The organism is Mesorhizobium sp. WSM3859, assembly GCF_002295065.1.
In the GTDB taxonomy this organism is placed as follows: Bacteria; Pseudomonadota; Alphaproteobacteria; order Rhizobiales; family Rhizobiaceae; genus Mesorhizobium.
Map to the genome: position 1 here is coordinate 55,448 of NZ_NSGG01000010.1, position 112,453 is coordinate 167,900.

The window sequence follows — 112,453 nt, forward strand, 5'->3', positions numbered from 1 at the left end:
ATTATCATACCACTTTGCCCCTGAATTGAAAGGCTTTGTCAATCGGTCAGGATCAACCCGTCGTGCTGTCCGGTATATCGATGCCGAGCAGCGCCTGCAGGCCGAACAGGACGAGCAGCGAGGCGATGAACATGCCGACAAAGACGGCGGTGCCCACGGCGGCGCCCTTGCCGATCGACGCGTTGGTCATGCGCCAGGTCAGCAGCGCCGACAGCGCGAACAGGAACAGTGAGACAAGGCTGCTGATTTCGCTGGTTGAGGGCAGGAAGAGCCTGAGCAGCGCGGAGGGCAGCATCAGCCAGGCGATGATCGCCGATGCCCAGTTGGAGGCAACGACATAGTGGACGAAGCGGCCGCCGATGCCGACGCGCGGCGCGACCAGCGCCAGCGCCACCAGCGGCAGCACCCAGGAGCCGATATCCACCGTCGCCAGCCTGATCAGCATGCCGAGGCGCCCGGCGAAGGCCTCCGGATCGCCGATCTCGTTGGCGATCCCGACCCAGCCGACAATCAGCGCCGGCGCCGCTACGACGATGGCGAAGAAGGAATTCCAGAAACCGTCCGCCGAAAGGTCGAGCAGGCGCAGCCCGTCGGCCTTGCCGAACATCAGCCGCCAGGCGCCGGCCAGCGAAGCATAGGTTTCGTCCGCCGATAGCATGGTCACGAAAGGCCTTTTGCGAACCAGTCTTCGATGAAGCGTTCGTAGATCTGCGTCAGCGTCTCGAGGTCGGCAAGCGCGACGCGCTCGTCCACCATATGCATGGTCTTGCCGACCAGGCCGAACTCGACCACCGGGCAATAATCCTTGATGAAGCGCGCGTCCGACGTGCCGCCGGAGGTGGAGAGCGCCGGCGTCTTGCCGACCACCGCCTTGACCGAGCTGCTCAGCGTATCGATCAGCCTGTCGTCGCGGGTGAGGAAGACATGGCTCGGCCGGTCGCGCCAGGCAAGCTCGTAGTCGACCGGCGTCTTCTTGCCGGGCCGGTATTTCTTGCGCCCCGCCGCCTGGTCGAGTCTGTTGTGGATCTCGGCCTGCACCGATTCGGCGTCCCAAGTGTCGTTGAAGCGGATGTTGAACGTTGCCGTCGCCTTGGCCGGGACCACGTTGGTCGCCGGGTTGCCGACATCGATCGACGTCACTTCGAGGTTGGTCGGCTGGAAATCCTTGGTTCCCTTGTCGAAAACGGGGTGGAGCAGCGCGTCGACCAGGCTCATCAGGCCGCGAACCGGGTTGTCGGCAAGCTGCGGATAGGCGGCATGGCCCTGGCGTCCGTTCACGGTCACGCTGCCAGACAGCGAGCCGCGCCGGCCGATCTTGATCATGTCGCCCAGCGCATCCGGATTGGTCGGCTCGCCGACGATCGAGGCGTCCCACTTCTCGCCCTTGGCCGCCGCCCAGCCGAGCAGCTTGGTGGTGCCGTTGATCGCCGGTCCTTCCTCGTCGCCGGTGATGAGCAGCGAGACCGAGCCTTTCGGGCCGCCGTTTTTCTCGACGCGGCGCGCCACCGCGGCGATGAAGCAGGCGATGCCGCCCTTCATGTCGACGGCGCCGCGGCCATACATCTCGCCTTTGGCGATTTCGGCGGCGAAGGGGGGATGCGTCCATGCCATCTCGTCCCCCACCGGCACGACATCGGTATGGCCGGCAAACATCAGGTGCGGGCCATTGCCCGAGCGCCGCGCATAGAGGTTTTCGATGTCCGGCGTGCCGTCTTCCGAGAAGACTGGACGCTCGACCGAGAAACCGAGCGGCTTCAGCATGTCCTCCAGCGCGGCGAGCGCCCCACCTTCGGCGGGTGTTACGGACGGACAGCGGATCAGGGCGGCAAGATTCGCGGCGGGATCGGTCGGCAATGTCATGGGCAAAGCGATAGTCGAAAGCGTTTGTCGTGTCACGGTGGCAGATGATCGCCGGTCATGGCGCCGACAATATGGTTTTCATCACGTATAAATGCATGTCGCCCGGACGTGCAGCGGTTCTGGGAGGACGACATGCATCATGGCAAGTCGGCAGCCAGGCGAGGACGCCAAACGGGGACAAATGCATGGCCAGCGAAGCAAGCACCATCGCGATAGCCGGCGCCGGCAGCATCGGCTGCTATGTCGGCGGCTGCCTGGCGCTCGCGGGACGCAAGGTTGTTTTCCTCGGCCGCGGCCGCGTCGTCGATGTCATGCGCAAAGACGGGCTCCGCGTCAGCGATCTCGATGGCCGCGACCGGCACCTCGCAGCGCAAGCGATTACGGTCACCGACGATCCGGCGATGGCGCTGCGCGAGGCGGACGTCATCCTGGTGACGGTGAAGAGCGGCGCGACCGCGGAAATGGCCGGGGTGATCGCCGTCCACGGGCGCCCGAATGCGGTCGTGATCAGCCTGCAGAACGGCGTCGACAATGCCGACCGGCTGCGCGCCGCGCTCCCTGAACGGCGGGTGCTGACCGGCATGGTGATGTTCAACGTCGTCCGGTCGCCGGATGGCGAGCTGCCGTTCCGCGTCCATCGCGCCAGCCAGGGCGAGGTGATGATCGACGCCGGCATCCATGGGCTTGCCGAGCGGCTCGATGTCGACGGGCTTGCCGTCGAGGCGCGCGCCGACATGAAGGCGGTGCAGTGGAGCAAACTGCTGATGAACCTCAACAATGCCCTGGTGGCGCTCTCCGACCTGCCGCTGGCCAGGCAACTGGCCGACCGGAGCTGGCGCGTGATCCTGGCCGCCCAGATCGACGAGGCGCTCGCCGCGATGAGGGCGGCGGGGATCGCGCCGGCGCGCATCAGCGGCCTGCCGCCGGCGCTGCTGCCGAAAGTGCTGCGGCTGCCCGACTGGCTGTTCGGCCTCCTGGCGCGCCGCATGCTGGCGATCGATCCAGAAGCCCGCTCGTCGATGTGGGACGATCTCAAGCGCGGCCGCCAGACCGAGATCGATGAATTGCAGGGCGCGGTCATTCGCCTGGCCAGGCAGGCCGGCATCCCGACGCCGATGAATGAACGGGTCGCGGCTCTGGTGCGTCAGGCGGAAACGGAAAAGCGCGGTCCCCCCGGCCTCGGGCCGGGTGCGGTCAGCGCAATTCCAGGAAAAGTGTGACGGTTTTCCGTCCGGAATTGCGCAAAAACAAAAGGATAGAGCGGTTCGCCGTTTCCTTGAAACGGTGAACCGCTCTATCGGCGGCCCTCGATCAGCGTGATCTTCTGCCAGATCTTGCGCGACAGGTTGGAGCTCAGGTTCTCGATGTCGTTGACCCCGTCGATGACGACATCGTCATTGACCGACTGCGCGAACAGCGCCGCGATCTTGCCGGTGATCGACAGCATCTCCGAGCAATAGTCGAGATAGCGCGCAAGGTCCGCGGCGTTGGTGATGCGGGCGGGCGAGTGCGCGGTCGGCTTGAACTCGGCCGACAGCGCCGCGGGATCCTTGGTCAGCTGGTGCATGTCGATGACATGGATCAGCGAGCGCAGCCCATGCAGCTGGCGGAAGACCTTCTTGCGCTTGATGCGCTCCTCGGTGCGGACCAGCGCCAGCAGCCCGAGCACGGCCAGGATCACCGTGTTGATCGTCGCTTCGATGCCTTGCACCGACTGCACTGCGTCGTCGGCGCCGGAGATGCGGTCGAGCGGCAGGATCGTGCCGACGAACAGGAACACCGCCACGCCGGCGATGAAGGCCGCGATGATGACGCCGCGCAGCCACCAGATCGGCGCCTCCAGTTCCCTCGCCGCCTTGGCGAGGTCCCGCGACAGCGACACCAGTTCGGCGGCGACGCCGCGCAGGCCGGCATCCGGAAAACGCTCGCCGATCCGTCCCTCCAGCCTTTCGGCCGTCTCGATGATCAGTTGCGGATCGAGCGCGCGGTAGCGCATGACGGCCTCACGAATCGGCCGGCGCGTTGGTGCGCCTGCCGTAGCGGTTCGGTCCGGGATCGCTGCGGAAACAGGAGAGGATGATGAGCAGGATGGGACCGATGATGAGCGAGATCAGCGCAAAATAGGTCGGCTTGCCGAAATCATGGAAGCGCTTTGCCGTCACCGCGAAGGTGGCCCAGGCCGAGATCAGCAGCACGCCCCAGCATATCATGGCCCAGTTCTGGCTGGCGGTGGTGTTCAACTCCACCCGCGCGAATTGGTAGAACGGGAAAAACTGGACGAGCACCAGCAAAACCCCGGCCAGCGCATAGGCGACCGGGCTCAGCCGCCCCGAAAGGCTGAAGAACAGCCAGAAGAATTGCGATCTTTCAGACAATCGCTTCCGCTCCGTCAAAGCATGTCTCCCGAAAGTGGGAACCGGTTTCGGGACAAAGACATGCGCAAGATCAAAACCTAAAGCGCAGGGAGCGATTCTGAAAGATCGCGACGCGCTTTAGGCAGGATCAATCGCGCAGCAATTCGTTGATCGAGGTCTTTGAACGCGTCTTGGCGTCGACGCGCTTGACGATGACGGCGCAGTAGAGGCTCGGACCGGGCTCATTGTTCGGGAAATTCTTGCCCGGCATCGAGCCGGCGACGACCACCGAGTTTGCCGGCACCTCGCCGTAGAACACCTCGCCGGTGGCGCGGTCGACGATCTTGGTCGACTGGCCGATGAACACGCCCATGCCGAGTACCGATCCTTCGCGCACGATGCAGCCCTCGACCACTTCCGAGCGCGCGCCGATGAAGCAATTGTCCTCGATGATGGTCGGGCCGGCCTGCATCGGCTCCAGCACGCCGCCGATGCCGACGCCGCCGGAAAGATGCACGTTCTTGCCGATCTGGGCGCAGGAGCCGACCGAGGCCCACGTGTCGACCATGGTGCCCGAATCGACATAGGCGCCGACATTGACGAAGGACGGCATCAGCACGGCGCCCGGCGCGACATAGGCCGAACGGCGCACGATCGAGGACGGCACGGCGCGGAAGCCGGCCTTCTCGAAATCGACGGCGCTCCAGCCGTCGAACTTCGATGGCACCTTGTCCCACCACACGGCCTGGCCGGGGCCGCCCTTGATGATCTCCATCGGGTTCAGCCGGAAGGAGAGCAGCACCGCCTTCTTCAGCCACTGGTTGACATGCCAGCTGCCGTCGTCCTGTCGCTGCGCGACGCGGGCGACGCCGCGGTCGAGCAGGTCGAGCGCCGCCTGGATGGCCTCGCGCGTCTCGCCGCGCGTCGCCGTCGAAATCGCCTCGCTCTCCTCGAAAGCCTTTTCGATGGTCGTTTCGAGGCTCGCCAGATCCGGCTTCGACATGATTTCGCTCCATTACCAAGCTGTTAAGGGGCTCAGCCTTAACCTGTTTAAAAGTCGCGCGGACCCTATGTTAAGGCTGAATGAGGGTCAATCGCGCCAGCGTCACGGGACGGCGCAGTTAAGGGAATTGGACGGGTGGATTCGATGACTCCCATGGAAAAGGCGGGGTGGACGCCGCTACCGCATTCGGACGAGGACCTGGAACGCGCGAAAAGCGTGCCGGACACCCCGCAGACACGTGCCGAAACCTATCGGCTCGCCTGGAACGATCCGGACTTCATGACGCGGCGCGAATTGCGCGCCGTGCGGCTGCAGCTCGAGCTCCTGAAGCCGGAAATGATCCTGGCCGAACGCGGCATCCGCTCGACCGTGATCCTGTTCGGCGGCGCCCGCTTGCCCGAGCCGGGCGGCGAAGCCTGGGCGGCCAAGAACGAGACGCAGAAGAAGAACCTCGAGGCGAACAGCAAATACTACGAGGAAGCGCGCAAATTCGCCCGTCTGTGCTCGCAGCAATCGGCCACCTCCTATTATCGTGAATATGTCGTCGTCACCGGCGGCGGGCCTGGTGTCATGGAGGCGGGCAACCGCGGCGCCGACGATGTCGGCGCCCCGTCGATCGGCTTGAACATCGTGCTGCCGCACGAGCAGGCGCCCAACGCCTATGTCACGCCGGAGCTCTGCTTCAACTTCCACTACTTCGCCATCCGCAAGATGCATTTCGTCATGCGCGCCAAGGCGGTCGCCGTGTTTCCGGGCGGCTTCGGCACGATGGACGAGTTCTTCGAGACGCTGACCCTGATCCAGACCGGGCGCATGGAGCGGGTGCCGGTGATCCTGTTCGGCAAGGCCTTCTGGCGAAGGGTGATCGACCTCGATTTCCTCGCCGAGCAGGGGACGATCTCGCCCGGCGATCAGGACATAATCGATTTCGTCGACACCGCCGAGGAAGCCTGGGACATCATCCGACGCTTCTACAAGCTCTAGATCGGCCACAGCCGCCGCCTGCTACGCGGGCAACTCGGCCAGCCAGCCATTCGAGTGCGCGAAGCGCACAATGGCCGCCCGCGAGCGGAGCTCGAGCTTCTCGGACGCCCTGGTGCGATAGGTTTCGATCGTCTTGATGCTGAGGTTGAGGCGGGACGAGATTTCCTTGTTGCTGTAGCCGAGCGCCACCAGCTGGATCACCGACCGCTCCCGTTGGCTGAGATTGCCCGGATCGCCCTGCGGGGCGCTGCGCGGGCTCAGGATGCGCGCCGCGAGTGCGGGATCGACATAATTGTCACCGGCCAGCACGCATCGGATCGCCTGCAAGAGGTCCGTCGCGGTCGCGCGCTTGACCACGAAGCCGCGGCCACCGGCTGCAAGCACCTGACGCAGGCAGCCGGGGTCCTCATGCGCCGTCAACGCTATGCAGCTGACCTCGGGAAAGCGCTCACCGAGCTTTTCGATCAGCGTGACCCCACTGTCGCCGGGAAGCGATATATCGACCACGGCGACATCGGGCAGCGTCTTGCCGATCCCTTCAAGGGCATCCTCGACGTTCCCGGCCAGGCCGACGACCGTCAGGTCGTCCTGGCTGTTGATCATCGCCCCGACCCCCGACAGCATGATCGGGTGGTCGTCGACCAAAAATATCCGCCTGCAGCGCACCTTTAACCTCCATCAGTCGTGAAGAGCCCTTCCTCCGGAAGAGGCCTCTTGTCCTTGATGGTCTAGGCAACTGCCCCGCATGTCGCGGGACGCCCGTCTTCCTCAGGCCTTAAACGACCGCAACGGGTAAGCCATCCCCCGCCTAACCCTATGAGCGCGAATTGTAAGTCGTGACTAATGTCCGGGATGTGCAGCGCTTCACGTAGACGAGTTTAGGAGGGGAGCGTCACGGTTTTGCCATCCGAACTGATGCAAAACGAGACACTTGGCAAAACGCGACGAACCAGGCCCGAAGCCGAAGCGACCGTGTCAGGCTGTCCTTGGAAGGCGCAACCCTCCCCCACCTTTCAATGTGCCAACGGCACATCCGCATAAACGGTAGTTCCTTTCATCGTGGCCGTTTCGACGGTCAATTCACCGCCGACCAGCGCCAGCCGCTCCCGCATTCCGGCAAGTCCCAGGTGGCCCGGACCGAGTTCGACGCGGCCGTCAAAGCCGCGGCCGTCATCCTCGATTGTCAGGCGCATTCGATCGTCCTGGATATGGGCCGTTACGCTTACCCGGCTTGGCTGGGCATGCTTGCCGACATTGGTAAGCGCCTCCTGTGCGATACGATAAAGCGTGAGCGCGGTCTCGGCGGGCAACGGGTTCGAAAGGGCTTCGAGATCCATCTCGCATGGAATGCCGAGCTGGCTGCAAAGCATTGTCGCCAGATCCTCGACCGAAGCGCGCAGGCCGAGACGATCGAGGTCGGCGGGCCGCAGGCTCCAGGCCACCTCATGCACCCTGGCGCTCAGCTGGTCGACAAGCATCGCGGCGCGCGCGAGGCGGTTGTCCATCAGGCGCGAGCCGGCGCGGACCATGTGCAACTCGAGCGCGACGCTGGCCAGCATCTGGCCCAGATCGTCATGCAACTCGCGCGACAGGCGCAGGCGCTGCTCTTCCTGCACGGCAACCAGATGCCGCGCCAGGCCCGGACGCCGGAGTTTCGCTCTATTGTCTTTGCCGGTGTCGATGCCACCCTCCATCGACTTTCTTCTCCCATCAACACCCAAGTGCCGGCCTCGCGAGAAAAGGCACAAGGGGCTGATACCTCGCGCAATATACACCCGGCATATGCTTTTATGCCTGTCAGTTTTTTCCTGATTGCTTCAACTTTTCCTGACACCGGGATCAGCAGAAAAACCGACAGCGCCTGCTGATCAGCCCGAATGTATCGCCACTATTTCTGCGTGCATCCTTCAAGCGTCCTCCCGGTCATCTTGAATTGCCTGGGAAGCTCAACGCAAACGAAGGAGAACGTCATGAGAAAGATCATCCTGGCCGCGGCTGTCCTGGCGGCTCTGACTGGCACGGCATCCGCAGTGTCCATCGGTAGCGGTAACGGCAATGGCAACGGCAATGTCGGCGTCGGCAACGGCAACGGCAACGGCAATGCCAATACCGGCGCCTTCAACGGCAACTTCAACGGCAATGGCAATTTCGGCTTCGGCAACGGCAACGGGAACGGCAACGGCAACTGGGGCGCCTTCAACGGCAACTATAACGGCAACTTGAATGCCGGCATCGCCAACGGCAATGGCAATGGCAACGGCAATTTCGGCCTCGGCAACGGCAACTTGAACGGCAACGCCAATGCCGGCCTCGGCAACGGCAATGCCAACGGCAACGGAAACTGGGGTGCCGGCAACGGCAACGGGAACGGCAACGCGAACCAGTAACGCCGTCCAACCGCCAGCGTCACCAAGCTTCACCTTGGAAAGACGCTGATGGCTCTGGGACCGCCGAGCCACGCGCCCGTCCCCCGCGCAAGGCTATCGCGACATGTCGCCGGCGGTCCCAGTCCTTTCGGACTGGTTCCAATTTCAAAAGCAAAGCCATGGAAGGAGCTCGCAGATGAAACGCTACGTCATACCGGCGCTATGCCTGGGGTTGTTGAGCGCAACCGCGGCGAAGGCCGACACCGCGACGGGCAGCCAGGCCTTCGGCAGGTCGGCCGTCCAGGCGGCGGTCGGCAAATACGGCCAGGCTATCGGCTCGAACGTCAGGGGCATGGATCCCCTCGGCAATTTCGGCGGCAATCTCGGCTATAAGAACAGCGGCAGCGGCAATGTCGGCGCCTTCAACAGCGGTACCGGCAATGTCGGCGCGTTCAACGGCAACAACAACACCTCGGCGACGAGCGGCAACGGCAACATCGGCTCCTTCAACGGCAACGGCAACACCGGCGAATACAACGGCAACAGCAACGTCGGCGCCGGCAATGGCAACTTCAACGGCGGGTCGTTCAACGGCAACGGCAATGTCGGTTCCTTCAACGGCAACTTCAACGGCCGGGGGAACCGCTGATGACCGGGCTGAAATCATCCCGACCCGCCCGGCCCGGCGAGCGTCGGGTAGCGGCGAGGCTGCTTGATGGCAACGGCCTCGCGCTCGGCACCCTGCTTGCCGCATTGCTGGCCGCCGATGCCTCGACCCTGGTCAGGATTGCCGATCTTCCAATCGGCGCCGGTGTCGCCAACGGCCTTGGCAATACCGGAAATTTCAACGGCAATGGGAATACCGGCAACTTCAACGGCAACGGCAACAGCGGCAATTTCAACGGCAACGGCAATGCCGGAAGCTTCAGCGGCAATTTCAATGGCGGCAGCTTCAACGGCAACGCCAATTGCGGCAACGGCCACGGCAACGGCTACGCGTCCGACGGCAATGGCAACGGTACGGGAGCAGCCGGCAATCCGGATCTGTGCCGGTTCTTGAAGGAGCTGAACGGCCGACTGGGATTGCCGCCCGGCACGATTCCGGATTTCGACTAGGTGCCCTCCGCCCGTGGATGACGATCGCGATGCGCATTTCGGCCAATCGCCAAGGCACGCCTATGCAACAGAGTTCAGGCCGCCACGTCGACGATCGAGGTCAGGAAACCGGAGAGGTCGTCGGTGACGAAATCGACGTCGTCATCATTCGCCGGGTCGCGTTCCCAGATTTCCGAGAAGGTCGGTTCGAAATTGCGCGGCACCACCAGCACGGTCGTCATGCCGAGCGATTTCGGCACGGCCAGATTGCGCGCCAGATCCTCGAACATCACCGCATTGTGCCCGGTCACCGAGTGCAACTCGGCGAAGCGTTCATAGGTCTGGCGCTCCGGCTTGGGATTGAGCCCGGCCGCGACGATGTCGAAGATGGCGTCGAAATGCTCCAAAATGCCCAGCTGGCGCGCGGTGCGCTCGGCATGCCTGCGGTCGCCATTGGTGAAGATGAATTTGCGCCCCGGAAGCTGGCGGATCGCCGCGCCCAGCACCGGATCCGGCACCAGCCGCGAATAGTCGATGTCGTGCACCTTCTCGAGGAAATCGTCGGGATCGATGCCGTGCCGCTTCATCAGCCCGTTCAGCGTCGTGCCGTATTCCAGGTAAAGTTCCTTCTGGAGCTTGCGCGCGTCGTCGCGTGAAAGCGTCAGCAGCTCGCCGACATAGGCGGTCATCTTCACATCGATCTGCGCGAACAGGTTCGAGTGATGCGGATAAAGCGTGTTGTCGAGGTCGAACACCCAGTCCGTGACATGGGCAAAGCGGGCGGGGTCGGGTGTCATCGTCATGGTTTCTTATGGCATGCCGACGCCGAGTTTATCCACAACTTATGCGCGTCACGAATTGTCAAAATGGCTTCTCGCTTCAAATTTTAAAAGTTCCGGAAAGGTCGCCTTTAGCGCTAGCTGGCACAGAGGCTATCCCTTGGGAGCAAGTGATGAGTCGCATATTTCTAAAGGCCGCTACCGTAGCCTTCGCTTCGGTCGCTGTCTCGCTGTTGTTGACGCTGATTGTGGTTCCGGCAATGGGCTTTCCGATGAGCCGCACCATCTGGCTGGCATCGACGGTATGCCCGCTCATGCTCGCCTGGGCCGCCAGCGCCGGCACCTTCTGGCACAGCGACCGGCTGCAGAACGCCCATCGCGAGCTTGCCCGTGCCCACGCGCAGCTCGCCGCCGCGCACAGGCGCCTCTCCGAAAAGGCAAGCCGCGACGACATGACCGGCATGCTCAATCGCGAAACCTTCTTTGCCGTGCTCGACGCGTCGCGGCGCAAGAGCGATCGCGGCGCGCTGCTCATCATCGACGCCGATCACTTCAAGCGGATCAATGACAGCTACGGTCATTTGACGGGAGACGAAGCGCTGCTTCTGATCGCCGGCGCGATCGAGCGCGGCGTGCGCAGCGGCGACGTGCTCGGCCGCATTGGCGGCGAGGAATTCGCGGCTTTCCTCGTCGGCGCCAGCGAGCATGAGGCCAAGCACGTCGCCGAACGCATCCGCCGCGAGGTCGAGCTGATCCGGTTTCGCCCTGGCGACGAGCGCACCGTGCCGCTCACCGTCTCGATCGGAGGCATAAGCTGCGGCGAGGGCGCAACCGTTTCCGATTTGATGCGCGCGGCAGACCGCAGGCTCTATGAGGCGAAGAACCGCGGCCGCAATCTTTCGATTGTCGACCGCGAACTTCCCGAAGCGGCTTGAAGCTTTGCCGCGGGCGTCATGCATGTCGCCCAAAAGTGCGAAGCGGTTTTGGGGCAACGACATGCATCAAAACAAAACTCAAAAGCGCGGTGCCTGAACCGCTTCAGTGCGACGCGCTTTAGGAAAGCCCTAACCATGTCCATATTCAACCGCGCTAAACTTACGGGTGTAACGCCGTCTTCACCCGGGTTTGGCACGGAATTGGCCTCCTCGGCGGTATGTGTGCCGTTCAGGAGCGGCATGCGTGGATCGAGGCCCCTAACGAGAGACGCGTCATGAGCAGCTTCATAAGAAAAATGTCGCGTCGCGCGATCGTGCGGGCGTTGATCGCGTTGCCCGCCCTGTCGCTGTTCCGCAACCAGCCGGCCCCTGCCAACCCTGACGAGATCGACCGCGATGAAATCGTCGAGATCAACGGATGGATCCTGCGGCGGAGCGACCTCGCATGATCTTCGACAGCTATGAAGCCTACAAGCAGGCCGGCTTCAAACCCAGGGCCTGCATCCTAGGCTCCGGTCCCGCCGGCACGACGATCGCCAGGAAGCTGGGCGCCGCCGGCATTCCGGTCGTCGTCCTGGAGGCGGGCTCGCGCGAGTTCAGCGACCAATCGCAGGATTTCTACCGCGGCAAGACGGTCGGCGATTTCTATTTCGACCTCGACATCACCAGGCTGCGCTTCATGGGCGGCTCGTCCAACCACTGGGCAGGCTGGTGCCGCGTGCTCGACAAGCAGGATTTCGAACCCAAGGCCTGGGCGCCGGACACCGGCTGGCCGATCAGCCGCGCCGACATCGAGCCCTATCTTGGCGAAGTCCATGACATCCTCGAGCTTCCGGCGTTCCGTCCGGACGTCCAGGTTTCGGACGACATTCGCTGGGTGCAGTTGATCAAGAGCCCGGCGGTTCGTTTCGCCGAGAAATTCGCCGACGAGCTCGACCAGAGCAAAAACATCGCCGTCGTGCTCAACACCTACGCGACCGAGCTCATCGGCGACGGCAAGCGCGTCATCGGCGCGAAGCTGTGGTCGAACGGGCAGGACGCCGGCACCTTCAGCGCGGACTATTTCGTCACCTGCACCGGCGGGCTGGAGAACTCGCGGCTGCTGTTGTGGTCGAACGAGCGCTCGAATGGCGGCGTGGTGCCGAACGCGGCGGCGCTCGGCCGCTACTGGATGGAGCATCCGACCTTCGAGGGCGGCAACGCCATCCTCGCCAACTATTCGGAGTTCGAGGTCGACGCCTCGAACGAAGCCTTCTTCTCGCCGACGCTTGCCGCGATGGAGCGGTTGCAGATCATGAATTTCGGCATCCGATTGATCGAGAGCCCCTATCCCAATGTCAAGAAGCTGATCGCCGACCTCGCCTGCACCGCGCCGAACATGGCGGAGTGGATGTCGTCCCAGCTCGACCAGAGGCTGCGCTGCGCCGCCCAACTCTACGTTGCCTGGGAGCAGGCGCCGCTCGCCTCGAACCAGATCGAGCTGTCGAAGACCGATGTCGACCCTGCCGGCGTGCCGCGCATCGAGCTGCACTGGAAGAAGTCGCCGCTCGAGCGTCGCACGCTGCTTGAGGGGCTGAGGCTTTTCGGCACGACGATGGCGCAGAAGAACCTCGGCCGCGTCCGCATCGACGACTGGATCAGCAATGGCGCCGATTACCCGACCAATGAGGAGACGGCCGGCCACCACCATATGGGCGGCACGCGCATGGGAACCGATGTCTCGAAGAGCGTCGTCGACGCCAATTGCAAGGTGCACGGCATGGACAATCTCTATGTCGGCGGCTCCTCGGTGTTCTGCACCTCGGGCCAGTGCAACCCGACGACGACCATCACCGCGCTCGCCTGCCGGCTGGGCGAGCATCTCGGCAAGGTGATCGCCGTCTGATCTCCGAGACGCCGGCGGCGCCGGCGTCTGGAGTGTCAACCGGCGACGCCCTGGCGCTTTTGGGGGAAATTGTGACTTCGCTCAAAGGCCGTAGACGGCGATGCGCACCAGCACGGCCGCGGCCGCAAGCGCCACCAGCAGGATGCCGAGGCCGATGGGCGAGCCCCAGCCATACCATTCCATCGCCAGCTTGGCGTATTTGTATTCCTCCTCGTTCGAGAGAGGGGTGCGCTGTTGGATCAAGCTCATTATTCACTCCTTGTCGGCGACTTTGCCCTTGCCTTGCAAAAGCATCACCGCATATTGATATGATAGTCTAAATGTTAGACAGATTGATAGTTAGATGGTCGAAATAAATTCGTCAAGCACCAAACGCGATGAAATGACCAAGGCTCTCAGCCTTGCCGTTATGCGCTGGCAGGACGCCACCCAGGCCTATGACGAAGCGGTGGGGGCGCGGCTAGGCCTGATCGCGGCCGAGCGGCATTGCCTGGGGCTGCTCTATGCCGGGCCGCAATCGGCGGGCGCCGTGGCCGCTGCGACCGGACTGACGCCGGCCGCCGTTACCGCATTGATCGACCGGCTGGAGGCGCGCGGCTACGTCACCCGAACCCGCAGCCTGGAGGACAGGCGCAAGGTGGTGATCGAGGCGACCGCGCTGACCAGGGAATTGTCAGAGCGCTATTACGGCGCGATCGCGCGGGAGGGCGAGAAGGTGGTGGCGAGCTTCAGCGATGCCGAGCTCGAGACCGTGCTGCGCTTCATCAATGCCGCGCTGGACCTGCAGAGCGAGCAGTTGGCCAGGATCAAGGCCGAGCCGGCTTAGATATCCTCAAGACAAAGCGGCCCAGCCGCCTGCCGGCAGCTGAACCGCCCTGAATGTCGGTTGGGCGAAAACCGACCTCAGACCGTCGCGGGGTCGAGCGCCGGCTGGCCTTTGAACCGCGCCACGATGCCGGCAAGGTCGCCCTTGGCGAAGGCATCGCGCAGCGCATCGAAGGACGGCAGCACGAAATAGGCGCGCTGGAACTTGTCGATCTCATAGCCGGTGCGCATCACCGTCTCGAGGTCGTACGGCACATGGTGGGCGTCCTTGCTCTCGACCGCGAATTGCAGCTCGGTGAAGGACGACATCAGCCCGGCGCCGAAGGCCTTCACGGGCTGGCCGGCTTCCTGGATGAGGCCGTATTCGGCGCTGTACCAGTAGAGCCTGGTGATCATCTCGTCGCCGCCCAGCGCGATCACGTCCTCGGCCTTCTCGCCATACATCTGCATGAAATCGGCGAAGACCGGCTGGGTCAGGATCGGCACGTGGCCGAAGAAATCGTGAAACATGTCGGGCTCGACGATGTAGTCGAGCTCCTTCTTTGTCCGCAGCCAGTTGGTGACCGGGAAGCGGCGATTGGCGAGATGATCGAAGAACGGGCCGGCCGGAATGAGGCCGGGCACCGCGACGATCTCCCAGCCGGTCAGCTTGGTGAGTTTCTCGCTGATCTCGTCGAAATCCGGAATCCTGTCGAGCAGGCCGAGCGCCGCGACGCCGTCGAGGTAGGAACGATGCGCGAGCTTCTGGGTCAGCCTCGTCTGGCGGTCGCAGAGCGTGCGCCACACCGCCTGCTCCTCGGCGGAATAATCGTAGCCTTGCGCAACCGTGAAATCGCTGCGGCAGACCGAATAGTCGCCGCGAAGGCCCTGTGCCGCGCATTCGGCGGCGTAATCGGCAACACTGATCGTCATCATATCCTCCTCAAAATCGTGATCCGCGGATCGTGGAAGGGAGTGTAGGAGCGATCGCTGAGGCAAATCAGCCCTTGTTTGTAGCTTGTCCGAAGATCTTGAGGTAAAATAACTCAGATCAATGTGAGATCGAGAAAACATGCCTCAGTTCGACGGTTTCGAAATCAAGATGCTTGATATCCTGCAGCGCGACGGCCGCAAGCCCGTGTCGGAGCTGGCGCAGGAGATCGGCCTTTCGACCACGCCTTGCGCGCGCCGATTCGAAGCCTTGCAGGAAACCGGCATCATCAAGGGCTTTGCTGCCGTGCTCAGTCGCCGCGCCGTTGGCCTGACGGTCGAGGTCTTCATCCAGGTGCGGCTGGTCAGCCATAGCGACGGCTCGCCGGAAAGCTTTATCGCCGCCGTGCAGCGCATGGACGAGGTTTCGTCCTGCTGGACGATGACCGGCGATCACGATTTCCTGCTGCATGTCATGGTGCCGTCGGTGGACGATCTTAACGCCTTCGTCATGCACCGGCTGATGCGGCTCCCCGGCGTGCGCGACGTCCACACGCAACTGGTGCTGCAGAACATCAAGGGCCCGGGTCACGTGCCGCTCAGCCATCTGCGGAAATGATCCGCTCAAATCTGGCGAAAAGCTGCTTGGAAACTGCTGAACCGCGCCAAGGCGGCTTCGACATCGGCCATTAGCACAAGCGGACCAACCTGGAGGTCCGCCTTGAACATCGTGCTGATCAATCCGCCGCACACGGCCATCGGCAGCCGCGTGCCCGACGACCATTTGCCGCCGCTCGGCCTGCTGGCGATCGGCGGTCCGCTGATCGATTCCGGCCATCAGGTGCGGCTGGTCGATGCCGAATTCGGGCCGATGCCGCTTGGCACGCTTGTCGACGAGGCTCTGCGCGGCGATCCGGATTTCATCCTGATCGGCCATTCCGGCTCGACCTCGGCGCATCCGACGGCCTTGAAAATCGCCGAAATGATCAAGGCCCGCGCGCCGGGCGTCATCGTCATCTATGGCGGCGTCTTTCCGACCTATCACTGGCGCGACATCCTGGTCGCGACCGACGTCTTCGACTTCATCGTGCGCGGCGAGGGCGAAGCGACCGCGACGGCGCTGGTCGAGGCGATCGAGATGCGCCAGCCGGTGGGAAGTGTCGCCGGCATCGCCTATCGCGACGATCTCGGCCGCGCCTTTGCCACGCAAGCTGCCATGACCATTGCCGATCTCGATGCCTGGCGTGTCGGCTGGGAGCTGATCGATCATCGCCGCTACTCCTATTGGGGCGGCAAGCGCGCGGTGGTCATGCAGTTCTCGCGCGGCTGCCCGCATCTGTGCAACTATTGCGGCCAGCGCGGCTTCTGGACCCGCTGGCGGCATCGCGATCCGATAAAGTTCGCCAGGGAGATAGCCTGGCTGCATCGCGAACACGGCGTCGAGCTGATCAACCTGGCGGACGAAAACCCGACCTCCTCGAAGAAAGCCTGGCGCGCCTTTTTGGACGCCATGATCGCCGAGAACGTGCCGGTGCTGATCGTCGGCTCGACCCGCGCCGACGACATCGTGCGCGATGCCGACATCCTGCACCTTTATCGCAAGGCCGGTGTGATCCGCTGGCTGCTCGGGATGGAGAATACCGACGAGGAGACGCTGTCGCTGATCCGCAAGGGCGGCAGCACGAAGTCGGACCGCGAAGCGATCCGGCTGCTTCGCCGGCACGGCATCCTATCGATGGCGACCTGGGTCGCCGGCTTCGAGGACGAGACCTTGCGCGACCTCTGGCGCGGCTTCCGTCAGCTCATCGCCTATGATCCCGACCAGATCCAGGCACTCTATGTTACCCCGCACCGCTGGACGCCGTTCTTCCGCATCGCCAGCGACCGCAAGGTGATCCAGAAGGACGTCCGCCTCTGGGACTACAAGCATCAGGTGCTGGCGATGACCCGGCTGAGGCCGTGTATGCTGTTCTTCGCCGTCAAGCTGATCGAGGTCGCGGTGCAGTCGCGGCCTAAGGCGCTGGTGCGCATCCTCTTCCACCCCGATCCCGAACAGCGGCACTCGATGCGCTGGTACACCAAGATGGGCCGCCGCGTCTGGTTCCGCGAAGTCTGGGGTTTCTTGGCTCACGACGGCCGCGTCAAGGACGGCCCGACGCTCGCCGAATTCTGGGGCGCGCCGCAGGACGCCGAGGAGGAATCGATGATCGTCCGGCGGCCGGCCGGTAAGCCGGTCGTGCCTGTCATCGAAGAACAGAGAAGATTAGCCGGCTGATTATGGCAGTTCACCGTGAAACGGTGAACTTGCCTGCTCTCGTTACGGAACGATCAGCGTGCCGGCGCCATGCTCGGTGAAGAGCTCCAGCAGCACGGAATGCGGCGTCTTGCCGTTGAGGATGACGACGCCCTCGACGCCGCGCTCGATTGCCTCGATGCAAGTCTCGACCTTCGGGATCATGCCTCCCGACACCGTGCCGTCCTTGATCAGCGCCTTGGCCTCGGCGACGGTCAGCTCGTCGATCAGCTTCTTGTTCTTGTCGAGCACGCCCGGCACGTCGGTGAGGAACAAGAGGCGCGAGGCGCGGCACGCGCCTGCGATGGCACCCGCGAACGTGTCGGCGTTGATGTTGTAGGTGTGGCCGTCGCGGCCGGGAGCCACAGGCGCCAGCACCGGGATCATCTCCGAGCGAGCAAGCAAGTCGAGCAGCGTGCGGTCGACTTCGACCGGCTCGCCGACGAAGCCGAGATCCAGCACCCGCTCGATATTGGAATCCGGGTCGATCATGGTCTTGCGCGCTTTTTCGGCGAACACCATGTTGCCGTCCTTGCCGCAGAGCCCGATCGCCCACTCGCCCTCGGCGTTGATCAGCGCCACGATCTCCTTGTTGATCGAGCCCGCCAGCACCATCTCGACGATCTCGACCGTCTTCTGGTCGGTGACGCGCAACCCCCCCTCGAACTTGGATTCGATGCCCATCTTGGTCAGCATCGCGCCGATCTGCGGCCCGCCGCCATGCACCACGATCGGGTTGACGCCCGACTGTTTCAAAAGAGCGATGTCGCGGGCGAAGGCCTTGCCGAGCTCGGTATCGCCCATGGCATGGCCGCCATATTTCACCACCACCGTCTTGTTCTCATAGCGTTGCATGTAAGGCAGCGCGCGCGAGAGGAGCGCGGCCTGCATTTCGGCGTTGGCGGCGATGTCCGTCATCGGTATCGATCCCAGCTAGCTTGAATGGCGGCCTCTTAGCGGGAATTGCCGCAGGCCGCAAACGGCTTTGCGGTCACAATGATGAAATCTGCTGGTTCCCCAGCACAGGGATTTGACCGGCCGGCTGTGTCTGCCTTGGCGGGTGGCATGTCTGGGAGACTCACGGAAATGCCCGCCACGTCATTCACGGGCGAAGCAAGGAGCGAAGCGACGCGCGCTGGATCCAAGGTCCATTCCATGACGCATGAGCGCTGCTGTGGTGCAGAATTCTGCTCCACTGCGCTCTTCGATCAAAGTGACGGCATGAATCCCAGGGTCTCGGCGCCGCCTCTTCGCGGTTGCTCCGCTCCTGCGGCGCGAGCTGCGCCCGCTTGCTTGGCCCGACATAGGTGCGGAATACTTCGGATTGGGTCGCCCCAGCTGGTGGACAACGCTTGCGGCACCCGTTGCAAATAAATCGCAATCTTCTAATTTGCCGCCATGGCGCCGCAGGACATCAGCAAGCTGATCGTCCGGACTTCGATGAAGGACCGGGCCGCGTTCGATCTGCTTTACAGGCAGACCAGCGCGAAACTTTTCGGTGTCTGCCTCCGTGTCTTGAAGGACAGGGGAGATGCGGAAGAAGCGCTGCAGGAGGTCTTCGTCAAGATATGGACGAAGGCGGACCGTTTCGCGGTTTCCGATCTGAGCCCGATTTCCTGGCTGGTGGCCGTTGCGCGCAATCATGCGATCGATCGCATCCGGGCGCGGCGCAGTCCTTCCGCCAACATCGATGTGGCCCTCGACGTCGCCGATCCGACGCCGGGACCCGAGGCGATGGCTGTGGCGGGCGGCGAGGCCGATCGCATCCACCATTGCCTCGACGAACTTGAACAAGACCGGGCGGCGGCCGTCCGGGGCGCCTATTTGAGCGGCGAAAGCTATGCCGAGCTGGCGGAGCGCTTCAAGGTTCCGCTGAACACGATGCGGACCTGGCTGCGGCGAAGCCTGCTCAAACTGAGGGAATGCCTGGAAAGATGACGCTGGCGGAAGACAACGGACCGGAACGTGGAGGCGACGACCTGCTCGCCGCCGAATACGTTCTCGGCGTTCTGCCAGCCGACGAACGCCAGATCGCGTCCCGCCGCATCGACACCGAGACGGCGTTTGCCCGCCTGGTCGATGCCTGGGAGGTCCATTTCGCGCCGATGGCCGCCGCCTATGCCGCGGTCGAGCCGCCGGCTTCGGTCAAGGTGGCGATCGACCGCCGCCTCTTCGCGTCGACTTCTTCCACATCTCCGGCACCCGGTGGCGGCCTGTGGGCGAGCCTTGCCTTCTGGCGCGGCCTTGCCGCCGCGGCCATTGCCGCTTTGGCCGTCTATGTCGCCCTGCCTTACGTCAATCCGCCGGTCCAGCCGCCCGGGTCCAGGCTCGTCGCGTCGCTCGCCGCCGACAACAGCAACGTCAAGTACCTCGCCGTCTACGATGCTGCCCGCCATGAGGTCGGCCTGTCGCTCGTCTCCGGCGATCACGGCGCCGGCAAGGACTTCGAGCTGTGGATGATCGAAGGCAAGAACGCGCCGGTCTCGATGGGCGTCATCCCGGCTGGCCAGACCGCGCGCATGGCCGTGGCCCCCGCCGTCCAGCAGAAGCTCGCGCAAGGCGCGGTGCTCGCCGTCAGCCTCGAGCCTTCGGGCGGTTCGCCGACCGGCCAGCCGACCGGTCCGGTCGTCGCCGCAGGTGACCTGAAGGGCATCTGACCGCCGGTTCGGCACAATCACGCCCATAAAGACTAATCGAAGTCTATTTTCTGTCAGCAGATGACAGGAGAATTATGCCGTCGTCGTAGCTAGGGCATATGAAATAAATCGCGCCAACAAAAAATTTGTAACAGTCGTGAAACTAGCTTTTCGACCGCGCCGTATCTCCTTGCGTTCCCAAGGACGGGAAAAACAACCCGAGGAGACTGACACAATGCGTAAACTCGCCACCCTTTTGCTTGCATCTACGCTTGGCCTTTCCGCGATCGGCGCCGTTGCCTATGCCAATCCGATGGTCGGCGGCGCGCCGATGTATGCCAAGAAGAACATCATCGAGAACGCCGTCAATTCGAAGGACCACACCACGCTGGTCGCCGCCGTCAAGGCCGCCGGCCTCGTCGACACGCTGCAGGGCGCCGGCCCCTTCACCGTCTTCGCGCCGACCAATGAAGCCTTTGCAGCACTGCCGCCGGGTACTGTCGACACGCTGCTCAAGCCCGAGAACAAGGACAAGCTGACCAAGGTGCTCACCTGCCATGTCGTCGCCGCCAAGGCGCTGGCTGCCGACGTCGCCAAGATGGCCAAGGCCGATGGCGGCGCCCACCAAGTCAAGACGGTCGGCGGTTGCGAGCTGACGCTGAAGGCCAAGGGCGGCAAGGTCACCGTCACCGACGAGAACGGCAATGTCGCCCACGTCACCATCGCCGATGTCCGCCAGTCGAACGGCGTCATCCACGTCATCGACAAGGTTCTCTTGCCGAAGATGTAACAAAGCGGACCTGGCCGGCGAAGACATGGCTGAGCGCCGGCCGCGACATCCAAGATCCGCGCCGCCGGCAAGGGTGTGCTCCGCGCTCCCATAAAGGCGGCGCGGAGCAGCAATTCCAGGAAAGCGCAAAGCGGTTTTCGGTCTGGGGTTGCTCAAGACAACCGATAGCGCGTCACCGGCTTTTGATTTCCGGGCGGCGCTCTATCTTGGCAAAATGCGTCAGGAGGAACGGCCATGAACCGTCGCGATTTTCTCTGGAGCGGGACTGCCGCCACCGCTCTCATCGTCGGAACCGGGGCGATGCTGCGCACCGGTGGACCGAAGCCGGCTTTGGCCGCCGAGACCTTCGAGGTCACCAAGACCGATGCCGAATGGCATGCCATTCTGTCGGACGAAGCCTTCGACGTGCTGCGCAAGCAAGGTACCGAATATCCCGGCACCAGCCCGCTGCTCAACGAGCATCGCAAGGGCATCTTCGCCTGCGCCGGCTGCGACCTGCCGGTTTACCCGTCGGAGACCAAATTCGATTCCGGCACCGGCTGGCCGAGCTTCTATCAGGAGATCCCCAAGGCTATCGGCGAGACGGTCGACCGCTCGCTAGGCATGACGCGCACCGAGGTTCACTGCCGCCGCTGCGGCGGTCATCTCGGCCATGTCTTCGACGACGGCCCGCCGCCCACAGGCCTGCGCCATTGCATCAACGGCGTGGCGCTGAGCTTCAAGCCGGCCGCGGCTTGAGCGGCGCCTTCTCGGGCCGACTTCAGTTGAGGCCGGACATGGTGATGCTGGGCTTGGCCAGCATCAGCCAGAAGATCGCGACAACGCAGAAGAAAGCGGGGAAGCCGAAGGCGAACCAGACGCGGTAGAGCCGGTCGAACCCGGGCGGCAGCGCGGACGCTTCCGCCGCCGCTTGCCTCGCCATGTCGCGCAGCCGGATCTGGATCCAGACCACCGGCAGCCAGAACAGGCCGACGACGACATAGAGGGCCAGCGCCAGCAGGATCCATCCCTCGTTGAGCGGCCAGCCGATGCTGCGCGCCAGGCCGTAGCCAGTCAGCGGCTGCAGCACCACGGCGGTGGCCGTGAAGACCGTGTCGGCAATCACCACGATGCCGGCGACATCGGCGACCACGCGGGGATCGCGCGTCCTGACGGCCATCACCATGAAGAAGGCGATGCCGATCCCGGTGCCGAACAAAACCGTCGCGCCGAGCACATGGACAAGCCGAAGAATGTCCTCGAGCGGCATCAGCGTTCGTCCAGTATGGCCAAGGCCGTGAGCGTCAGCAGCATCGACGGCACCACCTTGACCAGGGGGCCGAGCGGGTCGAGCCAGAGCGCTGGTTCCGCCAACGTCGCGGCGAGCAGGTATGTCAGAGTCAGCAGGAGCATGCCGAGCAGAGCGCGCCGTGCCCAGGGCCGGAACAGCACCGCAAGCCCCAGCGCGATATCGGCAAGGCACGTCGCCGCCAGCATGACGCTCGCCGGCAGGTCGGGCAGGAAGGTGGCGAAATGACCGCGCGCCGCCTCGAATCCCAGGAACGGCGCGATACCCGAGACCACCCAGAACAGCGCGAGCGTGACGATGATGGGCGCCTTCAGAAGGTAGAGGCGGGCAAACCACAGATCCTGCACGCCCGATGGGGCGGCGGCGAGTGTCTCTGCCGCCGACAAAAGGCGCCGGTCGGCCCGTGACCGCTGCCGAAAGCGGACACCGCCCGACATCACCGCCAGTGCCGCGGAGCGGAGCGGCGAGCGCCATCCAAGCCGCCCGGCGAGATCGGCCAGCCACGTCACCGGTCTTGCCGCCAGCCTCGGCACGGCAAGCACCGGGGCAGGGGGCAGGCCGAGCCAGCTGCGATGCAGCAGGACAAGGCCCTTCAGCGTCAACCGATCGTCGCTGCCGAGGGCGATATCGGAGCCGGACGGCAGCGTACCCTGAACGGCGGCGCTGACGGCGGCCGCGACATCTTCAAGCGCAACCGTCATGACCGGGCTGTCCGCATAGGCCAGGGGAACCACGAGCGGAAAGGCGGCGAGCGCTCGCAGCAAGGCGGAGCCGCCATGCGCATTGCGGCCGAGCACCAGCGCCGGGCGCAGGATGACATGGCGCACGCCGCTTGCCGAGAGCGCCGCATCGGCGCGCCTCTTGGTGTCGAGAAAGGGCAGGTCGGAGCCGGCCCCCTCCGTTTCCGCCGATATCTGAACGATCAGCAAATCCCGTCCGCGTGCCGCCTCATAGAGGGCGAGCATGGCCCGTTCCTGGGTGGCGCCGACATCATCCGAGTAGCCGTCCTGCAGCGCGCCGGCGCAATTGACGACCACTTGCTGCCCGTCCAGCGCATCCTGCCAGTCCTCGCGCCGCGTCATCCCGGCCAGGTTGGCCTTCAGCCAGCGAGCTTGCGGCATCTTCAGCGCCGCGCGCGCCGGCTCGCGCCCAAGCCCTGTGACCTGGTGGCCTTCCTCGATCAGTTTCCGTGCAACGGCCGAACCGATGAAGCCGGTCGCGCCGAGAATCAGGATGTTCATGCCGGAACTCTAGAGCGCTTCAGTGTTTCACGGAATCGCCGAACCGCTCTCAGCATTTGGTGTTGCCAATTCCGGACGGAGGGCTGCGGCGAAGTCGCCCAGCCTAACCGTTACACACACTTTTCCTGGAATTGCTCTCTGGCCGATGCGTGACGTGAATGCCGCGGCTTTCGCCGGGCCGCGGCGCGGCTCTCTCTGCCAGGCGGGCGGATTTTAAAAGAATGACCCCGGAAATCGTCGCCGATTTCCGGGGTCACGTGTTGAGGATGCCAGGCGGGGGTTCCGGCTCCTCAATGGCCTCCGCCGCCGCCGCGCTGTTGCGCCGGCTTGTTGATAAACAGCACGAAGAATCCCAGCGAGGCAAACAGCACCGTCAGCATCATGAACACGTCCATGAAGGACAACAGCGCCGCCTGCTGATGCACCATGCCCGACAGTTTCGAGATCGCCGCGCTGCCCGCGTCGAGGCCGGCGGTCTGCTCGAAGTTCAGGGTCATGTTCTGCAGCTTGGTCTGCGCGGCCTGGCTGCCCCACTGCACATGTTCGGATAGCCGCGCATAGTGGAAGGCGTTGCGGTCGATCAGCACCGTGTTGATCAGCGCGAGGCCGACGGCGCCGCCGAGGTTGCGGGTCAGGTTGAACAGGCCCGACGCATTCTTCAGCCGTTCCGGCGGCAGGGTGCCGAGCGCAATGTTGTTGATCGGCACCATGCACAGCATCATCGAGCAGCCGCGCAGGATCTGCGGGATCAACAGCTCATAGAAATCCCAGTCGGCGGTGAGGTGCGTCATCCACCAGGTGCCCATGGCGAAGCCGACGAAGCCGATCATCATCATCAGCCTGAGATCGATCCTGTTCGACAGGATGCCGGCAACGGGCGCGGTGAAGAACATCGCCAGGCCGCTGACGAACAGCGCCTCGCCGATCATCATCGAATCGTAGCCGCGGATACGGCCGAGGAACACCGGATACAGATAGGTGAGCCCGTAAAGGCCGATGCCGACGACGAAGGAGAACAGCGAGCCGAAGGCGAAGTTGATGTTGCCGAAGGCCCTCAGGTCGACGATCGGCTCCTCGGCGGTGAAGACGCGCCAGAAGAAGATGATGCCGCCGATGGTCATGATGATGGCGCAGGCAAAGACGGCCGGCTCCTGCAGCCAGTCGTGGTTCGGGCCTTCCTCCAGCACATATTCCATGCAGCCGAGGAAGGCGGCCATGCCGACGAGGCCCCACCAGTCGAACTTGGAGAACAGTTTGAGGTTGGGCTTGTCGAAGTCGATCAGCGCCCACGCCGCCGTCGCCACCAGGATGCCGGGCACGACATTGATCAGGAACAGCCAGTGCCAGGACATGGCATGGCTGATATAGCCGCCCACCGTCGGGCCGATCGTCGGCGCCAGCGTCGCCACCAGGCCGATCATCGGCGAGACGACGGCGCGCTTGGAAGGCGGGAAGATGGTGAAGGCGGCCGCGAAGACGCTCGGGATCATGCCGCCGCCGATGAAACCCTGGATGGCGCGGTAGACGATCATCTGGTCGATGTTGGTGGCCGTCGCTGCCAGCGCGCTGGCCGCGGTAAAGCCGGCGGCCGCGGCGGTAAACAGCACGCGCGTCGACAGCATGCGGCTGAGGAAGCCCGACAGCGGGATCATCACCACCTCGGCGATCAGATAGGCGGTCTGCACCCACGGGATCTCGTCGGAGCTGGCGCTGAGCCCCGCCTGGATTTCCGACAGCGAGGCCGAGACGATCTGGATGTCGAGGATCGCCATGAACATGCCGAACACCATCGCCAGGAAGGCGACGACGCGGCGCACAGGCATATGGTCCGCGGGCAGCGCCGGCGCAGCGGCTGCCGGACGTGCGGGCATTGATCCTGCGGTAATGGTTGCGGTTGCCATCTCATGGCCTCCCTAAGCAATTCCAGAACAACCGCGTGGCGGCTTCCGTCCGGAAATGCGTCGAAACATATGGTCGGAGCGGGTCTGCCGCTCGCAAACAGGCTGGGCGGCTCGGCGCTCGAATGGCCGCCGAACCGCCCCCCGATCAGTTGGTCGTCGAAGCCGGCGCGGTGCGGCTGTCGACCGCGACGACGACGCTAAGGCCGGCGCGCAGCTTGCCGGTCTTCAAGACGTCGGCCGGCACGTCGATGCGCACGGGCACGCGCTGCACCACCTTGGTGAAGTTGCCGGTGGCGTTTTCCGGCGGCAGCAGCGAGAACACCGCGCCCGAGGCCGGCGCCAGCGAGGAGACCGTGCCTTCGAAGCTCTTGCCGTCGATCGCGTCCACCGTGATGCGGACCTTTTCGCCGGGCACCATGCGGCCGAGCTGTGTCTCCTTGAAGTTGCCGACGATGTAGAGCTTGTCCATCGGCACGACGACGGCGAGCTTCTGGCCGGGGCTGACGAGGTCGCCCTGCTCGACCGAGCGGTTGCCGACGACGCCGTCATAGGGCGCTTTCAGCACGGTGAAGGAGAGGTCGCGCAGGGCCTTGTCGCGGGTGAGCTGCAACGAGGCGAGCGTCGAGGCCTGCTCCGCGCGCTGCGCTTCCAGCACGCCGATATTGGCCTGCGCCGCGGCGATCTGCGCATCGGCGCCGACAAGTGCCGCCTTGGCCTGGTCGAGCGCGGTCTGCGCGTCGTCGAGCTGCGCCTGCGTGCCGACATGGGTCTTGAGCAGCTGCGCCGCGCGGTCCTGGGCGCGCGCCGCATTGTCGGCGGCGGCCTGGTCGGCGATCTTCTGCGCCTGGGCCTGCGACAGCGAGGCCTGGGCCGCCTTGGTCTGGGCGTCGATGCGGTCGAGCGTCTTCGCCAGCGTGGCGATCTGCGCCTCGGCCTGGGCGACGGCTATTCTGTAGTCGCCATTGTCGATGACGAACAGCGGATCTCCGGCCTTGACCTGCTGGTTCTCGCTGACCAGCACCTTGTCGATATAACCGGATATTTTCGGCGACACGAACGACATATCGGCCTGGACATAGGCGTCGTCGGTGGAGATCATGAACCGGCCGTCGGTCCAGTAGTTATAGCCATAGTAGGAACCGGCGCCGAGCAGGGCCAGGCCGATGATCGGCAAAAGGAAAGAGCGCACCGAACGCTTCTTCTTGGCGGGTGCTTCAGCCGCGGGCGCAGCAACCGGAGCGGCGGGCTGGACAGGGACTTCCGGAGCCTCGGTCGACGGCTGGACCTTGGCGTTGGGAAACGTACGGACTTCGGCGGTGGCGGGCGCGTTGGAGGACATGGGTAACTCTCTGGATGTCAGTCAGACTGAACCGTTCGGTTCGAATTGGTGATTGACATAGCGCGGGAAGAGGATCATATCAAGAGGAAATCGAACCGAGCGGTTCGAAATATTTTCTAAGGAACGACTTCCATGGTCGACACGACAGCGGATAGCGATCTGCTCGACTTACGCAAGGGCCGTCCGGCGGCCGGGCAGGACCCGGTCAAGCGCGCCCAGATCATCGAAGGCGCGCGGCGCGTCTTCATAGACAAGGGCTTCGAGGCCGCCTCGATGAACGACATCACGCGCGAGGCCGGCGTCTCCAAGGGCACGATCTACGTCTATTTCGAAAACAAGGAAGAGCTGTTCGAGGCTCTCATCGAGGAAGAGCGCGGCACCATCTTCAAGAACATGTATGAGGTGCTCGATCATTTCGAGGACCTGCGCAAGACGCTGGTGAAGTTCGGAACGGGGCTGTCGATCAAGATCACCTCGGCCAAGGTCATCCAGGCGCAGCGCACCGTGGTCGGCGCCGCCGACCGGATCCCCGAGCTCGGCGCGCGTTTCTACGAGCGCGGCCCGAAGCGTGGGCATGACCGGGTGATGGTTTTCCTTGACGAGGCCGTCGCGCGCGGCCTGCTCAAGATCGACGATGTCGACCTTGCCGCCTATCAGTTCACCGAGCTCTGCCTCGCCGGCCTGTTCCGCCAGTGCATCTTTTCCTATCGCACCAAGGCGCCGACCCAGGCAGAGATCGAGAAGATCGTGACGTCCGGGGTCGATGTGTTTCTCAAGGCCTACGGCACGGAAAAATTCTTCGCCGAGGAACGGGCTTCCGCGTCGGCCTGATTGTCCCAGCTCGCGAAGTCCGTTGCGGGTAGCGCAAGCCTTGAGAATTCGCGCCCGCGACCTGAAAACTTCACCTCTATCGCGGCGGACCTCGCTGCCGTGAAGATCTGTCTGCCGATCTTTTTCGAACGCCGATCGGCATCCTATGCGGGCGCTTTCGGAAGGACCTGTTAACCATCGCTTTCTATGTCTCGGGAGACGTTCAATCGGCGAGTCTCGAGTATGACATCCATGCGCTTTCCCCGTGCCAATCTCTCCGGCGATTCCGCCTATCAAGGCGAAGGCGACGATCACCGCGCGGAGGATATTGGGCGCCGGGGCGGGGCGCCGCAGGCGCAAGCGGGGCAGGTGGTCGCGTTGCGCGTCGCGCCGGCAAGCGAATCGGAAGCGGCTCGCGCCGCGTCCGAATCGGCCGACGGCGAGTTCAGCCGCCCGGCCTGGCAGGACTATTTTTTCCTTGCGCCCAATGTGCGGTTCACCCGCACGCCGGACACCGATCTCGCCCGGCGAGCCGCCCCGCAGGAAGATGCCGCACCGGCCAGGACACCGGCCCGCGAGCCCGTCCGGCCTGCACCGCCAGCTCCGCCGCCAGCCACTTCGGCTCGCACGATTCCTGCGGCTCCCGCGGCTCGAGCCGCAGCACCCGCGCAAGCCAAACCGGTCATCGCGCCTGCCGCCGCCAAGCCCGTCGCTCCCGCTGAGCCGCCCCAGCCCATTGCCGCTCCGGCACAAAAACCACGCCCGAGCGGACTGCGCTGGTCCTATCTTTCCGATCACGCCTTCTTCGAATTCGGCATGCCTTTCCTCGCCGAGCGCCTGGCACGGGCGAAGGCGAACGAAACGGGGCAGGCGCCCGCGGTGCCAGTGTCGCCGACTGTCAGGCCGATGCCGGCGCCGGCGGCGCAACCGATACCGCCCCGCGCCGCCTTCATGGGCGAGGCGACATCGTTCTACCGCGTCATCGAATGGCGCTCCAATACGGACGCAAACCCCGCACCGACGCCAACACAGCCTCCGGCGGCCGCCCAACCAACGCCTGCCGAGACCATGCCGGTTTCCGCCCCGGTGAGCGCAAGGAAAGCCAGGCACGCACCCTCCTTGCCCATCGCCGGCGAGGTCGTGCCGTTGCCGGCTTCCGTCGGCTACGAGCTTCCCTCCGAGGAACTCCTGCAGATGCCGCCGGAAGGCCAGGGCTTCTACATGTCGCAGGAGCGGATGGAGCAGAACGCCGACTTGCTCGAAAGCGTGCTGGAGGATTTCGGCGTCAAGGGCGAGATCATCCATGTCCGGCCGGGTCCGGTCGTCACGCTTTACGAGTTCGAGCCGGCGCCCGGCGTGAAATCCAGCCGCGTCATCGGCCTGGCCGACGACATCGCCCGCTCGATGTCGGCGATCTCGGCGCGCGTCGCCGTGGTGCCGGGCCGCAATGTCATCGGCATCGAGCTGCCCAACGAGACGCGCGAGACGGTCTATTTCCGCGAGCTGATCGGATCGGCCGGTTTCCGCAACACCTCCTGCAAGCTGGCGCTCGGCCTCGGCAAGACGATCGGCGGCGAACCGGTCATCGCCGAGCTCGCCAAGATGCCGCATCTGCTGGTGGCGGGTACCACCGGTTCCGGCAAGTCGGTCGCCATCAACACCATGATCCTGTCGCTGCTTTACCGGATGAAGCCGGAGGAATGCCGCCTTATCATGGTCGATCCCAAGATGCTGGAGCTCTCCGTCTATGACGGCATCCCGCATCTTCTGACGCCGGTCGTCACCGATCCCAAGAAGGCGGTCACCGCGCTCAAATGGGCGGTGCGCGAGATGGAGGACCGATACCGCAAGATGGCGCGCCTCGGCGTGCGCAACATCGACGGCTACAACCAGCGCGCGGCAAGCGCCCGCGACAAGGGCGAGGTCGTGACCATGCAGGTGCAGACGGGCTTCGAGAAGGGCACCGGCGAGCCGCTGTTCGAGGAACGCGTGATCGACCTCGCGCCCATGCCCTATATCGTCATCATCGTCGACGAGATGGCCGACCTGATGATGGTGGCCGGCAAGGAGATCGAAGGCGCCATCCAGCGCCTGGCGCAGATGGCGCGCGCCGCCGGCATCCATCTGATCATGGCGACGCAGCGCCCCTCCGTCGACGTCATCACCGGCACGATCAAGGCCAATTTCCCCACCCGCATATCCTTCCAGGTGACGTCGAAGATCGACAGCCGCACGATCCTCGGCGAGCAGGGCGCGGAGCAGCTGCTCGGCCAGGGCGACATGCTGCACATGGCCGGCGGCGGCCGCATCTCGCGCGTGCACGGCCCCTTCGTTTCCGACCTGGAAGTCGAACATGTAGTGGCGCATCTGAAAGCGCAGGGACGTCCCGAATATCTCGACACAGTCACCGCCGACGAGGAAGAGGCTGAGGAGGCGGCCGATACCGGCCCGGTCTTCGACAAGGGCTCGATTGCCGAGGAGGATGGCGACGCGCTCTTTGAGGAGGCGGTCAAGGTGGTCAAGCGCGACAAGAAATGCTCGACCTCCTACATCCAGCGCCGCCTCGGCGTCGGCTACAACCGCGCCGCCTCGCTGGTCGAGCGCATGGAGAAGGAAGGTCTGGTCGGCGCCCCCAACCATGTCGGCAAGCGCGAAATCCTCACCGGCCGGCGCGATCGCGAGCCGGAACGCGAAGAGACGGAGTGATCCTGGCTGATCGGCCTCAGGCGGACGGCCTCAGCCGCCGTTCGCCACCAGCACGATCGCGGCGCGCAACTCGTCGAGGCCCGAGGCTTTTTCCGATGATGTCGCCAGGACCACGGGGAAAGCCGCCGGCCGCTTCTTGATCTTGGCCAGCGTCTCCTCGATCAGCCTCGGCACGCCGGCGGCCTTGATCTTGTCGGTCTTGGTCAGCACCACCTGGTAGGACACCGCCGCCTTGTCGAGCAGCGTCAGCACTTCCTCGTCCTTGGCCTTGATGCCGTGGCGGGCGTCGATCAGCACGTAGACGCGTTTCAGCGTCACGCGGCCCTGCAGATATTCGTAGATGAGCTTCGTCCACTCATCGACCTTGTCCTTTGGCGCGCTGGCATAGCCGTAGCCGGGCATGTCGACCAGCGCCATCGGCGGCAGGTCGGCGCCTTCGCCGGAAAACCCGTCGGGCACGAAATAGTTGAGCTCCTGCGTGCGCCCCGGTGTATTAGAGGTGCGCGCCAGCCCCTTGTGCCCGACCAGCGCGTTGATCAGCGACGACTTGCCGACATTGGAGCGGCCGGCGAAGGCGATCTCCGGCGGGCCTTCGGGCGGCAGGAATTTCATTGACGGCACGCCGCGGATGAAGATCCAGCCGCGGGTGAACAGCTCCGGATCGATCGCCATCTTGTCGCTTTTCATGTTTGGCGCGCTCAAGCCGCAGCCTCCAGTTTTGAAATGTCGGCGCCGCGAATGGCGTCGAGGTTGCGGCTGATCTTTTCGACCGGCCAGTCCCACCAGGCCGCCTTGAGCAGGCGGCGCACGGTAAAGTCGTCGAAGCGCATCTTCACCACCTTGGCAGCGTTGCCGGCCACGATCGCATAAGGCGGCACGTCGTGCGTGACAACCGATTTCGCTGCAACGATGACGCCATTGCCGATCCGGACGCCCGGCATGATCACCGCATCCATGCCGATCCACACGTCATTTTCGACGATCGTGTCGCCCCGGATCTCCTTCGACCATGTCTCAGGGTCAAAACCTTCCTCCCAGCCATGGCCGAAGATGTTGAACGGATAGGTCGAGAAGCCGGACATAGCGTGGTTGGCGCCGTTCATGATGAAGCGCGCGCCTTCGGCGATGGCGCAGAACTTGCCGATCACCAGCCGGTCGCCGATGAAGTCGTAGTGGTGCAGCACGCATTTCTCGGCGAATTTGTCGGGGCCGTCGGGATCGTCATAATAGGTGAAGTCGCCGATCTCGATGTTGGGTGCGTTCACCAGCGGCTTCAGGAAGCCGACGCGCGGATGCATCGCGATCGGATGCTTGATGTTGGGGTTGGGTCCGGTCATCGCCGTCCTCCGTGGCTAAAGGGCGTCCGGCGCGGTCAACGCCCGATCAAACTAACGTGATCCGGCCACGGCACCAACCGTTCAATGATTGCCGCGGCAGATCACGATCGGGTTGGAAAGGGCGCTGTCGAAGCCGCTGCCCTGATAGACCTGGACGTTCGACGCGCCGGGCGGCAGCGAGAAGCTGCCTTCGACGATTTTCTGCCCGCCGGCCGTCGTGCGCAAGGCCCAGCTGAAGGTGCAGAATTGCGGCGGCGCCTTGGGTTGCACGTGGCTGCAATTGAGCTGCGCGCCGCCCAGCATCGCCGCCCCGCCGCAGCTCACCGCGTCCTTCGCGGCGGCCGGAAAAGCGTATCCCATGAGCAGCGCCAGCATGGCGATCGTGAGCCGGTTCATCGTCGTGTCCTTGCCGAAAACCCAAGGCGGTCCGGCGGGTTCTGGCCTATGCGATATTTTTACCAAGCGCCTTAGTCGGTCTTGCGCTGCGCGTCCAGCGGGATTATGTGCATGATGATAATAAGCATGCTCACGAAAGTTTGTCCGCCGACTCGCTGACCCCATGTCCACCTCACCCACCCTCAGCTTCGTGCTGCACGGCGCCGCGCGCCTGTTCGGAACATGCTTGACCAATTGCAATCTGCTCGAGGCCTGCACTCAGCCGGCCGTCGACCGGGAGAAAGTCCATGTCTGAAGGAACCTCACCCAGAAAGCCCGCCGCCGAAGACATTGTCGGCGAAAGAGCAAGCGACCAGGTCATCCGCCTGGACAGCCAGCGCGAGCAAAGGCGCGGCAATCCGCCTGTCGTCGAAGACGATGAGCTGGAAACGCCCGTGGCGCCGGAGCCGGCGACGCTGGAGGCTCCCTCGGCTCAGCCGAAGCCGGCTTCAGTCACGGTGGCTCCGCCCGCTCCCGCCAAGCCGCGCCGCAGCCTGACGCGGCCGATCCTGTTTGCGCTGCTGCCGGTCGCGCTGGTGGCCGGCGGCTATTATTATGTCGTCGGCGGCCAGATCATGACCACCGACAACGCCTATATCCAGGCGCAGTCGCTCGGCGTGTCGACCGACGTCTCTGGCACCGTCGACGAGATCAACGTGCATGACAATCAGGCGGTGAAGAAGGGCGATGTGCTCTTCCGGCTGCGGCCGGCCTCCTTCGAGACCGCGCTCGCCGGCGCCACGGCGCAGCTCGGCACGGTGCGCAACCAGGTGCTGACGCTGCAGGCGAGCTACCAGCAGTCGCTGGCCTCGATCGAACAGGCCGAGGCCGACATCCCCTATTACGAGTCGGCCTTCCAGCGTCAGCAGGACCTGCTCAAGACCTCGACCGCTTCCAAGGCGACCTTCGACAGCGCCCAGCACGATCTGATCGCGGCTCGCCAGAAGGTGACCGTCGCCAAGGCGCAGGCGCAGGCGATGCTTGCCCAACTCGGCGGCGACGCCAGCCAGCCGGTCGAGCAGAACCCGTTCTACCTGCAGGCCCAGTCGGCGGTGGACGATGCGCAGCGCAACCTCAACGATTCCGTCGTCAAGGCGCCGTTCGACGGCATCGTCACCAATGTCGACGCGCTGCAGGTCGGCAAATACCTGCCGGCCTCGCAGCCAGCCTTCAGCCTGGTGTCGTCGACCGATATCTGGATCGCGGCCGAGCCGAAGGAAACCGAGCTCACCTATGTCCGGCCCGGACAGAAGGCGACGATCAGCATCGATGGCTATCCGGGCGAGGTCTGGCACGGCACCGTCGGCTCGATCAGCCCTGCATCGTCGTCGAGCTTCTCGCTGCTGCCGGCGCAGAACACCAGCGGCAACTGGGTCAAGGTCGTGCAGCGCATCCCGATGCGCGTGACGATCGATGATCCGGACGGCAAGCCGCCGCTGCGCGGCGGCATGAGCGCCGTGGTCGACATCGACACCGACCATGCGCGCGGCCTGCCCGATTTCATCACCAGCCTCTTAAAGCAATCCGGGTCAAAGTCATGACAACGGCTTCCGCGACAGGCGCGCCCGTGGCCGCCAATCGCGGCGCCATCACCGCCTGCGTCATCCTGGCGGTCATCATGCAGGCGCTGGACACCACCATCGCCAATGTCGCGCTGCCCTATATCCAGGGCAGCGTTTCGGCCAGCGCCGACCAGATCAACTGGGTGCTCACCTCCTACATCGTCGCCGCCGCGGTGATGACGCCGCCGTCCGGCTATCTCGCCAACCGCTTCGGCCGCAAGCGCATCCTTCTGGTGGCGATCACCGGCTTCGTCGTCGCTTCGGTGCTGTGCGGCTTTGCGCAGTCGCTGCCGCAGATCGTCGGCTTTCGCCTGCTGCAGGGCCTGTTCGGCGCGGCGCTCGTGCCGCTGTCGCAGTCGATCCTGCTCGACATCTACAGCGCCGAGGAGCGCGGCTCAGCCATGGCGCTGTTCGGCGTCTCGGTCATGGTCGGTCCGGTGCTCGGCCCGGTAATCGGCGGCTGGCTGACCGAGAACGTCTCCTGGCGCTGGGTGTTCTACATCAACGTGCCGATCGGCGCGCTGGCCTTTTTCGGCGTCTCCATGTTCGTCCAGGAAACCAAGCTCGACCTCAAGGCCAGACTGGATTGGCTGGGCTTCGGCATGCTCAGCGTCGCCATCGCCGCGCTGCAGATGTTCCTCGACCGCGGCGAGCAGCTCAACTGGTTCTCTTCGGCCGAGATCATTGTCGAGGCGCTGGTCTGCGCCTCGGCCTTCTACATCTTCATCGTCCACACCTTCACCGCGCGCGACACTTTCGTGAACCCGCGGCTTTTCCTTGACCGCAACTTCGCCGTCGGAATGATCTTCATCTTCATCATCGGCATCACCTATCTCGCCTCGCTGGCGCTGATGACGCCCTATCTGCAGACTCTGATGGGCTATCCGGTGGTCACCGCCGGCATCGTCATGGGGCCGCGCGGCCTCGGCACCATGGCCTGCATGTTCGTGGTCGGGCGCCTGGTCGGCAAGGTGGACACGCGCTGGCTGCTGTTCATCGGCCTCGCGATCACCGCCTGGGCGATGTACGACATGACCGGCTGGACGCCGGCCGTTTCGCAATGGACGATCATCAGCACCGGCTTCATCCAGGGCGCCGGCTTGGGCTTCCTGTTCGTGCCGCTCACCACGATCACCTTCGCCACGCTGGCGCCGGAGCGGCGCGCGGAAGGCACCGGCCTCTACAACCTGTCGCGCAACATCGGCTCCAGCGTCGGCATCTCGGTGGTCTCGGCGCTGCTGACGCAGAACCAGCAGATCAACCACGCCAACATCGCCACCTATGTGACGCCCTATAATCCGGCCTTCGGCGACCCGGCGATCTCGCAGGCGCTGAGCCCTTACACCGCCGCCGGCCGCGCCGCGCTCGACGGCCTCGTCACGCTGCAGGCGACGATCATCTCCTATGTCGACGACTTCAAGCTGATGATGATCCTGTCCTTGGCCGCCATCCCGCTGGTGCTTCTGCTGCGCAAGCCCGGCGCCCCGGCCAAGGTCGATCACAGCGCGGCCATGGAATAAAAGGACCGGGATCCCGCCGCCCGCGGGACCCCGGCCTGCCGGACGACCTCCAAAACACCGGCGTCGCTGCGCCGGAAGCCGTCGCGGCCTTTTTGGGGAGGACTGGAATCATACGAAGCGGGGCGGCGCGGAGTTTCAGGAACTCCTGATAATTTGCCGAAAATTATTCCCGCCCCGGTGCGTCGAGCGGGCAATCACATATGGGTTTATCGGCGAAGGCCAACGCCGTCATCCTCGGGCTTGACCCGAGGATCCATTCCGTGACCTCTGCCGCAGAGTGCGGCAGTGCAGAATTCTGTAACCGTTGCAACGCCTTGGCGTGACGGCATGGATTCCAGGGTCTGCGCGCGTCGCTCCGCTCCTTGCTCCGCCCTGGAATGACGACCGGGGTGTAAGCCACGGCCAATCGCGAGGGTTCGCGCTGTCCCGTCGGCATTTCCAACAAAAAACCCGACCGAGGCCGGGTTCTTGCTGGAGGGCGGGGATCCGTCTATTCCGCCGGCGATGGTTTCTTGCGGAACATCGCCGCCAGATTGTCCCACAATTCGATCTTGGCGCCCTGGCGCTTCATGATCACACCCTGCTGCAGGATCGACAGCGTGTTGTTCCAGGCCCAGTAGATGACGAGGCCGGCCGGGAACGAGCCCATCATGAAGGTGAAGATCACCGGCATCCAGGTGAAGATCGCGGCCTGCGTCGGGTCCGGCGGCGCCGGGTTCATGCGCATCTGCAGGAACATGGTGATGCCCATCACCACCGCCCAGGCGCCCATATGCGGCAGGAAGGCGGGCGCCGCGAAGGGCAGCAGGCCGAACAGGTTGAAGATCGACGTCGGATCGGGCGCCGCAAGGTCGTGGATCCAGCCGAAGAACGGCGCGTGCCGCATCTCGATGGTGATGTAGAGCACCTTGTAGAGCGAGAAGAAGACCGGGATCTGCAGCGCCACCGGCCAGCAGCCGGCCAGCGGATTGATCTTCTCGGTCTTGTAGAGCTCCATCATCGCCTGCTGCTGCTTCATCTTGTCGTCCGCGTATTTCTCGCGGATCTCGACCATCTTCGGCTGCACCTTCTTCATGTTCGCCATCGAGGCGTAGGACTTGTTGGCCAGGGGGAAGAAGATCGCCTTGACGATGACGGTGGTGGCGAGGATCGCCAGGCCGAAATTGCCGAAGAATTTGTAGAGCGTGTCGATCAGCCAGAACATCGGCTTGGTGATGAAATAGAACCAGCCCCAGTCGATCAACAGGTTGAACTGGCGAATGTGACGGTCGGCCTCGTAGGCGTTGATCTTGGCGACTTCCTTCGCGCCGGCGAAGATTTCAGACTCGATCGTCGTCGACTGGCCGGGTGCGACGCTGACCGCGTCGGACAGGAAGTCGGACTGATAGCTGTGGCTGTGCGGCCCGTCCTTGAACTCGAAATAGGAGAATTTCGGCTGGAAGGGCTGCTTCTCCGTCGGGATGAGCGTCACGGCCCAGTATTTGTCGGTGATGCCGAGCCAGCCATCGGTGGATTTGCCGGGCTTGACTTCCTTGTCCTTCTCGATGGCCGCGTATTTGTACTCCGTCAGCCCTTCGCTGCCGGTGACGCCGATCAGGCCCTCATGCAGGACATAGGTGCTGGCGACGGCTGGTTTGTCGAAACGGGTGACGCGCCCGTAATTGTAGAGCGAGACGGCGGCCGTTCCCGAATTCTGCACCGTGTCGGAAACGGTGAACATATATTCGTTGTCGATCGAGATGGTGCGCTTGAACGTCAGACCCTTGTCGTTGGTGAAGGTCAGCGTCACCGGCGTCGAGGGCGTCAGCGTCGGATTGCCTTCGACGCTCCACACCGTATCCGCGCCCGGCACCGCGCCGGTCGCATCGTTGCCGACGAAGCCGATCTCGGCGAAATAGCCATTAGGCAGCGACGATGGGTTGAGCAGCTCGATCTCGGGCGAGTTCTTGTCAACCGTCTCGGTATAGTGCTTGAGCTTCAGGTCATCGAGGCGCGCGCCCGTCAGGTTGATCGAGCCCTGGAGGCTCGGCGTGTCGATCTTGACGCGCTTGGTCGCGGCAATGGCCTGGTCGCGGCTGGCGGCGGTCACCGCTTCACCGCCGGGTGCGCCGGGAACGCTGCCGGCCGCCGGGGCCGGCGTTCCGACCGCGCCGGAGTTGGCGCCGCCGCCCGCTTCCTTCTTCTGCGCCTCGACGCGCTGCTGCTCGATGCGGGCCTGCTCCCGCTGCTGCTCCATCTTCGGGTTCATGTAGAACACCTGCCAGAGCGTCAGGATCAGCACCGACAGCGCGATGGTGATGAAGAAATTGCGGTTGTTTTCCATCGAAAGCCCTTGGCCTATCGTGTTCCGCGCAGCCGGCGGGAAAGCTCGGCCTTCAACTGGCCGAACGGAGTGGCAAGCACGTCTTCACGCCCGACGATGACATAGTCATTGCCGGGCGCCATGTCATCGGCGGCGTGAACGCGCACGGCTTCCCTCAGCCGCCGCCGGACGCGGTTGCGCACCACGGCGTTGCCGACCTTCTTGGTGACGGTGTAGCCGACGCGCGGCGCAAGGTCGTCGCCGCGGTCGAGAACTTCAACGAGAAAAAGCCGTCCGCGGCGTTTCTCGCCGCCGCGCACAGCCAGGAAGTCCGCGCGTTTCAGAAGCCGCCCGGGAGTTTTCCCCTTTGGCTTGCCGGTTGCGGGCAACGATCTCGTCTTTCGTTCAGGCGCTGAGCCGCTTGCGGCCGCGATTACGGCGGGCAGCAACGACGCCACGGCCACCCTTGGTGGCCATGCGGGCACGGAAACCATGCCGGCGCTTACGGACGAGCTTGGACGGTTGGTAGGTACGCTTCATTTGTTTTAATACCGCGGGGTGCGGCCCTTCTTGATTCTGTCACTCTGTAACAGGAGCTTTGCCGGGCCGGCTTAGGCGCGATCGAAACCGCGCCGGGACGAATGGCCCGAGCGTGAGCGGGCTTATAGAAAGAAGGTTTTTGGAAGTCAATCCGCCGTGGTCTCCGGGCATTTTTTCGCTGGACCAAGGTTGAAATTGGCAAAAAAGCCGCAAATCGCATAATCTTGCCCATCAAGGCTTCGTGAAGACCGCGTCATGACGAGTGAAGTCCTGTCCACGGATGAAAAGGCAACCCCGGCGGCGGCAAATCCGACGCGCCGGGTGCCGTTGTCGCGCGGCCTGTCGACCAAGCTTCTTCTGCTCACCATCGCCTTCGTGCTCTTGGCCGAAATCCTGATCTTCCTGCCCTGGATCGCCAGCTACCGGGTCAACTGGCTGAAGGAGCGGCTGAGCACCGCCGCCGCCGTGTCGATCGTGCTCCTGCAGGGCGAGCCCAACTCGCTGTCGCACAACGCCCAGAACGACGTGCTGATGGCGATCGGCGCCAAGGCGATCGCCGTGCGCGACGGCGGGGTCTCGCGGCTGCTCGTCGTTTCCGACATGCCGCCGCAGGTCGACGAGCACATCGACATCGCCAATGTCGGGCTGGTCAACGGCATGACCGGCGCGCTCGACACTTTGTTCTTCGGCCGCAAGCGAATGCTGCGCGTCTTCGGCCCGGTCGGCGACAGCGACAAGGAATTCGAGCTGATCATGCCGGATTACCGTCTGCGCGACGCCATGCTGAGATACTCGCGCAATGTCGCCGTCGTCTCGCTGCTGATCTCGCTGTTCACCGCCATGCTGGTCTATGCGGCGATCGACCTGATCATGATCGGGCCGATCCGCACCATGACGCGCTCGATCCTGTCCTTCTCCGAGGCGCCAGATGATCCCGGGCGCATAATCTGTCCGACCGAGCGCTCCGACGAGATCGGCGTCGCCGAGCGCGAGCTGGCGCAGATGCAGGATCGGCTGCAGAAGATGCTGTCGGAGCAGAAGCACCTCGCCGACCTCGGCTTGGCCGTGTCGAAGATCAATCACGACATGCGCAACATCCTGGCTTCCGCGCAGCTGATGTCGGACCGCCTGCGCCAGGTGAAGGATCCGACCGTGCAGTCCTTCGCGCCGAAGCTTCTGCGCGCGCTCGACCGTGCCGTCTCCTATTCCGAAGGCGTGCTTCACTATGGCCGCACCCAGGAGCCGGCGCCGTCGCGCCGACGTCTGCGGCTGCGCCAGCTGGTCGACGACGTGCACGGCCTGCTCGATATCGAGGAAGGCATCGAATTCATCAATGCCGTGGAGCTGACCTTCGAGGTCGACGCCGATTCCGACCATCTCTTCCGCGTGCTCACCAATCTGTGCCGCAACTCCATCCAGGCGATGGCCGCCGACACGGAGCGGACGGTGGTGCGCCGGCTGGCGGTCGCGGCGGAGCGCCATGGCAGCGTCAGCCGCATCACCGTCACCGACACCGGCCCCGGCCTGCCGCCCAAGGCGCGCGAGAACCTGTTCGCCGCCTTCCGTGGCTCGGCGCGAAGCGGCGGCACCGGCCTCGGCCTGGCCATCGCGCATGAATTGATCCGTGCCCATGGCGGCGCAGTCGAGCTGGTCGAATCGATCGGCGGCCGCACCGTCTTCGCCGTCACCATCCCCGACCAGCCGGTCCGGCTCGACCAGGCGCGCGGAAGTTTGCGTCGCCCCGCCTGAGCTGCACGCCGTCGGGCTCAGCCTCCGCCTAAGTCGCGCCACCCCCGGCATGGGCAAAAACCGCCTGCGACAAAACTTTTGCCGGATCGGCTTGCAATTCTCAAATTCAGTCGTTAGGGAACACTCCACATCGCGGCCGGCCGTCTCGACCGGAACGCGAGGCTTGTGTCACACACGGCCTGTTGCGCGCCCGTAGCTCAGCTGGATAGAGCACCAGACTACGAATCTGGGGGTCAGGAGTTCGAATCTCTTCGGGCGCGCCAGATTTCTAAGGGTCCGTTCCGGACACATGGGTTACGGTTCATACCTGAGACATGGGTAACACTTTCGGCCCGAAAGGGTTGTCGAGAGGTTCCAGTCTGCATGTCTCATCGTCGAAGTAGCCAAGATCGTAGTGCATGAAGATACCCCGCCCCTTTCGCCGCAACATGCGCCCTTCCAACCTGCAAGAATACTACTTTACCGGGCCACGTGTGATGGTCGTGAGTTCCCCGATCACGTCAAACGCCTTGATGCTCAACGTCGGGTCACCCTTCATCTCGGCAATGATTGGCCCGTCCAGGAAAGCTTGCACTGCGGCGTCATCGTCGAACAGGTAGATCCCGCCAGCCTCGCTTTCGGCCTCGTTTATGATCCAGACCTTCCAGTGCAGGCCAGGCATGTCCGCGATGGGTTGAGCATAGGGCAGGTTTTCTCTCTCATACTCGGCCCTCGGCCCGTTGATCTTGTAGTTGATTTGCAGGATTTTGGCCGACATGTGCTTCCTCCCTTATTCTCTGTAGTAGACTTTGCACGGCCACAAGCGACCCTCCACGCGTCGGTTGTTGCGTTTGAGCAGACGATCAAGAAAAGTGCCCGACACGCGCAGTGCGGTCCGCATCGTGGCGCCAGAAGGCGGGCAGGCGCTAGGGCAGCTTCGGAAGTGTTCCGCTTCAGATTGTGAACTGGCCTTAGACCTCCACAGGGACTAACTTGCGGCAGAGGAATCCTCGGCCATGACCCGACGGCCTTACGGACTGATCTGCCCGATCTCGCTCGCCTGCGAGCTCTTGGAACCGCGCTGGACGATCCAAATCCTGACCGAGCTCTGGAACGGCTCGACCCGCTTCAACGACATTCGCAAGGGGTTGGGCAACATCTCGTCCGCCATCCTGTCGAGGCGGCTCAAGCAGATGGAGTCGTCGGGCCTGGTCGAGCGCGTCGAGGACAAGGCGGCGGGCACCGTCGACTATTTCCGCACCGAGAAGGCGATCAAGCTCGAACCGGCGATGAACGCGCTGGCGGAATGGGCCCTATGCAACATCGAGGCGGAGATCGCGCTCAGTGGTGCGGATGCTTCGACCATCATGTGGGTCGTGCGGCGAATGATCGACCTCGCCGAACTGCCGCGGCGGCGCGCCGTCATCCGCTTCCATTTCCGCGACGATCCCCCACCGAAATGTCCCACCTGCTGGTTTGTCGTCGAGCCAGGCGCGGACTTCCCCGAGCTATGCTGGCTCGACCCCCGCCGGGACGTCGACCTTTACGTCGAGACCGGCGTTGTTTCGCTGGGGGCCATCATCGAGGGCCACTCCAGCATCGAGCGCGAGAAAGAAAGGGGCCGCCTTTTCCTGAGTGGCGACCCCGGCCTTGCCCGCAGCATGGACCGTTGGCTGCGACCCTCGGTCTATGCAGCGATCGAGGGAATCGTCCAGCTTTCCTGAAAGCGATATTGGGGTTGCAGCCTTGTTCAACCCCACCCAGGACGAAAGGCCCACATGGGTTCGCCTCAAAAAGCTATAGCGCAAACAATAACATAGCAGTGCACAGTTTCATCTCGTCCGGCGCGCCATATCCGGCCATTACTGCTGCCATCGCCGAAATTTGCTGCGGATAGCCGCCGGACTACGCTCAAGTAGGAAATTGAGAATGGCCAGCAGGCGAAAATCGTAACAACGGCGGCCATTGGCGGTAAAGAAGTTCGAATCCCATCGGGTCGAATCGTGAAGCCCGGCGCGGGGGCGTAGCGCCACATCGATGTCGATGATGCAGAGCACGCTGATGCCAGAGCATGGTCGGATTCCTCCATCGTCCTCCTGGTTGGCTCAATCGCGAATGATCGCGCAGCTTTCATCCTTCGCCCAATCGGCGAAGCTGAGGTAATAGGCGCGAACATCGCGATAGCCGGCCTGGGCCGCTGCGGCGGCAGCGAGAGCGGCGCGGCCGCCGCCGTCGCAATGGGTGACGATATGGTCGCCGGATTGGAAACCAGCCTGCGCGAGAAGATCGTGCAATTCCGCCGCCGGCCTCAGGCGCGAGCCGTCTAGCAGGTTCGCGTGCGGCAGCAGCCTTGCGCCGGGCAGATGGCCGCCGCGCGCATTGCGGCGCAGGTCTTCGCCTGTATATTCACCAGCGGTACGGGCATCGAAGATGCGCACATCGCCGTCGAGTTCAGCCTTCAAGGTCTCCCGATCGACGAGACCGACAGGACCCGCGCCGGGCCTGGCTCGAAAGACAGCCGAGGCGCCGGCTGCCTCGGCCGCTTCCGGCACGTCGTCGTGCCGTTCGAACGCCGGCCATCCACCGTTCAGGATGAACGCCTTCGCCCCGAAATACTGCAAGATGAACCAGACCCGCGCGGCCTCGGTCATGCGCCCGTCGTCATAGACGATGGCTGGCACCTCGCCATCGACACCGAGTTCGTCAATGGCGCGTTCCCAATAGGCGACGTTCTCAAACGACGTCTCTCCGGCTTTTGCTGCAGCTTCCCACACCTCGATCGGAACGCGGACGGCATTGGGCGCGTGGCCCAAGGAGAAGGCAGCCTGGTCGCGCACGTCGAGCAGGCGGAAAGCGGGCAACGCGCTCAGAGCGGACTGTTCGACGACGGGATCATGGGACATGAGGGACTCTTCCATCACCTTGGTTTCCCGGCCAGGCTGAAAGCGCGATGTCGACCAGACGTCTCAACCTTTCGGTACAAGCACCGTCACAGGCTTGCACCGACATTCCTTGCACGAAAGCTCCGTAGAATCGTGCAAGCGAATCCGTGTCGGTGCCGGCTGCAAGTTCCCCTTCGCTGACCGCCCTGTCGAAACGTTCGCGTATGGCCTTGATTGCAGCCTCGCGCCTTGCAGTTACGGATTTCGCGACCGTCTCGTTTTCCGCCGCGCATTGAACAACCGCTGTCGAGACGATGCATCCGCGCGGATCGCCGGGACGCGAGATGCCGGTCGCGACATCGTGCAGGTAGAAGGACAAAGCCTCATAAGCGCTCATGTCGCTCTGCAGCGCGTCCACCCGGGCCTTGCTCTCTCGCTCGGTGGCATGATCGAGCGCCTGCCTGTATAGCTCCTCCTTGGAGCCGAACGTCGCATAGAGCGACGGCGGGGTCACGCCCATGGCCGCCGTCAAGTCGGCGATCGATGTTCCTTCATAGCCGTGTTCCCAGAACAGTCGCGCCGCGACGTCAAGCCCGACATTGCGATCCAGGGTCCTCGGCCTGCCCCGTTTTTTCGGAGGCTCGGTCATTTATATATCGATCCCTATAAAATCTGTTGACAACCATCGACTTCGATTAATATATCGATCGCTATTAAAAATCGCAACGGAGTTGCAAATGTCTGGACGCCTCTCGAACAAGGTCGCGCTCGTAACCGGCGGATCGCGCGGCATCGGGCGAGCGGTGGCGCTCGCCTTCGCCAAGGAAGGTGCTGCGTTCATCGGCGTGCACTATGCCAGCAATAAGGAAGCCGCGGACGCTACGGTGCGGGATATCGAGGCGCTGGGGACGCGAGCCGTCGCCATCGGCGCGGATTTGCGCGACGCCAAGACCGCTGCCGACAGCATTGCCGGAACGTTTAGGGCCGGGGCGCTGGCCGCGACCGGTAAAGCCGGCCTCGACATCCTCGTCAACAATGCCGGCATCGCAGTGGCAACGCCGTTGGCGCAGACCAGCGAGGCCACGTTCGATGACCTCATGACCATCAACTTCAAGGCGCCGTTCTTCCTGATCCAGGCGCTGGCGAATGACATCCGAGACGACGGACGCATCATCAACGTTTCCACCGGCTTCACACGCATCGCAGCACCGACTCACCCGGCCTATGCAGCGTCAAAGGGCGCTCTCGAAACACTGACGCTGGCGCTCGCTCCCGATTTCGCAAGCCGCGGCATAACCGTTAACTCGGTCATGCCCGGTGTTACCGAGACCGATATGAACGCGGACTGGCTTGCCACGGATGCGCGCAGGCGCGGAAGCATTGTCGGTGTTTTCGCGTGTCGGCCAGCCTGCCGACGTGGCCGACGTCATCACCTTCGTCGCCTCAGGCGACGCACGGTGGACGACGGGGCAGTCCATCGACGCCACAGGCGGCGCTCGGATCTAAAGCATGTCTCCCGAAAGTGGGAACCGGCTTCGGGATAACATCGCCCGGGCCACCAGGCCCGGGCACCTCGGCAAGGTTCAATCACGGTCTGCCTTGCGGGGTTATCACGACCGCTTTCATTGTGATGCCTTCGCAGCAGCCTTCTCGATCAGCCGCGCCACGGGCTCAGGGTGCGACACCATCACCACATGCGAGGCGCCCTTGATGACCACGGTACCCTGTGAGTGGGCCCGGGCAGCCATGAATGCCAAGGCCTCGGCTGGTATGTTCTTGTCGCCGTCTCCGTAGATGAACCAGCTCGGAACCTTCTTCCACGCCGCTTCAGTTTGGACTTCGTTCAGCGCGGCTTCCTCAATGGGCCTCTGCGCCGCAGCCATAAGCCTGGCTTCGGCTTTGGGGACGTCAGCGGCGAACTGGTCGTGGAACTTGTCCTGCTGGATGTAGAGGTCCTTCCCGCCGCTTGACAGGGTGACCGGCGGCGCGAGGGTCGGACCGAGCGAGCTGCCGGGGAATTTGCCGGCGAGTTGCGCGGCTGTTTCGCCTGCATCCGGCGCGAAGGCCGCGACATAGACCAGCGCCTTGACGGTCGCATGGCCGTCGGCCGCTTCGCTGATGACCGAGCCGCCATAGGAATGCCCAACGAGGACGACAGGCGATTTGATGGAGCCAAGGATGTCGCCGACGTAGCCGGCGTCATTTTTGACGCCACGCAACGGATTGGCGACAGCCACGACCGGATAGCCATCCTTCTCCAGGATTTTGACGACGCCGTTCCAGCTCGACGAATCCGCGAACGCGCCGTGAACCAGGACGATGGTGGGTTTGTCGGCCTGCGCGTACGCATTGCCGAAAAAGGCGCTGGTGATCGCCAAGGCTGCAAGCAGTATTTTCATCTGAATGTCCTTCATGAGTGTCTTCGTCTGAACGTGTTCATGGTTGAACTACGGCGCAAGCCGCGTGAAGACATAATCGTGACCCTGAACGCGCGCCTCATGGCAGGCGAAGCAGGTCTGGTGCTGGGCTTCATCGACCGGCTTGCCGTCGACGAACCTGCCGAAGCCCCATCCGCCCGTAGCCGCGTATTTCTTCGAATCCTTGACCATGACCTGGACTGTCGTCGCCGCGCCGGGAACGGAAGCGGGTTCGAATTCGGCCGATTGCGCCCGTTTCCACGCGAGCTTGACGAGGACAGTGCCGTCTGGAAACGGCAGCCTGCCAGCCTGATATGCTTCGATCGCAACCCTGTTCGCGACGACCGCGCGAAGCTCGTTCAGCGGGTCCGCTTCCAACGCCGGGGCGACCAGCTCCCAACCCCGGTAGCCAGCGGGGATCGTCACGCCGTAGATCGGGGAGGCATTGGTCGTGTCCGAACCCGCACCGGCTTCACGCGTAGCGCACGCCCCTGCAGCCAATATCGCTGCCAGCCCGGCCAATGCGATACCAACGCCTCTCATCGCAATCTTCCCTCTGCCGAGCGCTCAGAGCCGGTCGACGTCGATGACTGCCTGAGCGAAAGCCTGGGGCGCTTCCTGCGGCAGGTTGTGACCGATGCCGCCCGTGATCAGCCGGTGCTCGTATTTGCCGGAAAATCGCTTGGCGTAGGCGCCAGGGTCCGGATGCGGCGCGCCGTTGGCATCGCCTTCCATTGTGATCGTGGGAACGCCGATCATCGGAAAGGTGGCGAGCTTCTTCTCCATCTCGTCGTATTTGGGTTCGCCTGCGGCGAGGCCGAGACGCCAACGGTAATTGTGGATGACGACATCGACATGGTCCGGATTGGCGAAGGCTGCCGCGCTGCGCGCGAAAGTGGCATCGTCGAACTGCCACTGCGGAGAGGCGAGCCTCCAGATCAGCTTGGCGAAGTCGTCCGTGTTTTTCGCATAGCCTGCACGGCCGCGCTCGGTGGCGAAATAGAACTGATACCACCATTGGAGCTCGGCCTGCGGCGGTAGCGGCGCCACATTAGCAGCCTGGCTGCCGATCAGATATCCACTGACAGACACCATGGCCTTGCAGCGCTCCGGCCACAGCGCGGCAATGATATTGGCAGTCCGCCCTCCCCAGTCGTAGCCCGCGACGACCGCCTTCTGGATGCCGAGCGCATCCATCAAGGCGATGATGTCGACGGCGACGGCCGCCTGCTGGCCGTTTCGGACAGTGGCATCCGACAGGAAGCGCGTCGTGCCGTACCCGCGCAGATAGGGCACGATCATGCGGTAGCCTGCATCCGCAAGCAGCGGTACGACGTCGACATAGCTGTAGATGTCATAGGGCCAGCCATGCAGAAGGATGACAGGAGCGCCGTCTGAAGGGCCGTCCTCGGCATATCCAATGTTCAGCAGGCCCGCGTCGATTTGCTTCAGCGATGCAAATGAAGTCCGCGGCTTTATGGAGCCTGAGACGATGGCTTTCGGCTCGCCCCCTTGTGCGCTCGCACCACTGATCGCGCCGAGTTGCGCGGCCGCCAAGGTCGCGGCGGCGATGCCGAACAGGCGCCGGCGGGAATGGTCGATGTCTTCCGGAGTTCTGATTGCATTCATTGGTGCACCGCCTTGCTGTGAGGTTTAGTCAGGTCCGACCGACAATCGGGACCGAGCTAGATCAGGTTGATTTCGGCATCGATGTTGCCACGCGTGGCCTTCGAGTAGGGACAGGTCTGATGGGCCGCGTCGACGACCGCTCGTGCGACGTTGGGGTCGAGACCCGGCAGGCTCACATTGAGGCGCGCGTTGAGGAAGTATGCACCTTCATCAACATTCAGATCCACCTCAGCGTCGATTGCTGTGCCGGCAGGCAGCACGACGTTCATCTTGCGGGCGGCGATCGCCATCGCTCCCTCGAAGCAGGCCGACCAGCCGGCCGCAAACAGCTGTTCCGGATTGGTGCCGCTGCCGGGACCTCCGGGTGTCGACAGCCGGATATCCAGCCTCCCGTCGGAGCTGCGGGACGCCCCCTCCCGACCACCGGTAGTGCGGACTTTGCCGGTGTAGAGCCGTTTTGCTTGTGCAGTCATGTCATCCTTCCTTGCTGCGGATTGAACGCCAATCAGCGCCTGGCTGAAGGCAACCGAATGGACGGGACGGCCAGCCGCCTCGTCATCGACGGACGCATCCGCTCTCGCGGAAAGCAGGGAGAGGACGCCCGCAGCCGCAAAATCGGCAAGCAGGTGCGGCCGCGTGAGCGATAGGAACGGGGCGGGCATCATCATTCTCCGAGGGTCGGCGGAAAGCTTGGCTGCTTCGACACATAGAGAGACGTCGCCCAGCTGGCCCGTTATGGGTTATGAGGAGATGTTAGTGCTCACCAGCAGGAGCAAATCCTGAAGCCGGGTTACCGCTTCGCCGGGCCTGGCAGTGGTCGCCTGAGTTTCTTGCAAGGGGACTCGAAGGTGGGCGGGCGGACTGGCCGCATCCCCGTGCTGCGTTCACGCACGCGCCAAAAACCAATTGCGAAATAAAACCAGTCGGCTTAACCTGAACCGATCGCACAACGCAATCAGATTGCGCGGATGCCATGCGAGGAACAGGCGATGGCCAGGCTCGTGTTTGGAATGAACCAGTCGCTGGACGGCTACGTCGATCATACGGAGTTTGGGCCAAGCCCCACGCTCTTCCGCCATTTCATCGAGGATGTGCGGAGGAAGGCGGGCAGCGTCTACGGCCGCCGCATGTATGAGATCATGCGTTACTGGGACGACGATCGTCCGGAATGGGATGCCGATCGACAGGCCTTCGCGGCGGCGTGGCGGAACCAGCCGAAATGGGTCGTCTCGCGCACGTTGCAATCGGTCGGTCCCAACGCCAGCCTCGTCGGAGAGGATCTTGAGGGCGCGATGCGCAAGCTGAAGGCCGATCGCGACGGCGAGATCGCCCTTGCCGGCCCTGACCTGGCGCGAAGCCTCACCGACCTCGGCTTGATCGACGAATATCGGATCTACCTGCATCCGGTCGTGCTTGGCCGTGGCAAGCCCTATTTCGCCGGACCCCGGCCGCCGCTCCGGCTTATCGCCAGTGATCGGATCGACCAGGATGTGATGAGGCTGGCCTATATTCCTGCGTGATCATGCCATGTCGGGCGCGCCGAGGTCCGTCGAAAAAACTCAGCCCGCCTGCGGTGCCGTTCGGGCTTGCACGAGCAGCCGGCGTTCGAACCCCCACAAAAGGACCGGGCAGGCTAGAAGAGCCGCCGAGCCAAGGCCGAGGGCCGCGCCGGCGCCGCCAGCCCAAAGCGCAAGCTTGCCGCCGAGCCAAGGCGCGATCAGCATCGTGGCGTAGTAGACCGAGTAGAAGAGCCCCATTCCCAGCGCGCGTCTCGCCGGCGCCAGCGCCCGCGCCGGCAGGCTCATGATGTGGCTCCGGCCGGCAGCCCGCAGACCAGGCCGAGCGCGACTACGGTGGGCAGCACAGCCGAACCGCGCCACAGCAAGAGGACCAAGGCCGCGAAAGCGAGACAGCTTGTCGCCAGCATGGCGTTGCGGCTCCTGGTTTGGTCCGCGAGATAGCCGCCGAAGGGAACGGAAACGGCCGCGAGCCACAGCACGATGCTGACAGCCGAGCCGGCGGCGGCGGTCGACCAGCCGCGCTCGACCAGCATCGACGGCGCGAAACTGAAGATCATCGCAAAGCCGACATTGTAGAAGGCCCAGATCAGGCCCGCCAGCAGCACGGCCCAGACGACCGGCTTCGCAAGCCGCGAGCCTTCCGCTGAAGCCGGGGCGGCGGCGGGTCCGGGTGGCTGGTACAGGAACCCCATCAGCGCGAGCGCCGCGACGATGAGCACCATCACCGCGATCTGCGTCCCCGTTATGCCGAATTGCGCCTGTATCAGCGGCAGCCCGGCGAGCGTGAGAGCGATGCCCAGAGGCCATGAGTTGATGAAGATCGCCATGGCCGTGGCGATCCGCCGGCCCGCGAACCAGTCGACGATCATTTTGGTCATCAGCACGTTCAGCAGCACGCCTCCGATCCCGGAGATCAGCCGTCCCGCGATCTGCACGCTCCATGAGGTCGAGGCGAAAAGCAGCATCTCGCCGGCCAGCATCATCACCAGGCCGGCGAGCACGCTTGCCTTGTCGCCGAAGCGCCTGCCGATCGCGCCGCCGGGAAGCGCGAGCGCAACGCCCGGGGCGAAGTACAGACCGATGAGTACTCCGATGTCAGCGAGGTTTGCATCGAGCGCCTTGCCCAGCTCCGGCGCGATGGCCGCAATGCTCTGGAATTGCACCGCAATTGCGGCGCGGGCGACAAAAAGCACAGCAAGGATCGTCCAGCGGCTGCGCACGGTTCCCCCACTCATTTTTTCGAATTATCCAGGCCTGATATTCTGGTTCAGTCGGAAGAAATTGGTCGGGTCGTACTGCTTCTTGACGGCGGCGAGACGCGCGTAATTGACACCATAGGCATCCCGCACCCGCTCGTCACCCTCGTCGCCCAGATTGTTGGCATAGACGCCGCCGGTTGAGAATGGCTGGACCGCATTCCACAGCTCGCGTGCCCAGCCCATATTGGCCGCGTCGTCTGCCGGGTCGTCCCAGATGGCGATCGGGAAGCAGTCGAGCGCCGCGTCGCGGTTGGCGTAGGGCGAGTCCGATGCGGGCACCCGGGCGATCGCGCCGCCGACCTGCTGGAAGACCAGCAGGGACGAGCGATTGGGAGCCTTGGCGTAAGTCTCGAGCAGCGCCTCGATCGCGCCGTCGCTGATTTCGCGCAGGAACTGCGCCTTCCAGTAATAACGTCGCCCGCGCGGAAAGAGGCTGTCGCCCGCCGATTGGATCTGGAGGTAGGGGATGGCCTGGAGACGACTTTCGACAGGGGATCCGAATTCCATCAGCGGCGCGATGACAGGCTCGCCCGCCTCGGGCGGCCCGGCGTAGCAGGCCGAGATGCTGAAGCCACGCTCGCCCGAGGGCAGCGTGACGAGCGCGGCATCGACGCTCACCTCGTCCGGAGCGTTGCACGAGAATTTGTCATAGAATCGCATAGCCTCGCGCGCATGATCGTAGGCATGCAGCACAGAGCCAACGAGAAGCGCCGGGCCGAGCGGGTGTAGCCGGTATTCGAAGACCGTCACGATGCCGAAATTGCCGCCGCCGCCCCGCAAGGCCCAGAACAGATCGGGGTGCTCGCCGGCGCTTGCCCGCAGCAGGCGTCCGTCGGCGGTGACGATTTCGGCGGCGATCAGATTGTCGCAGCTCAGGCCGTGCTTGCGGCCGAGCTTGCCGAAGCCGCCGCCCAGCGTCAGGCCGGCAATGCCGGTGTCGCCGTTGACGCCCATGGTCGTCGCGAGCCCATGCGCATGTGTCGCTGCGTCGAACTCGCCAAGGGTCAGTCCGGCTTCGGCCCTGGCGATGCGGCGTTCGGGGTCGACGACGATCTTCTTCATGCGCGATAGATCGATCACCATGCCGTCGTCGCACACCGACAGGCCGGCGACGTTGTGGCCACCGCTGCGGACGGCCACGAGGCAGTTTTGTGATCTGGCACAGGTCACAGCTAGGATGACGTCATCGGGATTGGCGCAAAAGACGATTGCGGCAGGGCGTTTGTCGATCGCCCCGTTCCAGACCCTGCGCGCCTGGTCGTAGCCTGCGTCCGCCGGCAACACCAGTTCGCCTCGCAAGCCCTGTCGCAGCCGTTCGATCGCCGTAGTCGAGGCGTGGGACAAGCCCGATAGCACGTAGGTCTGTTGTGGAAGCTCCATCGTCGTCGCCCCGGTTCCAATGGGATGAACGGTCTCACAGCGCCAAGCCTTCTGCAAAAGCAAAAATCTTAGCTCCTGGATGAACGAAATTCATCTACATTGCCGGCATGAGGAACAGTCCGCCGCTCCGCGCCTTGCATGCCTTCGAGGCCGCCGCGCGGCACGGCAGCTTCAAGGCTGCGGCGGCGGAGCTCGGCGTGACGCCGACGGCGATCAGCCATCAGGTCCGCCTGTTGGAACAGATATGCGGCCGCAAGCTGTTTCAGCGCCGGCCGCGCCCGCTCACGCTGACGAGCGCGGGAGCGCGCCTGTTTGAGGCGCCGCTGCGGGTGACGAGCCCGAACGCTTTCGCCAGCCGCTGGCTGGTGCCCCGCTTGCCGAAGTGGCGCGAGGCCAACCCGGCCGTGCCGCTGGAGATCATCGGAACGGACGCCGTCCTCGATCTGCGCGCCGGCGCCGCGGACGTGGCGATCCGCTACACACGGCGACCGCCTGTGGGATTTTCGGGGCAGGAGCTGTGCCGCGATTCCTTCTTTCCCATCTGCAGTCCGCGATTGCTGGCAAGCGACGGGCGGACGATCGAGCGTGCCGCCGATCTGTTGCGCTATCCGTTGATCCATTTCGACTGGATGAACCGGGATCCGGACGCGCCGACCTGGCGCCGCTGGCTGGCGACGGCTCGTTCGATCGATCCGGAGCTGATCCCGGACAAGGCATGGGATTTGAGCTTCCGCGAGGAACTGCATGCGATCGACGCGGTCGTCGCCGGGCAAGGCATCGCGATCCTGAGCGACGTCGTGGTCGGCCGCGAGCTGGAGAACGGCTCGCTCGTCAAGGCGCATCCCTTGTCCCTGCCGGGCTACAGCTTCTATGCCGTGTGGATGCAGCACAATCCGCGATCCGCAGTGACGGAGTCTTTCCTGGCGTGGATGAGGACGGTTCTGTGAGACTGCCGCCGCCTTGCGGCCCGGCAATCAGAACGCCGTCATTGCCAGGCAATGGCGCTCAACGTCACCCGCCCAATTCGACACTGGCTCACTAGCCGGAAATCTCCTCGGTTGCTCCGCCAAGCAGCCTGACATTGAGCCGGCCGCCGGTGAACAGCATGTCGTCCAGGGCCTCGGCGAGATCCCTGGAGGTCACGGCCTCTCCGTCGCCCTGCATGATGCTGGTCTGCGCGGCGCGGCGCATTAGTTCCTTGATGAAAGCCGCGCTGACGCCCTTCGTGCGCGCCACCGCCTCGCTCACGATCCCGTCGGAAAGTTTCAGCCCGCCGCCATAGAGGCGTACCAGCTTTTCCCGGCAGGCGTCGTCCGGCAGCGGCACCTCGATAGCTTGGTCGATGCGTCCCGGGCGTCCTGTGAGCGCCACTTCCAGCTGTTCGGGCCGGTTGGTGGTCAGCACGAACAGGATGTCGGCATTGTCCTTCAATCCGTCCATCTCGTTGAGCAGCGTGTTGAGGAGGGATTCTTCGCAGGGACTGCCCATGGTCTCGCGGTCGCGGGCGATTAGGTCCACGTCCTCGATCACCACGGTGGTCGGCTGCAGCAGGCGCGCCAGGGTCATGTATTGCGACAGAAGGCCCATCTGTCCCGCCGTTATGATCAGGGTCGTGTGGCCGGGAAGATTGGCGGCGAGGTAGCGGATAGTGTGCGTCTTCCCGGTGCCCGGAGGGCCGTAGAGCAGGATGCCCTTGCGGGTGGATTGCCCAAGCCGCCGCAGCGCCTCCCGGCTTTCGATGAATCGGATCACGTTGCGGTCGAGAAGCCTCAAAGTCTGTTCCGGCAGGATGACCGCGTCGCGCTGCACCTGCGGCAGCCGATGCACCATCACGCCTTTGGAGCGGCCCTGATAGTCGCCTTCCGTTTCGAGCGAGAGAACCTTGCCGCGATAGGAGCGCGCGGCGTTGATGGCAGCCTCCAACTGCGCAAAGCAGCGGTCCACCAGCGCCACGCCGGCCTCGCCCGCTGGCACGGCGATCTCGACGCAGGTTCCGGCTTCGCGGCCATATTCGCGGTGAAAGGACAGCACCACCGCGTAATGCAGGTCGCCGTCGCGGTTGAGCCATAAGCCGTTGTTGAGGCACTTGACCGGCTCGCTTTCGCCGATGTCGACCTCCTGGAATTGCGCCGCCGAGATGGTGACGGCGTATTGTCCGTCCTTTGTCAACGCGGCATAGGTCAGCGTCTCATAGCGGTGCTGCTCGTATAGGCCGAAGAAGCGAATGGGCGAGGCCGAGAACAATTTGTCGAGCGCCACCTGCACGTCGGCGCGCATATGGCCGGGAAACTGGCGCGAGGTCGCGATGATCTCGTCATGCGCCAGCCCGGAAAAATGCCAGGCGATTGCCTCGTGGGCGTATTTGAACTTCCTTTCGCGTGAATCCTGTGCCGGATGGCCGATGGCGGGCGCGGCTCCGTCGGAAGCTGCGGTGACGCGAAGCGAAACCCGTGTCGGCCGGCCGGTGGCGGCTACGGCATCGGTTTCGCCGGGAGCCGCGGTGATGCGAAGCGGATGACCGGCCGCCTTGATGCGCTGCTCAGCCGCCTCCAGCATCGCCTTCGCGACCGCGGATGGATAGCTGCCGCACACGGCCTTTCCCTGTTGCGATACCGTCGCGGTCAAGGCTTCGGCCTCCGCCTCCGATCGGCTGAACACCGAGCATATGAGATCGACCACAAACGCCCACGGCGTCTGGTCGTCATTGTGAATGACGAGTTGTAATGCCTCGTCGGGTGTGTGGCGCATTGTAACAGCTCACTTTCCCAGACTGCTTTGGGCCGGCAATATCTGTGCCATATCGCATGATTTATTAACAGATCGCCGGCCGAAAGCCTCGAAATTGTTCGAACGGCCGTCTCAATGGTGCATCTGCACGCGGAGGACTACGCATCCTCGCGGGGCTTCTTTTGAGGCATCGCTTTCTCGACGCCAAAAGCGAATGACGTCATCGCGGCCATCTTTCACATCGGAACAAGGTTTGGCCCTGGTGAAGGCCATCGGCTTCCTCGACAGGCCCCGGATCAGTTGTGCTTCAAAAATTCCTGCACGGCGCTGATTGTCGGTCCGGGAGCCTCTTCCATCAGCCAGTGCCCGGACTCGGGGATGACGACTTCGGTCACATTGGTGGCCGCGTTGCGCATCACGACCGCCTCCGTCTCGCCAAAGGATTTCGCGCCGCCGATGGCAAGCACGGGCATCGGCAATTTCCTGGCCAGGGTGGCCTGGTTGTCGACGGCGTCCTTACGGATCGATCGGAACTGGGCGAAGGCGGCGCGCATGGCGCCGGGCCTTGCATAGCGTTTCGCGTAGTGCCGGCGGGTCGCCTCGTCGATTTTTGCCGGCGTGCCCGCGAAGTCGTTCCAGAACCTGTCGAGATAGATGCGTTCGCGGCCGCGCACGAGGCGCTCCATGTCGGGACCGCCCAAGTCGAAATGCCACAGCCTTGGATCTCGCACGATATCGTTCCAGGGCGGAATGCCCGGCACCGGCGCATCCATGACGACGAGCTTGTCCGTCTTTTCAGGATAGCGGGCCGCGTAGGCATAAGCGACCATCGTGCCGATGTCGTGCCCGATGATATCGGCGTTTCCGACGCCCAGATGATCGAGCACGGCCCGGATGTCGGCGGCCTGGTTCCATTTTTCGTAGCCGCTCTCCGGGATCGAGGAAAGTCCCATGCCGCGCAGATCCGGAACGATGACGGTATGATCCTTGGAGAGATCGAGAGCCAGCGGCTTCCACATGTCGCCGGTGTCGCCAAATCCGTGGATCAGCACCACGGCCGGCCCCGATCCGCCGATGCGCGCATAGATTTTGGCCCCGTTCGCGGCCACCATTTCAGTGCGGAAACCCGGAAAGGTGCCGCCTTCCGCGTGAGCAGTCATCGGCGCTGTTATCGCCAGGAGCAACGAGAGCGCCACCACCTTGCCAAGCATCTTTCCCCCCACCATGTCGATCCATAGATGCTGAAATCTAGATCGATCATTCTACATTAGGCAAGCACTATCATGAAGACGTTGAGTCGGAGAGTTGACATGGGAGCAGGAAGACCACGCGAATTCGACATCGACCAGGCGCTCGACCGTGCGGTGCAGCTCTTCTGGCGCCATGGCTACGAGGGGACTTCAATTGCCGACCTTACCGAAGCGCTCGGCATCACCCGCGCCAGCCTTTACGCCGCCTTCGGCAGCAAGGAGGCCTTGTTCCAGCGCGTCATGGATCGCTATGAGAGCCGGGCGGGCGCTTACAGGCACGCGGCCCAGCAAGCCACGGTGCTCGAGGAAGCAATCAGGCTCCTGATGACCGGGCCTGTCGAGCTGCACGGAGACAGCCGCAATCCGCAAGGCTGTCTGGGTGTCCAAGGAGCGCTGTCTGTCAGCCCGATATCGCAGGCGGTCAGGGGCGATCTGGCCGCTCGCCGCCGCCGCGGGGAGGCAGGCATTCTAAAACGACTGCAGCGCGCGCAGGCCGAGGGCGAGTTGCAGGCCAGCGCGCGACCTGCGGATCTCGCTCGGTACCTTTCCGCGCTGATATACGGAATGGCGATATTGTCGGCTGATGGGGCGAACAAAAAGCAATTGCAAGCGGTCGCGGAGATCGCCCTTCGGGGCTGGCCGAACGTTCGTTAGGCGATGGCGATTGTATGAACCCCTAGCGGCATAGGAACACTGCCGCGACGCACGGCCTATGGATACCTCTCCCGCCCAGACGGCATTCCAGCCGCTTGTCCGGTAATTGCGAAGTGCTCGTTGACATATATGCAAATTAGATATATGTAGTTTGCGTATTATAGATGGTGCATGCGATGAACGAGACCGATTTCATCAAGGACTACGACCCGAGCGCCTTCCAGCGGCCTTCGGTGGCCGTCGACCTTGTCCTGCTCGGTATCCGCGACAACCGGCCGGCCGTGCTGCTGGTCAAGCGCGACCAGCATCCTCATGCCGGCCGCTGGGCGCTGCCGGGCGGTTTTGTCGGCATCGACGAGGCGCTCGATGCGGCCGCCGCGCGCGTGCTGCGCGAAAAGGCCGGCATGGCCGAGGCGCATCTCGAACAGCTCTACACGTTCGGCGCGGTGGATCGCGATCCGCGCATGCGCATCATCAGCGTCGCCTATCTGGCGCTGCTTACCGAGCGGGCCTTCGACGCGGCCCTCAGCGCGAAGCCGGCGCTGCTGCCGGCTGCTGTCGAAGTGCCATGGGTCGGCGAGACCGGCGGCGCCGTCAACGTGCTCTCGCCGGAGAACGAGGCACTGACGCTCGCTTTCGATCACGCCGATATCCTGACGATGGCGATGCTCAGGCTGCGCGGCAAGCTCGACTATTCCGATGTCGCTTTCGCGCTGCTGCCCGAGCTCTTCACATTGCGGCAGCTGCAGGATGTGCATGAGGCGATCCTGGGCGCGTCGCTCAACAAGCCGGCCTTCCGCCGGCGACAGCTCGACAGAGGATGGCTCAAGGCAACCGGCGCCTATGAATCGGGCGCCGCTTTCCGCCCGGCCGAGCTCTATCGTTTCCAACCTTCCACGGCCGATTGAGGGAGAGACCACCATGGCCACCATTCGCAGTCTAGGCTTCGTCGCCCAGCTTCGCAGCGAGGCAAGCAGCCACGTCATCCGCTACCGCAATGGCCGCGAAATGCAGAGCGGCCGCGGCCTGGTCTTCTGGTTCGTGCCGGAGACAGCCAGCATCGCCGAGCTGCCGATGGACGATCGCGAGATGACGCTCTTCGTCAAGGGCCGCAGCCAGGATTTCCAGACCGTCGCCGTGCAGGGCACGATTGGCTGGCATGTCGTCGACCCGGCGCGGCTCGCAGAGCGCGTCGATTTCAGCATCGATCTCAGGACCGGCAAGCTGCGCGGCGAGCCGATCGAAAAAATCCAGGCCCGCATCGCCGGCATCGCCAACCAGGCGGCGCAGCAATATCTCGGCCAAGCGCCGGTGCGGGCGCTGCTCGATGCCGGCCCGGCGCCCTTGCGCGAGCGACTGCAGGCCCTGGTCGCCGCCGATCCGGCGCTGACCGACATTGGTGTCGCCGCCGTCGCGGTCAGGCTCACCAATTTGACGCCGACCAGCGAGCTCGAGCGTGCGCTGCAGACGCCGACCTTCGAGGCGCTGCAGCAGAAGGCCGACGAGGCGACTTTCCAGCGCCGCGCTTTGGCCGTCGAGAAGGAGCGGGCGATCGCCGAGAACGAGCTGGCGAACAAGACCGAGCTGGCGCGGCGCGAGAAGCTCCTCATCGCCGAGGAGGCCGAGAACGCCCGCAATCGCGCTACCGGCGCGGCCGAAGCGCAGCAGATCGAAGCCGGCGCCGAGGCCGAGCGCATCCGCGCCATCGAGGGCGCGAAGGCGGAAGCCGAAAGGCAGCATATCGCCATCTATCGCGACCTGCCACCCACGATCCTGCTCGGCCTTGCCGCCCAGCAGCTCGCCGGCAAGCTGGACAGGATCGAGCATGTCAACGTCACGCCCGACCTGCTTGCCACCGTGCTTGGCGAGTTCCGCAAGGGCCCGGCGGTGATCGAGGCGCGCTGACAGAGGGCATCAATGACCGCGAACCCTCCCCGCGCGGTCTTCGTGACACGCGAGACCGATTACGAGCTGCTGATCGCGCACCACGCGACGCGCGGCCAGGCCCGCTTCTTCCTCGAGACGCGCGGCCAGCGGCTAGAAGACGTCGAGGCCCGCCACGATCGTTTCCACGCTGTGCTGGGCACCGCTCGCGCCACGGTGCCGGCCGACTGGCGCCAGACCCTGGTGACGCGCGCCGACCTCAACCGCTTCCTGTTCTCACCCGACGACGTCATTGTCGCCGTCGGGCAGGACGGCCTGGTCGCCAACGTCGCCAAATATCTCAACGGCCAGCCGGTGCTCGGCGTCAATCCCGCGCCCGATCTCTATGACGGCGTGCTGGTCCGGATCGGCGTCGGCAGGCTGGCCAGGCTGCTTACCGCCAGCAGCGCCGGCGATGTCCAGGTGGAATCGCGCACCATGGTCCAGGCCGAGCTCGAAGCGGGTGAGATGCTGCTTGCGCTCAACGAGATATTCGTCGGCCATCGCAGCCACCAGTCGGCCCGCTACCGCATCGAGGCGGAAGGCGAGGCCGAGGATCACTCCTCCAGCGGCCTCATCGTCGCCTCCGGCAGCGGCGCGACCGGCTGGGCGCGCTCGATCATGGAAGCGACGCATCTGGAGCTGTCGCTCGGCCGCGAGGAACATGCGGTCGGCTTCTGGGTGCGCGAACCCTTCCCGAGCATCGCCACCGCCACGAAACTGCGTGCCGGAAAGATCACCGAGAAGCCCCTTTTCATTACCTCGCGCATGAACGAAGGCGGCGTGATCTTCGCCGACGGCATCGAGCAGGATTTCATCGCCTTCGACTGGGGCAGGCAGGTGCGGCTCTCGCCGGCGTCACGGGTGCTGCGGCTGGTGGTCGATCGGTGAGCCGTGAATTGGCGGCAACCTGCAGCAGTCAGCCTTGGACGGCGCCGTCCTTTCCAGCCTTCCCGTTCGCGCCGTCGAGCAGGGCGATCAATCCCTTGAGGATCTCGATCGGCGGCGGCGGGCAGCCCGGGATGTGCAGGTCGACCGGCACCACGTCCGACACGCCGCCGACCACTGCGTAGCTGCCGGCGAAGCAGCCGCCGTCCTTGGCGCAATCGCCTAGCGCAACCACCCATTTCGGGTTGGGTGTCGCCTCATAAGTCCGCTTCAGCGCCTCGCGCATGTTCTTGGTGACCGGCCCGGTGACCATCAGCACATCGGCATGGCGCGGCGAGGCGACGAAGCGGAAGCCGAAGCGCTCGATGTCGTAGAAGGCGTTGTTGAGCGCATGCATCTCGAGCTCGCAGCCATTGCAGGAGCCGGCGTCGACCGCGCGGATCGACAGGCTCCGGCCGAGTTTCCTGCGAGCCATGCCGTCAAGCGCGCGCCCCAGCTCGTCGACGGCCGCATTGCTGACTTGCGGCGGGCGTTCCGTCAGGGGCGGGCGGATCAGGCTTTCGAAGAGCAGTTTTCGCATGGTTCTACAGGTCGTGGCCGGAATAGGAGCAGTTGAATGATTTGTTGCAGAGCGGGAAATCGGCGACGATGTTGCCTTCGATCGCCGCTTCCAGCAGCGGCCACTGGAACCATGAGGGGTCGCGCAGGTGGCAGCGCTCGATCAGGCCGTCCTCGCCGATGCGCAGCCAAACCAGTATGTCGCCGCGAAAACCCTCGACCAGCGCCATGCCCTCACGGGCCCCTTCTAGCGCAGCGACCTCGACGAGGGTCGGGCCGGCGGGCAGCCGCCCGAGAATCTGCTCAACGAGCGACAGGCTCTGCTCGACCTCCCGCACGCGGATCCAGACGCGCGCGTTGACGTCGCCCTCCTGCAGCACCGGCACATCGAAGGCGAGCTCGTCATAGGGCGCGTAACCCGGCACGCGGCGCGCGTCGAAATCGCGGCCCGAGGCGCGCCCGACATAGCCGCCGGCGGCATATTGCCGGGCAAGCTCGCCCTTTAGCCGGCCGGTCGCCACCGTGCGGTCCTGCAGCGAGGCGGTGTTGTCGTAGAGCTCCACCAGATGCGGGAAGCGCCGCCTGATTTCCGCGACCAGCGATCGGATGGCATCCGCCCCCGCCTCGTTCAGATCGCCTGCCGTGCCGCCGGGCAGGATGCGGTCGCGCATCAGGCGGTGGCCGAAGGCCGCATCGGCGGCGCGCAGCACACGTTCGCGCAGCACGCCACAATGCGCATGCATGATCGCGAAGGCAGCGTCGTTGCAGATGGCGCCGATGTCGCCCAGGTGGTTGGCAAGGCGCTCCAATTCGGCCATCAGCGCGCGCAGCCAGATCGCGCGCGGCGGCGGCGCGATGCCGAGCGCCGCCTCCACCGCGCGGGCGAAGGCCAGCGAATAGGCGACGGTGCTGTCGCCTGAAGTCCGGCCCGCGAGTTTCGCGGCACGATCGATCGATGCGCCCTGCATCAACCCTTCTATGCCCTTGTGCACATAGCCCAGCCGCTCCTCCAGCCGCACCACGGTTTCGCCGCCAGCCGTGAAGCGGAAATGCCCCGGCTCGATGATGCCGGCATGCACCGGCCCGACAGGAATCTGGTGGAGGCCCTCGCCCTCGGCCGTCAGGAACCGGTAGGACGACGCGACCGCCGGCCCGCCGGGCCGCGCCGCCAGCGGATGTGAGACGCCCCATTGGCCATGGTCGAGCCAGCGCCGGCTGTCGGGCAGGCCTTGCGGCGCCAGCCCGAACAGGTCCGCCGCGGCGCGTTCCAGCCGGAGCGCCGGCGAATGGTGCTGGCCGACCGACGGGTAGCGGCCGCCGCGGCAATCCATGCTGATCACGCCGATGGTCTGCGCCTCGTCGAGAAGTGCCATGTGCACCTTGTCCGGCTCCCCCCACAGGCCGAGCAGGCTCCAGCGTCCGGCGGCGAGCTGCTCGACGGCCAGGTTCCAGGCCTTCGGGGCGACCACGGCGCGCGGCCAGGGCGCGTGATGCTCGACCTGACGGTCGGCCGCGATGATATCGGCGAGCGCGGGCATGTTTTTCCTGCTCATGCGCCTACCCCAGGATACCGGCGACGTGCTGGAACCACGCCACCAACGGCGCCGGCAGATAGATGCCGGCGGCAAACACCAAAGCGAGGTGCGAATACATCGGTACATAGGACGCCTCGACCGGCGCCATGCCTCCGCGCGGCTCGCCGAAGGCGAGACCCGTCAGCCGCAGCAACAGCGCGCCGAAGGCGATGAGCAGCCCGAACACCAGCGGGATCGCCAGCCACGGATGCCTGGCGAAAGTCGAGCTGACGACCAGGAACTCGCTCATGAAGATGCCGAGCGGCGGCAGGCCGGCGATGGCCACGACGCCGATGACGAGCGCCCAGCCGAGCCCCGGATGGCTTTCGGTCAGGCCCCTGATCTCGGAGATCTTCTGCGTGCCCTTGACCTGCGCGATATGGCCGACGGCGAAGAAAATAGCCGATTTGGTCAGGCTGTGCATGACCATGTGCAGCAGGCCGGCGAAGTTGGCGAGCGGGCCGCCCATGCCGAAGGCAAAGACGATGATGCCCATATGCTCGATCGAGGAATAGGCGAACAGGCGTTTGATATCGCGGCGGCGGTAGAGCATGAAGCCCGCGAAAATCAGCGAGGTCAGCCCCATCGTGACCATCAGCGGCCCCGGTCCGATCGCCTGCGGGCTCGCCGCGAGCAAAAGCTTGAAGCGCAGCACGGCGTAGAGCGCGACGTTGAGCAGCAGGCCCGACAGCACCGCCGAGATCGGCGTCGGGCCCTCGGCATGCGCGTCGGGCAGCCAGGCATGCAAGGGGGCAAGGCCGACCTTGGTGCCGTAGCCGAGCAGCAGGAAGATGAAGGCGACGCTGAGCAGGGCCGGATCGAAATGCGCCGCCTTTTCGATCAGCACCGACCAGACCATGGCGTTGGTGCCTTCGCCGACGACCGGCTGCGCGGCCATGTAGACGAGGATCGTGCCGAACAAGGCCAGCGCGATGCCGACGCTGCCGAGGATGAAATATTTCCACGCCGCTTCCAGCGCCTCATGCGTGCGGTAGATACCGACCATCAGCACGGTGGTCAGCGTGGCGAGCTCCACCGCGACCCACATCAGGCCGATATTGTTCGACACGAAGGCCAGGTTCATGCCGAACATCATGATCTGGTACATGGCGTGGTAGAAGCGCAGGTTCGGCGCGGTCAGCCGGCGGGTTTCTAGCTCATGCGCGATGTAGGACGCGCTGAACACGCTGGTGGTGAAGCCGACGAATGTGTTGAGCACGATGAAGACGATGTTGAGGTCGTCGACCAGGAGGTACTGTCCCGGCGCCGGCCGCTCGGTGACGAACAACGACAGCGCCGCAAGCAGGGTGAGCAGGCTGGCCACAACATTGACGGTCGCTGTCATGCGGTAGTTCGGCATTGCCGCCAGGATGGCCGCGGCGCCCGCCGGGATGAAAAGGATCGCGGCCACCGCGTCGAAGGAGAACCCGGTCACCGGCGTTCTCCCCGGTAATCGTCGAGCGCGCCGATGTCGACCGAATCGAACCGTTCGCGGATGCGGAACAGGAAGACGCCGATGACGATGAAGGCGATCAGGATCGAGAAGGCGACGCTGATCTCGACGACCAGCGGCATGCCCTTGGCGCCGGTGGCGGCCAGCACCAGACCGTTCTCCAGCGACATGAAGCCGACGACCTGGCTGACGGCGTTGCGCCTTGTGACCATCACCAGCAGGCCCAGCAGGATGATCGACAGCGCGAAGGCGAGGTCCTCGCGGGCGAGCGGGTCGGCCTCGGGCGTCACCCGAAGCATCAGCACCATGGAGAGCGTCACCAGCCCGATGCCGGCAAGCATGGTCGGGCCGATGCCGACCGCGGTCTCGATGTCGCGGTGGATGCCGAGCCGCTGGATGATGCGATGCAGCCCGACGGGAATGACGATCGCCTTGAAGACCAGCGCTATCGCCGCTGTGATGTAGAGGTGATGCGCGTCCTGGATATAGGCCTGCCAGGCCACCGAGAGCGCAAGCACGACCGCATGCAGCGCAAAGACGTTGATCAGCGCGAACAGGCGGTCCTGGTAGAGCATCATGAAGGAGATCAGCACCAGGCTGCCGGCGAGCAGATGGGCGATGTCGAAGGTGAGACCGTTCATCACAGGCTCCGTGAGACGAACAGCAAAAGCGTGCCGAGCAGCGCCAGCATCAGCGCCGCGCCCAGGAAGTCCGGCACGCGGAAGACACGCATCTTAGCGACCGCCGTCTCGAACACGGCAAGCACGATGGCGAGCACGGCGAGCTTGCAGAGATAGGCGGCGGCGCCGACGGCCAGTGCTTTCGGCCCTGCGCTTGCGCCGTAAAGCCCCCAGGGCAGGAAGACGCAGGCGATCAGCGACATGTAGAGCAGCAGCTTGAGGAAGGTGGCGAGCTCGATCATCGCCAGATGGCGGCCGGAGTACTCCAGGATCATCGCCTCATGCACCATGGTGAGCTCCAGGTGCGTGGCCGGGTTGTCGACCGGGATGCGCGCATTCTCGGCGATCGCCACCATAACCAGGGCGATCAGCGACATGCCGAGCGATACCCGCAATCCGACCTCAGGCGAACCCATGAAGGCGGCGACCGTCGAAAGCTGCGTGGCGCCGGCAACGAGTGCCAGGCTGAACACGATGAGCAGCATCGCGGGCTCCGCCAGCGACGCGATCATCACCTCGCGGCTGGCGCCGATGCCGCCGAAGCTGGTGCCGACATCCATCCCGGCCAGCGCCTGGAAGAAGCGCGCGCTGCCGAGCAGCGCCACGATGACGATCAGATCTGCGGTCCAGCTGAACTCGAGGCCGGTGGCGAAGGTCGGCACGAGCGCCGCCGCGACCCAGGTGGCGGCGAAGATCAAATAGGGCGTCACCCGGAACAGCCAGGAGGCATTGTCGGCCAGCACGACCTCCTTGCGCATCAGCCTGACGAGGTCGCGATAGGGCTGGATCACCGAAGGCCCCTGCCGTCTGACCAGCCTCGCCTTCACCTTGCGCACGAAGCCGATCAGAAGCGGCGCCAGCAAAAGCACGACCAGCATCTGCGCGCCCTGCACGGCCAGTTGGGAGATCATGGCCATAGCGCGAGCACCAGAAGCAGGATGACGAGGTAGAGGAAGACCAGCGTCAGGTAGCGGCGGATGGTCAGGAACTGCAGGTGGTTCAGCCGCTCGGTGGCGAAATCGATCGCGCCGGTGATCGGCTGGTAGAAAACCTCCCAGGCCACATCATGCATCTCCACCTTGAGACGCGCCGGTTCCAGCGCGCCCGGCGCCGGCATGTCCACCGTCTCGCGCGAGCGGAACGCGAAGCCGCCGAAGACGCGGCGAATGGGCTGCGCGAAGCTGACGGCCGTGTATTGCGCGGCCGGCACCGCGTCAGGGAAGCCGCATCCCCACGCGATGCCCCGGCGCAGCGCATGCGAGGCGAAGCGGTGAATGAAGAAGGCCGCGAGCGACGCCGAGACGGTGATGAAGACGAGCACCAGCAGGCCGTTATAGGAGCTGCGGCTTTCGGCGATCGGCACGATCGACAGCCAGGGCTGCGCCATCTGGACCGGCATGCGCTCGCCGACGAGCGGAAGCGTCACCGTCGACAGGCTATCGATGACGAAGCCCGGCAGGATGCCGGCGAGCAGGCAGAAGGCGGCAAGCACGGCCATCGCCGCCAGTGACCAGCGATCGACTTCGTGCGCGCGTTCCACCGCCGCCGACCGCGCCCGGCCAAGGAAGGTGATGCCGAATGTCTTGACGAAGCAGGCCGCGGCCAGCGCGGCCGACAGCGCCAGCATGCCGCCGACCGCTGGCACGATCACTTTCAGCCCCCATTGCGGCAGCTCGGGGCTGCGCAATATGGCCTGGAAGACCAGCCATTCGGAGGCAAAGCCATTGAAGGGCGGCAGCGCCGAGATCGAGACGCAGCCGATCAGGAAGACAAAGCTGGTCACCGGCAGGCGATGGATGAGGCCGCCGAGCTTTTCCATGTCGCGTTCGCCGGTTGCCGAGAGCACGGCGCCGGCGCCGAAGAACAGCAGGCTCTTGAAGAAGGAGTGGTTGAGCACGTGGAAGAGCGCCGCGGTGAAGGCCAGCGCCGCGGCCGACGGCATGGCATTCGCCTTGAAGGCCAGCGCCAGGCCGAGACTGGCAAATATGACGCCGATATTCTCGATGGTCGAATAGGCAAGCAGCCGCTTGAGGTCTTTTTCCATCAGCGCGTGCAGGATGCCGAGCACCGCCGTCACGCCGCCGATGAGAAGCACCGCGACGCCGGACCACCAAGCCGGTTCGCCAAGCAGGTCGAACACCACGCGGATGAAGCCATAGATGGCGACCTTGGTCATGATGCCGCTCATCAGCGCCGAGACGTGGCTGGGTGCCGCCGGATGGGCAAGCGGCAGCCAGGCATGCAGCGGCACGAGGCCGGCCTTGGAGCCGGCGCCGAGCAGCATGAGAACCAGCACCGCGCCAGCGGCGAACCGATCCGGATGCGCCGTCCGCATCGCGTCGAACGCATAGGTTCCCGCCGGCCCGGCCAGCAGGCCGAAGGCAAGCAGCAGCGCCATCGTGCCGAAGCTTGCCATCACCAGGTAGATGTAGCCGGCCCGCCGGTTGGCCTCATCGCGGTGATGCGCCATGACCAGCGCCCAGGAGGCGAGCGACATGAATTCCCAGGACAACAGGAAGCTGAAGGCGTCGTTGGCCAGCACCACGAGGTTCATGCCGGCGAGGAAGGCGGGATAGAACGGCAGAACCCGGTGCGGCTGGGATTCATGCCGGCCGTAGCCGAGGCCGTAGAGGCTGGTGATCGTCCCGCCAAAATTGACGACGACGAGAAAGAACGCCGACAGGCCGTCGAGCCGGAACCGGGCGCCGGTCCAGGGCAGGCCAAGCGGCAAAGTGGCGGAGGCCTCGCCGAGGTTGCCGGCGAGATGGCTGGCGGCAGTCACGAGCAGCACGGCTGAAATGGCAAGCGTCGCGCCATAGACCAGTCGAGTCGCGGCGGCGAGCCGGCTGGCGGCCGCGGCCATTATGGCTGATGCCAGAAACGCGGCAGGGCCGCACAGCAGAAGCGCGACGGTCGAATTCACGGCGGGCTCCCGCCCGGCTCGGCATCGTCGCCAACGGTCTCGGACGCCTTGGCGGGATCGAAGCCGGCCTTCAGCCGCACGCCGCGCCCGCCGCCCTGGCTGGCCGCGCCTTCCCCGATCAGCTCGATGCCGGCCACTTCGAGCGCTGCGATCAGCTTCATCAGCGAATCGACATTGCCCCGGATGATCGAGCCGCTGGCTTCCATGCGCTGGATTGTCGGTACCGACAGGCCGGACAATTCGGCAAGCCGGCGTTGATCGATGCCGAGCAGGGATCTTGCGGCGCGCAATTGCGGTGCGGTTATCACCGACGACTCTCTCGTTCAGTTCTGAGATATGAGGTGTCGGTGCTGTAGCCTACATTAAAATGTTCTAACGTCAAGGATTGATGTTTCAAACATCTATGTTGATAGTGCTGCAGTTGTCGGGTCGGTTATGACCGTTTGCCGGCAGGAGATCGACTTCGAAGGCCCAAACGCGGCCCGGCGACGGTCATCCCTGTTCGCCGGGGACGAAGAGGACGTCGGCTTCCGCGATGCAGTAAGGGGCGTGGCGGAAATCGCGGATCTGGACGACCTCTTCGCCGCGCCAGTCGATCAGCATGAAGCCGCGCGGCGCTCCCCCCACCTGCGGATTTCGGATCAGGATCGCCGGCCGGGCCTCGACGAAGCCGAGCGACAGTGCCCAGTCGCCGAGGCGCTCGTAATTGCCGAGATAGGTCGAGGCTTCCTTCTTGCCGTTGAGGCGGGTGCGGTTGACGACGTCGACCTGGACGTCCTCGGCGATCAGCGCCCTGACCCCGTCGAAATCGCGCGCATTGAACAGGTCGATGTAGCGGCGCAGCCGGCGCTCTTCTTCCGGTTCGAGTCTTGGCATCGCGACGTCGGCCGGCGCCGAAGCCAGCGCCTTCAACTCAGCCCGGCCGCGATGCAGCGCCGCCTTTGTGGCGGCGAGCGTCGCGCCTGTCACTTCGCAGGTCTCATGCAAGGTGAGGCCAAGCACGTCGACGAGGATCACGGCGCTGCGCTGCGCCAGCGTAAGCTGCATGAAGCTGCGCAGGCTTGCCGCCGCCGCGAGCCGAACCTCCGCGTTGGCGGAGATATCTTCAATTTCGGTCATGTCGGCTTCGGTCATGCGCAAGCGCTCCCGCTGGCGGCGGCGCAGATGATCCTGCGCCGCATTGTGGGCGATGCGGAACAGCCACTGCTCGGGGCGTTCGACCAGGGCGCCGCCGTCATATGCGGCGAGCGCCTTCACCACCGCCTCCTGCACGATGTCCTCGCCCTCGATGGCGGAGCCCGCCATGCGCGCGACATAGCGGTGCAGTTTCGGGCGCAGGCCGACGAGCATGGCTTCAAGTTCCGCGCGGCCGAACCCTGCCAAGCTCATCGTCCTCTTTCTCGCCTCGCCAATGCCAAGGTCAGGCGGGCACGGCTTCATCGGCCCTGGCCAGCATACGATAATTGCCGACGATCCTTGCCGGCGCCCTCACCAGCGGCGTCGAACGCCGCCCGGCGTGATCGGCGCTGAACGCCTTGAACGCGTCGAGTTCGGTCAGCGCCGAGCTGTCCTTGTCATAGCCGACGAGGTGGACGAATTCGCCATTATCGAGTTCGAGCACCAGATAGCGCACGGATTGCGGCTGCGCTTCGTCCAGCGCCTCGAACACTTTCGCCACCAGCGCCCGGTTCTCGGCGATGCTATTTTCCTTCACGCCGTAGCGGATGAGATTGTAGGTCATAGGAGTCTCCTGTTCGCGGGTCTGCATGAGGAAGACGTTCCATGGGCTCGAAAGGATTCTCAGGCTGGATTCTATCTTTTGATCGCCTCCGGCGATCAGCCGGCTCCGCCGGGCGCGCCGATCATGGAGGCGATCGTATCGTCGCCCGCCGACTGCGGCAGCATCCGGCCGCTGGCCAGCTCGATCGACAGTTTGCACAGGGCTGCGTTGACCGGCGTCGCCATGCCGTGCAGCCGCCCAAGCAGCACGATCTCGCCATTGAGGAAGTCGGTTTCGAGGGAGCCGGTCCCGCGCACGATGCTCTGCAGCGTCGACGACCCGACGCGCGTTCGGCCGGGAATAGCGGTTATGGTCAGTTCCTCGCGGGCCATGGCGTCGGTCTTGTCCCACGCGATTCCGGCGGCAGCCAGCACCGCCTCCGCCTCGGCGAGTGCCCTGGCATACCATTTCCGCTGCAGCTCGGTGTCGCCCAGCGCCGCATCGATGATGTTGCGAAGATTGGCGAGCAGCTTGCGGTACTTGCTCTCCATCACATTGTCCCTCGCCTCGACGATGAAGCCGGACGCGCTGAGGATGCCGCACAGTTTCTCGACGGTGCCGTCGGTTCCGGACGGATAGTGGCCGATGTCGAAGGCGCCGATCCTGGGCGCGAAATAGGCCGCGACCTCGCCGGGCGTGTCGTAATCGGCCGGCAGCATCACTGTCGCGCCATAGACATTGGCGAAGAAACGCAAGGCGAGCGCCTCGTTGGCGACGCCGTTCTGGAAGCAGAACACCGGCTGCGCGGCCAAGCCGGCGGCGTTGAGCCGTTGCAGCGCGCCGAGCGTATCTGGCGTCTTCATCGTCAGCAGCACGACATCGTCCAGCTCGAAGGAAATCTCCGACGGGTCGGCATGGACGGGAAAGCGCGCGGTCCTGGTGCCTTGTGGGGTGGAAAGCGACAGTCCCGAGGCGCGGATGGCATCGAACTGCCTGCCGCGGGCGATGCCGAGGACCGTGTGGCCGGAAAAACTCAGCTGGGCCGCGATAGCGCCGCCGATCGCGCCGATGCCGTAGACGATAATGCGCATGTCGTTCTCATTGCGGTTGGAGTTCGTTCAGGAAAGCAATTCCGGGAGAAGCGGGAGCTGTTTCCGTGTGGAATTGCGACAAACAAAAACATAAGGCGCTTCACCGTTTCCGTGAAACGATGAAGCGCCTTATGTTCTCCCTTCACGTAATCGTGGCCGCCGCCGCTGGGTCAAAGGTGGTATTTCCCTTCGCGGTCACCGAACCTGCATTTCATCACATGGGCCGATGTGGCACCGAGCGCCGAGCCGGTGCTCGTCATGGTCGACGGTGATGTCGAGGCAACGGTCGCTTCTCTCAAGGCCAAAAGCTTCGAGATCATGACGAACCGCAGGAAGCGCCATGCCGGTGGCCCCGCACTGTGGTCTGCGACAGCGAAGGCAAACGCATGGTGCCACCAGCGCGGCATACCCTCACATCGTCGGATCGCGGGTCAACACACCACCGCGAGGCGCATAAGTCGGTCACGAGGCAGCCATCGGGGTTGCTAACCTCCCAGCTGTTGCAGCTTACGACAGGCACGCCTTGCGCCCTCACGGCATCTCTGGCGACATCTCTCTTTGTTGCCATCCCTGCATCGCCCAATGGATTCTGGTTTAGCAGCTGCGGTCGCTTCCGCCGAACGATTGGCGGAGGGTTCGGTGACAGGCAATGAGGTTAGCGGTTTACGACTGACGTTCTTCGGCAGACTCTTTTTGCGTGGCGGCGCAGGTGCTTCGAACTTGGCAATTCGGCTCTTTGCAATTTCGATGAATGCACCGTTCGGAAATGCCGCTAGATAAGCACGATACATCGAGACATCGGATGTATCCTTGATCGCTTTCCAAAATTCGAGCTCCGTCGCGGTGTTGATGTGTGGCTGATAGGGTTCTGCCGGAGACTGACTAGACGTGGCGTCTGGGTTGAATGAGAATCCGGGCTCCACGAGGGATGAGTTGCTCCAGGGGACCTGCCTCCCAAAAGTGGCGTTCATGACGTCCAACCGAACGCGACGCATAAGGATTTCAATGTCGATCGAAGGAGTTTTTATGCGCTTCACGAGAGAGTCTGCAAACGGGCTATGATCGACGGCCCCATCGAGAGCGACGTTGCCGGGCTGTGTTGCAAAGCCGATAAAAACTCCCCTGCCAGCATCCAGGGCTCCCAGTCCCTTTCCTATGGCAAGGCCGCGACTTTGACCCGGTCCACTCAATTGCTTAACGAAAGGATTGTCTCGACAGGCATCGAGAAGGACGATTGCGGTATTTTCCTCGGCCGTCATGGCGGCGATGATGTCTTGCAGGCGCTCGGCCTCCAGAGCCAAGTCGGCGGGACGTTGAAGGGCGGCATCGATGGGCAACAGGTAATTTTCCCCGTTCGCTTGGAGCCCGTGTCCGGCGAAGTAAAAAAGGGAGACGTCACCCGGATGCAAGTTTCGCCTGAATTTGCCGATGAGTTCCCTGAACGTTGATGCGTCAGCATCCAATCCGAGGGTGACCTCAAAGCCCGTCTCTTGCAAAACCCGGGAGATCGCGCTCGCATCATTCACCCCGTTGGGCAGTGATGGTGCATACCGGTAGGCCGAATTGCCGATGACAAGCGCATATCTGTGGCTGCGTTGAGCGATCTGGACCTCAGAGGAAGCCGCTGTTGACAAGCCGGCCAGAAAAAGAAGGCACGCGCACAACAAGCAAATCTTGGACATTGCGACGTTCCCGAGTATCGGAGAACATTAGCATCTGTTAAAGCGCGTGGGTACCCATCGTGTGAGACGCTCTTGCTTGGGAACACGTCCAAACTAGCCCGAGACCGCGCCCATAGCGTCACGCTTTTTCGGGCATCGACTTCCAGGACTATTCAATCGCCGGAATGATGCCGCAGACAAGGTGGGGCCAATTTTCACGAACTTGCGACAACACCATTCGATCGTTCAGACCACCGCACCCGCCGCCGCCCGTCCGGCGCTGCGGCCTGAAAAGATGCAGCCGCCGAGGAAGGTGCCTTCCAGCGCCGCGTAGCCATGCATGCCGCCGCCGCCGAAGCCGGCCACTTCGCCCACCGCATAGAGACCGGGCACAGGCTGTCCTGTGGCGTCGAGCACCCGGCTGTCGAGATCGGTCTCAAGCCCACCCAGCGTCTTGCGGGTGAGGATATTGAGGCGCACCGCGATCAGCGGGCCGTTCGCCGGATCGAGCATCTTGTGCGGCCTGGCCGTGCGGATCAGCTTGTCGCCGAGATAGGTGCGCGCGCCGCGCAGCGCCGTGATCTGCGCGTCCTTGGAGAACGGGTTGTCGAGCTGCCTATCGCGGGCACGGATCTCGCGCTCGACCTGGGCGACGTCCAGCAGCGGCCCGCCGCCGGCGAGCGCATTCATGCGCGCCACCAGCTTCGAAAGATCGGCCTCGACGATGAAGTCTTCGCCCTTTTCCATGAAGGCTTTGACCGGACCGGGAATGCCCGATGTCGCGCGTCCAAGCACCTGCCGCCAGCTCTTGCCCGTGAGGTCTGGATTCTGTTCGGAACCCGACAGCGCGAACTCCTTCTGGATGATCTTCTTGGTCAGAATGAACCAGGAATAGTCGAAGCCGGTGCGCATGATGTGGCTGAGCGTGCCCAGCGTGTCGAAGCCCGGATAGAGCGGCACCGGCAGGCGTTTGCCGCGCGCGTCGAGCCAGAGCGAGGACGGGCCGGGCAGGATGCGGATGGCGTGCTCGGTCCAGATAGGCGCCCAGTTCTTGATGCCCTCGACATAGTGCCACATGCGGTCGCGGTTGATGATCCTGCCGCCGGCTGCCTCGGTGATCGCCAGCATGCTCCCGTCGACATGGTCGGGCACGCCGGTGATCATCCGTTTCGGCGGCGTGCCCAGGCGCTCAGGCCAATTCCTGCGCACCAGCTCGTGATTGCCGCCGATGCCGCCGGAAGCGACGATCACCGCCTGCGCGCTAAGCTCGAATTCTCCGGCCACGGCGCGCGAGCTCTTATGTCCGCGCTCCACACTGCTCGGTTCCAGCACGTGGCCGCGAACCCCGGTGACGGTATCGCGGCTGCGGATGATTTCGTTGACCCGGTGGCGGAACCGGAATTGGACCAGCCCGCGCTTCTGCGCCTCGCGCACCCGCAGCGCGAAAGGTTCGAGCACGCCGGGCCCTGTGCCCCAGGTAACATGGAAGCGCGGCACCGAATTGCCGTGGCCGACGGCGTTGCCGCCGCCGCGTTCGGCCCAGCCGACGACGGGGAAGAATTTCAAGCCGCGCTCGATCAGCCAGGAGCGTTTTTCGCCGGCGGCGAAGCCGACATAGGCTTCAGCCCATTTGCGCGGCCAGAAATCCTCTGGACGGTCGAAAGCGGCCGTGCCCATCCAGTCCTCGAGCGCGAGGTCGTGCGAATCGCGGATGCGCATGCGCCGCTGCTCCGGCGAATCGACCAGGAACAGTCCGCCGAACGACCAGAAGGCCTGGCCGCCCAGCGACTGTTCCGGCTCCTGGTCGACGATGATGATTTTCTTGCCGGCGTCAGCCAGTTCGGCCGCGGCGACGAGGCCAGCCAGCCCCGCGCCGACAATGATCACGTCCGCGTCAGCCATTTTTCCTCCCAGAATTAGCCGGCGAATTTATCGCGTTCAGACGGGTTCCCAGCCGTCCTTTTCGCCGGCGCGGAAGATGGCGTCGATGACTTTCTGGTTGAGCACCGATTCCTCCAGCGTGAAGACGCGGTCCTTGCCGCCCTGGGCGGCGCGCACGAAGGCTTCGCATTCCAGCCGGTACTGCTGCGTGCCGGGGAAGCGGAACACCTGCGCCTCGGTATGGTTCTGGTTGTGCAGCTCGATGCGGTGGTGCTCGTAGAGCCCGGCATTGAACGGGCCGAAGACCTCGATGAAGCCTTTCTCGCCGTGGAACACCATCACCTGGCGCGCCGCCATCTGCGTCGACAGATAGAAGGATAATTCGAAGTCGCCGAAATCGGCCCGGATCGAGGAATAGATGTCGGTGCCGAAGGTCTTGTCGCGCTCGATCGTCGCCTGCACGCGGATCGGCTCCTTGCCGGTCGAAAAGCGCGTCGACACGGTCGGATAGACGCCGATATCGGGCAACGCGCCGCCGCCGAGATCGAGCTTGTTGCGCATGTTGTTGGGATCGACATTGTAGTAGGAGAAGGCGCCCTGCACGTGGCGCAGCCGGCCGATGGCGCCGCCGGCGATGAGATCGCGCACCTTGATCCATTGCGGGTGGTAGACGACCATGAAGGCCTCGCAGACCAGCACCTTCTTCTCGTCGCGCAGCTTGATCAGCGGCGGGATGACCCTGGCGTCGAGCGCCAGAGGTTTTTCCACCAGCACATGTTTTCCCGCTTCGATGGCTTTGGCCGTCCATTCGACATGCTGCGAGGTCGGCAGCGGAATGTAGACGCCGTCGACATCCGGCGAGGCAAGCAGCTCCTCATAGGAGCCGAAAGCGTGGCGGGCGCCAAAACGCTCGCCCAAAGCCTTGGCCTTCGACAGGTCGCGGCTGGCGATCGCCGACAGGACGCCGTTTTCCGAATCCACGATTGCCGGCAAAAGCTGCTCGCGGCCGATCTTCGCCGTCGACAGAACACCCCATCGGAACATCACGCTTCTCCATGTCGGTTTACAGGCGACGAGGTTTGCCCGAAATCGACGGAAAAGCCAATCGCAGACGCTCCGTGCCGCTTGGCGCATGCATTGTCTAATGTAGCGCTGGTCGACCCCCACTCCGTCTCGGCTTCGCCGAGCCACCTCTCCCCCGATCGACGGGGTAGAGGAAGGCGCCAAGCTTTTTGCCGGCAACGCTTGTCCAGCAACGCTCCCTTCCTTTCCCTCCGGAGGGGGGAAAGGTGGCGCTGCGAAGCAGCGACGGATTGGGGGAACCACGTGGCAATCAAGCCCCAGGTCGATCAGTCAATCACAGAAGATGTGTGCATAGCGTAGCCCGCCCGGCCGGGGGCGAGGAAAGGCGCTGTGCCTACCCCCTTCTCCCCGTCAGCGTCATGTCGAAATCGACGACATTGGAGTAGAGCGGCGTGCCGACATCCATGCCGTAGCGCGACCGCAGCACCTTGCCGGTGACGTGGAATTTGATCGTGCCGGATTTCAGCCCGCCGAGCTCGGCGGTGAACTTTTCCGGAAATGTCTTGCCGCGCGCGGTCAGCCGCCCGGTCACGACCGCCGTCGTGTCGCCGGTGCGGGTCACGCTGGTCGAGCGAAACTGGATTTCCGGGTTGTTGGCCGCGTCGAACACCGCGTCGGAGCGCAGGAAGGCGTCGATGCGGCCCTGACCGGTGCCGACGCTTTCGGGATAGATGGTGAGGTCGACCTTGGAGCGGCTTACATCGCTATTGTCGATGCGGATCGTGCCCTTGAAGCGGCCGAAGGCGCCGTCGAAGCCACCGCCGCCGGCCTTGCCGATGGTGAAGCGGATCGAGGAGCCCGATGGGCTGATCGTGTAGCTGCCGGCGGCGTCGCTGAGCGCCACCGCGGCAACGGCAGGCACGGCGAGGCAAGCGGCAAAAGCCGCCAATCCGAGGATGCGCGCGTTCATGGTTTTTTCCTTCCGCAGATACGCATTTTCTGCGTTCTCGCCCCACCAACGAATGATGGCGCGGTTCTATTCCCCGCCTGACGAAGGTGTGATCATGCGCGTCAGCACGCTGTCTCGCAGCAGGAAATGATGACGCAGCGCCGCCGCGATATGCAGCGCCACCAGCGCGATGCCGGCATAGGCGAGATACCAGTGCGCCGCCGACCAGAAGCTTTCCGCGGCGTCGGATTCAGCGAGCGGCAAACCGGGCATCACGAACAGGTTGAACGGCATGGTCGGGATCTCCAGCGTCGACACCGACACCAGTGCCCAGCCGGAGAGCGGCAGCGCGATCTGGAAGGCATAGAGCGCGAAATGCGCCAGCGGCGCGGTCCTGCGCTCCAGCGTGCCGACCGAGGCCGGCAATGCGGGCGCTACGTTGCCGAGCCGCCAGGCGATGCGCAGGATGATCAGGCCGAGCAGCAGGAAGCCGAAGGATTTGTGCAGCTGGATCAGCTCGAAGGCGGTGCGCTGGCTTTCGATCCGCATCATGACGAAGCCGAGCACGAACTGGCCGATGAAGATGACGCCGATCAGCCAGTGCAGGACGATCATCGCCCAGCCATAGCGGGTGGGGGTGTTGGTGAGGGATGTCCGCATGGCCGAAGAACGCCGCCGAGATCAGCTTTCTTCCGAAGTATCCTATGCCTTGTACCCCCGGACAATTCCAGACGCCGGCGCTGCCCCTCATTGCCCTGCCGGGCATTTCTCCCCGTAGACGGGGAGAAATGGGCTGGCCGCGACGCCGGTGTTCTTTCTTGCAGCGTTGGCGATTGGCGAAACCGACGGCAACAGCGCCCTTCTCCCCGTTCAACGGGGAGAGATGCCGGCAGGCAGATGAGGGGCAGCGCCGGCTTTTGACGGGATTTTGCGATCAACGCTGAATGGTAGCCCGCTGTAGAGGCCTCCAACGATCGCCTACCCGCTCACCTTGAAGAAATCCACGAACGCCCGCAGCGCCGGTCGCATCTGCCGGCGGCTGGGATAATAAACGAAGAAGCCCTCGAAAGTCGGGCACCAGTCCTCCAGCACGCGGATAAGCCTGCCGTCGGCCAGCGGCGCCCTGACATAGGGCTCGAAGACAAAGGCAAGTCCGGCGCCGTCGATCGCCGCTTGGGCGATCAGATGGTCTTCGTCGAGGATCAGCGGCCCTTGCGCCGCGATCTCGATTTCCTCGCCGCCCTTCTCGAATTCCCAGCGGTAAAGGATGCCGCTGGAAAAGCGGAAACGGATGCAGCGGTGGTCGGCCAGCTCGCCTGGATGGCGCGGTGTCGGCATCGTCGCAAAATAGGACGGCGCGGCGACCACCGCGCCGCGAAGGTCGGGCCCGATGCGCACCGCGATCATGTCGCGCTGCAGGCTTTCGCCGAGCCGCACGCCGGCATCGAAGCCGCCTTCGACCACATCGGTGAAGCGATCCTCGATGACGATCTCCAGCACGATATCGGGATAGGCCGCGGCAAAGGCGCCGAGCCTGGGCGTGAGCGTCAGGTGGGCGGCGGTGCGCGGCACGGTGAGCCGCAGATTGCCGGCCGGCCGGTCGCGCGCCTCGACCGCCGTCTCCAGCGCCAGGTCGATCTCGGACAGCGCCGGGCGCAGCCGTTCGAGCAGTTGCGCGCCTTCTTCGGTCGGCGCGACGCTGCGCGTGCTGCGCGCCAAGAGCCGCACGCCGAGCCGCGCTTCCAGGCTCGACACCGCGTGGCTGACCGCCGACGGGGCGATGCCGAGCTCGCGCGCCGCGCGGCGGAAGCTGGCGCATTGGGCGACAGTCGCGAGCACGGCGAGCTGCGAGAGATTGGTGCGGTTCATTGTTCTATTTTATAGAGCAAGCCGTGCGAAAGAGAACTAATTATCGAACGGAACGCGAGACGCTATCTCCCTCCCATCGCAACAAGGAGATGCGTGATGAAAACCCGCAAACTCGGAACTGAACTCGAAGTCTTCCCCGTCGGCCTCGGCTGCATGGGCATGAGCTTCGCTTATGGCGGCCAGCCGGAGGCGGAAGCCATCGCCACGCTGCGCCGCGCCGTCGAAATCGGCGTGACCTTCTTCGACACCGCCGAAGTCTACGGACCGTTCGAGAACGAAATCCTGCTCGGCAAGGCGCTGAAGCCGGTGCGCGACAAGGTCACCATCGCCACCAAATTCGGCTTCAAGATTTCCGAGCACGGCTCGGGCATCGACCGCATGATCGGTGTCGACAGCCGTCCCGAGCACGTCAAGGCGGTGGCGGAAGCTTCGCTGAAGCGGCTCGATACCGACGTCATCGACCTCTACTACCAGCACCGCGTTGATCCGAACGTGCCGATCGAGGACACGGTCGGCGCCATGGCCGAGCTGGTGCGCGAGGGCAAGGTGAGGGCGCTCGGCCTGTCGGAGGTCAGCGGCGCGACGCTCCGCCGGGCGCATGCAGTGCACCCGATCGCCGCGGTGCAGAGCGAATATTCGCTGTGGAGCCGCGATCCGGAGGACGAGGTCTTCGCCGTCTGCCGCGAGCTCGGCATCGGTTTCGTGCCCTACAGCCCGCTCGGTCGCGGCCTGCTCACCGGCACGCTCAGCAAGCCCGACGCGCTCGGCGCCGGCGACTGGCGCCTCACTCTGCCGCGCTTCCAGGCCGAGGCGATGGAAGCCAACGCCAAGGTTGTTGCCACGCTGGAAAAAATGGCTGCGGAGAAGAGCGTGACACCGGCGCAGCTGGCGCTCGCCTGGGTGCTGCACCAGGGCGATTTCATCGTGCCGATCCCGGGGGCAAGGAAGATACGGCACCTGGAGCAGAACACGGCGGCGGCGGGCGTTGCGCTGAGTGCCGCCGAGGTTGCGGCGATCGGCGATGCATTGTCGCCGGATAAGGTGGTCGGCAAGCGCTATACGGAGGAACTGCTGGCGCTGGTGAATGGGTGAGTTAGTCACCACTGAGGTGAAGCAAGGGAGGCGTTACGGCGCCTCTCTTTGCACGTCGCACGAGTTGAAAAATGCGAGAGGTAGGCGCGAGGCCCCCCTCTCTGGCCTGCCGGCCATCTCCCCCTCAAGGGGGAGATCAGAAGTCACACCGGCTTTCGCCAATCGCCAACGTTGCATGGGGAGCGCCGGCGCTGAAGCCGCCAATCTCCCCCCTTGAGGGGGAGATGCCCGGCAGGGCAGAGAGGGGGGCCTCGCGCCGACGTTTCTTATCTCTACGACCCTATCTCTACGCCCCTACCAGGCCACCACCTCAGTTTCCGGCCAATACTCCCGCGCCCGTTTCCCCTTCGCCTCATGCGTCCGCTGATTATCCAGCGCCCTGTTCGGCGTGATACGAAACGAAAAAACATCATCGAGCCCGAACGGCGCCACCAACTCCAGCGCTCCGTCTTTCCCGTACCGCACCCCAACCGCATGCGTCTTCGATGCAAAATAGCTCACTGATTCACTCGAACTCGCGTACCGCGGACATTCCCGCCCGAATTTTTGCGGATACCACAGATGCACCCGCGCCTGGTTGCGCACCTCGACCGGTAGCGGCAGCCCCTCGAAATGCGCCGCCGCCCTGCGGATCACCGCGTCCTCGGCCTCGTAGGACAAATCGGCGTCGTCGAAATAGAACAGGTCGACATCCTTGATGCCATAGCCCGGCGGCCTGCCGGTCAGATGGTTCCACACACTGTTGTAGAGCGCGCCGGAAACCACCAGCCAATCCGGCAGCGCAAGTTCTCGCGCCCGCGCCAGCGTCTCGGCCAACAGCGGGTCCGCCGCGACGATGGCGAGGAACGCCGCACACTGCTTTTCGAAGGGAAGGCCGGAATAGCGGAGATGGCTCATCGCCCTTTGGAGGCGATTCGCCACCTGCCGGCAATCCCATGGAAGCGCTTATGCGCGCAGCACGCCGCCCGTCTGCTTGTTGACGTTCTCGACGATGCGCTTTGCCAGCGCCTCGAAATCCTCGTCGGTCAGCGTTTTTTCGACCGGCTGGATCGAGACCTCGATGGCGATCGACTTCTTGGCCTCGCCGAGCGACGCGCCCTCGAAGACATCGAACACCGAAACGCCGGTGACCAGCTTCTTGTCTGCGGCCAAGGCTGCCCGCACCAGCGTGCCGGCTTCTACCGTCCGGTCGACGACGAAGGCGAAGTCGCGCTTCACCGCCTGGAACGGCGAGAGTTCCAGCTTCGGCTTGGTACGCGTCGGTTTGGCCTTCGGCTCCGGCACGACGTCGACGAAAACCTCGAAGCCGCAGATCGGCCCGGAGACATCGAGCGTCTCAAGCGTCTTCGGATGGAATTCGCCGAAAGTGCCGAGCACGGTCTTGGGGCCGAGCTTGATCGTGCCGGAGCGTCCCGGATGGTACCAGGCCGGGCCGCCGGGCTCGATCTGCAGCCGGTCGACCGGCGCGCCACAGGCTTCCAGCGCCGCGATCGCGTCCGCCTTGGCGTCGAACACGCCGACCGGCCCGGCATTGCCGGCCCAGCTGCGGCCCGAACCTTCGAGCTTGGCGGTGCCGCGCCTGACGCCGGCGGCAACGCGCCGCTGCTGGTCGGCCGCATCCCCCTCATAGGTGCCCGACACCTCGAACAGCGCTACGTCGCCGATGCCGCGGTCGGCATTGCGCTGCGCGGCGGATATCAGTCCCGGCAGCAGCGAGGGCCGCATGTCGGACATGTCGGCGGCGATCGGGTTGGCGAGTTTCAGGCCGTTCTGGCCGCCGCCGAACAGTTCGGCGTGCTTTGCCGGGATGAACGACCAGGTGACGGCCTCCATCATGCCGCGCACGGCGAGCGCCCGCTTGGCCGCGCGGGTGCGCACCTGCAGCGTGGTCAGGATCTTGCCGTTGACCGCGTCATGCGACGTGAGCGGCCGCGGCGCGATGTTGTCGACGCCGTGGATGCGCATCACCTCCTCGACCAGGTCGGCCTTGCCGTCGACATCCGGCCGCCACGACGGCACCTTCACCTTGACGACCTCGCCGGACCCCTGCGGCTCGAAGCCCAGCCGGGTCAGGATGTCCAGCGCCTCCGCCCTCGGCACCTCGATACCGGTCAGCCGCTTCACCTCCGAAAGCGGGAAGGTGACGATCTTCGGCTTGTGGCCTGCATAGCCGGCCACCTCCATTTCGGAAGGCGTGCCGCCGCAGAAATCGAGCACCAGCTTGGTCGCGAGCTCCACGCCCGGGACCATGAATTCGGGATCGACCCCGCGCTCGAAGCGATAGCGCGCATCGGTGATGATGCCGAGCGTCCGGCCGGTCCGGGCCGTCGTGATCGGATCCCAGAGCGCGGATTCGATCAGCACGTCTGTGGTGTTCTCGTCGCAGCCCGAATGCTCGCCGCCCATGATGCCGGCGATCGATTCGACGCCATTGTCGTCGGCGATCACGCACATTTCCGGAGTCAGCGTGTATTCGCGCCCGTCAAGCGCCATCACCTTCTCGCCGTCCCTGGCGCGCCGCACCACGAGGTTGCCGGCGACCTTCTTCGCGTCGAACACATGCAGCGGCCGGCCGCGGTCGAAGGTGACGTAGTTGGTGATGTCGACCAGCGCGCTGATCGGGCGAAGCCCGATGGCGATCAGCCGCTGCTGCAGCCATTTCGGCGACGGGCCGTTCTTGACGCCCTTGACCAGCCTGAGCGCGAAGCCCGGGCAAAGCTCCGGCGCCTCGATCGTGACCTTGACCGGGCACAGGCCTTCGCCGGCATGCGGCATGATCGCGCCGCCGGTGAGGCGGCCGAGCCCGCTCGCCGCGAGATCGCGCGCGATGCCGTAGACGCTGGTCGCGTCCGGCCGATTCGGCGTCAGATTGATCTCGATCACCGGATCGTCGAGATGCGCGTAAGCCGCGAAGCCGGTGCCGACCGGCGCGTCATCGGGCAAATCGATGATGCCGTTATGCTCGTCGGAGATTTGAAGCTCGCGCTCCGAGCACATCATGCCATGGCTCTCGACGCCGCGGATCTTGCCGACCGACAGCGTCACGTCGATGCCCGGAACATAGGTGCCGGGCGCGGCGAAGGCGCCGATCAGGCCTGCGCGGGCATTGGGCGCCCCGCACACCACCTGCACCGGCGGCTTGCCGTCGCCGGTGTCGACGGTCAGCACGCGCAGCCGGTCCGCGTCGGGATGCTGCATCGCCGTCAGCACCTTGGCGATGACGAAGGGTTTTAGGCCAGCCTTGTCGTCGACATGTTCGACTTCGAGGCCGATCGCGGTCAGCCGCTCGACGATCTCGGCAAGCGAGGCATCGGTCTCGAGATGGTCCTTGAGCCAGGAGAGGGTGAATTTCATGGTTCTGTTCCGTTCGGTCCTTGCCCTTCAGGCCCTTGTTGATTGGGTCGGGGCACGCTGGTCTTCAGATGCCTGGGCAAATCGTCCGGCATGTGCAGGAAGGGTAGTTGCTCGCGCACATGGGCATGCAGCGTCGGCTTGAAATAGGCCGGCATATCCATGGCGCCGAGCATGAAATAGATCTTGTTGTCGAGCCGCCGGTCGGTATAGGCGATCGGCGAGCCGCAAATGCCGCAGAAGGTGCGCTCCACCGGGCCGTTGCGGTAGCTTTTCAGCGATTTGCCGTTGAGCGCGACCTGGTCAGCCAGGAAGCCGACAAAGGCCGACACCGGCGCGCCGCTGGCGCGCCGGCAGTCGCCGCAATGGCAATAGCTGATGTGGTGCGGCTCGGCGGTAGCCTCGAACCGCACCGCGCCGCAACGGCAGCCGCCGGTGTGTGGTGCCGTCATGCAGACAGCCCCCCGAACAGCGTCGGCAGGTCGAGCGGCCGGAACCCGTAATGGCTGAGCCAGCGCACGTCGGCGTCGAAGAAGGCGCGCAGGTCCGGCATGCCGTATTTCAGCATGGCGATGCGGTCGATGCCCATGCCCCAGGCAAAGCCCTGATACTCGTCGGGATCGAGCCCGCCGGCGCGTAGCACGTTGGGATGCACCATGCCGCAGCCCAGGATCTCCATCCAGTCGGTGCCTTCGCCGAAGCGCACTTCGCCCGGACGCGACCGGTCGCACTGGATGTCGACCTCGAGGCTGGGCTCGGTGAACGGGAAGAAAGACGGACGGAAGCGCATCTTGACCGAAGGCACCTCGAAGAAGGCCTTGCAGAACTCCTCCAGCACCCATTTCATGTTGGCGACATTGGCCGACTTGTCGACCACCAGCCCCTCGACCTGATGGAACATCGGCGAGTGCGTGGCGTCCGAATCCTGCCGATAGGTCTTGCCGGGGATGACGATGCGGATCGGCGGCTTCTGCCGCTCCATGGTGCGGATCTGCACGGGCGAGGTGTGCGTGCGCAACAACTTGCGCTCACCCTTCTCGTCCGGCTGGAAGAAGAAGGTGTCGTGCATCTCCCGCGCCGGGTGGCCCTCGGGGAAATTCAGCGCCGTGAAATTGTAATAGTCGGTCTCGATATCCGGACCTTCGGCGATCGAGAAGCCGAGATCGCCGAAGATCGCCGCGATCTCGTCGATCACCTGGCTGATCGGATGGATGCGGCCGCGCTCCGCCGGCGACTGGCGAACGGGGAGCGTGACATCGACCTTCTCGGCCTCGAGCCTGGCGGCGATCGCCACGTCCTTGAGTTCCGCCTTGCGTTGGGTGAGCGCCTCGGTGACGCGGTTCTTGAGGCCGTTGATCGCCGGACCCTTCACCTGGCGCTCCTCGGCGCTCATCGCGCCCAGCGTCTTCAGCATTTCGGAGATCGAGCCCTTCTTGCCCAGCGCCGAGACGCGCACCGCCTCGATCGCGGCCTCGTCCGAAGCTGCCGCGATCTCGGCGAGCAACGAAGCTTCCAGGGCTTCAAGATTTCCAGCAGTGGCGTTCACGGCGAAACTCTCTTCGTTCGGGCGGACGGCACCCATGTGGCGCGTCACCATCTTGGTTTGATCAGGCATAAGAAAAACCCGCGCCAGCCGTGCCAGCGCGGGTTCCCCAAATCAGTACTAGAAATGCTTGGGAAGCGCTGGCTTAGGCGACAGCGCTCTCAAAAGCATTCGGCGTGGTGTTCTTCAGATATTCGAGCGCCACCTTGGCCTTGGCCACCAGCGCGGCGAAAGCCTGCGGCTCGTGGATGGCCATGTCCGAAAGGACCTTGCGGTCGATCTCGATGCCGGCCTTGTTGAGGCCGTCGATGAAGCGGCCATAGGTCAGGCCGTGCTCATGCACCGCCGCGTTGATGCGCTGGATCCACAGCGCGCGGAACGAGCGCTTGCGGTTCTTGCGGTCGCGGTAGGCGTACTGCAGCGACTTCTCCACCGCCTGCTTGGCGATGCGGATGGTGTTCTTGCGGCGGCCGTAGAAGCCCTTGGCGGCTTTCAGGACCTTCTTGTGCTTGGCGTGGGCGGTAACGCCTCTCTTTACGCGTGCCATGTCATGATCTCCTTAAAACGTAACCAGGCCGAATGCTCAGAGGCCGTTCGGCAGAAAATTCTTGATGACCTTCTTGCCGTCCGGTTCAGCCAGAACCATCGTGCCGCGGGCATCGCGAATGAACTTGTTGGAACGCTTGATCATGCCGTGGCGCTTGCCGGCGGCAGCCGACAGCACCTTGCCGGTGGCAGTAATCTTGAACCGCTTCTTGGCGGCCGATTTGGTCTTCATCTTGGGCATTTTGCTACTCCGTATTGGTGGCGCACCATCGCGCTTCTTTTCTCGCTTCGGGCCGACCAAAGCCCGAAAAGCAAATGAAACCGCCACGGCATGCCCTGCCGGGCGGTTTTCTTGGAACGGCGGTCCTATAGATCAAACGGCGCCGGTGCGCAACACCCTTGGACGTTGTCTGCCCCTGCTGCGCCGAAAGACGGCACGTCGCCTTTGATCCGTTCATTTGAAGAGTTCCGTGCTGAAATCCCCCGAATTGACCCGTTGAATATCAGACGCATCTTTCAGAAATTTGGGGGGATTTGGGATTAGCGTGGATCTGGATCGCCCAACCGCCTCAAGCCAGGGAAGATATCTTTCGACAATCCCTTCGGTCACCTTTTCATCGGTAATCTCAAGCCTGATAACTTTTAACGAAACGCCCGGGCCAAATGCCGCCGCGAGGTTCTCCGGATCTGCCTTACGTAAGGTAGTTGGATCGCTGAGATTTGTAAAAGTCACAAGCAACGGATATCGGTCATGCGAAACATCTCGTGAGCCGCGAAAACGCGCGATTGCCGGCAGGAGCCTTTCGTAGTCGCTGCGAGTGTAACCCAACTCATCGTGCAATGTGTATTGGGCGACGTATTTGGTCTGTTCACCTATCAGCGCGAAGAGTTTGCCTCTTGGCCCAAGGTCGACCATTGTCGCTTCGCCGTTGTAGCCCGATGGGTAGACGTCAAGCGCATTGGCCTCCTGCCACCAGACGTGCGACACCGCCGACCCGGAAACCACTTTGCCGTCGACGAATACCTCGACCGTCAACTTCTGGTTCCATTCCCAGACGTCGGCAAGGAAGCCGCACGCGGCGAGTGACAGCGCAAGGATAAGGGCAAGGCCCCGCAGCAAAGGCCGCGCAATTCGAAAGACATTCGCATACGCCGAAATACCAAGCCTCGCGCCCGTCACTACACGCCCGCCCGCTTTTGTTAGACGCGATTATCCCTACACTGCCCCCGTAGCCAGATTATTAATCTGTCTGTTTTCGCCAGCCAGAGTTTCAAGGGTGCTTGGGCTGTCAGCGCCTTAGGGCAGCGTGAACCACACCGGCAGCACTCCGGTTTGCTGCGCTCCGTCGATCAGCTCGAAGGCCGGCAGCGCCACCAGGAACACCAGGCCGTCGAGCAGCGTGTTCAACAGCAGGCGCGGCTTGAAGCTGCCGGTGTCGCCCTCCTGGTAGAGCGAAAGGTTCGGGAAGAAGCGCGGCACCTTGGCAAGATAGGCCGCATAAGGGCCGCCGAGCACTTCCTTCAGATAGCGCTCCTCGCGCAGGATGACGATGTGGAACGCGCCGGCGCACAGCAGCGCAAAGAGAATGATGCCTGAAAACGAGCCGATCTGCGCGCCGACGCCGGCGGCGGCCACCGTCGAAAACAGGTAGAGCGGATTGCGGGTGATCGAATAGGGCCCGCCGGTGACCACTTCGGAGGATTTGCGCCCGCCGATATAGAGCGTCGACCACAGCCGTCCGACAATGCCGAGGAAGATCAGGAGCACGCCGAACATCTCGATCGACTCGTGCACCGGCGTGTTCGGCGGAAAAGTCGACTGGCCGAACAGAAGCGCGGCAAACAGCACCACGATCAGAACGGCCAGCACGAGGCGGCGCATATGCTGATAGCCGCCGAGACCCGGCGTTTGCCGGGCAGGCTTGGACTTCAATTTATCGGCCATGAGGAAAACCCGATCGTTTGCTCGCGATCGCGAAGCGATCGTCGAGATTTGCTCGCGATCAAGGAAACTTGATCGTCGATTGGCTCGCGACCGGGAAAACCCGGTCGAGTAGCAGGCGATCGGATAGAAAACAGGCGTCCCGCCGATCGTCGGGACGCCCCTGCACCATGATTTTGGCGGGATTTAGCGCGGCGCCAGAACCATCATCATCTGGCGGCCTTCGAGCTTCGGCTCTGCCTCGACCTTGGCGATGGTCGCCACTTCCTCGCGCACCTTGTTCAGAAGCTGCATGCCGAGCTCCATATGCGCCATCTCGCGGCCGCGGAAGCGCAACGTCAGCTTGACCTTGTCGCCTTCCTCGAAGAAGCGCCGCACGGCCTTCATCTTAGTGTCGTAGTCATGGCTGTCGATGTTCGGGCGCATCTTGATCTCCTTGATCTCGATGACCTTCTGGTTCTTGCGCGCTTCGGCCGCCTTCTTCTGGTTGGCGTATTTCAGCTTGCCGAGATCGAGGATCTTGACGACCGGCGGTACCGCATTAGGCGATATCTCGACGAGATCGAGCCCGGCCTCTTCGGCGAGCAGCAACGCGTCGTTGATGGAAACATCGCCGCGGTTCTGGCCTTCGGCGTCGATAAGCTGGACCCGGGGAACCCGGATGTCTCGGTTGGAGCGCGGCCCGTCCTTGGTGGGTGCCGCTGCTTTGAAAGGTCTGCGAATGGTCGTGGTCTCCTCGGCCGTTTCGTTCAGGGTTTCTTCAGATGCGAAATAGGTGGACGCGCCTATGTGGTGAGCGCGCGGCCGGAGTCAATAGCATAGGCTGGTTGGAAAATCACCTGTCCGCTTGCCTTTACCTGCACCAAGCAAAGAAATGCCGCGAGCACTTTTCGTTGAACCACCGCCTGTGTCAAAAGACCGCCGGAAAGGACAAGCCCATGGCCGCCAGCGTTCCGGTTTTCATCGATGTGGACGGGTCGAGCATCGCCGTCAGGCAAGCGCCCGGCGCTGCGCCTGGTATCGTTTGGCTCGGCGGCTACAAGTCCGACATGCTGGGCACGAAGGCGGAGACGCTTGCCGGCTGGGCCGCTCGCGAGGGCCACGCCTATCTGCGTCATGACTATTCCGGGCACGGCGAGTCGGGGGGCGAATTCGCAGACGGTACGATCTCCAGATGGCTGGCCGAGAGCCTCGCCGTCTTCCGGCGCTTCAGCAAAGGCAAGCAGATCCTGGTCGGCTCCTCGATGGGGGCGTGGATTGCGCTGCGCATGGTGCAGGAATTGCGCCGGGCGGGCGATGACCGCGTGGCCGGTCTCGTGCTGCTTGCGCCGGCGCCTGACTTCACGATCGAATTGATCGAACCGGTGCTGACCAAGGCACAGAAGCGCGATCTTTCGAAAAAGGGGTTTTTCGCCGAGCCGTCCGACTATTCGGACGAGCCTTATATCTACACCCGAGCGCTGATCGAGGACGGCCGCGCCAACCGGGTCATGACCGGACCGATCGACACGCACTGTCCGGTGCACATATTGCAGGGCCTTGCCGATCCGGACGTGCCGTCCAGCCATGCCCTGAAGCTCGCATCGATGCTGCCCGCCGACGATGTGACGCTGTCGCTGATCCCCGATGGCGACCATCGTCTGTCCCGTCCCGAGGATCTCGACATGCTGAAGCGCGCCGTCGCCGACATGGTCAGGCGGGCGGCCTGACCATGCGCATCTCCATCCCGATATCCGCCTTCGTCGCCGCGATCGTCGGCTTTGGCGGCACGCTGGCCCTCGTCATCGCGGCCGCCAAGGCGGTCGGCGCCACCCAGATCGAGACCGCGAGCGGCGTGACGGCGATCTGCCTGGCCATGACGATCGAATGCCTGTGGCTGTCCTGGCGCACGAAAATGCCGATCATCACCGCGTGGTCGACGCCGGGTCTCGCGCTGATCGCGGCCTCCAGCGGTTTCACGATGCCGCAGACCGTCGGCGCCTTCATGGTCACCGGTGTCCTTCTGGTCGCCACCGGCCTGTTCAAGCCGCTGACCCGGCTGATCGCGCAGATCCCGGCCTCGGTCGCGTCCGGCATGCTAGCCGGCATCCTGGTCAGCTTCGCCGCCAATGCGGTGAGGACCATCCCCGCCGATCCCTGGCTGATCCTGCCGCTGATCGCCGCCTTCTTCGTCATCCGCCTGTTCAATCCGGCTCTGTCGGTGCTGGTGGTGCTGATCGGCGGCGGCCTTGCCGCTTTCCTCACCGGCCGCGTCGGCAGCCTGCCGATGCCGGAACTGTCGACATTGACGTTCATTGCGCCGCAATTCACCGCATCGGCGATCATCGGCCTCGCCCTGCCGCTCTATCTGGTAACCATGGCCTCGCAGAACCTTTCCGGCCTCGCGGTGCTGCGCGCCGCCGGCTATCACCCCGAACCCGGCCCGCTGATCGGCGTCACCGGCCTGTTTTCGCTGCTCTCGGCGCCGTTCGGCGCCGCGACCACCAATCTCGCGGCGATCTCGGCCGCCATCTGCACCGGCCCCGATGTCCATCCCGATCCCGCCGAGCGGTGGAAGACCGGGCCGTTCTACGCGCTCGCCTATTTCATCTTCGCGATCTTCGGCGCCTCGCTGGTGGCGATCTTCGCGGTTTTGCCGCAAAGCCTGATCGTGCTGGTCGCGGGGCTCGCCTTGACGGCGCCGCTTGCCAATGCGCTGTCGATAGCCCTTCATGACGCGGGCGACCGCATGCCGGCCACCGTCACCTTCGCCGTGACGGCTTCGGGGCTCACGCTCGTCGGTGTCGGCGCGGCATTTTGGGGGCTGGTTGCCGGAATGGCAGTGCTTTTCCTGGAAAAACTCAAAAAGCGATAATCATTTCAGACGCTTCGCCGGTTTTAGTCGGATTTGCCTTGAATCGCCGATTCCGCCTTCCCATTTCGATTCCACGCAGCCGGTTTGGCTGTCTCCAATGGAAGGATTGGGAGAAATGAATACGAGTGCATTGATCCGTCCGGCCTGGACGCCGGCCACCATCGCATTGATGGTCATCGGCTTCATGGTGTTCTGGCCGCTCGGCTTCGCCATGCTCGCCTACATCATCTGGGGCGACCGGCTGGAAGGGTTCAAGCGTGACGTCAACCGCGCGACCGACGGCATCTTCGCCGGCTGCCGCCGCGGGTCCGACAAGGCGGCCCGCTGGGGCCACGGTTCGGCCCGCACCGGCAACGTCGCCTTCGACGACTGGCGCGAGAAGGAACTGGAACGCCTGGCCGAAGAGCGCCGCAAGCTCGACGAGATGTTGACCGAGTTCGACGACTATGCCCGCGAACTGCGCCGCGCCAAAGACCAGGAAGAGTTCGACCGCTTCATGGCCAACCGCAACAAGCATACCGCGCCGACCACCACCGAGTCGGGCGATAAGCCCGCTTCCAAGCGCGGCAAGGGCACGAACCTGCTCGACGACTGAAGCCGGCGCATGACCCCGAAAATCGACGCCGATTTTCGGAAAAGGTCATGCGCCCATTTAAGGTGCTACAGCGTCCTTTGCGCGTCCGAAAAGGACGCGCGGCGCTGTAGGGACAGGCTCCGGTACGATATGCGGCGTCGCGTCTTGCGGCGCCGTTTCTTTTTTGTTCTCTATGGTGCACCCCGCCACTGGCCGTTTTTTTCGAATCGCGTATCGTCCAGCCATGACCCTCGGCTTCTTTCGCAATCTGACCAAGCCAAAGCCCACGCCAGTCGTGGAGCGCGAACATTGCGTCGCCGGCCGCACGCTGCCGCTGAAAATCGTCGAAAGCGCCAGGGCCAGGCGGCTCACTTTGCGCATCGATTCCGGCGGCCAGGGCCTGCGCGTCACCGTGCCGCCAGGCCTGCGCCGCGGCGAGGTGGAAAAATTCCTCCACCGCCACCAGGACTGGCTGGAGCAGCGTCTGGCCAAGGTGCCGACCCGCCCACAGGTGCGGCCCGGCATAAAAATCCCGATCCGCGGCGTGCCGCATCGCATCGTGCATGAGCCGTCGAAGCGCGGCACTGTCACCATCCTGCGCGACGATCGCGGCCCGCTGTTGGTCGTCCATGGCGAGCGCATCCATCTGCCGCGCCGCATCGCCGATTACCTCAAGCGCGAGGCCAAGAAGGAGATCGAGAAGCTGGTGGTCAAGCACACCGAGGCGGTCGGCAAGCGCGCCAAGGCTATAAGGTACAAGGATACCTCCAGCCGCTGGGGATCATGCACCTCGGAGGGCAATCTCTCCTTCTCCTGGCGCATCATGATGGCGCCGCCGGCGGTGATAAACTACCTGGTGGCGCATGAGGTGGCGCATCTCAAGGAGATGAACCACGGCCCGAAGTTCTGGAAATTGTGCGAGAAGCTGTGCCCCGACACCGACCGCTGCAAGGACTGGCTGAAGCGCAATGGCGGGGCGTTGCAAGCGATTGTGTTTGAGTAGTGTCAGCGGATGCAGCGGTGCGAAGAACGCCGCCACCGCTAGCGCAACGCTGGAGATTGGCCGAGCCATCTCAGCCTCGTCATCCTAGGGCGAAGCAAGGAGCGAAGCGACGCGCGCAGACCCTAGGATCCATGCCGTAACGTGCGAGCGCCGCAGCGGTGCAAACGATGCTATGTCGTTGAACGAAAAAGAGAATATTCTCCGCCGGTGCCCCTTCGGCTGATGTAACGGCATCGATCCTAGGGTCTGCGCGCCGCTTCGCGTCGGCCCGCCCTAGGATGACGACCGCGTGGTTGCCTCGCCTGAACGCACCCTCAATCGTCATTCGCCGCGTTCAATTCCTCCGGCCGCAACCCTTCCTCGATATGCGGCCAAGGCAGGAAATCCCGGTCGAAGGCATCGCTGCCGAAATAGTCCAGCGCTCGGTGCGCCTCGGCGCCGTTGAAGGCGGCCTTGTCCATCAGATGCGCGATCACCTCGCGCGCCTGCGCGATCTTCTGCTTGAGTTCGGCAACGGTCCGGTCGGCCATGATTGTCCTGCTCCCGCCTGTGGTCCCTATATGAAGGTAGTGTTTTCCGCCGTACCGGCAACAGCATGCTTTTTCTCGACTCTCTGGCCGTTTCGTGCCAAGCCCGGCCCATGACGCTCGACATCAAGATCTGCGGATTGAAGACCGACGCCGCGATGGCGGCCGCCCTTGCCGGCGGCGCCAGCCATGTCGGCTTTATTTTCTTTCCGAAGAGCCCGCGCTATGTCGAGCCGGCCGAGGCCGGCCGCCTGCGCGAAGCGGCGCGCGGCAAGGCCTTGGCGGTTGCCGTTACCGTCGACGCCGACGATGCGTTCCTGGATGACATCGTCGCAAAAATGCAGCCGGACGTGCTGCAGCTGCATGGTTCGGAAACGCCCGAGCGCGTGGCGGAGCTCAAGGCCCGATATGGCCTGCCGGTTATGAAGGTGTTTTCCGTCAGCGAGGCCGCCGATCTCGAGCGGACAAAGCCATTCGTAGGCATTGCCGATCGTTTCATGTTCGACGCCAAGCCGCCGAAGGGATCGCAACTGCCGGGCGGCAACGGCGTCGCCTTCGACTGGCGCATCCTTGCCGGCCTTGACGCCGGGCTCGATTACATGCTTTCCGGAGGGCTCAACGCCGCCAATATCGGCGATGCCCTGAGACTCGCCACCCCTCCCGGAATAGATGTTTCGTCCGGCGTGGAAAGCTCTCCGGGTGTCAAGGATCCGGCGCTGATCGAGCAGTTTTTCCGGGCCGTCAGGGCCGCGCGCGACGACCGCGCCGCCTGAGCAGGCTCAAACCCGAGCATGTCCCGGAAAAGTGGAATCCGGTTTTCCGACAGGGGCATGCTCACTTAAGTCAAGGAGAGATCGGCGATGAACAAGCCGGCTATGCCCAATTCCTTCCGTACCGGACCCGACGAGCAGGGCATGTTCGGCATTTTCGGCGGCCGTTTCGTTGCCGAAACGCTGATGCCGCTGATCCTCGACCTCGAGGAGCAGTGGAACCACGCCAAGAACGATCCGGAGTTCAAGGCCGAGCTGCAGAACCTGTCGACCCACTATGCCGGGCGGCCGTCGAAGCTTTATTTCGCCGAAGGGCTGACAAAGCATCTCGGCGGCGCCAAGGTCTATTTCAAGCGCGAGGACCTCAACCACACCGGCTCGCACAAGATCAACAACTGCCTCGGCCAAATCCTGCTCGCCAAGCGCATGGGCAAGAAGCGCATCATCGCCGAGACCGGCGCCGGCCAGCACGGCGTTGCCTCGGCAACCGTTGCCGCGCGCTTCGGTTATCCTTGTGTCGTCTACATGGGCGCCACCGATGTCGCCCGCCAGAGCCCGAACGTCTTCCGCATGAAGCTGCTCGGCGCCGAGGTGCGGCCGGTCACCGCCGGCCACGGCACGCTGAAGGACGCCATGAACGAGGCCCTGCGCGACTGGGTCACCAATGTCGAGGACACCTATTACCTGATCGGCACCGCCGCCGGCCCGCATCCCTATCCGGAACTGGTGCGCGACTTCCAGTCGGTGATCGGCTCGGAGGCCCGCGCCCAGATGCTGGAGCAGGAAGGCCGGTTGCCGGATGTCATCATCGCCGCTGTCGGCGGCGGTTCCAACGCCATTGGCCTCTTCCATCCCTTCCTCGACGACAAGGACGTGCGCATCATCGGCATCGAGGCCGGTGGGCGCGGCCTCGACGGTGTCGAGCATTGCGCCTCGATGAATGCCGGCAAGCCCGGCGTGCTGCACGGCAACCGCACCTATCTGTTGCAGAACGCCGACGGCCAGATCCTCGACGGCCATTCGATCTCGGCCGGCCTCGATTATCCCGGCGTCGGTCCGGAGCATTCCTGGCTGCGCGATTCCGGCCGCGTCCAGTATGAGCCGATCCTAGACGACGAGGCGCTGGAGGCGTTCCAGCTCACCACCAGGGTCGAAGGCATCATCCCGGCGCTGGAATCGGCGCATGCCATCGCCCATGCGATGAAGATCGTGCCGAAGATGGACAAGGACCAGCTCGTCATCGTCAATTTGTCCGGCCGCGGCGACAAGGACGTGCATACGGTGGCCAACATGCTGGGCATGGAGATCTGACAATGACCACCCGCATCGACCGTCGCATGGCGAAGCTCAAATCCGAGGGCCGTCCGGCTCTCGTCACCTACGTCATGGGCGGCGATCCTGACTACGACACCTCGCTGTCGATCATGAAGGCGCTGCCCGTCTCGGGCAGCGACCTCATCGAGCTCGGCATGCCCTTCTCCGACCCGATGGCCGACGGTCCGGCGATCCAGGCGGCGGGTCTTCGGGCGCTGAAAGGCGGCCAGACCCTGGCCAGGACGCTGAAGCTGGCGTCCGAATTCCGCGCCGGCGACGACGAGACGCCGATCGTGCTGATGGGCTACTACAATCCGATCTACATCTACGGCGTCGATCGATTCCTCGCCGATGCCAAGGCAAGCGGCATCGACGGCCTGATCGTCGTCGACCTGCCGCCGGAGATGGACGAGGAGCTTTGCATTCCGGCGCTGAAGGCCGGCGTCAACTTCATCCGGCTGGCGACGCCGACCACCGACGACAAGCGCCTGCCCAAGGTTTTGGAAAACACCTCCGGTTTCGTCTATTACGTCTCGATGACCGGCATCACCGGCTCGGCGCTCGCCGACACCGCCAAGGTCTCGGCCGCGGTCACCCGCATCAAGGGCCACACCGCGCTGCCGGTCTGCGTCGGCTTCGGCGTCAAGACCGCCGAGCAGGCGCGCGTCATCGGCGCCTCGGCCGACGGCGTCGTGGTCGGCACGGCGATCGTCAACGCGATCGCCAATGTGCTGGGGCCGAAGGGCGAGAAGACCGCCGATCCGGCCGAAGCCGTCGCAACTTTGGTCAGCGGCCTTGCCCAGGGCGTCCGCGCGGCGCGCCTTGCTGCCGCCGAATAGTTTTCCTACCTCTTTCTCGTAGGTACAGGAGCCGAAGCGATGAACTGGATCACGAACTACGTTCGCCCGAAGATCAATTCGATGCTCGGCCGGCGCACCGACATGCCGGAAAACCTCTGGATCAAGGATCCCGAGACCGGTGAGATGATCTTCCACAAGGACCTCGAGTCCAACCAGTTCGTCATCCCGGCTTCCGGCCATCACATGAAGATCTCGGCCAAGGAGCGGCTGAAATACTTCTTCGACGACGGCAAATACGAGGTGCTGGAAAACCCCAAGGTCGTCCAGGACCCGCTGAAGTTCCGCGACGAGAAGCGCTACACCGATCGCCTCAAGGAGGCGAAGGCCAAGACCAGCCTCGAGGATGCGATCCTCAACGGCGCCGGCACCATCGACGGGCTGCCGGTCATCGTCACCGTGCAGGATTTCGCCTTCATGGGCGGCTCGCTCGGCATGGCCGCCGGCGAAGCCATCGTGCACGCCTTCGAGGTGGCGCTGCAGCGCAAGCGGCCGCTGATCCTGTTTGCCGCCTCCGGCGGCGCCCGCATGCAGGAAGGCATCCTGTCGCTGATGCAATTGCCGCGCACCACGGTCGGCGTCGACCGGCTGAAGGAAGCCGGCCTGCCCTATATCGTCGTGCTGACCAACCCCACCACGGGCGGCGTCACCGCCTCCTACGCCATGCTGGGCGATGTCCACATTGCCGAGCCCGGCGCGCTGATCGGCTTTGCCGGCCCGCGCGTCATCGAGCAGACCATTCGCGAAAAGCTGCCCGATGGTTTTCAGCGCGCCGAATATCTGATGGAGCACGGCATGGTCGACATGGTCGTCTCGCGGCTCGAGATGCGCCAGACCATTTCCCGGCTCTTGAAGATGCTGCTCAAGATACCTGTGGCCGAGAAGCCGCTGGAGCCGGAAATCCTGCCGCCGGCGGTGGTCAAGGCCGAGGCACGGCCGCAAGCCTGACAGGATCGGCCCGACGCGACATCGTTCGCCGCGAACCGCGATTTGCGCCGTCCGTTGTCTGCTGTAGCCTCTGATTTGCGCGTGGCCGTTCCGAAACCGATTCCCGGTTTCGGATGCATGCGCTAGGATTCCATCATGACAACGCTCTCCGCCGAACGCGAAATCGAACATCTGATGACGCTGCATCCGAAAGGCTTCGACCTTTCGCTGGACCGCGTCAGCAGGCTTCTCGAACGCCTCGGCAATCCGCAGGACCGGCTGCCGCCGGTCATCCACATCGCCGGCACCAACGGCAAGGGTTCCTGCGCCGCCTTCTCGCGCGCGCTGCTGGAGGCGGCCGGCCATCTCGTCCACGTCCACACCTCGCCGCATCTGGTGAACTGGCATGAGCGCTACCGGCTGGCGGCCGAGGGCGGCGGCAAGCTCGTCGACGACGAGGTTTTTGCCGAGGCCATCGCGCGTGTCGCCGAGGCCAATCAAGGCCAGAAGATCACCGTCTTCGAGATTCTCACCGCCGTCACCTTCATTCTGTTTTCGGAGCACCCGGCGGAGGCCGCGATCATCGAGGTCGGCCTTGGCGGCCGCTTCGACGCTACCAACGTCGTCAAGCGGCCCGCCGTTTCGGTGATCATGCCGATCTCGATGGACCACGAAGCCTATCTCGGCGACCGCGTCGAGCTGATCGCTGCCGAGAAGGCCGGCATCATGAAGCGCGGCTGCCCGGTGGTGATCGGCGCCCAGGAAAGCGACACAGCGCTTCAGGCGCTGATCGAGACGGCCGAGCGGCTGGATTGCCCGACCGTGGTCTATGGCCAGGATTTCCTCGCTTTCGAGGAAAACGGCCGCATGGTCTACCAGGACGAGGACGGGTTGATGGACCTGCCCTTACCGCGCCTGCCCGGGCGCCATCAATACGCCAACGCTGCGGCGGCGATCGCCGCCGTCAAGGCGGCCGGCTTCGAGATCGGCCATCGCGCCGCCGAGCGGGCGATGACCCATGTCGCCTGGCCGGCACGCATGCAGAAGCTGACGCAGGGCAAGCTGGTGGAGCTTGCGCCGAAGGGCGCCGACATCTGGCTGGACGGCGGCCACAACCCCGGCGCCGGCATCGTCATCGCCGAGGCCCTGGCCGAACAGGAGGAGAAGAATCCGAGGCCGCTGGTGCTGATCTCGGGCATGATCAACACCAAGGACCAGACCGGCTATTTCAGCGCTTTCAAGGGCTTGGCCCGCCATGTCTATACCGTGCCGGTAGAGAACAGCGACGCCGGCGTGCCGAATGACGAGCTGGCATTGCGTGCCGAAGAGGCCGGCCTGTCGGCTGAGCCGGTCAGCTCCGTCGCCAGCGCGCTGATGCTGTTGCGCGACAGCTGGGACGGCCCCGCGCCGCGTATCCTCATCGGCGGCTCGCTCTATTTCGCCGGCGCCGTGCTGGCCGAGAACGGCACGCCGCCGACCTAGAGCAATTTCAGGAAAAGTGTGAAGCGGTTTTCCGTCTGAAATTGCGCCAAAAGATCAAGACAGCGCTGCGGATTTCGGCGGGGGCCGAAAGGAACCGGCCATGATCAAAGTCAGGCAGCTCGCCCATGTCTGCATCTTCGCGCATGACCTGGACGCAACGCGCTCCTTCTATCGCGACGTGCTTGGCATGGACACAAGGTTCAATTTCCTGCGCGACGGCAGGATTTTCGGCTTCTATCTCGACTGCGGCGGCCGCAGCCATGTCGAGGTCTTTGAAAAGCACGAGGCCAGCCACAGCGACCGCAACCAGATCAACCATTTCTGCCTGGAAGTGGAGGATATCGACGCAGCGATCGCCCACATCAGGTCGAAAGGCATCGCGGTCACCCCGAAAAAGCTCGCCTGCGACGACACTTACCAAGCCTGGATCAGTGACCCCAACGGCGTGAGGATCGAACTGTTCGAATACACCGGCAAAAGCGCGCAGTTTACCGGCGGCGATCGCGTCGCCGACTGGTGACTAATTTAGCAGCCTTCGCGGATAATTTTCTCCAGATCGATGTCGGCTCCGCTGCTTGCAATCAGTCGAGCATAGAAACTGGATGCGGGTTCGCGCCGTGCTTCCTGAATCTCATAGGACTCGAGCGCGCGTTCGATCACATCGGCTATGGAACGATTCTCGCGACGCGCAAGTCGATGAGCAAGGTTCCATGCTTTCGCGCTGCGGACTGAGAGTTTTGGTTCGGCCATTTCGAACTCCGCTTGCCGGAAATAGACACCGACAGAGCTTTGCCATCAAGATGGCAGGTGATGGCTAGCCGGCTACTTCAGCTCGATCTCGATAAAAGCGTATTCGCCGTCATTGGCGTTGATGACGTCGTGCTCCACGCCTTCCCTGCGGAAATAGGGCGCTCCCTTCTTCATTTCGGCGAAGGATTCGCCGTCCTTGGTCACCAGCCTCACCTTGCCGTCCATCAGCGGCACGACGACATAGTCATGGCCATGGCGGTGCCAGCCGGTGTTGGCGCCCGGCGCGAAGCGGTACTCGGTGACGATCACCCGCTCATTGTCGACATGGACTGTGGCCTTGGCTGTTCCGGTCATGGCGTTCTCCTTTTCCTGTAGAAGAGGAGATGGCGGGCGCGAAAGTCAGGGCCAGGGCGCCACGAGCGATGGCGCCAAAGAAAAGCCCGGCGCGATGGCCGGGCTTGATCTTGAACCTTTCGGACTGGCTTCAGGCGATGGCGCCATTGATCCAGTGCGACAGCGCGGTCTTCGGCGCGGCGCCCACCTTCATGTCGGCCACTTCGCCGCCCTTGAAGATCATCAGCGTCGGGATCGAGCGCACGCCAAACTGCGCGGCAAGCTCCGGATTCTCGTCAATGTTGAGCTTGGCGATCTTCACCTTCGGGCCGAGCTCCTTGGCGATCTCTTCCAGCGACGGGCCGATCATCTTGCACGGACCGCACCACTCCGCCCAGAAATCCACCACGACCGGCTCCTTGGCGTTGAGCACATCGGCCTGGAAATTGCCATTGTCGACCTTGACGGTGGCCATGCTGAAATCCTTTCAAAAACTCGGGTTGCACCAAATGTGGTGGTTGTGGCGGTGATGTTCAAGCAGTTCTTGTGTCACGCTGTCGTGAGTCGGGCAAGGGCAGCGTCCATAGTCGCGGCCGGCAGCTCGATCAGGCGCGGCGCCTCGGTGAACAGCAGCGCTGCCGTCACCTCGCGTCCCGGATAGAGCGGCTGGAGCAAGGCGCGGTAGAGCGCGAGCTGCAGCAGATAGGCAGGCGGCACTTCCGCCAGGTTTTTGGGGGCCGGCCGGTTGGTCTTGTAGTCGATGATCGAGACTGCTTGTGGCGTGACCGCCAGCCGGTCGATCTTGCCGGAGATCGAACGCAGCCTGCCCTTCACCTCGAGGCTGCCCATGATCGCGACTTCGGCGCGCGAGGACGGCGAGAAAAGCGGGCCGAAGCGGTTGTCGGACAGGATGGAGAGCACCGCCTCAAGCGCCTTGTCGCGCTCCTCGGCCGGCCAATCGGCGCCGGCGCGCGCCAGATAGCGCTCCGCGGCCTCCCGCCTTTGCGCCTCGGCGACGCCTGGCAGCATCTGCAGCAATTTGTGCAGGGCAAGGCCGCGTACGACGGCGAAGCCGGGCTCGGCAGCAGCGTCGAGCACCGGCGAGCGCGTATCGGGGGTGGCGTCTTTCGCTTCCTCGATCAGCGCCGAGGCGCCGGAAGGCGAAAGCGGCCGCGGCAGTTCCTCATAGGGCGGCAGCGGCCGGAACAGGCCGTCCGGCAATGGTGCGGTATGCTCGAACGGGCCTGCCTCGTCGACGCCGGTCGGCGCCACTGGCGGCAATCTGGTCATGTGGAAGCGATGCACCGTCACGTCGGCCGTCGCGGGATGCCGCCGTTCGGAACTCTCGGGGACACCCAGCAATGCCCGGCTGACGATCGAATGCCAGGTGCCGGGGCTGGGCTGCCGCTTGCCGTGATAGCCGCAGACGACCAGCCGGTCCTCGGCGCGTGTCATGCCGACATAGAGCAGCCGCCGGTATTCGTCGTCCGCCAGTGCGCGCGCCCGCACCGAGGCCGCCTTCGAGACGCCATTGGCGACGTCGCTGGCCGAGCGCCACAGATAGCCCTTGCCTTTCCACTGCGCCCCCGAGCTCTCGAACGGCATCAGCCGCGGCAGATGCTGGTCGCTGAACGGCGCCGAGCCGCCATCGACCAGGAAGACGATCGGTGCTTCGAGGCCCTTGGCGGCATGCACGGTCATGACCCGCACCTCGTTGCGCGTCTGGTCCATCTCGCGCTTGATCTCGGGGCCGGCATTTTCCAGCGTCGACAGGAAGGATTCCAGCCCCGGCAGTCCAGTGCGTTCTTCGGCCAGGCAAAAGCTCAGGAATTCGTCGAGGATGTCGCCGGCCTCGGGTCCCAGCCGCGCCGTCATCTTGCGGCGCAACCCGTCGCGCGCCAGGACCGCGGCATAGAATTCGAACACCGGCTTGAACGCCACTTCGGTCGCCCAGCCATCGAGCCGGCTAACGACAGCGGCGAGGGCCACATCTTCGGCCGCATGATGCCTGAGCGAGGCGATCAGCGACTGGCTCTTCGGCCGCTCGCCGGCAAGCGCCAGCAAGGTCTCTTCCGAAACCTCGAAGATCGGGCTGCGCAGCACCGCGGCCAAAGAAAGATCGTCCTCCGGCTGGATCAGGAAATGCCCGAGCGCGATCAGATCCTGCACGGCGATATGGCCGGGCAGGCTCAGCCTGTCGGCGCCTGCGACCGGGATCTGGCGGTTTTTCAGGCTGCGCGACAGCGCATGAACGAAGCGGTCGCGCTTGCGCACCAGGACCAGGATGTCGCCGGCAGTCAGTTTCCGGCCCTTACCCTCGATGATTTCGCCGTGCTTGAGCCAGGTCTGGATGGTCGTCGCCACATGCTCGGCGACGCGCACCGCGGGCGCGCTGGCATGGTTGACAGGCAAGGTCCAGTCGTCCGGCTCCTCGACCATTTCGGCGCCAATCGAGGGCCACACCTCGACATAGCCCGGCGCGTCGTTGCGGATCGCCTTATGGCTGAGCGGATCGGGATCGTGGCTGATGCCGCGCCTGACACCCGGTTCGGCAAAGACGCGGTCGACCGCGGCTAGCACGTCGTCGCTCGACCGGAACGACCAGGTGAGCTTGAGATTGGCGAAGGCGGCTTCGGCGTCGCGCACGCGCCCGGCAAACAACAGCCGGCTTTCGGCAAAGGAATCGGGCGCCGCGCCCTGGAAGGAGTAGATCGACTGCTTCTCGTCGCCGACGGCAAAGATCGTACGCGTGACCGCCTCGCGCTGGCCGAGCCCGGCAAAGAATTCTTCCGTCAGCTTCTTCACCACCTCCCACTGATCGGGGCTGGTGTCCTGCGCCTCGTCGAGCAGGATGTGGTCGATGCCCTGGTCGAGCTTGAACTGCACCCATGGTCCAGCATCGGGCCGCGACAAGAGGCTCACGGTGCGGGTGATGAGGTCGTTGAAGTCGAGGAAGCCCCGCCCGCGCTTCAACTGCTCGTAGCGCGCGATCAGCCAGCCGGCGACGGTCAGCGCCGCCGCTGTGCCTTCCAGCATGCGGAACAGCGCCAGCCGGTCGGTTACGTCGAGGATCGCCTTGGCCACAGCCAGATAGCGGTCCGGCAGATCCGGCAGCCGGTCGACCAGCGCCTTCTTGAAGATCTTGGGCGGGTCGTAGGGGTCGCCGTCGGCCTTCAGGAAGGCTTTTGCCAGCAGCCGCAGGCGTCGGATCGGGTCGGCTTCGGCGAAGGCGCCCCGCGCATAGGGGATGACATTGTTCATCACCTGCCGCGCGTCGGCTGCTTCGGCGGCCTGCGCGAATTCGGCGAACTGGCCGGGGTCGAAGCCGGGCAGCGGCCAGAGCGAAGCGGCGATGCCCCCGGCCGTCTGTCCGGGGCTAAAGCCGAACTCCGCGAACAACGGCCGGACGTCCCGATCCCTGCCGAGCTTGGCGATGAAACCGCGCAGCTCGTCGCGTTTGCCGACGATCTCGGCAAGCAGCGTATCGAGACCGAACTCGCCGCCGCGCTCCAGCACGGTGGCGAAGGCTTCCGCTAACCCTTCGACTCCGGCGCCCGCCCCCGAGATCATGTCGCGGCGGGCATCGGCGAACAGCGAGGCCTCCATCTGCGGATCGAGCATCTCGAAATGCGCCGGGATGTTGGCCTCGAGCGGGAACTGGTGCAGCACGGATTCGCAGAAGGCGTGGATGGTCTGGATCTTCAGCCCGCCCGGTGTCTCGAGCGCCTCGGCGAACAGGCGCCGCGCGCGCCGCATCATGTCACGGTCGGCGCCGCGGCCGTCCAGCGCCGCGATCCTGACCGCCAGCTCCGCATCGGGCAGCGCCGTCCATTCAGAGAGCGTCGAGAACACGCGGTTCGACATGTTGGCGGCGGCCGCGCGCGTGTAGGTCAGGCACAGGATCTTCGACGGATCGGTGCCGTTGAGCAGCAGCCGGATGACGCGCTGCGCCAGGACATGCGTCTTGCCCGAGCCGGCATTGGCCGACACCCAGGCGGAATAGGCGGGATCCGAGGCGCGCGCCTGGCTGGCGGCCGTATCGGAGGGGATCGGATATTTCATCCTTCCGCCTCGTCTTCGCTGGCGCCGCCGGCCGACCATTCGAGCACGCGCGCCAGATGATCGTAATCGCCGTCGGCTTCGCCCTCGCGGAAGGGCAGGGCGCGCGACAGATAGCCGGTGGTCGGGTCGGCGTAGTGGAAAAGCAGCCGCTCCAGCCGTGCCCAGGCTTCCTCGGACAGGTCGTTGGCGGTGCGGGGCTTGCGGTTGTATTCGAGGATCGATTCCTCGAACACCTCGCCATTCGGCTTCAGCCGCACGAAGGCAAGCTGCGAAGGCTCGCGGATGCCCAGGTCCCTGAATGCGCCACGCCTCAGCAGCGCGCCCTCCAGCGCAAGCTGCGGCGACAGCAGCGTGTGCGCCTGCGCTTTCGAGGGCGAGGAGCCGGTCTTGTAGTCGAGTATGTCGGCCATGCCGCCGGCAAGCAGGTCGACTCGGTCGGCATAGCCGGACAGCGTCACGCCGGTGCGGCCGACCACCGTCTTGTCGGCCCGTTCCTCAGCGTAGCGCCTCGTGACCGAATCGGCGCGGCCATGCTCCCATTCGATGATATTTTCGGCGAGCTTTTCGAAACGCGGCCACCAGATAGCTTCGATATCCGGCGGAAGCTTTGCCTCGGCAAAGCAGAGACGGCCGGCCTCGATGAGGCTCGCCAGCGCATTTGGCGCCCTTGGATCCTCCACCCGCCGCGAGAACAGATGCAGGATTTCGTGGAACAAAGTGCCGCGTTCGGCGGCGCCCGGATCGCGGATCAAAGGCTCGAGCGGCATCAGGCCGAGGATGCGCCGTGCATAGACCGCGTAGGGGTCGCGGCGCAGCATCTCGATCTCGGTGACCGAGAAATGCTGCGGGCGCATGCTGAGCGGCGGCTTGGGCTGCGGGCGGGCGGCAAAATCCTTCTTCTCGCCGGCATCGAGCGCGCGCGCCCAGGCAAGCAGCGCGTCGCCCCGCCCGCGCAGCGCCCCCGCCGGCTCCTTGCCGATGAAGGTTAGGATGCGCTGCAGCCAGCGCGACGGCACCGCCGGCGCGTCGCCCGACCGCGCCGACCGCGTCAGCACCACTTCCGCCGCGCCCATCGCCATCTGGAAATCATGCGCGGCAAGGCCGATGCGCCGCTCCGGCGGCTCGAGGTCGATGCCGGTCTTCATTAGCCGCGACATGAAGCGATCGCTCTCGGGCTTGCGCGGCCAAACCCCTTCATTGAGCCCGCCGATGACCAGCGTGTCGACATTCTGCAATCGGGCTTCCAGAGCGCCCCAGATGGCGATGTTGCGGTCGGTGCCTTGCGCCGGCTTCACCGTCTCCGGCGCGATCAGAGCTTCCATCACGTCGGGCCATTCCGAAGCGGCAAAGGTGAAGGGCGAGGATGCCGCCACCAGTCCGCGCAACAGCTCGGCGAGTTTTTCGCCCGCGTCGCCGATATAGAGGTCGGCGAGGCTGCCATCGGCGGCGCGGCCGAGATCCTCTAGCGCGACGACACTGGCGCGTGTCAGCGTCGCGATGTCGGCGTTTCTCTCATCGCGCATCGCGGTGAGCGGCAGCAGCGCCTTGGTAAGGCGGCTAAGCATGGCGTGCGCCTGCTCGATACCGCGCACGGTCAGGCGTGAAAACCAGAAGGGTTGGCGGGTGTCGCCGCTCAGTTCAGCGAGCCGCGTCTCGAAAAGCGCGCCGAGCGATGCGACATCCGGGCGGCCCGTGCCTCCTCGTAGAGCGACCAGCTCGATCAGCTCGGCGGCCTTGCGCACGCTCTGGCGTTCGAGGCTGAGCCCGAGCAGCGGATGCTTGAGCAGGGCGAGCAGGCCGACTGGATCGCCGGGCCGGAAAGCAGCGCTCAACGCGAGCCTGAGCAGGCTGGCGGCCCGCGTGTTGATGAGCGGCGCGCCGCCGGAATCGTCGGCGACGACGCCGAAGCGCAGCAGCTCCGCCGAAACCCGCCGCGCCAGCGCGCGGTCGCCGGTGACCAGTGCCGCGCGCTTACCCGGTGACTCGACGGCGCGCTTCAGCGCGATGGCGATTGCCGCGGCTTCGTCGCGTTCGTTCGGCGCTTCCACCAACGTCACGCCGGCAAGCGCCTGTTCGATGTCATATGACATGAAGCGCGGGCGCGTCTCGGTCCAGTATTCGGTGGTTTCGGCCGGCCGCAGCGCTTCGCCGACAAGCGCCGCGCGGAGCGCCAGCGGCGGCGGCGCGGCGACGACATCCTCGACATCGCGGCGCGGAATGCCGATGCCGCCGATCAGCTTGGCGAGGCCATATTGCGGATGGCCGAGCGTTGCCGGACGCGCGCCGGGCGCCGTGATCGCCGCGAAGGATGCGTCGTCCAGTTCGCGGTCGAGCCCGGGCAACACGACCGCGCCGTTGGGCAGTCCGGCGATCACGCCAAGCAATTCGGCGGTAGCGGGAATGGAGCCAGTTGAACCGGCGGCGATCACCGGCCCGGTCGGCCGATTGCGCTTCAGCCGCGCCGCTTCGAGCCGGATCAGCGCGCTGCGATGCGCGGCCGGATTGGAGCGGTTTCGTTCCTTGAGCAATTCCGGCCAGTTGTCGGTGACGATGCCGAGGAAATCGAGCGTCACCTGCCACCATCCGGCAAGGTTGCCGGTGACCAGCGTCGCAAGCTTCGCCCAATCCGTGCCTTCGGTCTCGATCTCGTCCATCAGCCGGGCGAGGTCGCGCGCCAGCCAGATGGCGTCGGCGGCCGAGGTCGGCACGACGAATTCCTCGTTGAACCGCTCTCTGACATGCGCCGGCAGGCTTTCCTTCCAGGCGCGCACTAACGGCGCCAGCAACAACAGCCGCTCCTGCGCCGCGATCGGCGGCGCGAGGTCTATCGCCGGCGCCGCCTCGGCGTCGAAGGCCGCCTCGTCCTCGTCAAATTCGCCGAGCGGCCGCACCGTCGGCAGGATGGCCGAGCGTTGACCGAGCATGTCGACGAAGGCTCCGCGCAGTGCTCGCGCCGCACGCCGCGTCGGCACATAGATGGTGGCGTCGGCGAGCGCCAATGGCTCGCCGTCAAAACGGAAGCTGGGAATCAGCCGCCCATCGAGCAACGCCTCCGCCAGCGTCGGCAGAAACGGCGCTCCGGATGGGATGGAAAGGACGCGGCGCGCGCCGCTCATACCGCATTAGATCGCCGTGCGTCCGTTTGGGCGCACAAAGGACGATCTAACCCTTTGACTCTACGCATCGTGCTTTCCGAAAATCGAAGCCGATTTTCGGGCCGATGCGGATGCGAGCGCGCCGGCCACGGCTGCTTCAGCCGCCGGAATGGCGTCGGGCGTGCCGACGGTGATCCAGCGTCCGTGCATCTTCATGCCGAACAGGCGGCCGGCGGCGATAGCCTTGTCGAAATAGACATTGAGCGAATGGGAGCCGGCGGGCGCATCCTCGAAGATGCGCGGATGGATGATGGCGGCGCCGGCATAGATCAGGCCGGTCGGATCACCCTTCGAGCGCCGTAGAGATCCATCGGCGGCAACCAGGAAATCGGTGCCGACGCAGTGCCCGGTCGCTGAGTCGAGATCGGTAAGCATCAGCAGAATATCCATTCTGGCGGCGTCCCATGCAAGGGCAAGGCGCTCGAGGCTGGGCTGGCCGCTGTCGATCCAGAACGTATCGGCGTTGATGATGTAGAAGGGCTCGCTGCCCAGAAGCGGCAGCGCCTTGACGATGCCGCCCGCCGATTCCAGCAGCGCCTCGCGCTCGTCGGAGATGACGATCTTCGGCGCTCTGCGTCCGGCGACATGGGCGACGATCTGCTCGGGCAGATAGTGCACATTGACGACGGCCTTGGCGATGCCGGCGGCTTCCAGGCTGTCCAGCCCCCAGTCGAGCAAGGACTTGCCGGCGATCTTCACCAGCGGCTTCGGCATCGTGTCGGTGATCGGTCGCATGCGCTTGCCGAGTCCGGCCGCCAGCACCATAGCGGTCTTCGGCGTCATGGCTGGGGGCTTCATGGGACCCGTTCCTCGAGCAGGCCGTGGGCCATGTAGAATTCCTTCAGGCTGGCAAGCGCCGGATGCGCCAGCGCCCGCCTCAGATAGTCGCGGATGCGCGGCAGGTGTTTCAGATAGTAAGGCTTGCCGTCGCGCTTTTCGAGCCGCACGAAGATGCCGAGGATCTTCGAATTACGCTGCGCCGCCATGATTGCATAGGCCTCGGCGAAAGCAGCCTCGTCGAAGGCGCCGGCGGCATGCCGCTCAGCGACATAGGCGGCCACCGTCCGCCGCTCGATCTCCGGCGAGACGGTGACGCGCGCATCCATGGCCAAGGAGGCGACGTCATAGGCCGCCGGCCCGATCAGCGCGTCCTGCACGTCGACGATGCCGAGCCGGTCGAGGCCGGACCGCTCCGCGCGCCAAATGATGTTGGGCGAATGGAAATCGCGCAGCATCAGCGTGTATTCGCTGCCCGCGAGGCGGTCGAGCACCGCGTTCCATTCCTTGTGATAGCCGGCCCGCAAGGCGTCGCTCGGCGGTTCGCCGGTAATCCACGGCACATACCAGTCGACCAGAAGATCGGCCTCGATCAGCATGGCGTCCCGATCGAAAGGCGGCACGTCGTGAAACACGCCGGGCGCCGCTTCCATGCGCGTGGGCCAGGCCTTGCCATGCATCATGGCCAGCAGCTCGGCCGCCGCTTCATAGCGTTCGGCGATGGGCTGGCCGTCGCTGCTCAAGAAACCTTCCGAACCGAGATGCTCGAGGAGCAGAAAACCCTGGTCGAGGTCCTGGGCATGGATCACCGGCACGCTGACGCCAGCGGCGAGCAGCGCCTTGTCTATGGCGACGAAGGCAGCGACGGATTGCGCCGTGTGGGCGATCACCGCATAGGGCTTGCCGTCGCGCACCGGCGGGCCGAGCACCAGGCGTGGCGAGTTCATCAGCACGCGCGGCGCCTGGCCAGGCAATGAGACGATCTCGTAGGAGCGGGCGGAAGCGTCGCCGACGAAATGGCGTCGGCTGGCTTCACCCCAACCGGCCGACGCCAGGAAATCGCGCATCGCCAGCGATCGTGCCGCGCGATCATAGGCCGGTCCCTGTCCGGACAATCTCGCCACGCGGCCTTCGCCATGTTCGGCGAGATCGACCCACAGCGCATTCGCGGGCAATCGATCCCCGGCCCGTTCCGGCCACTCGATCAGCGCCGCGCCTTGGCTGAGCGCATCGTCGAGGCCGAGCTCGTCGAGCTCGTCCGGCGCGGAAAGGCGGTAGAGATCGAAATGATGCACTGGAACGCGCGTCTCGTAGCTCTGCACCAGCGTGAAGGTCGGGCTCGGCACTTCGAGACCGCTATCATCGGCGAGCGCCCGGATCAGCGCGCGGGCCAGCGTCGACTTGCCGGCGCCGAGATCGCCTTTGAGCGCGATCGCGTCGCCGGCGCGCAATGCCATGGCGAGGTCCTCGCCAAGCCTTGCCGTTGCCGCCTCGTCGGCGAGAAAACGCTCCAGCACCATCCCTTCCATATAGGCTGCGCTACTCGGCCGCGTCGCGGATGCCCGCGGGCGTATCCGGGATTCCGGAAGGCTTGTCCGGGAAGGTGCAGATCACCGTGGTGCCCCTGTCCTGGCCGGTCTCGATGCGCACGGTTCCGCCATGCAGTTCGACGAAGCTCTTGACGATCGAGAGCCCGAGCCCCGCGCCACGCCGCCGCCCGCCATTGGCGCGCGGCTCGAAGCGGCGGAAGACCGACTCCAGCACGTCCGGCGGCATGCCGGGGCCGTCATCATGCACCGAGAACTCGACGCCGTCGGCCAGCCGCCGGCAGGTCAGCCGGATCGTGCTTGCCTCCGGTGCGTAGTTCGCCGCGTTGCTGAGCAGGTTGTAGAGGATCTGGCGGATGCGGGTCTCGTCGCCGTGGAAGCTCGCCGGCGCCTCCGTCGCGTCGATCGCGAGCTTGATCCGGTGCTCGTCCAGCCGGTCGGCGACCAGTTCGGCCGCCGCGGCGATCGTCCGGTCGATGTTCATCTCGGAAATGTCGAGCTGCATGATGCCGGCGTCTACGGTGGCCAGGTCGAGAATGTCGTTGACGATGGTGAGCAGCACCGATGACGACGAGCCGACATACTCGACATATTCGCGCTGCTTCGGCGTCAACGGCCCGGTGCCGGGCAGCGACAGCAACTCGGTGAAGCCGATGATGTTGGTCAGCGGCGAGCGCAGCTCATAGGACACGTGCTGCACGAATTCGTTTTTCAGCTGGTCGGATTTCTCCAGCGCTTCGTTCCTGTCCTTCAGCGCCCGCTCGACATTGACGGTGTCGGTGACGTCGACGAAGGTGATCATCACCTGGCCGTTGGGCAGGTGGATCACCGCGTAGCTCAGCACGTTGCCGTCGACGAGTTCGATCTGGCCGCGGCGGTCGCGGCGCTCGTCGTCGAAGCCGGTGACCGCGGCGACGAAGCCGCCCCACGGGCTGTTCGCGGCGCGCTGGTCGCACAGGTCGCGGATCGCCGAGACATGGACATTCGGCTTGACCGCTTCCGCCATCAGCCCCCACAGCGCCACGAAGGCCGGGTTGGACAGGCGCAGCCGCCCGTCCGGACCGAACACGACGACGCCTTCGGCGAGGTTGTCCAGCGTCTCGCCCTGCACCCGCACGGCGGTCTGGTAGCGGCTTTCGAGGTCCATCTTCTCGGTCAGGTTCTCGAACACCCAGGTGACGCCGCCCTTCGGCTGCGGGTTCGCCACCACGCGGATCGTCTTGCCGTCCGGCAGGTGCCACCAGTGCTCCTGCGACTCGACGGCGCGATAGGCGCTGAGCAGGTTTTCCTTCCAGCGCCGCCATTCCGGCTGCTCGGCGATCCTGCCTTCCGAGCGCAGCCGGTCGAGCAGCAGCGTGTTGGAAGGCGCGCTGAGCAGGAAGCCCGAATCGAGCCCCCAGAGTTTTTGGAAGGCCTGGTTGAAGAAGCGCAGCTTCTCGTCGGTGTCGAAGATCGCCACCGCGGTGTTCAGCTGGTCGAGCGTGTCGGCATGGCTGCGCACGGTCCGCTCATATTCGGCGCGGATCGTTTCGGCCGCGCTTGTGTCGCAGGCAAGCCCCGCCGAGCCGTCGGCGCCGGCAAAGTCGGTGACCGCGAACATGCGGCGGTCGCCCTCGATCACGGTGGAAAGCGTCTGTTCGAAGACGGGGCGCGTCTTGTGCTGCTCGGCGATCTGCTCGCGCGCCTGGCCGCCGAGGAACTCCTTGGCTTCGCGCACGGCGGCGGCCGGACTTTCGGCCTCCACCGCCTCGGCATAGGCGCGGTTGACCCATTGCAATCGGCCGTCCGCCGCGCGCAGCCATGCCGGCATCTTCAGCGCGTCGAGCAGACCGACCATGGTGTCGTAATCGGCGCTGAGCCGCTGGTTCTCGATCTTCAGCCTGGCCTGGCTGCGCAGCGTCTCCGACAGCGAGACGAAGCGCACCAGCACATGCGCCGCGCTCTTGCGGCCATGCACTTCCAGCGGCACGCCGGCCTGCGTCTCTATGACCAGATCGAAGGCCTTCGCCTGCTCGCGCAGCGCGGCGACCGCGTGCTCCAACGCCGCCGCCGAGCGCGGCATCAGCCAGCGGCCGAAGGCGAGGAAGGCGGACCTGTCCTCGGGCGCGCCGCTTTCCAAAGGAAGGCTGCCGATGAGCTCGGGTTTCTTGTTGTCCGTGGCCCAGACGATCAGCCGCTGATCGCGCAGGTTGAGCAGCGCCTCGGAGCGCTGCAGCGCCGCGTTGACGTCCGCGATGCGGGTCCTGAGCTGGGCATTCTGCGCGGCGGTGCGCGCGCGCTCGCGGATCAGGAAGATGGCCGAGACAAGTGCCGCGCCCATGACGCCGACGAACATGGCGAGCTGCATGACCTCGACGGTGCTGACCGGCGCCGCGGTTTTTGCCGGAAGGCTTGTGTTGGCGCGCGCGGCAACCGCGAGCAGCGGACTGGCAAGCGCCGAGGTGGCAAGAAGCAGGGCCGGCCGCAGGCGGGCGCGAAATCCGCCGCCGTTCACCGCGCGGCCGGCTTCGTTCGAATCCTTATGGCCGCCGGAAACGGCCTTTCCCGCGCTTGGCGGGTAATCCCCCGGCATGTCTTGGTCCTCTTCGCCGCTTGAATGCAAGACCGCCCTGAATGCGTCCCCGGCCCAACATGTCCCCGGACCGCGAATCACAACAATAACGCCTGCCGGAATCGGCGTGAAGAATCATTGGCGCAAAAAATAAAGCCGGGCGGAAAGTCAACCACCCGGCTTCAATATCTGGTAGATAATTTCGCTTTGGTTAATAGCGGTAGTGTTCCGGCTTATACGGGCCCTGCGGGGTCACGCCGATATAGGCAGCCTGTTCGCCGGAGAGCTCGGTCAGCTTGGCGCCGAGCTTGTCGAGATGCAGCCGCGCCACCTTCTCGTCGAGATGCTTGGGCAGCACATAGACCTGGTTCTGGTACTGGCCGTGCTTGGTGAAAAGCTCGATCTGCGCCAGCACCTGGTTGGTGAACGAGGCCGACATCACGAAGCTCGGGTGCCCGGTGGCGTTGCCGAGGTTGAGCAGGCGTCCTTCGGAGAGAAGGATCATCCGCTTGCCGTCCGGGAAGGTGATCAGGTCGACCTGCGGCTTGACGTTGGTCCATTTCAAATTGCGCAGCGCCGCCACCTGGATCTCGTTGTCGAAGTGGCCGATATTGCCGACGATCACCATGTCCTTCATCGCGCGCATGTGGTCGAGCGTGACGACATCCTTGTTGCCGGTGGTGGTGATGACGATGTCGGCGGTGGGGGCGGCGTCTTCCAGCGTCACTACCTCATAGCCGTCCATCGCTGCCTGCAGCGCGCAGATCGGGTCGACCTCGGTGACCTTGACGCGGGCGCCGGCGCCGCGCAGCGAGGCGGACGAGCCCTTGCCGACGTCGCCATAGCCGCAAACCACCGCGACCTTGCCGGCCATCATCGTGTCGGTGCCGCGGCGGATGCCGTCGACCAGCGATTCCTTGCAGCCATATTTGTTGTCGAACTTCGACTTGGTGACGGAGTCGTTGACGTTGATCGCCGGGAAGGGCAGCAGGCCCTTCTTCTGCAGCTGATAGAGACGGTTGACGCCCGTGGTGGTCTCCTCGGTGACGCCACGGATCGCTTCCCGCTGCTTGGTGAAGAAGCCGGGCGAAGCCTTCAGGCGCTTCTTGATCTGCGCGAACAGGATCTCTTCCTCCTCGCTGCCGGGATTGGACAGCACGTCCTCGCCAGCCTCGGCGCGCGCGCCGAGCAGGATGTACATGGTGGCGTCGCCGCCGTCGTCCAGGATCATGTTGGAGGTGCCGCCATCGGTCCACTGGAAGATGCGGTCGGTGAAGTCCCAGTAATCCTGGAGCGACTCGCCCTTGACGGCGAACACCGGAATGCCGGCCTCGGCGATTGCCGCGGCGGCGTGGTCCTGCGTGGAGAAGATGTTGCACGAGGCCCAGCGGATGTCGGCGCCCAGCGCCTTCAGCGTCTCGATCAGAACCGCGGTCTGGATGGTCATGTGCAGCGAGCCGGTGATGCGCGCGCCCTTCAGCGGCTGCTTGGCGCCGAACTCCTCGCGGCAGGCCATCAGGCCCGGCATTTCGGTTTCGGCGATCTCGATCTCCTTGCGGCCCCAGCCGGCAAGCGAGATGTCGGCGACCACATAGTCCTTGCTACCCGTCATGGCAGTGCTCCGGTGTGATTTTTCTCAAAGGCGCGCCGGCGCCGGGAGACGCGTGGGAGGGCGCGGTTGCCGGCCTGACTAGCAGATCGGTCGCCATCCGACAATGGGACATAAAGAAATCTTTATGCGCGCATGTCTTGGACGCGCGGAATGTGAGGCCGGGGACTAGATTTCCTCGCCGAAGCGCGAGGCGACCAGCTGCTCCAGCGCGTCCATGGCAGGCACGGCTTCCGGGCCGCTGGCGATGACGCGGATCGAATAGCCCGGGCTCGCCGCCAGCATCATCAGGCCCATGATCGAGGTGCCGCCCACCTTCACGCCGTCCTTCTCGACATGGATGGTGGCATTGAAGCCGCTGGCGACCTGGACGAATTTCGCCGAAGCGCGCGCATGCAGGCCGCGCTGATTGATGATCGGGAACTCCCGCACAACCTCGTCCGTCTGCGGCGCCGATGCGTTCATTTGCTGCTCAGGAGCTGGCTGGCGACGTTGATGTATTTGCGGCCCGCGGCTTGCGCTTCGTCGAGCGCGGCGGCCATGTTGTCGCCCTTGCGGATCGAGGAGAGCTTGATCAGCATCGGCAGGTTCATGCCGGCGATGACTTCGGTGCGGCCGGATTCCATCACCGAGATGGCCAGGTTGGACGGCGTGCCGCCGAACATGTCGGTGAGCACGATGACGCCGGCGCCCGTATCGACGCGCGCCACCGCATCGACAATGTCGGCCCGGCGCTGCTCCATGTCGTCGTCGGCGCCGATGGCCACGGTCTCGAAATTGTCCTGCGGCCCGACGACATGTTCTACGGCATGCCGGAACTCGGTGGCGAGTTGACCGTGCGTCACGAGCACGAGTCCGATCATTCTCTGGTGGCTCCCGTCATCGCCGCTTCACAGGCGTATATTATGTTCGCCAGCCATTCCAGGCGGCGGGAGCGCTATCTTGTCGACGCGCGGCCGGTTGACAAGCCCAAAATTGCGGCGGCTTGGGCCATTTTGACGCATCGCAGCAAAAAACCCGGGCCGGATCATGAAAAAGGCGGGATCGGCAGCCGCGCCATCAACATCGGCAGCGCGGCGGTGACATTTTGTCGGGCGATGTCGATGCGGGGCAGCCGGCAACCCTCGATCGTCTCGGTGGCTTCGTCCTGCAGCCGCGCCATAGCGGTCGGCTCGACCAGCCGAACGACAAGGTCGATCACGGCGGCCGGCTCGAAGGCCAACGGCCGCGGCCCGATGCCGTGCACCTCGCAAAGGCCGGCGATGGTTGGCGGCACGCGGCACACCAGCCGGCCGCCACGCGCGGTGGCGAACAGCTGGTCGTCGCCGACCAGACGGGAAAACATTCCGCTGGCGCGGCAATGATCGATCAGCGCAAGCGCCAGCGTCGTCTTGCCGGTGCCCGACGGCCCGGTGATCAGCACGCCGCGCTCGCCGATCAGGAGGGCCGTCCCATGGATGTTCCGAGGCTTCGCAGCAGTGTCTGGCATGTTCGGCCTGGCGTCAGCCTTCCGCCGGCAGCGTCACCACGAAGCGCGCGCCCTTGATCTCGCCGGGCTTGGTGCCGGGGATGTTCTCGGCCGTCAGCGTACCGCCATGCGCCTCGACGATCTGGCGGCTGATCGACAGCCCGAGGCCGGAGTTCTGGCCGAACGCCTCGCCGGCCGGCCGGTCTGTGTAGAAGCGCTCGAAGATGCGGTCGATGTTCTCGGCCCGGATACCCGGGCCGTTGTCGTCGACGGTGACAATGTTGAACTTGCCGGCGCGCGCCAATGAGATCGCTATGTGGCCGTGCTCGTCGGGCACGAAGGAGCGTGCGTTCTCGATCAGGTTGGTGATGACCTGGCCGATCCTCAGATCATGGCCGACGACGAAATAGCCCTTGGCGCCGGCCGGCAGCTTGGCGACCTTGAGCTCGATCTCGACGGCCTTCTTGTTGCGCGTGGTCTCGCGCGAGACCGCGACCAGATCGGTGATGAACTTCTTCAGGTCCACGGTTCCGGCGTCCTCACGCGCGAGCTCCGCATCGAGACGGGAGGCGTCGGAGATGTCGGTGATCAGCCGGTCGAGCCGCTTCACGTCGTGCTGGATTATCTCCATCAGACGCGCGCGAGACGTGTCGTTCTTCGCCAAGGGCAGTGTCTCGACGGCGCTGCGCAGCGATGTCAGCGGGTTCTTCAATTCGTGCGAGACGTCGGCGGCAAAGCTTTCGATCGCCTCGATGCGCGCGTAAAGCGCATTCGTCATGTCGCGCACGGCGATGGACAAATTGCCGATCTCGTCCTGCCGGTCGGAAAAGTCCGGAATTTCCTCGCGGTTCTTGACACCGCGCCGCACCCTGACGGCCGCGGCCGAAAGCCGCCGCAGCGGGTTGGCAATGGTCGACGCCAGAAGCATCGACAGGATCGCGGTGACCAGCGCCGCGACACCGAACACGCGCAGGATCGCCTTGCGCTCCGCCGCGACGATCTTGTCTATGTCGCCGCCCTCGGTGGACAGCATCAAGACGCCCAGCACGGCGCGAAAACGCTGGATCGGCACCGCGACGGAGACGATCTGCTCGCCCTGCTCGCTCACCCGCACGATGGTAGAAGGGCTGCCGGTCAGCGCCTTGACCACCTCCGGAAAGGCCGCGCCATTGCCGCCGGGCTGCTCGTGATAGACAGGCAGGTCCTTGTTGCGGAAGAAGTCGAAGATGAACTTCTCGACCCGCTCCACGAGGCCGGGCTGTTCGTCGTCGACGGGCGGCAGGTCGTAGCGCAGGATCTGGCCGCGCGAATAAAGATGCCGGGAATCGAGCAGGAGGTTCGCGTCGCGGTCATAGATGCGGGCGCGGGTGCGCGTCGGCGAAATCAGTCGTCTCAGCACCGGCGCGACGCGCTCGGGGTTGATCGGGAAGTCCAGATTGTCGAGCTGGTCCGATCCCGGCCCCAGGCTCTCGCCGGCCTGCAGCTCGAGCAGCTTTTCCGGGTCGATGCTGATCGAATCGGTTTCCACCGTCGCCGAGGCGGCGATCGCGCCGGCGATGATTTCGCCCTGCGTCATCAGGCTCTCGACGCGGGCGTCGATCAGGCCGTCGCGGAAGGTGTTGAGGTAGAGGATGCCGGTGACCAGCACGGCAAGGCCGGCCAGGTTGAGGAACAGGATGCGCCGCGTCAGGCTGGAGAAGATGTGATGGCCGAGAAACCGGCGCATCGGCACCGTGATTCTCGACACGAAGGCGGGCACGATCCGCGGCGGACGCCTAGCCGCGCCCGCCCGTCTGCCTCGCTCTACTTCCACTGCCATCGAATAGCAGGCCCTGGTTAATTAGTGAGTGGTGAGTAGGCAGTAGGGAATAGAGAAGTGGCTGGCCGGGACCGCGGCTGCCGTAACCGGCCGCTCGCACTATTCAAGACTGACTACCGACTATTCCCTACTGCCTACTCACTACTGCCTATTCATGCCTCGCGGAACCGGTACCCGACTCCGTAAAGGGTTTCGATCATCTCGAAGTCGTCGTCGACGGCCTTGAACTTCTTGCGCAGCCGCTTGATGTGGCTGTCGATGGTGCG

The 112,453-nt window shown here is 64.4% G+C and carries 111 protein-coding genes, 1 tRNA gene and 1 pseudogene (1 of these 113 only partly in view); 40 read left to right on the forward strand and 73 right to left on the reverse strand.

Features of this window, described 5'->3' with window-relative positions; translation table 11 throughout:
- Positions 1-52 precede the first annotated feature (52 nt).
- Positions 53-658: a transporter gene (locus CK230_RS20820; RefSeq protein ID WP_095819024.1), complete on the reverse strand. Its 606-nt coding sequence runs from the start codon at positions 656-658 to the stop codon at positions 53-55.
- A gap of 2 nt (positions 659-660) precedes the next feature.
- Positions 661-1,860: a succinyl-diaminopimelate desuccinylase gene (dapE, locus tag CK230_RS20825; RefSeq protein ID WP_095819025.1), complete on the reverse strand. Its 1,200-nt coding sequence runs from the start codon at positions 1,858-1,860 to the stop codon at positions 661-663.
- A 185-nt stretch (positions 1,861-2,045) separates the two neighbouring features.
- Between dapE and CK230_RS20830 the strand changes: the two genes are divergently transcribed.
- Positions 2,046-3,080 (forward strand): 2-dehydropantoate 2-reductase, encoded by a 1,035-nt coding sequence (locus CK230_RS20830; RefSeq protein ID WP_095819026.1) that lies wholly within the window; start codon positions 2,046-2,048, stop codon positions 3,078-3,080.
- A gap of 74 nt (positions 3,081-3,154) precedes the next feature.
- Here CK230_RS20830 and CK230_RS20835 read toward each other — a convergent pair whose 3' ends face one another.
- From CK230_RS20835 to dapD, 3 genes are all read right to left on the reverse strand, one after another.
- Positions 3,155-3,856 carry a hypothetical protein gene (locus CK230_RS20835; protein ID WP_095819027.1) on the reverse strand — a complete coding sequence of 234 codons (702 nt, stop codon included), beginning with the start codon at positions 3,854-3,856 and terminating at the stop codon, positions 3,155-3,157.
- Positions 3,857-3,863: 7 nt separating this feature from the next.
- Complete coding sequence (locus CK230_RS20840; protein ID WP_176480160.1) at positions 3,864-4,235, reverse strand: DUF805 domain-containing protein; 372 nt, start codon at positions 4,233-4,235, stop codon at positions 3,864-3,866.
- A 127-nt stretch (positions 4,236-4,362) separates the two neighbouring features.
- Positions 4,363-5,217 (reverse strand): 2,3,4,5-tetrahydropyridine-2,6-dicarboxylate N-succinyltransferase, encoded by an 855-nt coding sequence (dapD, locus tag CK230_RS20845; RefSeq protein ID WP_095819029.1) that lies wholly within the window; start codon positions 5,215-5,217, stop codon positions 4,363-4,365.
- 144 nt (positions 5,218-5,361) lie between these two features.
- On the opposite strand from dapD, the gene CK230_RS20850 reads away from it, so the two are divergent.
- Positions 5,362-6,201 carry an LOG family protein gene (locus tag CK230_RS20850; protein ID WP_095819030.1) on the forward strand — a complete coding sequence of 280 codons (840 nt, stop codon included), beginning with the start codon at positions 5,362-5,364 and terminating at the stop codon, positions 6,199-6,201.
- Positions 6,202-6,222: 21 nt separating this feature from the next.
- On the opposite strand, the gene CK230_RS20855 is transcribed toward CK230_RS20850, so the two are convergent.
- Both CK230_RS20855 and CK230_RS20860 read right to left on the reverse strand, forming a co-directional pair.
- Positions 6,223-6,846 (reverse strand): response regulator transcription factor, encoded by a 624-nt coding sequence (locus CK230_RS20855; RefSeq protein WP_245429996.1) that lies wholly within the window; start codon positions 6,844-6,846, stop codon positions 6,223-6,225.
- A 368-nt stretch (positions 6,847-7,214) separates the two neighbouring features.
- Positions 7,215-7,895 carry a sensor histidine kinase gene (locus CK230_RS20860; RefSeq protein WP_095819032.1) on the reverse strand — a complete coding sequence of 227 codons (681 nt, stop codon included), beginning with the start codon at positions 7,893-7,895 and terminating at the stop codon, positions 7,215-7,217.
- Positions 7,896-8,171: 276 nt separating this feature from the next.
- Between CK230_RS20860 and CK230_RS33165 the strand changes: the two genes are divergently transcribed.
- The 3 genes from CK230_RS33165 (at position 8,172) to CK230_RS33170 (ending at position 9,683) form a co-directional block, all read left to right on the forward strand.
- Complete coding sequence (locus CK230_RS33165) at positions 8,172-8,588, forward strand: hypothetical protein (protein WP_176480161.1); 417 nt, start codon at positions 8,172-8,174, stop codon at positions 8,586-8,588.
- Positions 8,589-8,763: 175 nt separating this feature from the next.
- Complete coding sequence (locus tag CK230_RS32600) at positions 8,764-9,216, forward strand: hypothetical protein (protein ID WP_141246067.1); 453 nt, start codon at positions 8,764-8,766, stop codon at positions 9,214-9,216.
- Positions 9,216-9,683, forward strand: coding sequence for a hypothetical protein (locus tag CK230_RS33170; protein ID WP_176480162.1), 468 nt, complete (start codon positions 9,216-9,218; stop codon positions 9,681-9,683). The genes CK230_RS32600 and CK230_RS33170 overlap by 1 nt, the downstream gene beginning before the upstream one ends.
- Before the next feature lie 74 nt (positions 9,684-9,757).
- Here the strand turns inward: CK230_RS33170 and CK230_RS20880 are convergent, their stop codons facing one another.
- Positions 9,758-10,465, reverse strand: coding sequence for a pyrimidine 5'-nucleotidase (locus CK230_RS20880; protein WP_095819035.1), 708 nt, complete (start codon positions 10,463-10,465; stop codon positions 9,758-9,760).
- A gap of 149 nt (positions 10,466-10,614) precedes the next feature.
- Here CK230_RS20880 and CK230_RS20885 point away from each other — a divergent pair, with 149 nt between their 5' ends.
- The 3 genes from CK230_RS20885 to CK230_RS20895 all read left to right on the forward strand — a co-directional run bounded on the left by CK230_RS20885 (position 10,615) and on the right by CK230_RS20895 (position 13,261).
- Positions 10,615-11,376: a GGDEF domain-containing protein gene (locus CK230_RS20885; protein WP_095819036.1), complete on the forward strand. Its 762-nt coding sequence runs from the start codon at positions 10,615-10,617 to the stop codon at positions 11,374-11,376.
- A 275-nt stretch (positions 11,377-11,651) separates the two neighbouring features.
- Positions 11,652-11,825 carry a hypothetical protein gene (locus CK230_RS33175; RefSeq protein ID WP_176480163.1) on the forward strand — a complete coding sequence of 58 codons (174 nt, stop codon included), beginning with the start codon at positions 11,652-11,654 and terminating at the stop codon, positions 11,823-11,825.
- On the forward strand, positions 11,822-13,261 hold the full coding sequence (locus CK230_RS20895; RefSeq protein WP_095819038.1) for a GMC family oxidoreductase: 1,440 nt from the start codon (positions 11,822-11,824) through the stop codon (positions 13,259-13,261). The genes CK230_RS33175 and CK230_RS20895 overlap by 4 nt, the downstream gene beginning before the upstream one ends.
- Before the next feature lie 81 nt (positions 13,262-13,342).
- On the opposite strand, the gene CK230_RS33180 is transcribed toward CK230_RS20895, so the two are convergent.
- Positions 13,343-13,510, reverse strand: a complete 168-nt coding sequence (locus tag CK230_RS33180) for a hypothetical protein (protein ID WP_164772138.1) — start codon at positions 13,508-13,510, stop codon at positions 13,343-13,345.
- A 94-nt stretch (positions 13,511-13,604) separates the two neighbouring features.
- On the opposite strand from CK230_RS33180, the gene CK230_RS20900 reads away from it, so the two are divergent.
- Positions 13,605-14,087, forward strand: a complete 483-nt coding sequence (locus tag CK230_RS20900) for a MarR family transcriptional regulator (protein WP_095819039.1) — start codon at positions 13,605-13,607, stop codon at positions 14,085-14,087.
- 77 nt (positions 14,088-14,164) lie between these two features.
- Here the strand turns inward: CK230_RS20900 and phhA are convergent, their stop codons facing one another.
- On the reverse strand, positions 14,165-15,001 hold the full coding sequence (phhA, locus tag CK230_RS20905; protein ID WP_095819040.1) for a phenylalanine 4-monooxygenase: 837 nt from the start codon (positions 14,999-15,001) through the stop codon (positions 14,165-14,167).
- A gap of 136 nt (positions 15,002-15,137) precedes the next feature.
- Here phhA and CK230_RS20910 point away from each other — a divergent pair, with 136 nt between their 5' ends.
- Together CK230_RS20910 and bchE are read left to right on the forward strand one after the other, a co-directional pair.
- Positions 15,138-15,614, forward strand: coding sequence for an Lrp/AsnC family transcriptional regulator (locus tag CK230_RS20910; RefSeq protein WP_095819041.1), 477 nt, complete (start codon positions 15,138-15,140; stop codon positions 15,612-15,614).
- 102 nt (positions 15,615-15,716) lie between these two features.
- Positions 15,717-17,270, forward strand: coding sequence for a magnesium-protoporphyrin IX monomethyl ester anaerobic oxidative cyclase (bchE, locus tag CK230_RS20915; RefSeq protein WP_095819042.1), 1,554 nt, complete (start codon positions 15,717-15,719; stop codon positions 17,268-17,270).
- Between the two features lie 42 nt (positions 17,271-17,312).
- On the opposite strand, the gene argB is transcribed toward bchE, so the two are convergent.
- Complete coding sequence (gene argB, locus CK230_RS20920) at positions 17,313-18,206, reverse strand: acetylglutamate kinase (protein ID WP_041009675.1); 894 nt, start codon at positions 18,204-18,206, stop codon at positions 17,313-17,315.
- Positions 18,207-18,686: 480 nt separating this feature from the next.
- On the opposite strand from argB, the gene CK230_RS20925 reads away from it, so the two are divergent.
- From CK230_RS20925 to msrB, 4 genes are all read left to right on the forward strand, one after another.
- A complete protein-coding gene (locus CK230_RS20925) occupies positions 18,687-19,226 on the forward strand; it encodes a sigma-70 family RNA polymerase sigma factor (RefSeq protein WP_095819043.1) in 540 nt (179 codons plus the stop codon).
- The gene (locus CK230_RS20930) at positions 19,223-19,945 is read left to right on the forward strand and encodes an anti-sigma factor (protein ID WP_095819044.1); all 723 of its coding nucleotides are present in this window, start codon (positions 19,223-19,225) and stop codon (positions 19,943-19,945) included. Before CK230_RS20925 ends, CK230_RS20930 begins: the two co-directional genes overlap by 4 nt.
- 214 nt (positions 19,946-20,159) lie before the next feature.
- Entirely contained in the window at positions 20,160-20,714 is a 555-nt protein-coding gene (locus CK230_RS20935; RefSeq protein ID WP_095819045.1) for a fasciclin domain-containing protein, read from the forward strand.
- A 234-nt stretch (positions 20,715-20,948) separates the two neighbouring features.
- Entirely contained in the window at positions 20,949-21,452 is a 504-nt protein-coding gene (msrB, locus tag CK230_RS20940; protein WP_095819046.1) for a peptide-methionine (R)-S-oxide reductase MsrB, read from the forward strand.
- A gap of 22 nt (positions 21,453-21,474) precedes the next feature.
- Here the strand turns inward: msrB and CK230_RS20945 are convergent, their stop codons facing one another.
- The 4 genes from CK230_RS20945 to CK230_RS20960 all read right to left on the reverse strand — a co-directional run bounded on the left by CK230_RS20945 (position 21,475) and on the right by CK230_RS20960 (position 26,483).
- Positions 21,475-21,963 (reverse strand): DUF2269 domain-containing protein, encoded by a 489-nt coding sequence (locus CK230_RS20945; RefSeq protein WP_095819047.1) that lies wholly within the window; start codon positions 21,961-21,963, stop codon positions 21,475-21,477.
- Entirely contained in the window at positions 21,963-23,243 is a 1,281-nt protein-coding gene (locus CK230_RS20950; RefSeq protein WP_095819048.1) for an SDR family oxidoreductase, read from the reverse strand. Before CK230_RS20950 ends, CK230_RS20945 begins: the two co-directional genes overlap by 1 nt.
- 290 nt (positions 23,244-23,533) lie before the next feature.
- The gene (locus CK230_RS20955; protein WP_245430004.1) at positions 23,534-25,114 is read right to left on the reverse strand and encodes a DHA2 family efflux MFS transporter permease subunit; all 1,581 of its coding nucleotides are present in this window, start codon (positions 25,112-25,114) and stop codon (positions 23,534-23,536) included.
- Positions 25,115-25,289: 175 nt separating this feature from the next.
- A complete protein-coding gene (locus CK230_RS20960) occupies positions 25,290-26,483 on the reverse strand; it encodes an HlyD family secretion protein (protein WP_095819050.1) in 1,194 nt (397 codons plus the stop codon).
- A 132-nt stretch (positions 26,484-26,615) separates the two neighbouring features.
- Here CK230_RS20960 and CK230_RS20965 point away from each other — a divergent pair, with 132 nt between their 5' ends.
- Together CK230_RS20965 and CK230_RS20970 are read left to right on the forward strand one after the other, a co-directional pair.
- Positions 26,616-27,314: a TetR/AcrR family transcriptional regulator gene (locus CK230_RS20965; RefSeq protein WP_095819051.1), complete on the forward strand. Its 699-nt coding sequence runs from the start codon at positions 26,616-26,618 to the stop codon at positions 27,312-27,314.
- A gap of 231 nt (positions 27,315-27,545) precedes the next feature.
- Positions 27,546-29,999 carry a DNA translocase FtsK gene (locus CK230_RS20970; RefSeq protein WP_176480164.1) on the forward strand — a complete coding sequence of 818 codons (2,454 nt, stop codon included), beginning with the start codon at positions 27,546-27,548 and terminating at the stop codon, positions 29,997-29,999.
- 30 nt (positions 30,000-30,029) lie between these two features.
- Here CK230_RS20970 and yihA read toward each other — a convergent pair whose 3' ends face one another.
- The 3 genes from yihA to CK230_RS20985 form a co-directional block, all read right to left on the reverse strand.
- On the reverse strand, positions 30,030-30,686 hold the full coding sequence (gene yihA / locus CK230_RS20975) for a ribosome biogenesis GTP-binding protein YihA/YsxC (protein WP_095819053.1): 657 nt from the start codon (positions 30,684-30,686) through the stop codon (positions 30,030-30,032).
- 11 nt (positions 30,687-30,697) lie between these two features.
- Positions 30,698-31,336 (reverse strand): CatB-related O-acetyltransferase, encoded by a 639-nt coding sequence (locus CK230_RS20980; protein WP_095819054.1) that lies wholly within the window; start codon positions 31,334-31,336, stop codon positions 30,698-30,700.
- 81 nt (positions 31,337-31,417) lie between these two features.
- Complete coding sequence (locus tag CK230_RS20985) at positions 31,418-31,732, reverse strand: hypothetical protein (RefSeq protein WP_095819055.1); 315 nt, start codon at positions 31,730-31,732, stop codon at positions 31,418-31,420.
- A 287-nt stretch (positions 31,733-32,019) separates the two neighbouring features.
- On the opposite strand from CK230_RS20985, the gene CK230_RS20990 reads away from it, so the two are divergent.
- Both CK230_RS20990 and CK230_RS20995 read left to right on the forward strand, forming a co-directional pair.
- Positions 32,020-33,312, forward strand: a complete 1,293-nt coding sequence (locus tag CK230_RS20990) for an HlyD family secretion protein (RefSeq protein ID WP_095819056.1) — start codon at positions 32,020-32,022, stop codon at positions 33,310-33,312.
- Positions 33,309-34,853 carry a DHA2 family efflux MFS transporter permease subunit gene (locus CK230_RS20995; protein ID WP_095819057.1) on the forward strand — a complete coding sequence of 515 codons (1,545 nt, stop codon included), beginning with the start codon at positions 33,309-33,311 and terminating at the stop codon, positions 34,851-34,853. The genes CK230_RS20990 and CK230_RS20995 overlap by 4 nt, the downstream gene beginning before the upstream one ends.
- 490 nt (positions 34,854-35,343) lie before the next feature.
- Here CK230_RS20995 and yidC read toward each other — a convergent pair whose 3' ends face one another.
- From yidC to rpmH, 3 genes are read right to left on the reverse strand one after another with little or no spacing between them, the layout of a single operon-like run.
- Complete coding sequence (yidC, locus tag CK230_RS21000) at positions 35,344-37,176, reverse strand: membrane protein insertase YidC (RefSeq protein WP_095819058.1); 1,833 nt, start codon at positions 37,174-37,176, stop codon at positions 35,344-35,346.
- A gap of 14 nt (positions 37,177-37,190) precedes the next feature.
- Positions 37,191-37,544: a ribonuclease P protein component gene (rnpA, locus tag CK230_RS21005; protein WP_095819059.1), complete on the reverse strand. Its 354-nt coding sequence runs from the start codon at positions 37,542-37,544 to the stop codon at positions 37,191-37,193.
- A gap of 16 nt (positions 37,545-37,560) precedes the next feature.
- Entirely contained in the window at positions 37,561-37,695 is a 135-nt protein-coding gene (gene rpmH / locus CK230_RS21010; RefSeq protein WP_008833937.1) for a 50S ribosomal protein L34, read from the reverse strand.
- 255 nt (positions 37,696-37,950) lie between these two features.
- Between rpmH and CK230_RS21020 the strand changes: the two genes are divergently transcribed.
- Together CK230_RS21020 and CK230_RS21025 are read left to right on the forward strand one after the other, a co-directional pair.
- Complete coding sequence (locus tag CK230_RS21020; protein ID WP_095819060.1) at positions 37,951-39,444, forward strand: HAMP domain-containing sensor histidine kinase; 1,494 nt, start codon at positions 37,951-37,953, stop codon at positions 39,442-39,444.
- 186 nt (positions 39,445-39,630) lie between these two features.
- Positions 39,631-39,707: transfer RNA gene (locus CK230_RS21025), tRNA-Arg, on the forward strand.
- 191 nt (positions 39,708-39,898) lie between these two features.
- Here the strand turns inward: CK230_RS21025 and CK230_RS21030 are convergent.
- Entirely contained in the window at positions 39,899-40,201 is a 303-nt protein-coding gene (locus tag CK230_RS21030; protein ID WP_095819061.1) for a YdhR family protein, read from the reverse strand.
- A gap of 238 nt (positions 40,202-40,439) precedes the next feature.
- On the opposite strand from CK230_RS21030, the gene CK230_RS21035 reads away from it, so the two are divergent.
- A complete protein-coding gene (locus tag CK230_RS21035) occupies positions 40,440-41,147 on the forward strand; it encodes a helix-turn-helix domain-containing protein (protein WP_095819062.1) in 708 nt (235 codons plus the stop codon).
- Positions 41,148-41,528: 381 nt separating this feature from the next.
- Here CK230_RS21035 and CK230_RS21040 read toward each other — a convergent pair whose 3' ends face one another.
- Both CK230_RS21040 and CK230_RS21045 read right to left on the reverse strand, forming a co-directional pair.
- Positions 41,529-42,326, reverse strand: coding sequence for a rhodanese-like domain-containing protein (locus CK230_RS21040; RefSeq protein ID WP_095819177.1), 798 nt, complete (start codon positions 42,324-42,326; stop codon positions 41,529-41,531).
- Positions 42,316-42,954: a TetR/AcrR family transcriptional regulator gene (locus CK230_RS21045; protein WP_095819063.1), complete on the reverse strand. Its 639-nt coding sequence runs from the start codon at positions 42,952-42,954 to the stop codon at positions 42,316-42,318. Before CK230_RS21045 ends, CK230_RS21040 begins: the two co-directional genes overlap by 11 nt.
- Positions 42,955-43,042: 88 nt before the next feature.
- Between CK230_RS21045 and CK230_RS21050 the strand changes: the two are divergent.
- Positions 43,043-43,811: pseudogene (locus CK230_RS21050) on the forward strand (SDR family NAD(P)-dependent oxidoreductase).
- Between the two features lie 116 nt (positions 43,812-43,927).
- Here the strand turns inward: CK230_RS21050 and CK230_RS21055 are convergent.
- The 4 genes from CK230_RS21055 to CK230_RS21070 are packed head-to-tail and all read right to left on the reverse strand — an operon-like array spanning position 43,928 to position 46,824.
- Positions 43,928-44,704 carry an alpha/beta hydrolase gene (locus tag CK230_RS21055; protein ID WP_176480165.1) on the reverse strand — a complete coding sequence of 259 codons (777 nt, stop codon included), beginning with the start codon at positions 44,702-44,704 and terminating at the stop codon, positions 43,928-43,930.
- 48 nt (positions 44,705-44,752) lie between these two features.
- Positions 44,753-45,265 carry a cytochrome P460 family protein gene (locus tag CK230_RS21060; RefSeq protein ID WP_095819065.1) on the reverse strand — a complete coding sequence of 171 codons (513 nt, stop codon included), beginning with the start codon at positions 45,263-45,265 and terminating at the stop codon, positions 44,753-44,755.
- Positions 45,266-45,289: 24 nt separating this feature from the next.
- Entirely contained in the window at positions 45,290-46,351 is a 1,062-nt protein-coding gene (locus CK230_RS21065; RefSeq protein WP_095819066.1) for an alpha/beta hydrolase, read from the reverse strand.
- 56 nt (positions 46,352-46,407) lie between these two features.
- The gene (locus tag CK230_RS21070; RefSeq protein WP_095819178.1) at positions 46,408-46,824 is read right to left on the reverse strand and encodes an organic hydroperoxide resistance protein; all 417 of its coding nucleotides are present in this window, start codon (positions 46,822-46,824) and stop codon (positions 46,408-46,410) included.
- 516 nt (positions 46,825-47,340) lie between these two features.
- Between CK230_RS21070 and CK230_RS21075 the strand changes: the two genes are divergently transcribed.
- Positions 47,341-47,871, forward strand: a complete 531-nt coding sequence (locus CK230_RS21075; RefSeq protein ID WP_095819067.1) for a dihydrofolate reductase family protein — start codon at positions 47,341-47,343, stop codon at positions 47,869-47,871.
- A gap of 39 nt (positions 47,872-47,910) precedes the next feature.
- Here CK230_RS21075 and CK230_RS33655 read toward each other — a convergent pair whose 3' ends face one another.
- Genes CK230_RS33655 through CK230_RS21085 form a run of 3 tightly spaced genes read right to left on the reverse strand, consistent with a single transcriptional unit; the run spans position 47,911 to position 50,510 of the window.
- Complete coding sequence (locus CK230_RS33655) at positions 47,911-48,156, reverse strand: hypothetical protein (protein WP_245429997.1); 246 nt, start codon at positions 48,154-48,156, stop codon at positions 47,911-47,913.
- On the reverse strand, positions 48,153-49,106 hold the full coding sequence (locus CK230_RS21080) for an MFS transporter (protein ID WP_245429998.1): 954 nt from the start codon (positions 49,104-49,106) through the stop codon (positions 48,153-48,155). The genes CK230_RS33655 and CK230_RS21080 overlap by 4 nt, the downstream gene beginning before the upstream one ends.
- A gap of 9 nt (positions 49,107-49,115) precedes the next feature.
- Entirely contained in the window at positions 49,116-50,510 is a 1,395-nt protein-coding gene (locus CK230_RS21085; RefSeq protein WP_095819068.1) for an FAD-binding oxidoreductase, read from the reverse strand.
- Between the two features lie 134 nt (positions 50,511-50,644).
- Between CK230_RS21085 and CK230_RS21090 the strand changes: the two genes are divergently transcribed.
- Positions 50,645-51,457 (forward strand): LysR substrate-binding domain-containing protein, encoded by an 813-nt coding sequence (locus CK230_RS21090; RefSeq protein WP_245429999.1) that lies wholly within the window; start codon positions 50,645-50,647, stop codon positions 51,455-51,457.
- Positions 51,458-51,548: 91 nt separating this feature from the next.
- Here the strand turns inward: CK230_RS21090 and CK230_RS21095 are convergent, their stop codons facing one another.
- Both CK230_RS21095 and CK230_RS21100 read right to left on the reverse strand, forming a co-directional pair.
- Entirely contained in the window at positions 51,549-53,258 is a 1,710-nt protein-coding gene (locus tag CK230_RS21095) for an ATP-dependent Clp protease adaptor ClpS (RefSeq protein WP_095819070.1), read from the reverse strand.
- A gap of 275 nt (positions 53,259-53,533) precedes the next feature.
- Positions 53,534-54,448, reverse strand: a complete 915-nt coding sequence (locus tag CK230_RS21100) for an alpha/beta hydrolase (RefSeq protein ID WP_095819071.1) — start codon at positions 54,446-54,448, stop codon at positions 53,534-53,536.
- Positions 54,449-54,520: 72 nt separating this feature from the next.
- Between CK230_RS21100 and CK230_RS21105 the strand changes: the two genes are divergently transcribed.
- The 4 genes from CK230_RS21105 (at position 54,521) to CK230_RS21120 (ending at position 57,955) form a co-directional block, all read left to right on the forward strand.
- A complete protein-coding gene (locus CK230_RS21105; protein ID WP_245430000.1) occupies positions 54,521-55,141 on the forward strand; it encodes a TetR/AcrR family transcriptional regulator in 621 nt (206 codons plus the stop codon).
- A gap of 176 nt (positions 55,142-55,317) precedes the next feature.
- Positions 55,318-56,049, forward strand: a complete 732-nt coding sequence (locus CK230_RS21110) for an NUDIX domain-containing protein (protein ID WP_095819180.1) — start codon at positions 55,318-55,320, stop codon at positions 56,047-56,049.
- Positions 56,050-56,062: 13 nt separating this feature from the next.
- Positions 56,063-57,046 carry an SPFH domain-containing protein gene (locus tag CK230_RS21115; RefSeq protein ID WP_095819072.1) on the forward strand — a complete coding sequence of 328 codons (984 nt, stop codon included), beginning with the start codon at positions 56,063-56,065 and terminating at the stop codon, positions 57,044-57,046.
- 12 nt (positions 57,047-57,058) lie between these two features.
- Entirely contained in the window at positions 57,059-57,955 is an 897-nt protein-coding gene (locus CK230_RS21120) for an NAD(+)/NADH kinase (protein WP_095819073.1), read from the forward strand.
- Positions 57,956-57,983: 28 nt separating this feature from the next.
- On the opposite strand, the gene CK230_RS21125 is transcribed toward CK230_RS21120, so the two are convergent.
- The 16 genes from CK230_RS21125 to CK230_RS21205 form a co-directional block, all read right to left on the reverse strand.
- Complete coding sequence (locus tag CK230_RS21125) at positions 57,984-58,532, reverse strand: NADH-quinone oxidoreductase subunit B family protein (protein ID WP_095819074.1); 549 nt, start codon at positions 58,530-58,532, stop codon at positions 57,984-57,986.
- Between the two features lie 4 nt (positions 58,533-58,536).
- A complete protein-coding gene (locus CK230_RS21130) occupies positions 58,537-60,048 on the reverse strand; it encodes an NADH-quinone oxidoreductase subunit C (RefSeq protein WP_095819075.1) in 1,512 nt (503 codons plus the stop codon).
- 19 nt (positions 60,049-60,067) lie between these two features.
- Positions 60,068-61,519, reverse strand: a complete 1,452-nt coding sequence (locus CK230_RS21135) for a hydrogenase 4 subunit F (RefSeq protein WP_095819076.1) — start codon at positions 61,517-61,519, stop codon at positions 60,068-60,070.
- Positions 61,516-62,178 carry a hydrogenase-4 component E gene (locus CK230_RS21140; protein ID WP_095819077.1) on the reverse strand — a complete coding sequence of 221 codons (663 nt, stop codon included), beginning with the start codon at positions 62,176-62,178 and terminating at the stop codon, positions 61,516-61,518. The genes CK230_RS21135 and CK230_RS21140 overlap by 4 nt, the downstream gene beginning before the upstream one ends.
- The gene (locus CK230_RS21145; RefSeq protein ID WP_095819078.1) at positions 62,178-63,134 is read right to left on the reverse strand and encodes an NADH-quinone oxidoreductase subunit H; all 957 of its coding nucleotides are present in this window, start codon (positions 63,132-63,134) and stop codon (positions 62,178-62,180) included. Before CK230_RS21145 ends, CK230_RS21140 begins: the two co-directional genes overlap by 1 nt.
- A complete protein-coding gene (hyfB, locus tag CK230_RS21150) occupies positions 63,125-65,140 on the reverse strand; it encodes a hydrogenase 4 subunit B (protein WP_095819079.1) in 2,016 nt (671 codons plus the stop codon). The genes CK230_RS21145 and hyfB overlap by 10 nt, the downstream gene beginning before the upstream one ends.
- Positions 65,137-65,448 (reverse strand): helix-turn-helix transcriptional regulator, encoded by a 312-nt coding sequence (locus tag CK230_RS21155; RefSeq protein WP_095819080.1) that lies wholly within the window; start codon positions 65,446-65,448, stop codon positions 65,137-65,139. Before CK230_RS21155 ends, hyfB begins: the two co-directional genes overlap by 4 nt.
- 184 nt (positions 65,449-65,632) lie before the next feature.
- Entirely contained in the window at positions 65,633-66,529 is an 897-nt protein-coding gene (locus tag CK230_RS21160) for an RNA polymerase sigma factor (protein WP_095819081.1), read from the reverse strand.
- A 31-nt stretch (positions 66,530-66,560) separates the two neighbouring features.
- The gene (locus CK230_RS21165) at positions 66,561-66,881 is read right to left on the reverse strand and encodes a hypothetical protein (RefSeq protein ID WP_245430001.1); all 321 of its coding nucleotides are present in this window, start codon (positions 66,879-66,881) and stop codon (positions 66,561-66,563) included.
- Positions 66,882-66,976: 95 nt separating this feature from the next.
- Positions 66,977-67,951, reverse strand: a complete 975-nt coding sequence (locus CK230_RS21170) for a 2-dehydropantoate 2-reductase N-terminal domain-containing protein (RefSeq protein ID WP_095819082.1) — start codon at positions 67,949-67,951, stop codon at positions 66,977-66,979.
- 485 nt (positions 67,952-68,436) lie between these two features.
- Complete coding sequence (locus tag CK230_RS21175) at positions 68,437-69,633, reverse strand: caspase domain-containing protein (protein WP_095819083.1); 1,197 nt, start codon at positions 69,631-69,633, stop codon at positions 68,437-68,439.
- 225 nt (positions 69,634-69,858) lie between these two features.
- The gene (locus CK230_RS21180; RefSeq protein WP_095819084.1) at positions 69,859-71,514 is read right to left on the reverse strand and encodes an FAD-binding dehydrogenase; all 1,656 of its coding nucleotides are present in this window, start codon (positions 71,512-71,514) and stop codon (positions 69,859-69,861) included.
- Between the two features lie 36 nt (positions 71,515-71,550).
- Entirely contained in the window at positions 71,551-72,537 is a 987-nt protein-coding gene (locus CK230_RS21185) for a Gfo/Idh/MocA family oxidoreductase (RefSeq protein ID WP_095819085.1), read from the reverse strand.
- 373 nt (positions 72,538-72,910) lie between these two features.
- Positions 72,911-73,486, reverse strand: coding sequence for a YceI family protein (locus CK230_RS21190; protein ID WP_095819086.1), 576 nt, complete (start codon positions 73,484-73,486; stop codon positions 72,911-72,913).
- A 66-nt stretch (positions 73,487-73,552) separates the two neighbouring features.
- Complete coding sequence (locus tag CK230_RS21195; RefSeq protein ID WP_095819087.1) at positions 73,553-74,125, reverse strand: cytochrome b; 573 nt, start codon at positions 74,123-74,125, stop codon at positions 73,553-73,555.
- A 318-nt stretch (positions 74,126-74,443) separates the two neighbouring features.
- Positions 74,444-75,334 (reverse strand): LysR family transcriptional regulator, encoded by an 891-nt coding sequence (locus tag CK230_RS21205; RefSeq protein WP_095819088.1) that lies wholly within the window; start codon positions 75,332-75,334, stop codon positions 74,444-74,446.
- Between the two features lie 96 nt (positions 75,335-75,430).
- On the opposite strand from CK230_RS21205, the gene CK230_RS21210 reads away from it, so the two are divergent.
- Positions 75,431-76,426, forward strand: coding sequence for an aldo/keto reductase (locus CK230_RS21210; RefSeq protein ID WP_095819089.1), 996 nt, complete (start codon positions 75,431-75,433; stop codon positions 76,424-76,426).
- A gap of 294 nt (positions 76,427-76,720) precedes the next feature.
- Here CK230_RS21210 and CK230_RS21215 read toward each other — a convergent pair whose 3' ends face one another.
- The 9 genes from CK230_RS21215 to infC all read right to left on the reverse strand — a co-directional run bounded on the left by CK230_RS21215 (position 76,721) and on the right by infC (position 84,531).
- On the reverse strand, positions 76,721-77,323 hold the full coding sequence (locus CK230_RS21215) for a nucleotidyltransferase family protein (RefSeq protein WP_095819090.1): 603 nt from the start codon (positions 77,321-77,323) through the stop codon (positions 76,721-76,723).
- A 48-nt stretch (positions 77,324-77,371) separates the two neighbouring features.
- Positions 77,372-79,780, reverse strand: a complete 2,409-nt coding sequence (gene pheT / locus CK230_RS21220) for a phenylalanine--tRNA ligase subunit beta (protein ID WP_095819091.1) — start codon at positions 79,778-79,780, stop codon at positions 77,372-77,374.
- On the reverse strand, positions 79,777-80,229 hold the full coding sequence (locus CK230_RS21225; protein WP_095819092.1) for a GFA family protein: 453 nt from the start codon (positions 80,227-80,229) through the stop codon (positions 79,777-79,779). The genes pheT and CK230_RS21225 overlap by 4 nt, the downstream gene beginning before the upstream one ends.
- A complete protein-coding gene (gene pheS, locus CK230_RS21230; protein ID WP_095819182.1) occupies positions 80,226-81,359 on the reverse strand; it encodes a phenylalanine--tRNA ligase subunit alpha in 1,134 nt (377 codons plus the stop codon). Before pheS ends, CK230_RS21225 begins: the two co-directional genes overlap by 4 nt.
- A 106-nt stretch (positions 81,360-81,465) precedes the next feature.
- The gene (gene rplT / locus CK230_RS21235) at positions 81,466-81,867 is read right to left on the reverse strand and encodes a 50S ribosomal protein L20 (RefSeq protein ID WP_040968947.1); all 402 of its coding nucleotides are present in this window, start codon (positions 81,865-81,867) and stop codon (positions 81,466-81,468) included.
- A 36-nt stretch (positions 81,868-81,903) separates the two neighbouring features.
- Complete coding sequence (gene rpmI / locus CK230_RS21240) at positions 81,904-82,107, reverse strand: 50S ribosomal protein L35 (protein ID WP_027166935.1); 204 nt, start codon at positions 82,105-82,107, stop codon at positions 81,904-81,906.
- 213 nt (positions 82,108-82,320) lie between these two features.
- Positions 82,321-83,046 (reverse strand): hypothetical protein, encoded by a 726-nt coding sequence (locus CK230_RS21245; protein WP_141246068.1) that lies wholly within the window; start codon positions 83,044-83,046, stop codon positions 82,321-82,323.
- A gap of 117 nt (positions 83,047-83,163) precedes the next feature.
- Positions 83,164-83,811, reverse strand: a complete 648-nt coding sequence (locus CK230_RS21250; RefSeq protein ID WP_095819094.1) for an isoprenylcysteine carboxylmethyltransferase family protein — start codon at positions 83,809-83,811, stop codon at positions 83,164-83,166.
- Between the two features lie 183 nt (positions 83,812-83,994).
- Positions 83,995-84,531, reverse strand: coding sequence for a translation initiation factor IF-3 (gene infC / locus CK230_RS21255; RefSeq protein WP_095819095.1), 537 nt, complete (start codon positions 84,529-84,531; stop codon positions 83,995-83,997).
- Between the two features lie 215 nt (positions 84,532-84,746).
- On the opposite strand from infC, the gene CK230_RS21260 reads away from it, so the two are divergent.
- The 4 genes from CK230_RS21260 to CK230_RS21275 all read left to right on the forward strand — a co-directional run bounded on the left by CK230_RS21260 (position 84,747) and on the right by CK230_RS21275 (position 88,239).
- On the forward strand, positions 84,747-85,517 hold the full coding sequence (locus tag CK230_RS21260) for an alpha/beta hydrolase (protein ID WP_095819183.1): 771 nt from the start codon (positions 84,747-84,749) through the stop codon (positions 85,515-85,517).
- A gap of 2 nt (positions 85,518-85,519) precedes the next feature.
- Positions 85,520-86,662, forward strand: coding sequence for a benzoate/H(+) symporter BenE family transporter (locus CK230_RS21265; protein ID WP_095819096.1), 1,143 nt, complete (start codon positions 85,520-85,522; stop codon positions 86,660-86,662).
- Positions 86,663-86,777: 115 nt separating this feature from the next.
- Positions 86,778-87,257, forward strand: a complete 480-nt coding sequence (locus CK230_RS21270) for a DUF2852 domain-containing protein (protein ID WP_095819097.1) — start codon at positions 86,778-86,780, stop codon at positions 87,255-87,257.
- 223 nt (positions 87,258-87,480) lie between these two features.
- Positions 87,481-88,239, forward strand: a complete 759-nt coding sequence (locus CK230_RS21275; protein WP_095819098.1) for a M48 family metallopeptidase — start codon at positions 87,481-87,483, stop codon at positions 88,237-88,239.
- Positions 88,240-88,553: 314 nt separating this feature from the next.
- On the opposite strand, the gene CK230_RS21280 is transcribed toward CK230_RS21275, so the two are convergent.
- Entirely contained in the window at positions 88,554-88,769 is a 216-nt protein-coding gene (locus CK230_RS21280) for a hypothetical protein (RefSeq protein WP_095819099.1), read from the reverse strand.
- A gap of 110 nt (positions 88,770-88,879) precedes the next feature.
- On the opposite strand from CK230_RS21280, the gene CK230_RS21285 reads away from it, so the two are divergent.
- The 6 genes from CK230_RS21285 to CK230_RS21310 all read left to right on the forward strand — a co-directional run bounded on the left by CK230_RS21285 (position 88,880) and on the right by CK230_RS21310 (position 94,636).
- Positions 88,880-89,539 carry a phosphoribosylanthranilate isomerase gene (locus CK230_RS21285; protein ID WP_095819100.1) on the forward strand — a complete coding sequence of 220 codons (660 nt, stop codon included), beginning with the start codon at positions 88,880-88,882 and terminating at the stop codon, positions 89,537-89,539.
- Between the two features lie 87 nt (positions 89,540-89,626).
- Positions 89,627-90,847, forward strand: a complete 1,221-nt coding sequence (trpB, locus tag CK230_RS21290) for a tryptophan synthase subunit beta (protein WP_095819101.1) — start codon at positions 89,627-89,629, stop codon at positions 90,845-90,847.
- A 2-nt stretch (positions 90,848-90,849) separates the two neighbouring features.
- A complete protein-coding gene (gene trpA / locus CK230_RS21295; protein ID WP_095819102.1) occupies positions 90,850-91,689 on the forward strand; it encodes a tryptophan synthase subunit alpha in 840 nt (279 codons plus the stop codon).
- Positions 91,690-91,728: 39 nt separating this feature from the next.
- Complete coding sequence (gene accD, locus CK230_RS21300; protein ID WP_095819103.1) at positions 91,729-92,655, forward strand: acetyl-CoA carboxylase, carboxyltransferase subunit beta; 927 nt, start codon at positions 91,729-91,731, stop codon at positions 92,653-92,655.
- Between the two features lie 135 nt (positions 92,656-92,790).
- Entirely contained in the window at positions 92,791-94,116 is a 1,326-nt protein-coding gene (locus CK230_RS21305) for a folylpolyglutamate synthase/dihydrofolate synthase family protein (RefSeq protein WP_095819104.1), read from the forward strand.
- A gap of 100 nt (positions 94,117-94,216) precedes the next feature.
- Positions 94,217-94,636: a VOC family protein gene (locus CK230_RS21310; RefSeq protein WP_095819105.1), complete on the forward strand. Its 420-nt coding sequence runs from the start codon at positions 94,217-94,219 to the stop codon at positions 94,634-94,636.
- Positions 94,637-94,641: 5 nt separating this feature from the next.
- On the opposite strand, the gene CK230_RS21315 is transcribed toward CK230_RS21310, so the two are convergent.
- From CK230_RS21315 to CK230_RS21380, 14 genes are all read right to left on the reverse strand, one after another.
- Positions 94,642-94,866, reverse strand: coding sequence for a plasmid stabilization protein (locus tag CK230_RS21315; protein WP_095819106.1), 225 nt, complete (start codon positions 94,864-94,866; stop codon positions 94,642-94,644).
- 72 nt (positions 94,867-94,938) lie between these two features.
- Positions 94,939-95,220 (reverse strand): cupin domain-containing protein, encoded by a 282-nt coding sequence (locus tag CK230_RS21320; protein ID WP_095819107.1) that lies wholly within the window; start codon positions 95,218-95,220, stop codon positions 94,939-94,941.
- A 130-nt stretch (positions 95,221-95,350) separates the two neighbouring features.
- Positions 95,351-95,674 carry a thioredoxin gene (gene trxA / locus CK230_RS21325; RefSeq protein ID WP_095819108.1) on the reverse strand — a complete coding sequence of 108 codons (324 nt, stop codon included), beginning with the start codon at positions 95,672-95,674 and terminating at the stop codon, positions 95,351-95,353.
- Positions 95,675-95,748: 74 nt separating this feature from the next.
- The gene (gene addA / locus CK230_RS21330; protein WP_095819109.1) at positions 95,749-99,261 is read right to left on the reverse strand and encodes a double-strand break repair helicase AddA; all 3,513 of its coding nucleotides are present in this window, start codon (positions 99,259-99,261) and stop codon (positions 95,749-95,751) included.
- Complete coding sequence (gene addB, locus CK230_RS21335) at positions 99,258-102,377, reverse strand: double-strand break repair protein AddB (RefSeq protein ID WP_095819110.1); 3,120 nt, start codon at positions 102,375-102,377, stop codon at positions 99,258-99,260. Before addB ends, addA begins: the two co-directional genes overlap by 4 nt.
- A 60-nt stretch (positions 102,378-102,437) precedes the next feature.
- A complete protein-coding gene (locus CK230_RS21340) occupies positions 102,438-103,199 on the reverse strand; it encodes a nucleotidyltransferase family protein (protein ID WP_095819184.1) in 762 nt (253 codons plus the stop codon).
- A gap of 11 nt (positions 103,200-103,210) precedes the next feature.
- A complete protein-coding gene (gene tsaE / locus CK230_RS21345) occupies positions 103,211-104,722 on the reverse strand; it encodes a tRNA (adenosine(37)-N6)-threonylcarbamoyltransferase complex ATPase subunit type 1 TsaE (RefSeq protein ID WP_095819111.1) in 1,512 nt (503 codons plus the stop codon).
- A 10-nt stretch (positions 104,723-104,732) separates the two neighbouring features.
- Positions 104,733-107,312, reverse strand: coding sequence for a PAS domain-containing sensor histidine kinase (locus tag CK230_RS21350; RefSeq protein WP_095819185.1), 2,580 nt, complete (start codon positions 107,310-107,312; stop codon positions 104,733-104,735).
- A 190-nt stretch (positions 107,313-107,502) separates the two neighbouring features.
- Positions 107,503-108,903, reverse strand: a complete 1,401-nt coding sequence (gene ahcY, locus CK230_RS21355) for an adenosylhomocysteinase (RefSeq protein ID WP_095819112.1) — start codon at positions 108,901-108,903, stop codon at positions 107,503-107,505.
- Positions 108,904-109,068: 165 nt separating this feature from the next.
- Positions 109,069-109,365 (reverse strand): HPr family phosphocarrier protein, encoded by a 297-nt coding sequence (locus CK230_RS21360; protein ID WP_095819113.1) that lies wholly within the window; start codon positions 109,363-109,365, stop codon positions 109,069-109,071.
- Positions 109,362-109,763 carry a PTS sugar transporter subunit IIA gene (locus CK230_RS21365; protein WP_027166957.1) on the reverse strand — a complete coding sequence of 134 codons (402 nt, stop codon included), beginning with the start codon at positions 109,761-109,763 and terminating at the stop codon, positions 109,362-109,364. The genes CK230_RS21360 and CK230_RS21365 overlap by 4 nt, the downstream gene beginning before the upstream one ends.
- A gap of 164 nt (positions 109,764-109,927) precedes the next feature.
- Positions 109,928-110,389 (reverse strand): serine kinase, encoded by a 462-nt coding sequence (locus CK230_RS21370; RefSeq protein ID WP_095819114.1) that lies wholly within the window; start codon positions 110,387-110,389, stop codon positions 109,928-109,930.
- A gap of 13 nt (positions 110,390-110,402) precedes the next feature.
- Complete coding sequence (locus CK230_RS21375; RefSeq protein WP_095819115.1) at positions 110,403-112,187, reverse strand: sensor histidine kinase; 1,785 nt, start codon at positions 112,185-112,187, stop codon at positions 110,403-110,405.
- Between the two features lie 152 nt (positions 112,188-112,339).
- Positions 112,340-112,453: the 3' portion of a response regulator transcription factor gene (locus CK230_RS21380; protein WP_095819116.1), read on the reverse strand. It continues 588 nt past the right edge of the window; only the last 114 of its 702 coding nucleotides appear in the window; the start codon falls outside the window, past its right edge — the gene reads right to left on this strand; its stop codon occupies positions 112,340-112,342.

Coding starts and splice junctions, on each gene's coding strand:
- CK230_RS21080 (WP_245429998.1), bottom strand. CDS start 49,106: ATGAGTGGGGGAACCGTGCGCAGCCGCTGGACGATCCTTGCTGTGCTT.
- CK230_RS21260 (WP_095819183.1), top strand. CDS start 84,747: ATGGCCGCCAGCGTTCCGGTTTTCATCGATGTGGACGGGTCGAGCATC.
- CK230_RS21095 (WP_095819070.1), bottom strand. CDS start 53,258: ATGCGCCACACACCCGACGAGGCATTACAACTCGTCATTCACAATGAC.
- CK230_RS21195 (WP_095819087.1), bottom strand. CDS start 74,125: ATGCGGACATCCCTCACCAACACCCCCACCCGCTATGGCTGGGCGATG.
- phhA (WP_095819040.1), bottom strand. CDS start 15,001: ATGATGACGATCAGTGTTGCCGATTACGCCGCCGAATGCGCGGCACAG.
- msrB (WP_095819046.1), top strand. CDS start 20,949: ATGAACCGTCGCGATTTTCTCTGGAGCGGGACTGCCGCCACCGCTCTC.
- CK230_RS33175 (WP_176480163.1), top strand. CDS start 11,652: ATGAGCAGCTTCATAAGAAAAATGTCGCGTCGCGCGATCGTGCGGGCG.
- rplT (WP_040968947.1), bottom strand. CDS start 81,867: ATGGCACGCGTAAAGAGAGGCGTTACCGCCCACGCCAAGCACAAGAAG.
- CK230_RS21360 (WP_095819113.1), bottom strand. CDS start 109,365: ATGAACGCATCGGCGCCGCAGACGGACGAGGTTGTGCGGGAGTTCCCG.
- trxA (WP_095819108.1), bottom strand. CDS start 95,674: ATGGCCACCGTCAAGGTCGACAATGGCAATTTCCAGGCCGATGTGCTC.
- CK230_RS21305 (WP_095819104.1), top strand. CDS start 92,791: ATGACAACGCTCTCCGCCGAACGCGAAATCGAACATCTGATGACGCTG.
- CK230_RS20985 (WP_095819055.1), bottom strand. CDS start 31,732: ATGAACCGGCTCACGATCGCCATGCTGGCGCTGCTCATGGGATACGCT.
- CK230_RS21265 (WP_095819096.1), top strand. CDS start 85,520: ATGCGCATCTCCATCCCGATATCCGCCTTCGTCGCCGCGATCGTCGGC.
- CK230_RS20885 (WP_095819036.1), top strand. CDS start 10,615: ATGAGTCGCATATTTCTAAAGGCCGCTACCGTAGCCTTCGCTTCGGTC.
- CK230_RS21370 (WP_095819114.1), bottom strand. CDS start 110,389: ATGCCAGACACTGCTGCGAAGCCTCGGAACATCCATGGGACGGCCCTC.
- CK230_RS20900 (WP_095819039.1), top strand. CDS start 13,605: ATGGTCGAAATAAATTCGTCAAGCACCAAACGCGATGAAATGACCAAG.
- CK230_RS20880 (WP_095819035.1), bottom strand. CDS start 10,465: ATGACGATGACACCCGACCCCGCCCGCTTTGCCCATGTCACGGACTGG.
- CK230_RS21120 (WP_095819073.1), top strand. CDS start 57,059: ATGACCGCGAACCCTCCCCGCGCGGTCTTCGTGACACGCGAGACCGAT.
- CK230_RS20990 (WP_095819056.1), top strand. CDS start 32,020: ATGTCTGAAGGAACCTCACCCAGAAAGCCCGCCGCCGAAGACATTGTC.
- CK230_RS20930 (WP_095819044.1), top strand. CDS start 19,223: ATGACGCTGGCGGAAGACAACGGACCGGAACGTGGAGGCGACGACCTG.
- yidC (WP_095819058.1), bottom strand. CDS start 37,176: ATGGAAAACAACCGCAATTTCTTCATCACCATCGCGCTGTCGGTGCTG.
- CK230_RS20925 (WP_095819043.1), top strand. CDS start 18,687: ATGGCGCCGCAGGACATCAGCAAGCTGATCGTCCGGACTTCGATGAAG.
- CK230_RS21070 (WP_095819178.1), bottom strand. CDS start 46,824: ATGACTGCACAAGCAAAACGGCTCTACACCGGCAAAGTCCGCACTACC.
- CK230_RS20965 (WP_095819051.1), top strand. CDS start 26,616: ATGGTCGACACGACAGCGGATAGCGATCTGCTCGACTTACGCAAGGGC.
- CK230_RS21170 (WP_095819082.1), bottom strand. CDS start 67,951: ATGCGCATTATCGTCTACGGCATCGGCGCGATCGGCGGCGCTATCGCG.
- CK230_RS21130 (WP_095819075.1), bottom strand. CDS start 60,048: ATGCCCGCGCTCGCCGATATCATCGCGGCCGACCGTCAGGTCGAGCAT.
- CK230_RS21020 (WP_095819060.1), top strand. CDS start 37,951: ATGACGAGTGAAGTCCTGTCCACGGATGAAAAGGCAACCCCGGCGGCG.
- CK230_RS21285 (WP_095819100.1), top strand. CDS start 88,880: ATGACGCTCGACATCAAGATCTGCGGATTGAAGACCGACGCCGCGATG.
- CK230_RS21190 (WP_095819086.1), bottom strand. CDS start 73,486: ATGAACGCGCGCATCCTCGGATTGGCGGCTTTTGCCGCTTGCCTCGCC.
- CK230_RS20895 (WP_095819038.1), top strand. CDS start 11,822: ATGATCTTCGACAGCTATGAAGCCTACAAGCAGGCCGGCTTCAAACCC.
- CK230_RS21320 (WP_095819107.1), bottom strand. CDS start 95,220: ATGACCGGAACAGCCAAGGCCACAGTCCATGTCGACAATGAGCGGGTG.
- CK230_RS21210 (WP_095819089.1), top strand. CDS start 75,431: ATGAAAACCCGCAAACTCGGAACTGAACTCGAAGTCTTCCCCGTCGGC.
- CK230_RS20910 (WP_095819041.1), top strand. CDS start 15,138: ATGCCTCAGTTCGACGGTTTCGAAATCAAGATGCTTGATATCCTGCAG.
- CK230_RS20835 (WP_095819027.1), bottom strand. CDS start 3,856: ATGCGCTACCGCGCGCTCGATCCGCAACTGATCATCGAGACGGCCGAA.
- CK230_RS33170 (WP_176480162.1), top strand. CDS start 9,216: ATGACCGGGCTGAAATCATCCCGACCCGCCCGGCCCGGCGAGCGTCGG.
- CK230_RS21125 (WP_095819074.1), bottom strand. CDS start 58,532: ATGCGAAAACTGCTCTTCGAAAGCCTGATCCGCCCGCCCCTGACGGAA.
- dapE (WP_095819025.1), bottom strand. CDS start 1,860: ATGACATTGCCGACCGATCCCGCCGCGAATCTTGCCGCCCTGATCCGC.
- CK230_RS21225 (WP_095819092.1), bottom strand. CDS start 80,229: ATGACGGCACCACACACCGGCGGCTGCCGTTGCGGCGCGGTGCGGTTC.
- rpmH (WP_008833937.1), bottom strand. CDS start 37,695: ATGAAGCGTACCTACCAACCGTCCAAGCTCGTCCGTAAGCGCCGGCAT.
- CK230_RS20995 (WP_095819057.1), top strand. CDS start 33,309: ATGACAACGGCTTCCGCGACAGGCGCGCCCGTGGCCGCCAATCGCGGC.
- CK230_RS21105 (WP_245430000.1), top strand. CDS start 54,521: ATGAAGACGTTGAGTCGGAGAGTTGACATGGGAGCAGGAAGACCACGC.
- pheS (WP_095819182.1), bottom strand. CDS start 81,359: ATGGGTGCCGTCCGCCCGAACGAAGAGAGTTTCGCCGTGAACGCCACT.
- CK230_RS21040 (WP_095819177.1), bottom strand. CDS start 42,326: ATGTCCCATGATCCCGTCGTCGAACAGTCCGCTCTGAGCGCGTTGCCC.
- CK230_RS20970 (WP_176480164.1), top strand. CDS start 27,546: ATGCGCTTTCCCCGTGCCAATCTCTCCGGCGATTCCGCCTATCAAGGC.
- CK230_RS21310 (WP_095819105.1), top strand. CDS start 94,217: ATGATCAAAGTCAGGCAGCTCGCCCATGTCTGCATCTTCGCGCATGAC.
- CK230_RS21110 (WP_095819180.1), top strand. CDS start 55,318: ATGAACGAGACCGATTTCATCAAGGACTACGACCCGAGCGCCTTCCAG.
- CK230_RS20950 (WP_095819048.1), bottom strand. CDS start 23,243: ATGAACATCCTGATTCTCGGCGCGACCGGCTTCATCGGTTCGGCCGTT.
- ahcY (WP_095819112.1), bottom strand. CDS start 108,903: ATGACGGGTAGCAAGGACTATGTGGTCGCCGACATCTCGCTTGCCGGC.
- CK230_RS21115 (WP_095819072.1), top strand. CDS start 56,063: ATGGCCACCATTCGCAGTCTAGGCTTCGTCGCCCAGCTTCGCAGCGAG.
- CK230_RS21205 (WP_095819088.1), bottom strand. CDS start 75,334: ATGAACCGCACCAATCTCTCGCAGCTCGCCGTGCTCGCGACTGTCGCC.
- dapD (WP_095819029.1), bottom strand. CDS start 5,217: ATGTCGAAGCCGGATCTGGCGAGCCTCGAAACGACCATCGAAAAGGCT.
- CK230_RS33655 (WP_245429997.1), bottom strand. CDS start 48,156: ATGAGCCTGCCGGCGCGGGCGCTGGCGCCGGCGAGACGCGCGCTGGGA.
- tsaE (WP_095819111.1), bottom strand. CDS start 104,722: ATGGAAGGGATGGTGCTGGAGCGTTTTCTCGCCGACGAGGCGGCAACG.
- addA (WP_095819109.1), bottom strand. CDS start 99,261: ATGAAATATCCGATCCCCTCCGATACGGCCGCCAGCCAGGCGCGCGCC.
- CK230_RS21215 (WP_095819090.1), bottom strand. CDS start 77,323: ATGAGCCATCTCCGCTATTCCGGCCTTCCCTTCGAAAAGCAGTGTGCG.
- pheT (WP_095819091.1), bottom strand. CDS start 79,780: ATGAAATTCACCCTCTCCTGGCTCAAGGACCATCTCGAGACCGATGCC.
- CK230_RS21065 (WP_095819066.1), bottom strand. CDS start 46,351: ATGAATGCAATCAGAACTCCGGAAGACATCGACCATTCCCGCCGGCGC.
- CK230_RS21180 (WP_095819084.1), bottom strand. CDS start 71,514: ATGGCTGACGCGGACGTGATCATTGTCGGCGCGGGGCTGGCTGGCCTC.
- CK230_RS21175 (WP_095819083.1), bottom strand. CDS start 69,633: ATGTCCAAGATTTGCTTGTTGTGCGCGTGCCTTCTTTTTCTGGCCGGC.
- CK230_RS21165 (WP_245430001.1), bottom strand. CDS start 66,881: ATGACCTACAATCTCATCCGCTACGGCGTGAAGGAAAATAGCATCGCC.
- CK230_RS20850 (WP_095819030.1), top strand. CDS start 5,362: ATGACTCCCATGGAAAAGGCGGGGTGGACGCCGCTACCGCATTCGGAC.
- CK230_RS21085 (WP_095819068.1), bottom strand. CDS start 50,510: ATGGAGCTTCCACAACAGACCTACGTGCTATCGGGCTTGTCCCACGCC.
- CK230_RS33165 (WP_176480161.1), top strand. CDS start 8,172: ATGAGAAAGATCATCCTGGCCGCGGCTGTCCTGGCGGCTCTGACTGGC.
- CK230_RS21315 (WP_095819106.1), bottom strand. CDS start 94,866: ATGGCCGAACCAAAACTCTCAGTCCGCAGCGCGAAAGCATGGAACCTT.
- rpmI (WP_027166935.1), bottom strand. CDS start 82,107: ATGCCCAAGATGAAGACCAAATCGGCCGCCAAGAAGCGGTTCAAGATT.
- CK230_RS20860 (WP_095819032.1), bottom strand. CDS start 7,895: ATGGAGGGTGGCATCGACACCGGCAAAGACAATAGAGCGAAACTCCGG.
- CK230_RS20935 (WP_095819045.1), top strand. CDS start 20,160: ATGCGTAAACTCGCCACCCTTTTGCTTGCATCTACGCTTGGCCTTTCC.
- accD (WP_095819103.1), top strand. CDS start 91,729: ATGAACTGGATCACGAACTACGTTCGCCCGAAGATCAATTCGATGCTC.
- addB (WP_095819110.1), bottom strand. CDS start 102,377: ATGAGCGGCGCGCGCCGCGTCCTTTCCATCCCATCCGGAGCGCCGTTT.
- CK230_RS21030 (WP_095819061.1), bottom strand. CDS start 40,201: ATGTCGGCCAAAATCCTGCAAATCAACTACAAGATCAACGGGCCGAGG.
- CK230_RS21060 (WP_095819065.1), bottom strand. CDS start 45,265: ATGAGAGGCGTTGGTATCGCATTGGCCGGGCTGGCAGCGATATTGGCT.
- CK230_RS20820 (WP_095819024.1), bottom strand. CDS start 658: ATGCTATCGGCGGACGAAACCTATGCTTCGCTGGCCGGCGCCTGGCGG.
- CK230_RS21160 (WP_095819081.1), bottom strand. CDS start 66,529: ATGAGCTTGGCAGGGTTCGGCCGCGCGGAACTTGAAGCCATGCTCGTC.
- CK230_RS21250 (WP_095819094.1), bottom strand. CDS start 83,811: ATGGCCGATAAATTGAAGTCCAAGCCTGCCCGGCAAACGCCGGGTCTC.
- CK230_RS21055 (WP_176480165.1), bottom strand. CDS start 44,704: ATGAAAATACTGCTTGCAGCCTTGGCGATCACCAGCGCCTTTTTCGGC.
- CK230_RS21280 (WP_095819099.1), bottom strand. CDS start 88,769: ATGGCCGACCGGACCGTTGCCGAACTCAAGCAGAAGATCGCGCAGGCG.
- CK230_RS21035 (WP_095819062.1), top strand. CDS start 40,440: ATGACCCGACGGCCTTACGGACTGATCTGCCCGATCTCGCTCGCCTGC.
- CK230_RS21045 (WP_095819063.1), bottom strand. CDS start 42,954: ATGACCGAGCCTCCGAAAAAACGGGGCAGGCCGAGGACCCTGGATCGC.
- CK230_RS20980 (WP_095819054.1), bottom strand. CDS start 31,336: ATGACCGGACCCAACCCCAACATCAAGCATCCGATCGCGATGCATCCG.
- CK230_RS21275 (WP_095819098.1), top strand. CDS start 87,481: ATGACCCTCGGCTTCTTTCGCAATCTGACCAAGCCAAAGCCCACGCCA.
- trpB (WP_095819101.1), top strand. CDS start 89,627: ATGAACAAGCCGGCTATGCCCAATTCCTTCCGTACCGGACCCGACGAG.
- CK230_RS21350 (WP_095819185.1), bottom strand. CDS start 107,312: ATGCCGGGGGATTACCCGCCAAGCGCGGGAAAGGCCGTTTCCGGCGGC.
- CK230_RS21340 (WP_095819184.1), bottom strand. CDS start 103,199: ATGACGCCGAAGACCGCTATGGTGCTGGCGGCCGGACTCGGCAAGCGC.
- CK230_RS20955 (WP_245430004.1), bottom strand. CDS start 25,114: ATGCCCGCACGTCCGGCAGCCGCTGCGCCGGCGCTGCCCGCGGACCAT.
- CK230_RS21075 (WP_095819067.1), top strand. CDS start 47,341: ATGGCCAGGCTCGTGTTTGGAATGAACCAGTCGCTGGACGGCTACGTC.
- argB (WP_041009675.1), bottom strand. CDS start 18,206: ATGACGGACATCGCCGCCAACGCCGAAATGCAGGCCGCGCTCCTCTCG.
- yihA (WP_095819053.1), bottom strand. CDS start 30,686: ATGAAAAGCGACAAGATGGCGATCGATCCGGAGCTGTTCACCCGCGGC.
- CK230_RS21100 (WP_095819071.1), bottom strand. CDS start 54,448: ATGCTTGGCAAGGTGGTGGCGCTCTCGTTGCTCCTGGCGATAACAGCG.
- trpA (WP_095819102.1), top strand. CDS start 90,850: ATGACCACCCGCATCGACCGTCGCATGGCGAAGCTCAAATCCGAGGGC.
- CK230_RS21365 (WP_027166957.1), bottom strand. CDS start 109,763: ATGATCGGACTCGTGCTCGTGACGCACGGTCAACTCGCCACCGAGTTC.
- CK230_RS21270 (WP_095819097.1), top strand. CDS start 86,778: ATGAATACGAGTGCATTGATCCGTCCGGCCTGGACGCCGGCCACCATC.
- CK230_RS33180 (WP_164772138.1), bottom strand. CDS start 13,510: ATGAGCTTGATCCAACAGCGCACCCCTCTCTCGAACGAGGAGGAATAC.
- CK230_RS32600 (WP_141246067.1), top strand. CDS start 8,764: ATGAAACGCTACGTCATACCGGCGCTATGCCTGGGGTTGTTGAGCGCA.
- CK230_RS21140 (WP_095819077.1), bottom strand. CDS start 62,178: ATGAACGGTCTCACCTTCGACATCGCCCATCTGCTCGCCGGCAGCCTG.
- CK230_RS20830 (WP_095819026.1), top strand. CDS start 2,046: ATGGCCAGCGAAGCAAGCACCATCGCGATAGCCGGCGCCGGCAGCATC.
- CK230_RS21145 (WP_095819078.1), bottom strand. CDS start 63,134: ATGGCCATGATCTCCCAACTGGCCGTGCAGGGCGCGCAGATGCTGGTC.
- CK230_RS20945 (WP_095819047.1), bottom strand. CDS start 21,963: ATGCCGCTCGAGGACATTCTTCGGCTTGTCCATGTGCTCGGCGCGACG.
- CK230_RS20960 (WP_095819050.1), bottom strand. CDS start 26,483: ATGTCCTCCAACGCGCCCGCCACCGCCGAAGTCCGTACGTTTCCCAAC.
- CK230_RS21375 (WP_095819115.1), bottom strand. CDS start 112,187: ATGGCAGTGGAAGTAGAGCGAGGCAGACGGGCGGGCGCGGCTAGGCGT.
- CK230_RS21185 (WP_095819085.1), bottom strand. CDS start 72,537: ATGTTCCGATGGGGTGTTCTGTCGACGGCGAAGATCGGCCGCGAGCAG.